Source organism: Sporosarcina quadrami, from assembly GCF_014836615.1.
GTDB classification, from domain to species: Bacteria; Bacillota; Bacilli; order Bacillales_A; family Planococcaceae; genus Sporosarcina; species Sporosarcina quadrami.
In genome coordinates this window covers 57,672-152,224 of sequence record NZ_JACSQN010000010.1, presented here as the reverse complement: position 1 = coordinate 152,224, position 94,553 = coordinate 57,672, and the positions used below count along the sequence as shown (strand labels likewise).

The following is a 94,553-nucleotide window of genomic DNA, read 5'->3' as shown; positions in this document are numbered from 1 at the left end:
ATCGTGGTTGAAAACATTTTATCATAGGGGATGGAAAATGCCTTTTCCTATTTACACAATTATATGGACTCTATCCGCAAAATGCTTTTGACATAGTAAATCCGGCTTTATTACACATTAATCAAATAAAAAAAGCCGATTGGAGAAACATACTCTCTCCCAACCGACCACTTTTTCATTTATTTCCCAAACTTTACCGCCGCAATGATCAACATAATCCAGCCAACGATAAAGGCAACGCCGCCGATCGGTGTAATCGCGCCTAACACGCCGATACCGGACAAGCTCAACACATACAAGCTACCCGAGAAGATAATAATTCCCGCAAGGATCAAATACCCCGCCCAGCTAAGTTGCGTCGACGGTCCAAAGAGCGATGAGCTCATGAGAATCCCGATTGCAAGTAGTGCGATAGCGTGAAACATCTGGTATTGTACAGCTGTCTCCCAGACTGCTAGGTAATGTTCGGACAAGCGGTCTTTTAAAGCATGCGCACCAAATGCACCAAATGCAACAGCGATAGCTGCATTAATCGCCCCTGCGATAATGAAAAATGGCATATAGTCTCCTTCTTTCTCATTAAAGATAAAAATAGTCTTCCTTCATCATAACCGTTCTCGTTTCGATTCACCGTTTCAAACTTGTCGATTCCCCGACAATCAGAAATCGAAGATCGAGCCACCATTCGCGTCTTTCTCAATCAACGGCTTACTATCAAGTGACGTAACTTGCGAAACTGTAGGTTGTTGCATAATCGGCGCTACATTCAACTCTGCTTTCACAGAAGGAGTTTGAGCAACAGCCATTTCACTTCCGAGCACAACTTGGCATAACGAACTGATTGCGTTCAACGCTTCCCGCATCGCCTGTTCGTTGTTTGCGGTTTTTGCAAGGGATAATTGACGTTCCATTTCCACAAGTATCCGTGTAGGTGCAATCATCTTCGGTCAGCCCCTTTCTTCGGTTCGAATTTCAAACATTCCATGCCTGAAGACCGTCTGACAACAGTCGACGGTAGTTCGCGCGTTTTAAATCCATATGCTTTGCAGCCACGAGGCGATTTCGGGTCCCATGTGACGAAAAAGTACTGACAGTTGAAACAGTTTACAGCCATACGATCAACCTCTTTTCCTAGTAACTGTACCACGGAGAGGGAACCTTTTAAAGCTCCGCATCCGTGTGGCACCAGTCAATCGGCTCTTCATTCCACCCTAGCAATACTGCATTTGTTTCCGAAAACGGTCGGCTCCCGAAAAACCCGCGGCTTGCGCTTAGTGGACTTGGATGGACAGATTCGATAATCGCATTCCTCGAGAGGTCGATCAAGCTCTTCTTCTCTTGAGCAGGTCGTCCCCATAAGATGAAAACAACCGGTTCTTCACGTTCAGACAAACGACGGATCACTTCGTCCGTAAAATGCTCCCATCCGTGTTTACGATGTGAATGCGCTTCTCCGTCCCTAACTGTCAGAACCGTGTTCAACATGAGTACTCCTTGTTTCGCCCATCCTGTCAACGTCCCATTTTCAGGGATTTCACATCCAATATCCGTCTGCAATTCTTTGAAAATATTTCGCAGACTCGGTGGAAATTTGACGCCCGGTTGTACAGAAAAGCTTAATCCATGGGCTTGTCCTGGTCCGTGATAAGGATCTTGTCCTAATATGACGATTTTCACCTTATTAAAAGGCGTCAATTTGAAGGCTGTCCACATATCTTCCATCAGAGGATAAACGTTTCGACTTTCGTACTGCTCCTTTAAATATGAGCGCAATCTTGCATAGTATTCTTTCTCGAACTCACCCGCAAGCACGTCATCCCAATCGTTTCCAAAGGGTCTATTCTCCATCTCCAACACGCTCCTTGAACTCGATCGTCACATCATAACCTGCAAATGAAAACATTTCCTTCAACGTTTTTTCAGCATTGAACTGCGCCATTTTCAGCACACCTTGTCCAGTCGCCTCTTCTTCAATAAGTGTTTGTGCTTCATTTGCTAGCTCGTAAGCTTCTTTAATATCCGCTTTCTCACGGAAAACGCCTTCATAGGAATAGACTTCTACATTATCAAAATAGATTTCTGCTCCGCCTAAAAACTCAGCACTTGGCAAAAGCAGTTTCACTGTTTTTTTCTCTTCATCTATCGATACATCCTTTTCCGTCACACTAGACATATCAATTCCCGCTTTAATGGACCCTGGAATAACGACTAACAGTTGCCGTTTCGTGCCGGGAACGTTCAACCCGATGCTTTGGCCAAACAGTTGGTTATCTGTCCTTTCGACAATCACTTTCGTATAAGCTTCAGCTGTCGCCATTTCATTAAGATCCTGGATGCGTTCCAAGAAAACACCTTTCTCTTCAGTAAACGTGCTACCTTGTTTGAGCATAAAAAACGTCACGAAAGGAATTGCTGCTACTAAAAGTATTGCGAGAACTGCCATAAGAATGACCCAGCGCTTCATCGTTTTAATAGGGGAAAACAGCCTTCTCCTCTTGCGGATACTGTTTTTTTCTCGTCCGAAAGCCTCTTCCATCGTCACAGCACTTTCCGACTCAGCCGCCTTCAATTCTCGCAATGCTTTCTCCATCTGCTCGATCTTCTTCCGATTGTCCATGTACACACCACCTTCTATTCAATTAAAATAATTTACCTATAAGTTAACGTTCTTTCATTACAAATCTATCGTTTCATTTGTCCTACTAAGTTGTACGTATAGACTAGCGGAAAGTTTCCTGGCAAACAATACATATGACACAATGCAGGTAAAACGCTTTCCTTCTTTGAAGTCCGACAATTGTAATTGTTCCTGCGCTTTATTATCATATAAGAACGATGACAATTCAATATGAAGGAGATTACCGATTATGACGATGAAGAAGACATTAACAATCGCAGGATCAGATACTTCGGGAGGCGCCGGTATCCAAGCCGACTTGAAGACATTCCAGGAACACGGTACATATGGCATGACCGCATTGACAGTTGTTGTCACAATGGACCCTGACAATAACTGGAGCCACAACGTATATTCATTACCGATTGAAGTACTAAAAGCACAAATCAAAACAGCACTCTCAACAGGCATCGACGCCATTAAAACAGGAATGTTAAGCACTGAAGAAGTCATTAAGACCGCTGGTGAAGCAATCGCGGAATCCGGACTGGATCATGTCGTTATCGATCCGGTCATGGTATGTAAAGGCGATGACGAAGTGTTGAATCCCGGCACTGTAGACGCGATGGTTAAATACTTGTTACCAAAAGCGGAAATCGTCACACCAAATCTATTCGAAGCAGGTCAATTGGCTGGAATGAAAACCCCTTCTACAATCGAACAAATGAAATCGGTAGCTGAAAAGCTTCATTCACTCGGCGCACGAAATGTCGTTATCAAAGGCGGAAAGCAACTGCACCACGACAAAGCGGCCGACCTGTTCTACGACGGCAAAACATTCACACTGCTAGAAGCTGAAAAGACAGATACACATTACAACCACGGCGCGGGCTGTACATTTGCAGCCGCAATTACAGCCAATCTCGCCAACGGGTTCACCGTGAAAGAAGCTGTCATTGAAGCGAAGGAATTCGTTTCCGCTGCAATTGCTAATGGCTGGAAATTGAATGAATATGTCGGCCCTGTCATGCATGGAGCAAAAAGTCGCGTCGGCGCACCCGTAATTACAGAAACTGAAATGTAAGAGTACTACTAGCCGGATATTCCTATTGGATATCTGGCTATTTAAATCCCCTCTATAAGCACGTCAATCGCATTCACTTACTGTTTTCTATATACTTAAGTCATCCGCATTTTTCATGAAGGAGGATTTCACATGCAACCGGTCCAACCAAATCACTTACAAGAACTACTAAATTCCTTTGCAAATAAAGATGTATATATCCACCTCGAAACGACGAATGGAGCTTATGCAGGCCATTTCAAAGAAGGATTCTTTAACGCAGGTGCGTTCATTCGGAACGTTGTCGTCAACTACGAGCTCGGCAAAGTGGCAGGCGATTCACCTCACCGTATTGGACTGAAATTACCATACGGCTGGATATATGCACAAGGAATTACGCACTACACAGTCGATGAAAAAGATCGACTGCTCATGGCTGGACTTGATCCTGAAGGAAAACTAGCTGTTTCACTTGAAATCAGCGAAACACCTTTTACATATTAAACCGTTTGAAAGCAACATTAAGGAGGCTTTTCGATGATAAAAGAAGAACGTCACGTACTCGTCATATTCCCCCATCCTGACGATGAGGCTTTCGGTGTATCAGGAACAATTTCCACTTATATCGAGATGGGTGTACCTGTAACATACGCATGTCTAACGCTAGGTGAAATGGGTCGCAACCTAGGAAACCCACCTTTTGCAAACCGTGAAACATTGCCGCTGATCCGGAAAAAAGAATTGCTACAAGCCGCTGCATCCATGGGGTTGTCTGATTTACGAATGATGGGTCTCCGTGATAAAACAATCGAATTCGAAGACGATGAAAAAATGGTGAAACTTGTCGAGGATTTAATCAATGATACGAATCCTTCACTCGTCATCTCCTTCTACCCAGGATTGTCCGTCCATCCTGACCATGATGCAACCGCGCGGGCTGTTGTCCGTGCAATTAGACGCATGCCTGTAGCGGATCGACCGTCATTGTATACAATCGCATTCGCAAACAACACACTGGAAATCCTCGGTGAACCGGATATCATACACAATGTCGAAGCTGTCGCCGACAAGAAAATCGCTACATTGAACTCCCACGCTTCCCAGACCGTCTGGATGATGCGCGATATGGAAAAACGTCTTGCGGAAAATGATGCCGACGCGTTGAAATGGCTTCACACAGAACGCTTTTATACGTATGATTGGAACAATGATTTCGAATGAACAGCACCTCTCCTTTTGAAATGGGAGAGGTGTTTTTTTGTTTGGAGTGTAGATACTCTTGCGCAACGAAACGTAGGCAGCACGTATCGAAACGTAAACGCTTCGTAACGAAACGTAACGCGCGCAACGAAACCTAGGCAGCGCGTATCGAAACTTAGATGACTCGTATCGAAACGTAAACGCTTCGCAACGAAACGTAGCGCGCGCAACACAACGTAGACAGCGCGTATCGAAACGTAAACGCTCCGCAACGAAACGTAGCGCGCGCATCGAAACGTAGATGACTCGTATCGAAACGTAAACGCTTCGCAACGAAACGTAGGCAGCACGTATCGAAACGTAGATGCCGCGTATCGAAACGTAAACGCTTCGTAACGAAACGTAGACCGGGCGTATCGAAACACAGAATGCATAACACTATGAAAATTCTTCATAAACAAATATTTTTTGAAAATAATAACTGAAAACTACAACATTGTGCTATTATATTTACAATGACTACAAAAATCACTAGAATGTATAATTATACAATATAAACGATACTTTATTCACAAGGAGCGTCATTCACTTGAAAAAACATAGTATATCCACTTGGCTTTTTTTCTTAATACCTTCACTACTCGGTATTTTCTTATTCATGATCCCATTCAAATTTGGTGATGAATGGAAAGTTCCAATCGCTAAATTTGCTGCAATCCTGTCTGGTTGGGTTGAACCAGCAATGCCGATGGCGGCAATGTTCATTATTATAATCGCGGCGATAGGCTCATTTGTATTTTTATTCATCCCGCGTAGTAATTCTAAACCACCCCTCATGGAGAGCTTATTCAAAGTTACACCGTTTTGGACTGTGACACGCATAATCGGAGCGATTTTCGCAATTATGGTGACGTTTAAAATTGGACCGGAAGCAATTTGGAGCGAAAACACAGGCGGCTTACTGCTAGCGCCGGACGGCCTTGTATCATTCCTATTTACAATTTTCCTGTTTGCAGGACTATTATTGCCGTTGTTGTTGAATTTCGGTCTGTTGGAATTCTTCGGAACGATGATGGTAAAAGTGATGCGTCCGTTGTTCAACTTGCCTGGGCGTTCATCTATTGATGCGTTGGCGTCTTGGATTGGTGACGGGACAATCGGGGTTTTATTGACAAGTAAACAGTATGAAGAAGGTCATTATACAAAACGTGAAGCTGCTATTATAGCAACAACGTTTTCAGTTGTTTCCATCACGTTTTCAATCGTCATCATTGAGACGGTCGGGATGGCGAAGTACTTCCTACCGTTTTACGCAACTGTCATTTTGACAGGTATTATTTTGGCACTCATAATGCCGCGTATTTATCCACTCAGAGGTAAAAAAGAAGAATATATCGATGGACGCGAGTTTACCGGTGCAGAGGAAAAGTTACCGGAAGGCTATAACGTTCTCAATCACGGACTTGAGTATGCGCTCGACACGGCATCGAAAAACCGTTCAATCTCAACAATCTTTAAAGACGGCATGAAAAACGTCCTTGATATGTGGATTGGTGTTGCACCTGTAGTCATGGCGTTCGGTACGGTAGCACTTGTCCTTGCCGAGTATACAAGTGTCTTCACAATTTTAGGGAAACCATTCGAACCGATTCTCGCGTTGCTCAATATCCCTGAAGCTGCTGAAGCCGCACAAATGATGGTTGTCGGATTCGCGGACATGTTTTTACCGGTCATTTTGGCGGACGGTGTCATTACGTCACCTATCACACTATTCACGATTGCAACAATATCTGTCGTCCAGCTAATCTACATGTCTGAAGTTGGCGGCCTGATTTTAGGAACTAAAATTCCGTTGAACATTTTGGATTTAATTATCATTTTCTTACTCCGTACATTGATCGCATTGCCGATTGTTGCGGGTGTAGCACATTTATTGTTTTAAAAATAAGACCGTCATTCCATAATAGGATTGACGGTCTTTGTTTTTTAGATTTGCAGTTTAGTCTTCAGTTTTTCAAGCATATCTGCAGTCATCGCTTCCAAATCATACGTCGTTTTAAAGCCCCATTCCGCTACAGCGGCTGATGGATCGATACTGTCCGGCCAACTGTCAGCGATTGCTTGACGGATAGGATCTACATCATAAGACATCTGGAAATCGGGAATATGCTTTTGAATAGATGCTGCGATTTCGCCCGGTTCAAAGCTCATTGCTGTCACGTTGAACGCATTGCGGTGAATTAATTTCGCAGGGTCTGCTTCCATCAAGTCAACGATCGCCTGCAAAGCATCAGGCATATACATCATATCCATGTGAGTACCTTCAGCGATGAACGATTCGTATTTTCCTTCTTCCAGCGCTTTATAGTAAATATCGACTGCGTAGTCTGTCGTTCCTCCGCCAGGTTGCGCAACATAGGAGATTAACCCTGGGAATCGCACGCCACGTGTGTCGAGACCGAAACGATTGAAGTAATAATCACATAGTAGTTCGCCCGCCACTTTATTAACACCGTACATTGTTGTCGGACGTTGCAACGTATCTTGTGGTGAATTCACTTTTGGTGTCGAAGGACCAAATGCACCGATAGAACTTGGCGTAAAGAAAGCCATATCCAGTTCGCGTGATACTTCAAGTGAATTCATGAGGCCGCCCATATTTAAATTCCAGGCGAATAAAGGATCTGATTCCGCTTTTGCAGAAAGTAAAGCTGCCATATGCATCATCGTATCTGCACCAAAGTCTTTCGCCAATTCATGCATACGCTTGCCGTCCGTTACATCGAGAATTTCAAAAGGACCCGTAACTGGCTGTTCAGGTTTCCGGATATCTGTAGATAGAACATTATTTTCACCGTATTCTTTTTGCAATTTAGCAATTAACTCAGAGCCAATCTGTCCAAGAGCTCCGGTAACAATGATTTTTTTCATACTGTACTCCTCCTAGCGGTCAAATGTGTTTATGGGAAGGACACTCTTTTATTTACAGCGTAAAAACGCATAATTATCAATACATGATGATTATATTATGTTCTTCTACGAAACACAACCATGTATATTTTCAGCAAACTTTTACGAATGGAATTCTGTTATACTAGAAGAAAAACATTTGGGGTGCAACATGTTCAGTAAATACATGAGTTATACGATTGTTATTGTTGTAAGTGCTTTGCTCGCTGTCGGTTTATTTACAGCTGGCGTATCGACATGGCTCGTTTTTACGTTGCTTATGGTGTTTACATTCGCTATATCAATGGGCTATCCATTCTATATCATCTACAAATCACGGAATTTAAAACTCATTGGCCGTTATTTGACGAATCATAAAAGCAAACCGATTTTCGGTTATGCGCATGCTCTGGCACACGGAACGGATGAGGACGTCATTCATGCATTGAATCGGATTTTGAAATCCTATGCAAATGCGGAAGTACAAGAAGTGTATAAAGCGAATTTGCTGTTCTTTAAGAAGGATTGGCGAGGGTTAATTGAAGAAGCGAAAACAATGAAGGATCCTGCATATAAGCATTTTTACGCAGGGATAGGCTTTGCAATGACGAGTAATAAGGAGAAAGCATCAGAATGCCTTTCAAAACTTGGAACGCCATGGATGTCTCATTCATTAAAAGCAATCATTGCGGTCAAACGTAATGAGGTGAGTTCATTTGAAACAGAATCTGCGCTTGCGACAAAACACGCAGTCGGTATGCAACGATATGTCGTCCATCACATGTTGAAAAGAATGGCGGAAAAACTCAAATGAAAATTCGATAACGCAAAGAAAGCCCATCTTTTCTCTGAGGATGGGTTTTCTATTGGATATATATCCAATTATAATTCATTACCAATTGATTAACTGGCCCTCTTCACAAACAATTGTCCATTCAGCATCGGACACTCCAGTTGTCCTCTTACTTCAAGATCCGTTACAATCGCTTCCATATACCATTGATTGTTCCCGTCAAATGGTGTCAACCGTTTCATCGTGCGTAGAGCAAGCTCTTCGAATGTAATGACGCCCGCTTCTTGTATAATCATCAGCATAATTTTTTTGATCTTTTCATATCTAAATTTAACAATTGAAGGACCGATTTTCCCGTTCGATTGGAATAAATGAATACTTTCGTTATAGCGCATACTATCATCCTTTACGATTCAATCTTTCTAAATTATTTATTACCCTTTTCCCTATAAAGTAATCATAATGTAATATAAAATAGTTAAAAATAACTATATTTAATTATAGATGTTACCTGTTTTAAACAAAAAACTCCCATACCAGCAATGAATCTTCGCTGATACGGGAGTTGTTACGTAATCTTATGAAATGACGCCTAACTCTTTTCCTACCTTTTCATAGATAGCAAGTGCGTCATCCAGCATTTCTTTCGTATGGGCTGCTGTCGGCATATTACGCACGCGACCAGAGCCCTTTGCCACTGTCGGGAACACGATTGACTTCGCGTAAACGCCTTCTTCACTCAAACGAGCAGAAAACTGTTGCGTCAATTTCTCTTCTCCAATGATACATGGTGTAATTGGCGTTTCTGATACACCGATATCGAAGCCTAGTTTTTGTAATCCGTCTTTCAAATAACGGCCATTTCCCCATAACTTATCATGCAGTTCTGTGGATTCCATAATTTTGTCCAACGCACCCATAATTGCCGCAACGTCGCCTGCAGGGAGAGCTGTCGAGAATAAAAACGGACGTGAACGTACTTTCAGCCAGTCAATGAGGTTTTTCGTTCCAGCGACATAACCGCCGACAACACCGATTGCTTTCGATAGTGTGCCAATTTGGAAGTCAATCTCTTTTTCAAGACCGAAATGCTTCACTGTCCCTTTACCTAATCCTGTTACGCCTGATCCATGTGCATCATCGACATAAGTAATCAAATCAAATTCTTTCGCAATCTCAACAATTTCAGGTAACTTTGCAATGTCGCCGTCCATTGAGAAGACGCCATCTGTAATATACATCAGCTTGCCATACTGCCCTGATTCCTTTGCAGCTTTCGCTTTCGCACGCAAATCGTCCATGTCCTGATGGTTTATACGGATGATCTTAGCTCCAGATAGACGGCAACCATCAATGATGGAAGCGTGATTTAATTCATCCGACAGAATCGCATCTTGCTTCGTCATGACTGCAGAAATAGCAGCCATATTACAGTTGAAACCAGACTGATACGAAATCGCCGCTTCCGTCCCTTTGAATTCTGCAAGTTTCTGCTCAAGCTTTAGATGGATATCAAGCGTCCCGTTAATTGTACGGACTGCACCTGCTCCTACACCGTACTTTTGCGTCGCTGCAATAGCTAATTTTTTCAAATCTTCATCTGTAGCAAGACCTAAATAGTTATTGGAGGATAGATTGATTAAATCTTTTCCTTTAATTTTAATGATTGGACCATTAGGACCTTCTACAGGGTCGATTTCATTGTATAGACCTTGGTCTCGTAATTCTTTCAGGTTTTCTTGTAAATATGCATCGAGAACTTTTGACAAATTGATCTTCCTTTCAAACAGGTGATGCCCCCATTTTAGCATACGAAGACAAAACTAGCTGAAAGAACAGTTTCAACGCTCAATCATTTTCATCAATTCTTGTGATTTTTCATCAAAACTTTTTCGGATCATCGCTTTATCCATCACATCACGCAACCGACTTTCAGCTTGTGCAAAAGCAAGCATATAACCTGTTCCGTCCATAATCTTTTCTTTGTATCGGCTATCGATCTCTTGAATACGCTCTTCGGCTTTCTCGTCCTCTAAACACATGGAAAGGAGATCCAGAATTTCGTCACGAGGGCCTTCCGGATCGTAAGCATGGGGCAATGTCGCATCGAAAATACAAACGGACAACTCAGGGAATAAAACAAGGTCTACACTTGCCGGATCAAGACCGCACCATCCATACAACACATCGATTCCTCTTGACTCCGCTTCTTTCCCGAGCGTCTTCAACATCGTAGACTTCCCTGTTCCCGACAACCCTTTCATCAACAGACGCCTCTTCATACGGCTCGTAATGGAAGGAATAAAATCACGTGCCCCTCCTGGTGCAAGCGATCCTGCAATTCTATGGGAAACGGTCGATTTTTTATGGAGCTTCATCGTGCCGAATAATTCGTTTTTCAATGAAAGGATGAGCTGTTCGTGTTGGGGCCACATCATCCTTTCAATGTTCACATGCTCTTTCTCTTCATGAATCATCTTCGCATCATTCATTGCGCGTAACATTTTAAATAGTGTCTTTTTGGATTCCTGGCTAATTGCTTCTAATTCGGTCGCCTGTGTACGGAGTTTCTCTTTGTCAAATACATCATAAAAACTGATGACCTCATGGCGTCCGCCGAGTTCAGTTGGTTCAAGTGCTACGGGATGGGATGATTGGATAATGAACAACTTGAATTCATTAATGAAAACCGCATCCGTCCTGTCCGGATCTGCCGGATTGTTGAATCGGTCTACATCAAATCCTCTTTTGATAAAGTACGTGGCAGCTTCGTCCAATAAGCCAGAAAGCGCGTTAGTGGGCGGTGCTTTTAAGAAGATTGTCTTTTCAGCGGTGGCAATCAGTGTGTCGTATTTGTGAGCCGTTCCTAGCCCTGTATAGGCTGTCCCCATGTATTCCGTAATTGTGCCGTATATGATAACCATCCTTTCTTTTCGATTGGTTACTTGCATACAACTACCTTATGCCCAACGAATAAAAAAAAGCACGGCTTGTACAATAAATAGGGTGAAACGTTAAATAGTATTCATTTCAATACTAGCACTGAAATGAATACACATTTGGGAATATTTGTATATCATATGTTAGAATTGATTAGAAGTGTGTGGCTTGTTCATTGAACAGATCAGCATCAAATGTTTCTTTGCGCTCCAGACGGCACGTTTTCCAAGCGAGTAACGAAGAACTCGCTTTGCCATGTTTCTGTGCTATTAATAAAAACTAAGGCAGGGGTTTTATTTCTGTGTCCTTTACAGAAATTAAGACAGAGGTGCTCGAAAAGCTAACACTTTGTCTCGCAAAAGCCGTTCTTCGTTACGGCTTTCGCTGATTCCTCCAGAGTCGACCGTCCTTCGCTTCAAGCAACAGAGCGCAATTGTTAGAAAGCACGAATCCTTGTCTTCTAAAAGAATTATACCTCTTGATACTGTTTCATCCGCTGATACACAGCAAAATTAAAAATAATTGCAATCGCCACGAGAACAACCATGGTGAGTATCATATTTTGCACGAAATGAGCGAGGAAAAATTCCGTTTTAGCGCTCATCAGTGTTAAAAAGTCTTTTACCGAATAATTGTTAATTGGAAACAAGTTTAGCAAGTGATAAATGGGACCTCTTTTAATAAGTTGCGTCAATGCTTTCGGCAAAAGAAATAAGCCTAATCCGATGAGTAATGAACTGAACGGCGAACGGGTAGTAGCGGAGACATATAGTGTGATTGCAACGATTGCCAGCAAGCTGAGAAATTGAAGCGCAATCGCTAAACCAAATACTTGTAACTGATTAAGTTCAACTGGAAATCTAAACAGCTCCATAGAGAAGTTTGTTTGAATACTTGTGTCCCAACCAGTGAAGCCGTCATTGTATACGGTAAATGCTCCTAGTGATAATCCATGGATAAAAAGGAATATAAAAAGCGAAATGAATGTGGCGGCTATGATTTTTGCGATGGTCAATTGTTTTCTGCCTAGCCTTGTAGATAATAGGAGCGAATTCATATTTCTCGACGTATCGCTGGAGAATACAAGGCAGCATACTAAAATTGAAAGAATACTTATTAGGAGGAATAACTGGTTTGTGACGTTATAGAGGTCCTTCCATGTCACAAAACTACCCATTGTTAAAGGCTCTTGAAATTCAGTAAAGCCAATTTCCTCTATTGATTTAAGATTGATTTGATCAATTGTAATTTTATCGCCTTGCTTCATTGCATCATTTATCTGGTCGTAGACATTTTCTCCTTCTGCAATAAATGTATTTGCAATTTCCCAGGAGAATAAGTCAAAGCCTTTAGTATTCGCATCATTGCTTTGATAGCTTTCTATGTAATTGGTTAGAACTTTTTTTACTCTTTGATCATTAAACTCACCTGTACTTTTCTCTACAATCTGATGGTACTTTTCAACACCTTCACGGTCAATTCCATAAAGTTGGGCATGATAGAAGCCAACATACAATATACCCGCTAACACAAATAATGAGATAAATAACGCTCCGATAAACGTTTTATTTTGCTTTATTTTTTCCATCTCATACTTCACTATTGTTTTCATCGTCCCGCCTCCATCCTGAAATAATATAGATACAGATCTTCCAATGTCGGCTGCACTTGTTTTGCATCAGGTGTAGGTTTTTCTTTCGAGATAATTCGGAGGACTGTCCTGTTGCCTGCATGTTTTTGGTTGCTAATCAAGTGCACTATCAACATGTCATCGAGCTTATCGTTTTCAATTTCAGTTTCCCAGACGTACCCGTGAATGGTTTCTATCAACTTGGAGGAAGGACCTCTGTTTTCAAGAACTCCCTTATTCAAGACAAGAATTTCGTCTGCAATATATTCAATATCTGAAACGATATGAGTTGAAAGGATAACAATTTTATTTTTAGAGAAGGAACTAATTAAATTCCTGAATCGCACGCGTTCTTTTGGATCCAAGCCAACAGTCGGTTCATCGAGTATCAATACTTCGGGATCATTAATCATTGCCTGAGCAATGCCTAGCCGTTGTTTCATCCCACCAGAGTATTTTTTGATCTTTTTATCTTTCACGTCATCCAAGCCAACTAACTTTAGAAGCTCCAAGCATCTTCTTTTAGCGAAATTTCTATTGATCCCTTTAAGTGCTGCAATATATAACATGAACTTCATGCCGGTAAAGTCAGGGTAATAGCTGAAATCCTGCGGTAAAAAGCCCAATATGGAGCGGAATTCATCTGAATTGGCTCTAATGTCCTTCTCGTTATATGTAACTGTGCCGGTAGTTTGTTTAAGCACACCGCTTATTATTCGAAATAACGTTGTTTTTCCTGACCCATTCGATCCGAGAAGTCCGTAAACACCAGGCGCTAAACAAAGTGAAACGTCATTCAACGCGATTATGTCGTCATAGCTTTTCGTGACATTCTTTAATTCCAGCTGCATTAATAATACGCCTCCCATTTCTTTATCTTCATCACCTCTATTACGATGACGCCTAAAAATACGGCAGATACCGTAAAGCCGAGTCCCCAATACACCATACTGAATTCATAAATGTTAAATACATTTATTGCAATAACGGCACCCATAAGAATAAGTCCTGAGCCTACCCAGAAAACGAAAGAGGTTAGATGATTCCTCCAAAAGGTGAACAAGGAAAATAGCACGATGCACGTTATATTAAAAGGAACTAATAAATATAAAATGATCTGCCAGAACGGAATCGCAACGACGCCTTGGCATATAAGGGCAAGACAGATGATTATACATAAATCAGCTACACCAAAAATTTGCAGTTTAGTAATTGTGTGCTGACGCAAGTCATATTTCAGTGTCTGTTCTAATTCCCACATGCCTGAAGTAAAACTTTGAAATAATTCTTCGGTAAAGAAAATCGTTGAAAAAATGATTGAGATTGTTACACATTGAATGATCAGTATAGACGGCTCATTATTGATCGCCTTAGTAATGAAAAATGAGGTTAAAAGGAGCAGGGAAAATTGGACAAGCCACGTACGCATTCTCGTGAATCTTAAGGTTGAGCAAAACAGGTTGAACAGAGAATAGTGGCGAAGCTGGTTTTGATTAATTTTTTGCTTTCCTAACTCAATGACCAGCTGTTTCTGTGCTTCGTCTCCTTTGATTTCATTGCGTGCCCATTTTTTAATCGTTTTGTTATCCATTCATAAACTCCTCTCTATCAAGTAATTGATTTAACTTTTTTAATCCCTGATTAATCCTTGATTGAGAAGTGGCAACACCTACACCCATAATTTTAGCAATGTCTTTCACTTTTAAATCATGGTAATATTTTAGGATCAGCGCCTCTCTTTGAATATCGGGAAGTGTATTTAATGCGATTTGCAGCTGGTTAATATTTTCCTGCTTAATTAAATGATTGATTGTCACTTCTGAATCGGAGTGTAATATGGTTTCATCCAACTCAAACTGCGTGAGTTTCTTTTTCCGGTAGTAGTTATTGCATACATTGACGGTAATCGTAAATAAATAGTTAAAGAACTTTCCGCTAAACTTATAACTATCCATGTTTTCGACCACTTTCAGAAAGATATTCTGCGTTAAATCCGTGGCCAAAACCCGGTCCCCTAAACATCTTCGTACGCAAAACGAAAAGATTTGATCATAATACTTCGTAACAAGAGCTTCCCACGCTTCTGTGTCACCCATCTTTATTTTCCGAATCAATATGTAATCTTCAATCGTCTTCACCTTTCATAACACGCCCTTACCTCTTCACAAGAAAAATACCCTTCACTATAGATTAACAAAGTTCTTTCGAAAATCATTTAAAACAATTAGATGATTTTTTAAAAGTCTACTTAAAAACCTGTTGCATGTTTTATTCTTAGATACAAACCGAATAATAGTTGGTAGAGGATACTTACATTTGACATCACGATACTACCTTTACTTTTTACGTCAATTTTTGAAAGTAAGACCTGGGTAAAATTTTATAAATAAGCCTAATTTATTTAGTACTCTGAAAAAGAAATCTGTTGCGCTTGACTTTATTTTAGGCAGATGTAAAATATCATTATAGGCAGTTGTCTAATATTATTAATCTGCAGGCTAGTGATAGTAAGGAGAGAGGATGTGAGTCGGTTGAAAAAGATTCCTGACGCTGAATTTGAAATTATGAAGGTTGTATGGACAAATGAACCACCACTAACTACGAAGATTATTATGGAGCAATTAGGTAACGAGAAAAAATGGAAAGCCCCTACGGTTATCTCATTAATGCTTCGACTTGTTGAGCGGGGATTTTTAAAAACAGAGAAGAAAGGTAAAGAACGCACTTATATTCCGCTGGTAACGAAAGAAGATTACCTTAAGTTCGAAACAGGAAATTTTATTAAGCAATATCACGGAAATTCCTTCACGAGTTTTGTGAATACTTTTTATGCTGGGAAGGAATTAAGTGAAAAAGATATGGATGAGTTAATGAAGTTGGTGAAGGAACGGAGGAAGTAATATGCAGGGCTTTTTGAACACTCTTGTTGTCAGTTCAATCACGATGTCAATCGTAGCACTTCTGCTATTTTTGATTTCTCCACTTTTATCAAAAACTTATGAAGCCAAGTGGCAGTATTACGTATGGCTAGTAATTGTGATTGGGTTCATTATCCCCTTTCGACCAAGTATCGACTTTTCATTTTTAGAAATTAACTTACCTACTATTCAGCCAATCGAAATCCTGCAGAACGGTACAAAAGAATTTGTGACGGCTGCGAATAACGAAATAAGTGGATCGCTAACGAACGTTGCGATATCCGTCTACTCAGTAATTGGATATGTTTGGATTGTGGGTGTGATTTCAGTTATTGGTTACCATATTCTTCATCATCTCCAATTTATAAAATTGGTGAAACGTTGGAGTGAGAATATTTGTGACGAGAAAATCCTAGCCGACTTACAGGATCTGAAAGTGGAAATGGGTATTACCAATCCAGTTCATTTACAGAGGTGTCCGCTAATAACAACCCCAATGATTTTTGGCGTTATTACTCCGACTATCTTGTTACCTACAACAGATTTCTCAGAAGATGAATTATCTTTTATTCTTGCACACGAGTTGGTTCATTATAAAAGAAAAGATATTTGGTACAAGGGCTTGGTGCTTTTAGCGACGGCAATTCATTGGTTTAATCCAGTCGTGTATTTGATGGCAAGATTTATCGCCTCACAATGTGAAATTTCCTGCGATCAGGAGGTGGTGAAAAATTCTCAAGAGGATAAAAGACAACAATACTGCGAAACAATTATAGGTGTTATTGGCCAACAGTCTAGGTTTAAAACTGCATTATCAACTTACTTTTATGGAGGAAAAGAAAATATGAAAAACAGAGTTTTGTCTATTATGGATACAAGAAAAAAGAAAAGTGGTATTGCCCTCGTCATTGGAGTGCTAGTCTTGTCTTTCGTCGTATTTATAGCGGCTGACATCGGTGAAGCCGCAACAGAAGTAATCGACAGCGAGCAGGAAGTAGTAATCGCTCAGAGATTCGGGGGGTATGACGGAATATCCAATTTAATATCAGAATTGCATGATGAAATACTAGGATCTATTAGAGAGCAAACGGAACTTGATAGTGATTCACTGGCAATGATGATAGATGGTGGTATTGGTGAAGTAACAGTTGCAGTAGGTTTCCCAAAGGATGCAAAGATTGATGATAAGTCGATTCAACGAATAGTTGCAGATTCTATTAAGACTATCACTGAAACTGAAACAGAGACAATTAGCGAAGAAAAAATGAGAATAAGAATAAAGATTGAGAAATACTAACAGTGACGTTCTTAAAGGATACAAACAGCTTTAAAGATAAAGTGGTTTTATAAGTATGTGAATAAATGTACTTAAACTATCTGAGTAATAAAGGAACAAGGGTGTGCCACGGTTAATGTGCGATGAAAAATATAGTAAGAGTTAGCTTTGGATGAGTAAGAATCGGTTATATGAAAATCCATCTTCTGTTATAGGCACATGCAATGCTGACAGGCTCAGAGGAAACACCTAAGTTTGTTTCATAATAGATATAATTCAACATGGTAAGCTGATAACGTGGAGAGCTTACTCTTAATGAAGCGTTGGAAAGGAAAATAATCGTGAGACTAGCGACTATATAACTTTTCTTGCATGGTTCGAACACTTTAATAATCTTTTTAGGGAAGGTGGAGTAATATGTATATTCCAAAACAGTTTAAAGTCAATGACGTGGAAGAAATCCGGGAGTTTGTTCAGCAGAACTCCTTTGCAACGCTCATCACCACGAAAAAAGGAAAGCCCATCGCGACACACTTGCCAATGCAATTAATAAAAGAAGAGGATAATTACTTTATAACTGGGCATATGGCTTACGGCAATCCCCAGTGGCGGACATTCCTAGATTCCGCAGATACATTGGTATTATTCCAAGGGCCACATGCCTACATCTCCTCTTCTTGGTATGAACAAGAAAATGTCCCGACCTGGAACTATCAGGCTGTCCATGTCTACGGGAAGGCAGCCATTTTACCAAAAGAGGAACTGATCAAAGATCTGACCCTCCTACTGGAAAAATACGAAGGGAACCGGAAAAATCCGGTTTTATGGGAGACGCTTTCCCCATCCCTCCTGGAAAAGGAACTGAAAGGCATTGTCGGCTTCAAGATCCAGGTGGAGGAAATTCAGGCCGCCTATAAGATGAGCCAGAATCGAAACGCGACAGATTATCGAAACATCGTCAATCACTTACAGCTTGAAGAGAATCCAACTTCGAAGCAGATGGCCATCCAGATGGATAAACGATTAAACAATCATTAATCAGTAGGTTTTTATTCGCCTTGAGATGTAAGAATGGAAGAACGGGATGGAGTTGTCTTAATGGCAGCTTCTTTATTTTTGCTGAAAAATACTTGCAGAATCAGGAAGAAGAAAATAGTAAGTCATTAGAAAAATTAGATTGGAATAATACTCCGTCAGAAAATATCAGTGTATCATTAAATCAAAAGTATGGATTTTGGAATAACCTTACAAATAAAGTGGAGTTGGACGTACATTCGGATCAGATAGTGACGAGGGGCAATGCCCTTAAACACCAACATAAAAAAACGCTCATTTTCTGAACGTTTTTTCATGTTGATATATTTATTACTGATTTATTTCTGAAATAGTACACTCTCATCCTCTTTAATAATTTTCAGCAACAACTTTCTACATTGCGGCAATGAGTAGTGGACGATTTGGCCGATCAGCAACGCGATTATCACCGTTCCGACCCCTACTGGCCCGCCAAGTAACCAACCAATAATCGCTACAATCACTTCAATCATCGTCCGAACTTTCTTGACGCCGATACCAAGCTTGTCGACGAGGATGAGCATAAGGCTATCACGTGGTCCCGCTCCTACATTTGGCGCTACATATATGCCGATGCCATAAGCTAGAACGAGCACTCCGACTGTAAAGATAATGACTTGACCCGTCAACGTGCTGAAATCAGGCAATAGCCAATTGAACAAATCGATGAATAACCCGATAAGCAACATGTTCAGCCATGTGCCGATTTGCGGCCATTGCTTCAAAACGGCAGCTGTTACAAGAATGATGATGAACCCCGTTATAATTCCCCATGTCCCAATGGAGAGACCAAAGTTTTGATACAATCCGACATGGAGTACATCCCACGGTCCGATGCCGAGCCGTTGTCCTTTTATTGTCATTGAAATCCCAAGAGACATGACCATCATACCTGATAGGAAAAATAGCCATCTCCACATAAATGTCTTTCGCATATACATTCTTCTTTCCGTGCCATCCCAACAAAGGATCACTTGAATTCTTTATCCATTGTAGCACGTGACAATGAGTGAGGATATATGTGTTCTGCCTTTTAATACACCATTTTTCCGATAAAAAAAGCAGAGGCATCATCATCTACGATGAATTACCTCTACTTCTTATGCAGTTTTATAGAAACTAGGCCATTGTAGACTGAAGCCATTCTGCTTTGCTTCCACTTGCACGGCATAGGCAGAAATCGCTTTATCAAAACGTTTGCGTTCCAACATTTCTTCCCGTTTTGGACTGGAGGCAAGTTCCATGGTTGCCGCTTGCAATGATTCCGCATTAGTACGTGACGCTTCCAACTTCATCTGGGTTTCTTGGCGTTTCTCAAGAGCCATCTGTGCTTCCGTCTCCAGGATTTTCGCTGAAGCTGTTGCTGCCAATTGTTGCTGGGCGGTTGTCTGCTCCGGAGAGGAAATCGCTTCACGACGGACATCCCGCCATGCATTTACTGTTTCTTCCAATGTTTTTCCGAGCGGAAGTGCGATTTGTTTCACTTGTCCAGCATCCAGCTTTTTGAAATCACGGCTTTCCAGTTGCACGTCAGCATCTTTTTTACCTGTCAGCAAAGCTTCCAAGTCTCCAAGTGTTTTTTGGTTACGTCCATTGTAATCTGCTTGCCGATCGTATGCATGCTCAGCATTTCTTCGTCTAACCGCATCATACCGCTGCATCTGATCCGCTACAGACGTCATAATAGCATTCATGTCTCTCACCTCCTGTACGATTAATAAGTAAACTAATTATATCCATTTTTATATGGGGAATGTATCCCTCTAAAGAGCCATTAACTGATTATTCAAGAGGTACTATTTACTCGTTCAAATAATAAACTTCAAGCCATTACTTATCAAATAGTTTTTTTAGCGCATCTGCCATAGCCGTATTTTCCGGTTCTTCCTGCTTTTTCATAAACTTCTGTACATCGCGCTTGTCTGCTTTCTTGCCACCTGACTGCGCTCTGCGTTTTTCAAATGCTGAAAGTTTCTCACGGTGGCCACATTTACAGACGAAGATCCTTCCGTCCCCTTCCCCGCGCAACTCCAATTTCTTTTTGCAGTTCGGGCATCGGGCATTCGTCAGTTGAGATACGTTACGACGATGACCACATTCACGATCCTGACAGACGAGCATCTTTCCTCGTTTGCCATTCACTTCCAGCATCGCCTTTCCACAATCGGGACACATCTTTCCAGATACATTATCGTGCCTGAATTTCTTGTCATCCGTTTTGATCTCATGGACAGTCTTCTTTGAAAAGGCAATCATATCCTTGACGAACGCTTCTTTTTTCATTTTACCTTCAGCAATCTTCGTCAGGCTCTGCTCCCACTCTGCAGTGAGTGCAGGTGATTTCAAATCTTCCGGTACAAGTTCAAGCAACTGTCTGCCTTTGGATGTTGTGTAAATATCATTCCCTTTTTTCTCGATGACAAACGAGCTGAACAACTTTTCGATAATATCAGCACGCGTCGCCACAGTTCCAAGTCCACCTGTGTCTCCTAGTGTCTTAATGAGATCTTTTGACTCACCCGCCATGAACTGGGCCGGATTCTCCATTGCAGCGAGCAACGTCCCTTCATTGAAACGTGCAGGGGGCTTCGTCTTACCGTCCGTCATAACGACTGCGCGCACTTCCACTTCCGCACCTTTCGTAAACGCAGGTAACCGATCTGAATCCTCTTCTTCTTCATCAGTGGAATAAACCGCTTTCCATCCTTCATCCGTTACCGTTCTGCCTTTCGCCTTGAACATCTCTCCACCTACTTGAAGTTCAGCAGTCACTTGGTCGTATCTGAACGGACCGAAGAATACCGCTAGGAACCGTTTGACGATCAGATCATAAAGACGTTGTTCCTTATCGGACAGATTTTGCATGATCGGCGTCTCTTCCGTCGGGATGATTGCATGGTGATCAGAAACGCGTTTATCGTCTATGACACCTTTTTGCGGCTTCACCGACTTGTTTCGTAACAGGACATTGACCGATTTCCGGTAAGCACCGATGTCGACCGCTTTAATGCGTTCTTTTAAAGTCGACTCCATATCTGACGTCAAGTGTTTCGAGTCTGTCCGCGGATAGGTTACTGCTTTATGGCGCTCATACAAATTCTGCAACGTCGATAGTGTTTCCTTTGCAGACCAAGACCAACGTTTATGCGCTTCTTTCTGCAGTTCAGTCAAGTCGAATAAAGGTGGTGCCGGCTGTTGCTTCGGTGTCGTTTTAACATCTGTCACCTTACCCGAATGAACGCCATCAAGCTTGCTGAGCAATTTCTCAACAACTTCCTTATTGAATGACTGCGTCTGACCTGTTTTATCGGACCAAGTGAACCGTGCAGTTTCCGTAATAGCTTGCAGACCATAATATGACTTCGGTTTAAAATCACTTATTTGCTTTTCACGTTCTGCAATCATACTAAGCGTCGGCGTCTGTACACGACCTGTCGATAGTTGCGCATTGTATTTCACAGTCAAAGCCCGTGTCGCGTTAATTCCTACAACCCAATCGGCCTCGGCTCGGGCGACGGCAGCTTTGAACAGGTTTTCATACGCGCGACCATCCTTCAAATTATTGAATCCGTCTTTGATCGCTTTGTCGGTTACTGAAGAAATCCATAGACGTTTCACCGGTTTACGATTTTTCGACATTTCGAGTATCCATCGGGCAACAAGCTCTCCTTCGCGTCCAGCGTCTGTCGCAATGATCACGTCCGTTACGTCATTGCGACGCAGTTGCGCTTTCACGATGTTGAACTGTTTAGATGTCTGACGTATCGGTGTCAGCTTAAATGGTTCAGGAATGATTGGAAGCAGTTCCAGTTTCCATTCTTTATATTCATTTCCGTATCCTTCAGGATCTGCATGTGTCACTAGATGACCAAGCGCCCAAGTTACAATATATTTCTGTCCTTCCAAAAATCCATTCCCTTTTTTAGTACATCCGAGCACTCTGGCAATATCCCTTGCTACCGAGGGCTTTTCGGCTAATACGACTGATTTGGACATAAAAAAATCCCCTTTCTTCATATATCAATTATACGGGAGTCTCCTAATTGATGCATGCCATCCGATTATAGGACAGCACACATAAAGGCCTCCCGGATGAATACAGGAGGCCCTTGCTAATTTCATTTATATAGACGGAAGCTGTTTCTTCCTGACTCTTTCGCTTCATACAATGCCATATCGGCTTTTTTCATAAGAGAATCATTCGTTTCATGCTTTTTTGAAGCTACCGCAAGACCGATACTAGTAGTGACATGGAATGTGCGATTTTCAAACATCCACGATTCGCGCATGATGCGCAATATGTCTTTTGCTATCAACTCCGCTTCTTCCACTTTACCGATAGAAGGCAAAATGATGGCAAACTCATCCCCACCAAGCCGTGAAACCGTTTTCTCTTCACAATTAACCACTTGCTTAAGACGGTTAGCAAATTCCTTAATGACCAAATCACCGACATGATGTCCATTTCTGTCATTAATAAGTTTGAAATCATCGATATCCAGCAAAAGTAGGACTACTTGTTTTTCTGATGAATCGTTTCTAGATAAAGCCGTCGTCAAGTTATTTAGGAAAAGACGTCGATTCGGTAAATCGGCCAACACATCATTATAAGCAAAGTACTTCAATTTATTTTCATATTCATGACTTGTTGTAATATCACGGGACACTGCAACAAAATGACTATATACACCTTGATCATTGAACACAGGCGATCCGTGTAATTCAAACCAGATCCACATGCCAATGCTGTTCTGCATGCGGTATTTCCCTTTCAATGGCTGTTTATAAGTGACGGCATGGCGAAAAGCATCTTTTAGTAGCTGTTGCTCTTCAGGATGAACAAAGACGGTATAATGCTGTCCTTCGAATTCATTGCTTGGAATTCCTAGCAACTCTTCACAACTCGGTGAAATGAAATTGATAAAGCCATCAACGCTAATGAGAAGAATTAGATCATGGGAGTTTTCCGCAATGATTCTAAACTGATCACGACTTTCTAAAAGCATTTCATTTGAACTTTTCAAAGCTAATTCAGCTTCCTTTTCACTCGTTATATCGTGCACCAATACAACTATGTACTGCACAATACCATTCTCGTCAAATAACGGCGTCAACCGGCTTTGCGAATAGTAACGACCACCGCATGGAGAAATGAAACTGTCTTCATACGAATATTCCTGTTTTGTATAGATGACTTTCATATGATTCGACTTGAAAAATTCGAAGTCTTCTGACGTATGCACTTCACCTAATTTTCTTCCGACAGCTTCCGCGGTAAGAGACGTTCTATTAATCGCTACACGGTTTATATATTCATAATAAAGTTCTCCCTCATCAGAAACCCGAATGATTAACAGAATTTCTTTAATCCCGTCCATCAATACTTTTTCCAGCAACATTCCCCTTGTGAAATCCATGCCGTCCCCTCCAGACAATCAATATCATTGAACGCACTGAATCACCGAGACTTCGCAAATAAATACATATCCACCTTTTCAGCGGAAAGAGGACGACTAATATAGTAGCCTTGACCATACTGGCAGCCGAATTGCCTTAATGTCTCTTCCTGTTCTTGCGTCTCTATACCCTCTGCGATAAGTTCAAGATCTAAATTCGCTCCCATATCGATGATCGTTTTTACAATCGATTGCGTCTTACCGTCCCCTAACATCCCTTGTGTGAATGACTGATCGATTTTCAACCGATCAATTTGAGATGAACTCAACACGCTCAATGAAGAATAGCCCGTTCCAAAATCATCTATTGAAAGCTGAACACCGATCTCTTTCAGCTCCTTAAACACATGTGTCGAAAAGTTATGGTCTTGCATAAGTGATTCAGTGATTTCCAACGTCAGTTTTGAAGGATTGACACCAGTTTCCTCCAATATAACTTTCACCGATTCAGAAAACCCTTTTTCATAGATTTGTCTTGTGGATACGTTTACCGCCATACAAAGTTCCGAAAAACCATCCGATTGCCATTCTCCCAATTGACGGCATGCCGTCTCCAACACCCATTTTCCAATAGTGATAATCATTCCATTCTTTTCGGCAATCGGTATGAATTCAGCAGGTGATATATTACCTAATTCGTGATGTTCCCATCGAAGCAATGCTTCAAGACCTGCCACACGCGTCGTTTGTAAATTGATGATCGGCTGATAGACTATTTGCAATTGCTCATTCTCAATCGATGTCCGTAAGCCATTTTCCAGCTTCATTTGCCGCACGTCACTTTCTCCATCTAATAAAGAATAGAGGCAACTTGTATTACCACCGTGCGCTTTTGCGCAATACATCGCTTTGTCGGCATGCTTCAATAACGTTTCAGCATTTTTCCCGTGATCAGGGAAGACACTGATTCCTATGCTGACTGTCGTGAAAAGCTCTTCTCCTTTAAAAGCAAAAGGCGTTTCAAACAAAACCAGAATTGCTTTCGCAAACTTTTCACATTCCTCTTCGTCACTATCCGGGACGACAATAATGAACTCATCCCCACCATGCCGAAATAGCTGATGCGCAGCCGGCAAGTGACTTTTCAGCCGGTCAGCGACTTCTTTCAGAAACAAATCCCCATATAGATGGCCCATCGTATCGTTGATAATTTTGAATCTGTCTAGATCTATGAATAGGATTCCGACTTTTTCAGACAAGCCTGTTAACACATGGTGATCCAAAGCATAAAACAAATTCGGGCGATTGGGCAATTGTGTCAAGTGATCCGTATTTGCAGCGTAAATCAGTTCTTTGTTTTTCATTTCTATCTCTTCAATAATCTTTTCGTTTTCAATTAGCTGATATTCCAATTCCCCGGCATATCGGTCACTTTGTTTAATGAGGTAAAGGAATACAGGAACTGAAAAGAAAAGCATTATTACAGTATCAAGTACTTCGTACCACATGACATTAGTGAAATGTAGACTAAATAACCGGGTAATGACCTCTTCTAGTGCATTCGGAATAATGATGATGGCGAAAAAAAATAACCAAAGTCTTTTCTGGACGCTAAGTGACTTATTCATATCTTCCTTCTCTCCGTTGTATTTCCATCGAAATACGCTCTATAAAATCGCAATACTACTACTATTTATATGATACTATATTTCGACAAAATCCGCAGTGCTTTTTTCCTAATAAATTTCATTTATTTGATACTTCTTTTATTCACCAACAAAATAAAAGAGCCTATCATCCTTATAATTACAAAGGAGTGACAGGCTCTATTGAGCTATTCAATTAGCATCCAGCATATCTTTGGATAAGTCACTGCTCATATCCGCATATTTAGCAAATACCCTTGCCAGTTCCCGCAGTCGGTTATGGACATCTTCATCAATAATCCGATTGTCTTGGTCGAAATGCCCAGAATGTGTGTATACATAATTTGGCGTTACGAGACAACGGAAGTAATCCAATATCGGCTTAAGCTGATTTTCCACTACGAGATGGTGTTGATACGTGCCACCATTCGCAACTATGGATACTGGTTTGTAGCGCATCGCATGCGGATGCAGCATATCAAAAGCGTTTTTCAATACGCCAGGTATTGATCCTTGGAAGATTGGCGTAGCAAGTATATAAGCATCCGCCTCTTCAAATTTCTTGACGAGTTTTTTCATATCATCATTGTATTGGTCAGATGGACGGCCATCCACGAATTGGTGGTCATAAGTGGCCAAATCCATCCTCTCAATTTCAAAATTTCCGTTCGTTTCTTTCACATATGTTTCGACAGTATCGAGCACGGCACCCGTTTTATTGCCGATAATTGTTCCGTCTACTAACAAAACTTTCAATGTTCATCCTCCTCAAAGCTGTATATCCATCTTCAATCGTACCATAACAGCTTATCCGAATACTTTATTTTAAGCTTATTTGGCATTTATGGTCGACATAGGAGAGGCTCCTGGGATTTCTCGTTTCTCTTCTTTTGGTTCCTCAATGAACAGTTCTTCCAATTGCTCGTAAGGCACCTTTTTCTCTCCATGCTCTTCTTCTAAACGCTCTTTTACCCGTTCAATCGTTTTTGCTGGCGACGTCAGGGATATTATTGCGTCTCCTGCAGTAGCTTGCAACTCATCCTTAGGTGTAAAGAATTCTATTGAGCCATCTGCACGTAAAATATAGAGTAATATGGACTTGTCATCACGTTCACGTAAATATTGTGTATAACTGTACTGTTTCGTCAACAACGTCTTGCGGATTCCATGCCCGGCATGCATGCGATCTTCCAACTCATAGATTGAAATGGCTGGTGTAAACAGCGACTGGCCACCGGTTATTGTGAATCCTTCCGTATCTCTTCCAACATGGAATGCCGTTTGGAATAAATTCTTCCGTCCTAAATCCGGGGCAAAATCTGCACAAATGTGTGCATTATAAATATCTGATTTCGTCATCGCAAGCATATAACGATATGGCGTCAAGTCAATATGATACTCAATTTGTTCAGAAAGAATATCCCCTACATAACTGCTCAAACCAAGTTTTCTTGCTTCAGCAAGTCCTGCCCACGTCTGATCGAGAATGAGCACTTCATTCCCCGTATCTTTAACGGATTGCGCAAGCTCTGCTGCAAACTTTGAACCGCCGATAATCGCGACTCCAGACTCGTCTGTTGTCGTCAAATTCAACTTCTTGGCGACAAATCCGATGGAGAAACCGTGTAGAACTACGGTTGAAAGAACAAGCGCAAAGGTTAACGCTGTAAGCAGCTCGGCATCTTCATAGCCTTTTTCAAGCAAGATTGTCGCAAAATACCCTGACACGGTGAGTGCAACAATTCCTCGCGGAGCAATCCAACCGATTAACAGTTTTTCTCGAATACTCAAATCTGTTCCGATGGTTGAAATCCAAATGGACAGCGGGCGTACAACAAAGAGCATTGCCGTCACGTACAGTACAATTGACGGATTAAAGATTTCAATCAATATTTTAGGATCAAGCGACGCTGTCAACATGACAAAGATTCCTGATATAAGAAGAACAGATATGTCCTCTTTAAAATGACGCACATCATTCAATGTCGTCAGACGCATATTCGCCATCTTCATCCCCATAGCAGTTACGGCTAGTAAGCCCGTTTCATGCATGATTTCATCTGAAAAGACGAAGACGGACAGAACGACAACAAAGAGGATAGGTGCTTTCAAATACTCTGGAATGCTTCCTCGCTCAAACGCATTTCCAATGATGAGAGCAGCTACCCATCCAATAATTACTGCAAAAGCGGAAGCGGCAAAAAACAGCAATAACGCGTTCAATGTCACTTCGCTATTAATGAATTTAATGAATTCAAATGCAAAGACAGCTAGCAAAGCACCAAATGGATCGACGACTATGCCTTCCCATTTCAATATTGCAGCTACACGGGGCTTAAGTTTTGCCTGCCGAAGTAGAGGCAAAATGACAGTCGGACCCGTTACAATGAATAATCCACCGATGATGAACGACACTTCCCACGACAAGCCCGCCAAATAATGGGCAGCTAACGAGCCTGCAATCCAGGCGATGAATGCGCCTATTGTGACGATACGACCTACCGGCTTGCTGAATCCTCTAATTTCCCGGACATCCAAGTTCAAACTACCTTCAAATAGAATGATCGCTACCGCAAATGTAATGATTGGGCCAAACAGTTCGCCCATGCTTTCCTGTGGATTAATCAACCCAAAGATCGGCCCGACAAGCAATCCTGCAACAGCCATGACGACAATTGCGGGCATTCTGTATTTCCATGCCACCCACTGGGAGAGAATCCCTATGAGTATGACTAACATTAAATCAAACAACAATGAATCAAACATGGAAACACTCCGTTCTGTCTAGATTGACTGTTAGTTTACCACAATTCCTACACCATTCAATGTATTTGTACATAACTCTATTCTCTAAATCATAGGGTGAAAAGGAGAGCAGTTGATCCGTAGGTTTAGAAAGGGTGATTCCAATAGAAAATCAAAAGAAGAAAAACGTCGCGATCTACATTAACAGGTCAGATGGCAAAGGTTCATATCCCGCTACAAGAGCGGCTTTGCTTGCAAAAGAAATTGCAAAAAAAGCAAATGTCATATTCATTTTCGGTGAAAACTCTCCTTCACCTCCACAAAATTTCAAATCGATTGAGATCGGTAAAAACAGCAACCTTCTGCAGACACTCGCATTACTTCAACCAAATCTACTTATTCGCGACACAGGAAACACCATTGCCGAAGAGGTAGACAAGATCCGTGAAATCGTACCATCCATTTTACATTTTGACGATTTCGGTGATGGCGGTCTAAAAGCTGATTTCGTCTTGCAAACTTTACAGGAAGATATGAGTGAAGGGTATCCCGATCATTACACCGTTGACCGAAAATTGTTCATAGCCGACCCTTCTTTGCTAGCATATGCAAAACAAGGCTTACAGAAACCGCAACCAAGTTCACTTCCCCATCTCGTCATTTCTTTCGGCGAGGAAGATGAAGGCAATCTTTCCTATCGTGCCTTACGCCATGTATCACAATTGCAAATACCACTAAGAGTGACTATTTTAATTGGCGAGCGTTATTCTCATGACATAAGCACGCTTCAAATGATGGCACTCGGCAGAAGAAATACGACTGTCAAAAAGCCCCCTTATGATGTCCAAGACATTTACTCGACAGCTGATGTGATTCTTTGCAGTTCCAGCTATATGCCTTATGAAGTGGCGGTAATGGGAATTCCATGCATCGTCCTTGCACAAAATGATTTTGAGTTAGGACTTGCATTCCCTACCGACAAACATGGATTCGCCCATCTCGGTCTCGGGCGCAAAGTGAAACAGTCGAATTTGCTCAACGCCATTATGGAACCGTTGTTGCATGAGTCATTGCGCAAGCGCACAATCCAACGTCAACTTGCTCTGAATCTTGGAGACGGACTCGACAAAGTTGTAGAAACGATCTTTTATTCTTTAGAGCATCCGGAACGCGCGACAAGCAAAAAAACAATGTCCGATATGCTACACTGAAGAAAAGCAAAGGAGGCTTTTCTTATGGACAAACGACAAATCGAATCGGAAATCGCCGAACTAAAAATGGATTACATTAGCTTGCAAGGAGATATCGAAAAATTGGAATCGACAGGTCATGCCGATTCCGTCCATAAAGCCGAAGATAGGCTTGCCAAGATGGAAATCCGTCTCGCTGAGTTGAATAAGCAGTTGGCTGAACAAGCTTACTAACGAACACAAAAATGCACGGGATTGCGTAATTCATCCCATGCATTTTTTTAATAAGTCGTGACCTTCAATAATTCTTGCAGACGATAAATGCCTCGTTGGAAAAATGTGAAGCTATCTTGGTACTCTTCAAAATCTAACGTATAAAGCGCGTCTTCATTATTCCACAGCCGATTGAAATACGCATCGATTTCTTTAGCCAATTCACTGTCGTTCGGAGCAATAATCCGCAAATTCGCTTCCAAATTGTAATTGTTAAGTGTCCTATCAGTGAGATTCGCTGATCCATTCGTAATATACGTATCTTCTGCCGTCTGGATGACGACAAGCTTTGTATGGTACTGTCCGACTACGGTATTGTACCAGCGCGCTTTAATTTCCCCGTCGGTTTCATCCATCATTTTTTGCAAGACTGGCCGATTCGGGAGGCCAGATTTTTCATTACCAAATGAATTTTCGTTCGGGTCAAGAATCATTTCAACGCTTACACCCCGATTCGCAGCGTCCACTATTGCTTCGACGACTTCAGGCATAGCTACGAAGAACATGCCCATTCTAATCGAGTCACCGGTTTGAGCAGCTACAATATCACCAAGTAATCCGTCAAGAATCTTTTTCTCTGTCAAGTATTGAACTGCATATTCTCCATCGTCAGGTGCTTCCACTTTTACGCGCGGCAATGTACCTCCGTTCGTATAGCGCACGACCGCTTCTTCCGCTTCTAGAATGTCATTGAGGACCGTTCCGGATACTTTCATGGCGACATTCCCATGGAAGCCACTTGCATTATGCGGATTACCTGAAGTGACGAGCGCTTCCTTATCTGTCACAATCGTTTTTCGGTGATTTGCCTTGACGTTCAATAAAATCATATAAGAGTGCAATGTCATTTTCGGCGCTTTACTCGCCATCGCGTTGTCAATCCAACCTTCCTTTTCAAAATTAACCCATCGGAAAATTGTCCGGTATAATCCTGAATAGATTGGCGTTGAATCCCTTAACTTGTCGAGATTCGTATAGACAACTTCAATATCCGCCTCTTCCAACGCGTCAAACCATTTCGATTCATACGACCCGTATCCAGTGTTGAGTGGATCTGTTATAAAAACAATATTTATGTCAGGAGTAGACTTTTTCTTTTCTACCAATTTCTCAGTGAGTGTTTCTGCAATTTTCGGAAAGTCGATGTCTTCGTCGGAATAATGGTCCATCAAGAACATATCCAATACAATAAAAGATTCAGCTTCGTCAATCATCTTGTAGATTTCATCGAATATGGTGTTCTCATGAACCATTCCATCGCCTTTTTTATTTTGTGCGAACGTAAGATCAGTGAACATTTCAACGTCATCCGTCCAATGTATATCCCCTTGGTAATTAACACCTTCAGGCAACGGCTTAAACGTATGCCAACTAATGACGCCTATGTAAAGAAGTAAAAATAGCAACACGGCCATCAACATTATCCATTTCGGTCGTGCCCATTTGCGGTTGCGCTTCATCCGATCCACCTCGTTTTCTATTAGATCGATTCCCTCTCGTGCTTGCTTACAAACTAGTGGAATGGACGTATATTTTGGTAATTAAGATAGAGTTTACACGCGAAAAGGCGAAGGGATGTAAGTGTCCCTTCGCCTGTCCTATACAATTTAACAATCTTTTATTAAGCAGTAACGTATTCTTGAACTGTTGTATCATCCATCATTAATTCTTTCAAATATTTCTTCGCGCGGAATAGTCGAGATTTTACCGTACCAATAGATACTTTCATCAAATCGGCAATTTCAATCAACGAATATTGGTGCACGTAGAAGTATTCAATTGTAGTGCGATAAATACTATCCAACAAGCTGATTTTCTCTTGTACCATAAGTTGAATATCGTTCTGTTCAATCATTTCAACAGGTGTCGGCTTATCGCTGGGAACCAAATCGAGTATCGGAACGTCCAATGTATCAGGTTGGTTCATAACGTGCTTACTTCGTCGTACATCTTTACGATAACGGTCGCGGAACGTATTCATGCAAATCGTCGTCAACCAAGCTTTCATACGATCAACGTCATCCATTTTGCTGCTATAGCGGACCACCTTCACCCATACATCCTGCATAAGATCTTCGGCTTCCTCTTTATTGCGAGTCAATTTTAAACATAAGTGATATATATAACGGCCATATTCGTCGTATAGCTCTGCTAAGTCAATTTTCATTTTTAAACGCCCTCCGTCTTGTAACTGTTAACCTTATTATCAGCTAAGTCAACATTACAAACTATCGCTTTGGCTTTCACCTAGCTTACAAATTTGTAAGTATAGAAAAGCGGAGAGTGGCGTCCAGCTGCGACAGGCGTTGGAGAGATAGAGGAAAAGGCGTTTTTTGCCTTTACCTCTATCTTGAAACGACCCGAGCAGCTGCCACTCGGAGCTGGACACTAGAAATGCGGAAGGCGCTTGCTTAGATGCGACAGGCATAAGGCAGAAATGAGAAACGGTGCTTTTTGCCGTTTAACAGAGCTGACTTATGACCCGAGCATCTAGCCGGCAACATTGAGCGATTCTCGACTCATATTGAGCGGTTGTGCGAAGACATTGAGCGATTCTCGACTCATATTGAGCGGTTGTGCGAAGACATTGAGCGATTCTCGACTCATATTGAGCGGTTATGCGGAGACATTGAGCGATTCTTGACTCATATTAAGCGGTTATGCGTAGACATTGAGCGGTTGTGCGAAGACATTGAGCGGTCGCCGCGATTTGCCGTTATATATCATTTGCTAAAACAAAAACTGCCATGTATCTGACAAATAGCATCAGTACACAGCAGTTTTTCTATTATACTTCTTCGGTTCGTTTCGTAATCTTCATCTTCACAATACGACTTCTGTCCAATTCTTCTATTTCGAAAAAGAGGTTTTCGTATGTAAACCGTTCGCCTGGTTCAGGTACGTGGCCGAGTTCTTGCATGACGAAGCCGCCAATTGTTTCGTGGTCCGTCGGCAGTTCAGCTCCTAGTAAGTCGATGGCATCGATAATTTCCAACCGACCATGACAGACAAGGATATGTTCATCTTTTTCGTAGACAAGCACTTCTTCATCGAAGTCCGTTTCGTCTTCGATGTCTTGTCCAATCATCTCTTCAATAATATCTTCATGCGTGACGATTCCAAGCGTGCCGCCGTATTCATCCAGAACGATAGCCATGTGCTTCTTTCTGGCAAGCATAAGTTTGAACACTTTTTCGACACTAGCCGTCTGCACGACGAATAACGGTTCATCATCAATCAGTTCGGATAGTTTCATTTCAGGTTTCATCGACCACTCAATTAACATCTTCGAATAAAAAATACCGACGACGCGATCGATGCTTTCTTCGTAAATCGGATAGCGCGTGTAGAAGTATTCGAGAATCGTGTCGCGTACTTCTTCATATGTGGATTCGATTGGCAACCCGACAATATCTGTACGGTGCGTTTCCATGACGTCAGAAACATCCTTATCAGGGAAATCGAGTACACCCTTTAGACGCTGGGACTCTTCCTGTTCAAACGTACCTTCCGTCGATGCGATGTCCACCATCGATCGCAGTTCTTCTTTTGTCAATGTCGCTTCCGTTACTGCCCCTTTGGAGATAATGCGGATAAAGACATTTGTAAACAAAGCAAGAAGTGCCGTCAATGGCGTAAGCAATTTGACGAGGATGGAAATTGTTGGCGCAACGACATATGCCACTTTGTCGGCGAAGGTCGCAGCAATTGTCTTTGGCAGCACTTCTCCAAATACGATGAGGACGACTGTTAAAATCCCCGTCATCACCCCTACTTGCAGGCCCCTGTCGATGGCAATCATCGTTACGATTGTCGGCATCATAATGTTCGCTATATTGTTCCCGATAAGGATTGCTGTAATCATCCTGTCAGGTTTCGATATGAGATCTCTTAATTTTATCGCTTTGCGGTCACCTTGTTCGGCCCGCAATTGCACTTTCATGCGATTCACCGCAGTCAGTGCGGTCTCACTTCCTGATAAGAAGAAAGACATGAATAAAAAGAACCCAAGTGCAATAAACAAAAGTGATTCCTCCTGGAGTTTCTGTAGTTCGACTGTTCGTTCATTTAGTAACTTTTACATATCATATCACACTCTACTTCATCCGTCCGTTAGAATAACTTGAAACCTTCTGACATGATATACTACCTTTATCGGCAAAATTACTTTTGAAATGAGGGATTGAATTGAATCATTCAGAAAAACTTGATGCATATTTTACATCCAAACGTGAAGCTCATCTAGAAGAATTAAAAGATTTCTTACGAATTCCGAGTATTAGTGCACTATCCGAGCATAACGGAGATATGAAAAAAGCGGCGGAGTGGTTGAAAGATTCATTGCAAAAAGCAGGGCTTGAAAATATTTCGATCGACAAAACAGATGGCCACCCTGTCGTCTATGGCGATTGGCTCCATGCTGAAGGGAAACCGACAATTTTGTTCTATGGCCATTACGATGTCCAGCCCGTTGATCCGTTAAATTTATGGGAAAGCGGCCCATTCGAGCCTGAAGTCCGTGACAATAAATTGTTTGCACGCGGTGCGAGTGACGACAAAGGACAAGTGTTCATGCATGTCCTCGCGGTTGAGGCATTAATGAAAGAAGACGGCACACTGCCCGTCAACATTAAGTTCATTATTGAAGGTGAAGAGGAAGTCGGCAGCCCGAGCCTTGAAAAATATATTGAAGAGAACAAAGAAAAACTAGCAGCAGATATTATTGTCATCTCCGATACAGGCATGTACGGTCCAGGGAAACCTGCCGTCTGTTACGGCTTGCGCGGTCTTGCAGGTGTCCAAATTGATGTCAAAGGTGCAAAAGGCGATTTGCATTCCGGCATTTACGGAGGAGGCGTACAAAATCCAATCCATGCGATAGCAGAGATTCTTGCTTCATTCCACGACAAGGAAGGAACGATTGCAGTTGAAGGTTTCTACACAGATGTCCGTCCTTTAGAAGATGAAGAACGCGCAGCGTATAAAGCGTTGAACTTCGACGAAGAAGGATTGAAAGAAGAAATCGGTGTCAATGAGCTATTCGGTGAAAAAGGCTATTCGTATTTGGAACAGACTTGGACGCGCCCTACACTTGAAGTGAATGGCGTGTTCGGTGGATTTTCCGGTGAAGGCATAAAGACAGTTTTGCCTGCTGAAGCCGGAGCGAAGATTACTTGCCGACTTGTCCCCGATCAGGATCCGGATGACATCGTGAAGAAATTGAAAGCCCATATTGAAGCACACAAGCCTGCAGGTGTTACCGTAACAGTTAGTGAATTTGATAAAGGAAAACCTTTCATTACACCTTTCGATCACCCTGCCATTCAAGCTGCGGGTGAGTCTTATGAAAAGATATATGATGTGCCAACAGCTTTCACACGCATGGGCGGCTCCATTCCGATCGTTGCGGTGTTTGATGAAATACTGAATTTACCGGTCGTTCTAATGGGCTTCGGATTGTCCAGCGAGAATTTCCATGCACCTAACGAACATTTCCATTTAGAGAACTTCGACAAAGGGTTACGTGTCATTGTCGATTATTATGAAAAAATCGCTTCATTCTCAAAAGATGAGCTGAAGAAATAAATAAAAGGCAATCCGCGTTCAAAACGGATTGCCTTTTTTTATTGTTCAGAAGTCTCTTTGTCGTCCATTCCGTAATAGATCACGATGTCCTCAAGAGGCGTGCGCACACGGTTTTTCGGAATGTCGTCATAATAGCCGAATTGCAACATGCTAATAATACGTTCTCCCGGCTTCACACCAAGTTCTTCACGGAACTTCGGATTATCAAGGAACGGAGGCGTTTTCCAACACGTACCGATGCCACGATCCCACGCAAGAAGCATCGCATTTTGAATAAGCGCACTTGCACCTGCAAAGTCTTCGAGTCTTTCTTTCTGACGTGCATCTTCGTTCACGATAACAAGAACGACCGCGCCTGCACCACTGAACTTCTTCATCTGCTTTTCAAGATCTTCTTCAGAGAGCTCTTTCCATTTAGGAACGCCATATTCCTTCAGTACATCCTGAAACTTGATGTATTCCGTATTAGCAGCGACAATAAAACGCCATGGGTTGCGTAAACCATGGTTCGGTGCCCATCTCGCATCGTCCAATATCGCATTTATATTATCGAGATCAACCGGCTGTCCATTAAAGTTTTTAACCGAACGGCGGTTCACAATTGCATCTTTTACGGATAATGCTTGTTCATTCATAATTCGGGATTCTCCTTTATACCATACTAGCCCCATTATACACGAATTCAGTCATTCTAGGGAATTACCTGCAATCCTTGTATTCTATTCAACTAAAAACGTTATTACTATTCCTAGAAATTACTTTCTATAGTATAGTAATGAAAGAAGCGAATGTTTTGAAAAGGATGGCTGACAAATGACAAAGAAACCAATGGCTTGGATAACGGACAGTACAGCATTTATTTCCGATGAATTAAAAAATCACCCAGATTTCTATTCAATCCCATTGAATATACATTTTGGTGACAAGCAATTCAGAGACGGAATAGATCTGACGAACGATGAGCTATATGAAAACATTAAGAACGCTGAGGAGTTCCCGAAGACTTCTCAACCTTCAGCAGGTGAGTTTGCAGAAACGTTTAAAGAGATTGCAGAAAACTATGAACAGGCTTTTGCCGTGCATTTGTCGAGTGCGCTAAGTGGTACCCTCGCCTCTTCCATGGCAGGTGCGGAAATCGCAGAGTTTCCTGTGACGTTTGTCGATTCACTTTCCCTCTCTTACGGTGTTACGGGTTTAATGGAAAAAGCAATGAAAATGTATGAAGAAGGCGCGACTGTCGAAGAAATCAAAGAGCATCTTGACGGGTTGGCTGGCAAAGTGAACAACTACATCCTCATGGGACAGTTAGAACAATTGTATAAAGGCGGGAGAATGAGCGGAGTCCAGTTTTTCCTCGGCAGCTTGTTGAAAGTGAAACCGGTCATCCAGATTTCATCCGAAGGTAAATTGGAAGCGACCGATAAAGTGCGTTCTGAAAAGAAAGCGCTTCAATATTTGGTCGATAAAGTCGTAGATGGTTTCCCTTCAGGTGAAGGCAAAATTCATCTTATGCAAGGGCATGTACTGGAACAGGCGAAGTTGCTGAAGCAGATGATTCTTGAGAAAGTACCAAATCTTGAAATCGTTATCGGCGACGTCAGCTCGACACTTGCTGTGCACGCCGGTGAAGGGACGCTCGCAGTACTGTGGTACGATGAATGAAAAGAAAGACGGATTGCCGAATAGGGCACCGTCTTTTTATTATGAAAACTGATCGTTTATCTTGAAAAAGATGTATTTGGCGTTCGGTGAATAGGCATACGAATCTTTATAATCCCATGTCCTATGATAGGCATCATACGTATGTGCATTGACAAGCGGGATTGGCCCGTCTATGGACGTGATGATAGTCGTATGGTCAAATCGATTATCCCCTTGAAAGTCGTAACAAATGACATCGCCTATATCGAGATCATATACAGAATCGACTCTCTTGGCAGTCAATCCTTTCGTCGAGCCCGCCAAATACCAGCGCATCGAATGGGCTACCGACCAGCTGAAACTCCAATTTCCATTCTGCAGCCACCAACCACGTTCGCGATTCGGATAGCCGTACATTGGTGCCCCTCCTGCCAACAGACATTGGGAAATGAAACTCGTGCAATCCACATCGAACGACGGGAATGCCGGATTGCGGGCGTTCCACCATTCATCCGCGTACCGGACTGCGGCTTCCCTGTTATACATTTGTCACCCTCCTCTATACATAGGGTATGAGGTTCGGGCGATGACCATGATAATAAGGAAATTTTTAAAAATAAACGTTGCTGGCATTGCTAAACTTGAATAGCACATACTTATCTGTATAATGTAAGATAATTGTATAAATCATAATGTTTTCTAGGGTTCCGTAACAATTTTGTTAGTCTGGTCCGAGAGAAAACTCACAGCTATGCTGTGTCACGGAAGGATAAAAGCCTGGGAGAAACTGTTTTAACAGTTATCTCTGGGGCTTTTTTTATTGCGAAAGAATACTATTGGAGGTGCTATTTGAATGAACATTAACTGGATTAAAGTAGTAATCGCTGCCTTTTTCGAAGTCTTTTGGGTGATTGGATTAAAACATGCAGATAGTTTTTGGGCTTGGACTGGGACTGTTATCGCTATCATCATAAGTTTTTATCTAATGATTATGGCGGGTAAAAAACTCCCTGTCGGAACGGTCTATGCTGTTTTTGTCGGACTAGGCACCGCCGGAACTTTCTTATCAGATATTGCATTTTTTGGTGAACCTATCAAATTGGTTAAAGTCCTTTTGATTTTACTATTATTAGCTGGAGTCATCGGTTTGAAGTTAGTCACAAATGACAAGGAAAAAGAAGGAGTGGAGTCTTAATGGCTTGGGTTTCATTAGTTGTAGCAGGACTCTTTGAAATGTTTGGCGTGTTAATGATTAATAAATTGCATACAGATCGTAGTTGGAAATCATTAGCTCTACTAATTCTTGGATTCGGAGCAAGTTTTCTCTTTCTTTCCTATGCAATGAAAACATTGCCTATGGGAACTGCCTACGCAATTTGGACGGGAATCGGTGCATCTGGTGGAGCAATATTAGGAATGGTTCTATATGGTGAATCAAAGGAGTGGAAAAGACTGGTCTTTATCGCAATGGTATTAGGCGCAGCTATTGGTTTAAAGCTGGTATCGTAAAGATATACCCACGGTGTGTATGTTATAATTCACCTAAGTTCAATAGGGAGGTACAAGTCCAATGGTAAAAAATTAAATTGAGAAAATCTCAAATGATTTATTGAATATACATGTAGATTTTCTCTTTCATACATTCATAAATATTGTATATAGAATAGAGGAGCAATAACATGTTGAAAAAATTAAGTAATTCCATTTACTATTTGTCTAATCAAAACGATAAAGATCGACCGACATTGGGATTGGTATGCGGTGACCAATATAGCCTAATAATAGATGCTGGAAATTCAACTCAGCATGCTAATGATTTTCTACGAGAAATCGAAAAATTACATGTGCCACCAGTTAAATACTTGGTTATTACGCATGCACATTGGGATCACTTCCTCGGTATGAATGAATTTGCAGCCACGGTTATCGTTAATAGCGAAACGGACGATGTGTTGACAAAATGGCGTAGTTATAAGTTTGATGATAGTTCGTTGGAAGAGTATGTGCATTCTAATCAGATGAACAAGATGTGTATGGAGATTATTCAAGAAGAGATACCCAATAGGGCTAATTTCAAGTTGAACTCCCCTGATATTATTTTCGAAGATAGATTGACGATTGATTTAGGAAACAAAGTTTGCATACTCGAAAAGATTTCAAGTACGCATACCGATGATTCAACAGTTGTTTACATTCCCGATGAAAAAGTGATATTTTTAGCTGATTGTGTGTATAGTACAACTACAAATTCTTTATTTCATTACAAGCAAGCGATGTTATTGCCAATGATTCAAGACATTCAAAAGTATGACGCTGACATGTTCCTACTTGGACATGAATCTATTTGCGATTTAGATGAAATGAATAAATTTTGGAAAGAGTTAACTACAGCCAGTAAAGCTGTAACATCCACTTCATTAGATCATGCAATCAAGTCCTTTAAGGTGGAAAATAATAGAAATCCAAATGATGATGAATTATTTTTCATAAAAGCATTTGTGAATGACTATATAATTCAATCAAACAAATTCTGAATAACAAACCACCTCATTAATTATTGACTGAGGTGGTTTTACATTTTATCCGCAGAATCATTTCTTATTTTATAAAAATTAATAAAAAACGCCGTTATTTAACATACATAAAGCGAAATTCAGCCAAAAAGAAAGTAAGCATAAAAAAAGAAACCTCATCAAACGTTAATTTGACAAGGTTCCTAGATATGGAGCATACCGGGCTCGAACCGGTGACCTTCACACTGCCAGTAAGGTGTCCGACTTATTACAGGTTATCAAGAATGTTGATATATCAACGTTTACATCAGTTTTTGTCGAATCGTTTAACACGTCTTAACTCGATTTTATGCGGTTTTACATCAATTTTTACATCAATTTTACATCAATCTTTCATTTCCACTTCTTTATATAAGCCGATATGGACTCAGTAACTGTGGATGCACTATCCTTTATTTCCTCCACGATGTACGATAGCAGCATCCCCCAAGATATCTCCTCTTCATACGGATTGTTCTCGTTCAGATATTTTAATACTGATTTCAATTCAGCCATCCTACGGTCGTCTAGCTGCTTGTTTAGATAGCCTTCAAAATAACTATTGATAAAATCCCTATCCCTAATGCTCGCATCCAGTAGCAGTGCTGTAGCCCTCGATGGAGTGACAGATAGACCGAATGCCAGGGTGGACAAGTTTTCAAAATCAATTTGTTTGAATCTAACGGAAATCCTCTCACATTCCCCAACTGGACCCATCCGCTGTAGAGATGACCGAGCAATGTCACCTATATACATCGTATTGTCCAATCTGATTGTTCTTCTTAGGTTCCATGATAGAACATCCAATACTTTCTTTGAAGCCATACCGTGGATGCAGAGTGATTCTGCAACGTCCTTTACAGGTGAATTTGTAATGTATGAAATCCTGTATATTGTATCTTTTAACTGAATGGATATGGTCGGTTTCACTTCTTTTTTCTTGTCGCTCCGAACCTTCCGATTACTCTCCCCCACCGTCAACGCTTTTCCCCCTTTTGCTATTTTGACCATCTACTGTGTCGCTGTGTCTCAGACTTATTGAATTATATGATTGATAGGGTGGAGGTATGAATAGATATTTTAATGGGCATATTGCTAGTAATACAGAATAGTTTAGGAGGTCATGAATTTGACAAAAAAAGAAGCAGCAGCTGAAGAAGCTAGGAAAATTATTGAGCATTCCAGAAAGATCGGCTTCCCGATGCAAAAGAAGGATAAAAATAAAAAATGACGCTGGCCGTCAATGATTCAAATTTTCCCTATAGTGACAGATGATTGCTTCTACATTATGATTAGTGTGGAAGGGGGGAAACAAATATGGACGAAAAAAAAGTGGTAGTGTTGTTGTATGAAGACAACAACTTGGTTGATGAAAAACTACTTTTCAGAGGAATGAAGAGTGAGTTGGTAACTTTGATTGGTAATGAGCGTGTATTAAAAGAATCAGGTGGAATTTTCACAATGCCGGTCGATGGAGTAGACACCGAACTAAGAATCGAGAAGAGTATCATTGACTACGAGGGAACAGATGAAGCAAAGTATATTTTTTATCAAGTTGTACGAAATAAATAACGTATGATGTATGAAAAGGTCGCTTCCGATTGGTTGCGGCTTTTTATGTTCAGCGCAAAAAAAGAAGGAGCCTAAGCCCCTCCCTTTGTCAATTCATAAAATGTGAATAGTGTACCTCTATATTCCCTGATTTCTTTTTGTACATTTTCAAGGAACTCCACTACCACTTCTGTATCTGGAAGGGCTTCCGCCTTTTCAGCTTCTTCCAGTATTAGGTCAATTCCTTTTTCAAAGGGTTCCATGTTGTCGCACAGTTCTTTAAATGCATCAGTCGGAATTGTTAGTGTGTCGTCTAAGAACTGTTTAGCCATTCCCCTAAGTTCATTCGCTTCATCCCTGATGTTGGATATCAATATCTCTTTGCTAGTCTTCAAATCGACCGCTGTAGTGTTGTGTAGCTTCACCACATTACTCATTAACCTAGCCCCCATTCTTTGTAAAACTGTAATGTATCAATTTTCGTTTCCTGCCACATTATTTCTCCATTATGCTTTGTGAGTATCTGAAAGTTTGCATCAGTCGAAACGTTAATCGGATTATCCGCGCTGATTTGTGCATGCACATACACCATTCTTGACATAAAATTATCAAACGTCCGCTGCTCGATTGGTGGTATTAAGATTTTTTGGTATTTAGAAAACTGATCGGCATCATCATTAAATTCATCGTCCGGTCCAAGAATGATTAGAGGAAACCCTTTTAAACTATCCTCTGGTGTTTTAACAAACGATGATGACCGGATATCTACCATTCCACTTCTTCCAGCATCCGTGAATCCGATTAAGTATGCTGCCATATCCACATAGTCATCTTTTTGAAATAGCGATAATGCCGGTTCGATGTCTCGCTCATAATGAAAATCCATTTCAAGTTTATCGGACAAATCTCTAATGATTTTCTCCGGATTCCTAACAATCCCTTTTTTCAAGTCTTTCAGTACACGTTCAGCGACAGCCATACACATAATTAGATCCGCATTACTGGATAATACTTCCCTCAACTCGACTTTTAAAATGCTAACCAGGATGCTTTTACCTGTTGCTATAAAAAAGACTTTGTCCGACAGCTTGAATATTTTATCGCTTCTGAACTGCGTGGCTTCCTTCTCACCATCATCAGGGAAGTAGGCGACCGCTGAATCGGCACAAGCGATAATATAATCATTCTGTAGAATACACATTGCTAAGCTCACTCTACACACCCCACGATGGCCGCATTCTCTTTGCGGTAACTTGTACTAGCTGCATACCCCACAGGCATTTGACCCATTTGTATGTTCACCGTTTTCGAAATAGAAGCCGATAATTTAGAGTTTATTGACTCGATTGTCGGCTGCGGATTTAGGTAAATATCTTTGTTAATTCTCGCTTTGGCAATCTCGTTCATTTCATTGAGTTTTCTTTTCGCCTGGTCAATCTTGTTTTGCTGTTCGGTCAGTTTCTTGTTTTGTTCGTCATATTCAGCACCAAGCTCAGCTCCAGAATTTTTCATGGCTTCTAGCCTTTTTCGTGATTCATCAATATTACGTTGCTCTTCTTGTAACTTCTTGATGCCTTCTCCACGTTCAGACGTAATACCAACTTGACTCAATATCAACTCTTCATACTTATAAGATAGGTCATCGAAAGCCTTTAATTCTTTATTGGTTTCATTCAATGATTCTTGCTTTTTACCAATCTGCTTTCCAATCTTGTCCGCGGCGTCTTGGTGTTGGAATACGATTGCGTCAAGATGATTTCGCTGCTCTTCTGCCGACTTCACCATTTTTTCTAATGTGACACGTTCTTCACCGGATGCCTTTGCCGTCCGCTCCCTGAGTTTTGCTGTTTCGAGATCGTGTTTATTCAAATCTTGAACGGCTAGGGACACTAATTTGTTAGCTGCTTCGCGTTCATTTTCCAATTTCTTGATTTCATTCGTTAATCCTTTTTGGTCTTTTAGCAACTTTGCTTGCTTACCCATTTCATTAGTCAATGTGACATACGTATCATCGGCAAGCCTGCGCGCTTCTTCCGCGTTCAGTTTCTTGATTTCGTCCGTAACGGCTGCATATGCGTTTCCTTGCTCTGAAATGGCTTTTGCAGTAGACGGAGCCTTCTGAATTAACTTGTCATTCATGTCAAGGAAGCGTTCCATCTCTTCATTTGTTAAACCGGACTTTTCCATAAGTTTCTGCTGTTCTTCTGATAATGCTTTAATTGCATCTTCCGTTCGCGCGTTTTTAATTTCTGTTGCAATGTCCATATATCGGAGCATTTCGTCTGTTGTTAGCTTATTTTTCAGTTTCAGCAATTCAAATGCCGCAATCAGTTTGTCCAATGACGCAATTTCTTCTTGACGTTTTTCAATTGACCTTACTGTAGCTTCCAAGTTTCCATACATTGCTTTGTCCAATACATAAACACCTGCGGCAAGGGCTCCAATTCCAAGCACTGCCAATCCTACAGGAGTACCCGCTGCTGGTCCCATCATCCCTAAGCTTCCAAGCATCCCAGTTCCGCCCGCTTTACCGAGTGTAGACATTAACTTGCCGCCCATGCCTACCACCCCGCCAATGGTCGTCGTTAGACCACCGAGTGCTATAGATGCCGGACCGACTGCCGCGACGAGGGCGATCATCTTGATAATGGTTTCCTGCTGCTCTTTGTCCATATCGGCGAATGCCTTTGCGCCTGATTCAATTTGCTGAATTAATGGTTCGGCTGCTTCGATGGCAGCCATGACAGCAGGTATTAGTGCATCGCCTAATGTAATCGCCATATCCTTCACACGATTCCACATGATTTTCAACTGTGATTCGGTCGTTCCGTATCGCTGAGCCGCTTCATTGGTCAGTGCTATATTCTCTTCCCAAGCGGTATTTCCGATTCCGACAGAATAGGAAAGTAAATCTGCTGCACCCGCCAAACGGAGCAATGTATCCTGTTCACGTATTCCCTTGATACCTAAGAATCCAAGTATGGCAGCAAGGTTTTCTCCTTCTTCACCAGACTTGGCAACTCCCTTAATAAAGAGATCCAATGCTTCAATAGGATTCGACTTCCAACTTTCTGCAAAATCTGTAGCGGACATATGCGCCACTTCTGCAAATTCATCAAGTGCCTGTCCTCCATTTGCGACAGCTGTATTGATTTTCTTCATGACTGCCGACATGGCTGAACCACCGGCTTCCGCTTCAATACCTACTGAAGACATGGCAGCGGCTAGTGACATGATATTGGCTTCAGACATTCCCATTTGTGCTCCTACACCTGAAAGACGCATCCCCATGGAAACGATGTCCGATTCGGTTGTTGCACTGTTATTTCCTAAATCAACAATGACGGAGCCAAGTCTCCGAATATCCTTCATTGACATCTGCGTGATGTTGGCGAATCGAGCAAGCTGAGTCGCTGCCTGGTCGGCTGATAGATTGGAAGATTCTCCTAAATCGATCATGACGCGTGAGAATTCAAGAATATCCTCTTTCGCAATCCCGAGTTGTCCCGCCGCTTCACCGACTGCTGCTATTTCGGTGGCTGCTACAGGAAGCTCTCTTGCCATTTCACGTATCCCTTTAGAAAGGGCTGCAAATTCTTCTTCTGAAGCATCTGTCGTTTTCCTGATCCCCGCGAACGCCGACTCATAATCTACTGATGCTTTAAACGCTGCTGCACCAACTGCCACAATTGGAGCCGTGACTTTCATCGAGTAGTCTTTACCAAAATCGGTCAAGCCTTTGCCAATCGATTGAATTTTCGCCCCTGTTTCTTCCCACTGCTTACCGAGATTTTTAAGCGGGTTCATCTGATCTCGCAACGCGCCATTCACACGTTCTAGCTGTCCCTCCGTACGGTTCATCGCCGCGACAGCCTTGTTGTATTCGTCAGACAGTTTACGTGTTTGGTCGGAGTCCTCGCCTTTCACACGCTTCGATTCTTCATAGCGTTTACGGAGTTCGGTGACCTGTTCTTTCTGAGTTTTGAGTGTGCGAGTCAAAATGTCTGACTGCTCACGCAACCCTTTCAGACTTTGCGCATATTCCTTGCCACTGGATTTAGCCACTCCCATTTCAGTACGCAAACTTTTTAAATCATCACGAAAGCCTTTAAGCGACTTATCCGCACCATCATCTTCCCAAGATAGTCTCGTTCTTAAACTGCCTACATCTTTCGAAGCCATTTTCTCTCACCTTCCTAATAATAAAATAGGAGGGGAAAAACCCCCTCCACTTTGTTAGTTGACCAGCATCTTCAATATTTCTTTTCGCTTGTCATCTTCCTGGAGCGACTCATACATTTCGGCATCGTTTTGCGGTTCTTTACCAAACCGTTTCCGATACTCTTCCCTAGCGACAACTTCAGTCATCGTCCCTGTTACAATTCGTCTTTCAATCATACTTTTCACCTCCTTTTTAGCTATCAATCAGCTGTAAAAGCCTTCTTTTTGCACGTTTTTGTTCCCATTCACGACGATTATAGCCGCGTTCTTCCATATATCCTTTCACAGTCACGAATGCACTGGGATAGGCTCCTTTGTTCACAAGACTCACTTCCACAAGTTCTGCTTTCTTTACATTCCTGATGGTTTCGGATTTTTCTCTTTGATATGTGCAGTCCTTTGCTAAAAATCCGATGCTAACTGCTTTGGAATCCCAAGTCGCAAGTTCCATAAATGCTTCTTTCGTCCGGTCAGTGTAGACTAGTTTAGCTTCCATCCACAAGCCCACATCATCCTCTTCGAATTGAAGGCTGCCTTCATCTACTCCTGCATGGAAAGTGAATTTTTTGTGGTTATACCATAACTCTTGATTTCTCTTTGTAATCGATTCAACTAAAGATCCTTTAGAAAAACGCTCCCTGAACTTTTCACCGTCACTTGAAGTGATCTCGCTTGATAACTCGCCCCATATCAATGCATAACCCTCTATATAGATGGTGTCGCTAAAACAATTACTCTTCGCGCTCATCCGCAAGATTTATCAACCGTAAATTTTCAGGGCTTACTTTATGTCTTTGCGCAATGTTGCGAATATGTTCGCTGGCAAATCTCCTTATGGCTTCTCCATTAATCGGTCTTCCTCCAAGTTTCTTGAAGTACATCTTGTGCCATTCATCCTGACTAATATCAATTACCATTGTGTTTTCTTCGAATCTCACGAAGCCCATTTCGTCTCTTTTACTCATCTTCATTCCTCCAGTTATAAATAGATGTGTTTTTACATTTTCTTCTACAATCAATTAAGTTTGTATAGATATGAACATTCCCGTGACCCCCTACACCTATATCCATCATTTCTTTTAGGGGGTAGGGGGTCACACGGAACTTCCTGCGCATTACACGAAGCTATGCGCTCGCTTGAATTGTGTCATTCAATTCGAATACTCATAGGGGGGAGTCAGCATGTTTCTGGATTATCACCGGCTGTATATCTCGCCGTGTTGAACGAAGTAATCCAGCATGCTAATCTCAAGTCGTGAACCATTGATGTAAGTATTCATGTCTACTCCTGTCTGAGCCTTCACTTCCTCACTCTTCCAGTTCGTTGCGTTCTTCAACCTCCCGATTTGTGTGGTCAGGTCGTGCAACTCGTTATTGAAATCAACTGCTTCATGCAGTGCAGCTAAGTACTCAGCTTGCAACTTCTGCACGCGTCTGATCGTCTTCTCCCTGCGCTTACCGTAGTCTTCCCGTACTTTCAGATATTCCTTTGCCGCCTTGATTGCAGCGTCCTGTTTTAAACTGCCCTTTGGATCCTGCAAAACTTCGATCATATCTGAACGCGTTTCCATTTCAGTTTCCAATTCCTTGATTTGCTTTCGTAAGGAAGTTGCCTGGTCGATGTCGCCCTCATGTAAGTACCCTTTATATTCTTTCTGCAGCTGATCCAACTTCTGCTGATCCGTTTCATTCTGGCCTTCCAAAACGCTGATCCGTTGGTTGATTTTCTCTATTGCTTTTGAGTAGTTTTCAATAAATTTCATTTTCATTCTCCTGTTCTATTAGTGTTTTGTTTGTTAAGAGTTATAAATTCGAATGCCGGTTCATTTCGTTCTTCATTCTTGATTCCATGGATTCTGTCCAATACTGATCCAGTGTGTATTGTGGAATCTTCCGAGACGGTACCGCCTTCTTTTAAAATATGAATGCGTTCCAGTGTAGATAGTTTTGGCTCGTCGATTGGTTCTTTCTTCCGCTTCCACTTTCTTTTCTTAAACAGACTTCTGAATAGGACAATCAGATTCATGTCGCTTCAGCTCTCCTTCTTTTAATATCAGCCATAAAGTTTTTCATCCGTTCATCGGACGCTGCCTTTCTATTTACTTTATCTTCCGCGTACTCTTCAGGTGTCATGTAAACAAACTGGCCATTGATTAAATACTGCTGCTTGTCCACGTGATCCAGTGGTATTTTTACGGCATACTTATCATGGAAATCTTTACGGTGAATTTTATAAGTCTCTTTCGCCAGATCGTCACGTTCCTTTTCAAGCGTGAACTCTTCGTCATGAATGCGGACTTCCAGTCGCCGTAGCAGTCTCATAACGATAGTAGGCTCAAGGTAGTCCCTCTTCTGAAAGTATCTGATTAGAAGGTGTTCGTCTGTTTCAATCGCCCATGCCAGTAAATCCTTCCACCTCAAATGCTTTTCATATTCCTGTTGGATTTTCTTGTCATATCTTTCCTTCAATTGGATAATACGTATTGCCTGTATGTCTACTTTTGCGCTATGCATGACAGGATTGTTGTAGTCTAAATTAACGCTTGGATATACGATAGACTCATAGAGTTCTTCAAAGAAATCCGCCCGATACTTTTCCATCCGCTTTGCCCTGGTTAATGCTTGTGACAAGTGAAATAGCTGCCATTTCAAATCTCCATAATCATCTGCTTTATTCAACTCACCACCCCCTATACATATTATGCCGCGTCAAGATTATTCCTTTCACATCAAGACTGCTTGTCCGTCAATGCTGAATACTTTTCCTTCAGTTCTGCATGAGCTGGATCTGTCCAATCAATTCGAAAGTCATACGTTCCACCTTGTAAGATGAATCCATCTTCTGAATAGGTACATGGTGAATCTCTTGGCCATTCACCGATTCCGTGATAATGCCGCTTCTGACAGAATGGGCATTCCTTCACAAATAATTGGAGACTTCCTGATAGGCTTTCTTGTAGCTCTACATAAACTGTTGTCATTGTCATAACCTCTTTCATTTAGTATTGGAATTGGTTGCAAGATTCTCCCACTAAATGATTTCCCCTCTAAATCTTAAAACTGGTTATGCTTCAGACTTTGATTTTTCGTTCACATGAATAATTGAAATTCATTACGACGGAATCACACTTAAATTACACATTAATTGATGCATTTGTAATTGGGGAATCCTTTATTGATGCGGTAAAAAAAAATTAATTACACAATTACACAATTACCGAAACTAGTAGATATAGTAATAGAAACATAGCCAAGTAAAAAAAGTTGTCTTTATATGAAGGCTATTAATTATGTGTAATTGTGTAATTCTTGTAATATGTGTCGATTAAGCTTTTCACTTCAACGTTTTGCAAATTACAAATAACTTAACCTTACGTAATCTTGTGTAATTCGGTGAAATCGAATCCTAATTCTTTTATGAAATCAGGGTTAATTGCTACAACGCGCCGAGTTTTTCCGTGATGCGCAATTCCTTTATAATCTACAACCTTCCCCCGATCTGAACACTGTATGGAAATGCCGCGTCTAAGCCATTCATTTCTTATTGTGCTCATTTCAACACCCAGGAACTCTTTTAAGTAAGCAGGCGTGACATATAAAGTCCCGTCTTTGTATATGGCTTTCATGTCTCTAATGACTTCATACTTGCCGGATATTGATTCCCTCGAAGCATCCAAATCAGTAAGGATGGCTTCCAACATCTGCATAGGCTTGTCCACTGATTTGTTCTCTTCAATGATTTGATCAAACAAGACTTCTACCCATCCAATATCCAATGATGCATTGAAAAACTTCATCAATAGTCCTGCTGTAAAGTAGAGTGCTGCATAGTGCCTGGCAATCCTGGAGACTACTTCATTACCATTACTTTTCCTTTGGAACATTTCATTGTATTGATAGTACATAGGCAACGATTCGTTCATATGCAGCTTCCATTTATTAATGAATTCCAATCCAATTGTTCCATAATTGTTTTCCATAGCTGAATAGAGACTGCTAAAGAACGTGTGATCAACGTCTTGAAAAGGAATACCCTTAATGGGCAGTACACGCGCCGCCGCTCCACCTGCACGTTCTGCGTAATCCAATAGTGAAGTTTCGCCTGTCGATAGCATTAAGTTATTCCATGTGAATTCCTTTTGACTTCCAGAAATACTCCCTCGCCCTTTGGAACGTCCGCCGCTGAAATTGTAAATGAACCGCTGAAGCTGTTTCTCGTCCGCCTTCATGCTATCGTCTAGCAATAGAGGGAAGCTGTTCAGAAACGCTGATTTCCTTTCAAAAGAGACTGCTGTACCATTCCATTCAGATACTAGATATTCAGTTCCCCATACACTGGCAGCCGCTTTCAAAACTGATGTTTTTCCTTTTGATGTCGGACCAGATAGATCGATAATGAATGGTCCTAACTTCAAATCTTCCAATATAATCGATGTAAACGATGAAATGACCATCAATAACGCTTTGGGGTGTGGCTCCAATAACTTAAAAACCGAATTTATCCAATCCGCGCTCGTCCCTGAAGTCTTGAATGCTTCAAAAATTTGCTTTTCCCCTATGTCTCCTGGAAGTATTTCGATTCCAAAATTCTGAAGCGGATGAACAAGCATTCCATCGACATGACCGAGACGTTCAACCATTTCACTTGATGGTACGTTATTTATAAGTAAAAATTTATCGAAGAAATTAATTAGGTTCTTCGCGTTATTGTCATTTACGGCTAAGGACATATTCGATATTTTCTTCAGTTCTACGGCTGTCGAGATGGTCAGTGCAGGCACAACTTCCTTATACATCCGGCCTTCATTCTGCCAACATATTTCATAATAGTATTCGGAGCGTTCGATATTCGTAAGAGATCGTGTGATGATTGGGAACGTCCTGATTAAATGGACTGGAAAGGTAATCTTGTTTTCGCCCTTACCTTCCGAAACGATAATGTAAAGCCGACCATCCTTCACTTCAAATCCTTCAGGTATTTTCACGTTGATTCCGGAGGGGTGAAGGACAGTTTGTATTTCCGGCTTCTGATTTTTTTCCTTTTGTCTTTCTGCTAGATTGATAATTTCCAATGGGGGTTTTGCCACTATCTACCCCTCCTCTCAAACTCTTTTTTTGCGATACTAGCAATTACCGTGTCTAATTCCTTTTGATCTAATGGAGGATCGTTGCGTTCGTTCCAAAGGTGCATCATCTCGTAAACTAGAAGCAAATCTACCCTTCTTGATAGGAGATGGCCAACTAACGAAGCCGCTGCAGGATTACGTCCTTCACCTTCTGCCAATCCCTGCATAAGCTTGTGCCAATGTGATGATTCATGCGCTACTGCTTTGCTATTTGACCGGCTGGAAGGATTTATGAGATTCACCAACCACCTTGGCGCATCTGCTACAAGCACTTCTGATGGTCGTGACGACAGTTCCCACTCATATCGAACTCCTGTTTCATGAATCGACGGTGAAGCTACTATATAGCCGCCATCTCCTCGAATATCAAGTCCTGGTTGAAAATTCACCTTGTTACCGATACCATCTTGATAGTTAAAGAGATAATGGCTGCCACCTGAACCGGTTATGGCTTCGACAGTATCAGGCAATGATCCGTGTTCCGTTGTCAGTTCATCTAGTGTTTCCCGACCATCTATTTTGTGTATATCTACATCTAGCACGAAAATCCCTGATTCTTTACCTGTTCGGATTCCTATATTCGCTCCTGGATAGTCCTTATTCCACCATTTTCCAATGATTTCTATGTCGTTTGTCGCTGCCTTCAATCCGTTATGGGGGATTGGATGCTTCGCAACTTGTTTACAGTTCGGATTTGTACAAGTACACTTTCCGTTACTGAGACTATGAACGGGGAAAACATGCCAGTTCATCCATTCTGCATAGTACAGTGCGGACTTTAACATTTTCTCAAAATGATTATTGTTTACTTTTTCGTCTTCCTGTGTTATGTTCTCTATAACAGAATTCATTCAAATAACTCCTTCCGGGAAGAGGGTTGTCCTAATACGACGCCCCTTCTTATTTTTGTCGTTGGTTGGTGGTTAGCCATTTGCGATTTCCCCTCTTCGCCTAACGCGCTGCCGGAAAACAGCGTTTGTCGCTTCATCACTTTTGTGTTAAAATTACAGAACGATTATATTACTGAGCCTTCGAATTATTCCTTGCCGGGAAGTGAAGGCTCTTTTTGTTGCCCTAACGTCTGTTCATGAATTTCTGCTAACTGATTACGTGTTTCGCGCATCTCTGTTACTAACCTGAATAGAAGTGCATCTATCATTTGCAAAGTGTTATTGTGGTCCCATAAAAAGTGGGATTGCTTTTCTCCTGCATACTTGTCATCTGCTTCTAGAGCCATACGCCCTAATGCCTGTTGAATGTGATATAAGGATTGCAGTTGTAAAGATAATTCCCCTACAGAATCATCCATTTTCGATATAAGCTGTTGTGTATTCATTGTTGTTCCTCCCTTTCATATCCAACCTAATTTTCTTGCGATGAGCCACAGATAATCTTTTTTCGCTCTGCCTGCTCCCGACTTGCTGAATTCTGACAGTTCCGCCGATGCCCCAAGAGTAGGTTCCTTATCCTCGAAATAATACAAGCTAATGAGCGACTTCTTTCTTGGCTCTAATTCGTTAAATGCTTCCTCGGCTGCCTTAATGATTCGGTTCGCTTCGTCAATCCTCGTCAGTTGCTCAACATAAGAACCATAATTTTTTGGAAGTTTCTCTTCTCCGCCGACCAGTCGCGAATAGTAAGGAATGTTCCTTACATGCTGATCCAGCACTTTCAAAAGATGTATGGACAATTGGTCACGTTTCGCCAATTACTTACCCTCCCATCTGAGTAACGCTTCCAAGTGATTGGCTGCAACATCCCAAGCAATCGCCGCACCAACTGTATGGCCTTCTTGAAAATCCGAATTCGTTTTCTCTTCTCCCCTGTTCTTCTCTGCCATGCTTCTGAAGAATGCAATTGAAGATTTCATGTGCTTTTCGTAGTTCATATTATTCACCTCCCTCTTCGCCTAAACTCCGCCAGTACGATCCCAGCCACACACTCATGATTGCGAATGCCGGGATTGCATATGCTAGGAAAATGCCCCAATCTGTCACAGCTGAACAACCTCTCTTTCGTGGCTTTCGCCTGCGACCCACTTTTCAATTGTTGGTGCATGAAAGACAATCTTCGAACGAATCCGTGTGTGTGGAATTTCCGAGCAACGCACCATTGTATAGATGGTAGTTGTGGAAACATCCAGTAGTTCGGCGACTTCTTTTACTGTAAGTACAATTTTTTTGATACCTTCTACCTCTTGTTTTCTTGACATTTTTTCTTCCCTCCATTTTTAGTGGTTGGTATATCAACCGTTAACCCTATCATAATATTCAATCGGTTGTTTTGTCAACCATTATAAGCGATTTGTTTATTTCCGTTTGATTTATCAACCGTTTTTGTTATCATATATTATAAAGAGTCTAGAGAGGTGGCGTTTTTATTGGTAATAGGTGAATTTATAAAGGAACAAAGATTAAACAAAGGATTTTCAATAAGAAAACTAGCAGAACTATCAGGCGTTTCACATCCTTATCTCTCACAAATTGAAACAGGAAAAAACACAAAACCTTCAAATGACGTTTTGCATAAATTGGCTGATCCATTAGGTGTATCTCATTTCGACTTAATGGTTGCAGCGGGCTACTATACAAAAGAGGAATTATTAATACGGCAACAACAAGAGGAATTTTTCAACTCAATGACATCTGAGCAATTTGACGATTATATAGAAAAACAGAACGAAGTATTTTTAATTGAAGAATATAGGAAAAAAGAATTTACCGACATTGAAGAATTGCTTAATGGAAATGTGTACTTCGATAAATATAAGTTAACTTCTAAAGAAAAAATAATGGTTTATAAAATTCTTAATGCTTTATTTGAGGACAAACAGAAAAACTATCCATCCGACGAAGAGATTAAAGCGGCATACCTTAATGAAAGAAATGCATTCAAGAACATAAATGAGTGGAAAGATTCTGATGGAATAGATATAAATTATGACGATGATTTCAAAGAAAATTAAAGGAGTGATCTAGTGGCTAATATCCAAAAGCGTGGCGATGATTCCTATTTTTTCACTGTCAGCCTGGGACGTGGAGCCGACGGAAAATATAGAAGAAGAACTAAGACCATTACTATTACCGAGAAGATGACTCCTAAGCAACTGAGGGAATATCTGAACCATGAGTATCTAAAGTTCAAACAAGAAGCCTTATCGGGCGCGTACATCGTTCCAGGTAAAATGACGGTATCTGCATTCATTGAAGAATGGAAAGAGAAGTACGCTTACAAAGAACTCTCTGAAACGACTATCACCAATCATTTATCTATATTGGACACGCACATCCTACCGAATATCGGACATTGGAATTTGCAGGACGTGAACCCTTCCCTTTTGGATGACCTTCTCCACAATCTAAAAAGGAAAGACGGCTCTGACAAGCCACTCGCTACGACTTCCCAACAAAGCGTATACAACACGCTGAAAAGTATTTTCAAATATGCAAAACAGAAACGATTGATTAAAGAGGATCCAATGGAAGGCGTCAGCAAACCGAGGAATAAAAATGAAGAAGCTAGAACTTTGAATGTGTATGATTTTGAAGAGGTTTCAACACTACTCACACTGTTAGAAGAGGAAGACAGCCATTGGAGAATGTTCATGACTTTATTGATTGTAGGTGGATTACGAAGAGGTGAAGGACTTGGTTTGGAGTGGGACAAGATTGACTTTGAAAATGGATTGATTGATATTTCCCAAACGATCGTAAACACTCGTAATGGTCCACACATCAAACCGCCTAAATCTAAGACTTCAAACCGACTCGTCTCTCTTGCACCATCTGTAATGGATGAATTGAAGCGGTTTAAAATTGATTGTATGAAAAATAAACTGATAATGGGCGACAAATGGGCGGAACATAATAGATCATGGGTATTCTGCAACGTGGATGGTTCACATTTCTACCCTACTACCCCATCGACCTGGTGGAAGAGGTTCACGGACAGAACGGGATTCAGATATATACGGTTACATGACATACGGCACACGTCAGCCAGTTTGATGATTGCACAGAACATCCATGCGAAAGTCATTTCAGAACGTTTTGGACACTCGTCTATCAGAATTACGATGGACACATACGGACACGTATTGCGGACAGCCGATAAAATGGCAGGCGATACATTCGAAGGTCTATTCGCGAATAAGGAAAACGCAAAATAAACGGTGAAGCAGCAGGATCTATTTCTCCTCGCTTCCCGTCTTTTTTATGCCATTTATCACGGTTTATTTTTGATTACCGCAAAGTTTTACATCAATTTTACATCAACGGTCATTTTAGCATCAATTTTACATCATTCATTATAAAAGACAAAACAAAAAGAACCCTTATGCATCAAGGGTTCAAGTCGTGTTTTTCCATATGGAGCATACCGGGCTCGAACCGGTGACCTTCACACTGCCAGCGTGACACTCTCCCAGCTGAGCTAATGCCCCGTCTATCTGATACAATATAAAGTATAGCAATGATGTATATAAAAGACAATAGATGGGGGGGCAATCTTTTGCAACATGCTGAAAGGGAAATTACGGAACCGGTTCTGCTTTGTGATAAAAAAGGTTTATTGAATCCTGAAGCAATCGGTTTTGCCCGTCGACCTTATATAGAAAGCAACTTAGCAGGACATTTCATGCGTAAGAAGAAATGGAATCATTGGTCTGTGTTCGGTGAAGATCTATTATTCTCCGCTTCAATTATCCATTTGGATTACACGGCGATTTGTTCTGTTTACATACTCGATTATGAAACGCAACGTTTTTGTGAAAAGCAGGTTTTCATTCCTGTTGCCCGAAAAGTGAAAATGCCTGCGGACGTATTCGGTAATGTGAAATTCATTAATGACCGGATTTCGGTGCAACTCGTACATATCCAAGGAGAAACGCATTTATCGGTCACCATTCAGGATTTTGATAATGAAGTGTTGCATGCTGATTTACATATTTCACATCCTGAAGAAGATGATTCGTTACATGTCGTCATACCCCGGAAACGTGATTTGTTTCAATTCACGTCTAAGCACCATACTTTGCCGACGCAAGGGTTTGTGAAGATCGGGAAACGACGATATGATTTCAACCCTGATTATAGTTTTGCAGTGTTGGATTTTGCCCGCGGTATATGGCCCCGCGAATCGGAGTGGAACTGGGGGATGGCTTCGCAACGCATCGGGGGTAAGCGCATCGGGTTGAATTTTGGTGGGAAATGGACGGACGGAACGGGGATGACGGAAAACGCAATTTTTGTAGATGGTGTGATGACAAAAATTCATGAGGACGTTATTTTCATGTACGGCACGGATGCTTTGATGTCACCGTGGAAGATCCATACGAAGTTTTCCGATCAAGTAAATCTGACGTTTACTCCTTTCTTTGAACGGTCGACAGCTTCAAATATGCAGTTCGCAAAAATAAAAGTGAATCAGGCAACCGGCTATTTCAATGGATCGGTTAAGTTGCAGGACGGTACGATTTTGCGAATTCGGCAAATGCTTGGTTGTGCTGAAGACCGCCGCGTGAAATGGTAAATAGATGATTGAACAACCGCTGATTCATGCGGTTGTTTTTTATGTAAGGATTTTGAAGTGTCAAGTGCATGAGGCACGACTTTGGGTTTGCTTGACTGTTGGATTATCCGCGGGATGATTAATGGAAGCGGAAAGGTGTAACGAAATGTAAAGCCAGCGTAACGAAACGTAGATGCGCCGTATCGAAACGTAGACACGCCGTATCGAAACGTAGAGGCCGCAACGAAACGTAAAGACGGCGCAATGAAACGTAACCTCTTCGTATCGAAACGTAGACACGCCGTATCGAAACGTAAAGGCCGCAACGAAATGTAAAGCCCGCGCAACGAAACGTAACCTCTTCGTATCGAAACGTAAAACGGCGTGACACAACGTAACCGCCGCGTAACGAAACGTAGACGCGCTCATAACACAACAAAACCGTCACAAATCCACTCTCTTTCAAAATGTCTGCGCTGTTCAGTGTTTAATTTCTTCAAATGAAGGAAATTAATGAGTAGAGACTACTTTGGGAGGTTTTGTTAGTATGGGAAAAATAGTTAAAGTCACTGCGTTCCTACTGTTTGCTGCACTAGTACTTGGGGCATGCGGGAATTTAGGAAAAAATGCGGATAAGCCGAATCGTGAAGATGCAACATTGGTGCATGAGAATGAGAAAGAAGGCGGCTCCCTAGATACAGGAAACGCATACGGATTCAATAAGTTTGATTTGGATATCGATGTGGACGGTAAAGATACTGTTGAAGCAAGTTACGAAATGGACCGCAATCTGGAAGCAGAGTACAAAAACAAGTTAGCTGGCTTGGACTTGAAAGAAGATGAAGCGATGGTGAAACTGGATGAAATGTTCATCGACATCATGTTCACTAAAGATACATCTCAAGAAGAGGCGATTGAAAAGTTAATGACGTGGTTCGGTCTGGATACGTATACGGAATTCGATTTGGAAGTCCATTTCGATGACGGAACGCTACTCGATTTTGAAGATAAGAAGTAATCGGCATTACAAAAGGCTGCGGAAATCCGCAGCCTTTTTCTTATACTTTCGAATCCATAAGCATCGTATAATAGACGCCTTGCCGTTCAATCAATTCTTCTTGTGAACCTGATTCAAGCAGCTTCCCCTGCCCCATGACATAGACGGTATCCGCTTTCCGCACTGTGTTCAATCTATGCGCAATTACGAAACTTGTCCGCCCTTCCATTAGTCGGTCGAGCGCTTCTTGAATTTGCAATTCTGTAACGGTATCGATACTACTTGTCGCTTCATCGAGCAAGAGTAGTACGGGATCTGCGACGAGCGCACGCGCAATTGATAGCAATTGCTTCTGGCCCTGTGAAATTTCTCCACCATCAGCTGTCAATACAGTGTCGTAGCCATGTTCCAGACGCGACACAAAACTGTGCGCATTTGCACGCTTCGCAGCTTCAATGACTTCATCATCCGTCGCGTCAAGCTTGCCGTAACGGATGTTTTCCATGACAGTCGCTTCAAACAGGAACGGATCCTGCAAGACGAATGCTGTTTGACTACGCAATGTCGAGCGCGGTAAGTCACTGATCGGGATGCCATCTATAAGAATCTGCCCTTCATTCGCCTCGTAAAAACGGGCTAGCAGTTGCATAATTGTCGTTTTCCCTGCACCTGTCGCTCCAACAAACGCAACCGTTTCACCCGACTTCACATGGAATGAAACATCTTCAATCGTGTAGCCGTCTGTTTCAACCGCATAACCGAAGGAGACATTGCGGAACTCGACATCTCCCTTTAGAACAGTATCTTGATGGGTTGTCGCTTCATCTTGCTCGATCGGTTCATCCATAATCTTAAAGACACGTTCAGCACCTGCAATTGCGGATAACACGGTATTGAATTGGTTAGACAGATCGTTAAGCGGTCTTGTAAACTGACGCGCATATTCCGAGAAGATGACGATCGTTCCGATAGTCACGATGCCATCCCCTCTTAGCGCTAACAAACCGCCGACACCAGCTACAATGGCAAAACTCGCGTTGTTCAGCATGTTCATCACTTTCGGGATGAAACCAGAATACGTCAATGCCCAGAAACCCGTTCTGCGCAGCCGTTCACTTTTCTGTGCAAACTCTTCCATGACACGCTCTTCTTGGGAGAATGCCTTGACGATACGCTGTCCGGAAATCGTTTCTTCAATCATTCCGTTGAGCTCACCAACCGCCCGCTGCTGCTCTTTGAATAACAGTCCCGTACGTCTCGTAATCCATCGTATAGCGACGAACATGACAGGTACAATTGTCATCGTCAATAATGTCAACGTAGGACTCAAATAGATCATGACTCCTAGCGTCCCGGCTAACGTCAACACACTTGAAAATACTTGAATGAACGATGAATTCAATGTCTGACTGACGTTTTCAATATCATTCGTCACCCGGCTCATCAGTTCCCCATGCTGCCGTTTATCGAAAAACGTGACAGGCAATTTTTGCAGATGGCTAAACAGATCCGTACGCAATTTGAATACGGATTGTTGCGCAATGCCCACCATCCAGAAACTTTGGAAATAAGTCGCAAGCGAAAGCCCTAGATAGATAACGACTAATATGCCAATTTGTTTACCAAGACCGTCAAATTGCATAGCGATTATATGGTTATCAATAATTTTACCGATTAAGAAAGGACCGAGGAGCGCAAGAACAGAGCTGACAAGAACGAGCGCAAGCACAGCAATGAGTAACCCGCGTTGTTCATCGACCAGTTGCCAAATACGTTTCAGCACAAACTTCCAATCGCTCGCCCGTTCGACTTTCTTTTTGTTCGGGCCTTTTATATCCTCTTTTTTAATGATCGGTTCATATCCGAACGGTTTACGAATGGTCCGTAACATCTGTAATCGCCTCCTCTTCTGATTGGGATTCCGCAATTTTTCGATACAACGCGGATTGCTTCATCAGATCAGCATGCTTGCCATATCCGACGACTTTCCCTTCATCCAATAGAAGAATACTGTCCGCACCGATAGCAGTCTGCACTTTTTGCGTGACGACAAGCATCGTAGCCGCCTCTTTTTCAAGCGACTTCCAAAGCGCCATTTCCGTCTTGACGTCCAAAGCACTCGTACTGTCGTCCAGAATAAGGATAGAGGGTTTGCGGACGAGCGCTCTCGCGATGGATAGCCGTTGCTTCTGTCCTCCCGATAAGTTGACGCCTTTTTGTCCGACACGTGTCCCATACTTTTTCGGGAATAAATCGATTGATTCATGGATTTGCGCTTTTTTCGCAGCTTCCTCCAACTCATCGGGTGCTGCTTCACTATCTCCCCACGACAAGTTTTCCAAAATGGAACCTGTAAACAAGATCGATTGCTGGGGAACGAGTCCAATCGCATCCCGTAAATCTTTCAATGCCCACTCGTTTATGTCTACCCCGCCGACATAGATCTTCCCTTCCGTCGCTTCAAAAATGCGTGGAATGAGATTTAACAAAGTCGATTTACCAGAACCTGTCGCTCCCATAATGGCAAGTTTTTCTCCAGGTGCTACATGGAAAGACACATTGTCGACAATCGGTTCCGGCTTACCTGCATAGTGGAATGACACATTTTCAAATCGTAAATCTCCGTCGAAACGGGTCATGCTAGAACTCTCTATATCGTGTTGCTCCAAATCTTCATTCGCAAGCAACACTTCTTCCATACGCTCTGAAGAAGCTTTCGCTCGTGATAAAGCGACAATGATAAATGCGAACATCGAAAATGCACCTGTCATCCGCATTGCATAGTTGACGATGGCGACAAGTTCACCGACTTGCGCATCTCCGTTAGTAATTTCAATTGCACCAAACCATAGAACAGCCATCAGACTGACGTTCATAATGAACAGCAAAACAGGTAAAATCAGTTCCATCATCCGCATCGCTTTTACAGTATCACGGCGTAAATAATCCGCCACTTTTGAAAAGCGGCTCGCTTCATACATACCACGTAAATACGCTTTAATGAGACGGACAGCTTGCAGATTCTCCTGGATAACCCGGTTCACACGGTCCAAACGATTTTGGACATTGGAGAAGTATCCGACCCCTTTCCTCGCCATAATGATGAGGAAAACAAGAAGAATCGGCGCCCCGATAACGAGATACAACGCTAACTTGACATTGACGACAAATGCCATGATTAAACTGCCCAGAACAAGCAGTGGTGCACGTAACATTATCCGAAGGCTCATGAACAAAACGTTTTGCGCCATATTGACATCACTTGTCAACCGAGTAATTAAACCTGCAGTTGGAAAACGGAGGAATGTCGCCATCGAGAACGCTTGCACTTGACGGAATAGCGCTTGACGGAGATCGAACGCAAAACTTTGGGCAGCATGCGCCGCAAAGTAGGAATTGATGGCACCTGTGAAAAATGCAACAAAGGCAAGTCCCATCATGACACTGCCCCACGTCCAGATGACACTCTCATTACCTGCGAGAATCCCGTCATCAATGATTTTTTTAATTAATAATGGCTGAATGAGCTCAACAGAAAGCTCCGTCAGCATAAGAATTATTGCAATGATAATCGGCCATTTATATGGCTTTGCATAGGCGAAGACTGTTTTCATCGATTGGTACCCCCAGAAACTGTTTCGTAATACGAATTATTTTTCTTTTGTCATCATTATGTCACATGTATTCAATTATGTATAGACAGTAGCTCGAATAGCGTACAAATTCTAATTTTGATTCGGCAAATAAAAAAACCGGCACCCGTAAAGGCTACCGGTCCCTATTCTTCTCGCGCTTCCTTAATCCTGCTTCCTGCTACGGACAAGCCTGTAATGCCGAGTAGCATAATGATGCTTCCCGCAATTTGCCAATAGCCAAGCACACTTCCGAACCAAAACACCGAAACGATCATCGCTGTCAGCGGTTCAAAACTAGAAAGGATACTTGTTTCTATCGGTGATATGTACTTCATACTACCGAGGAACAGCACAAAAGCCACTGTCCCAATAATAATGACGAGAAACAACATGCCCGTCACATTCCACTCTGACAGTAACTTCACCTGACTGCCAAATTTGAAAATGTTCAGGATGAAAAGCGTTACCCCTCCAATTAGCATTCCCCAACCGACCGACAACAACACTCCCCATTCATTCATTAGGCGAACGGGGTAAAGCGTATAAAAGGCGAATGTGAAACCGACTGTCAAGCCCCAGAAAACCGCTGACTTGCTTAACGCAAAGCCCGACAATGTACCGTTCGTCAATAAAAGAAACAGTCCGACCATCGTTACAATCATACCGATGACTTGCGCAGCAGGCGGCTTGGCCTTCTGTCTTAACGATACGAACAAAATAATGTAAATTGGTGCGAGAAATTGAAATAACGTGGCGATAACCGCATTACTCGACTCAATTGCACCAGCAAATGAATATTGGACGCCGAGCATACCGAAAATACCAAACAGAACCATTTGACGTGACCACACTTTAAAGCGTAGCGGACGCATCACTTTTACACCTTTCATCTTCAAAACAATGAGTATTGCGCCGCCGGCAACAATGAGTCGGACAATAAGCATGAAAGAGATGGACATCTCACTTGTCGACAAAATCCATTCCATCATCGGCCCAGTAGCGCCCCACATCATAGCTCCTATAATGATCATGAAAATACCTTTTGCTCTATTCATTAATGCCCACCACCTTATTAATAGTTTTATAGTCTATGGATATATGGTACTATTTACTTAAATAGGTTACTGTATAATTAACTCGTTTCCTATATACTTAATACATATTTCATTTCGAGAGGAGACGGAGATAGATGGATTCGGTCTATATAACAAACGAAACCGATATTCCCTATGTCATGGACAGTCTCGTCCAATTCTTTATGGTGACACGAACGGACGGCGACGGTCTAATCACTTATGCTAATCATAACTTCTTAGCTACAAGCAACTGGACACCTAAACGTATAATCGGGAAATCCTTATGGCAAATGTTTTCTGACAATGAAGAGGACCAAGCACAAGCGCATGCAATATGGAGCTTTATATCTACAGGCAAGTCGTGGTTCGGAACTGCTGAAAAACAGACGAAAGACGGGGAACCATACTATGTAAAAATGACGGCGATTCCGTCAATGAATGAAGAAGGTTCATTGGAATCCGTCACGTTTTTGGAACTTGATATTACCGAAGATGTAGAATTGCAAGACAAACTGCAACAAATTGCTTTCATCGACTTTGAAACAGGTTTGATGAGCCGACATAAGCTAGAATCGATGGTAAACGAATTTATCGTAGAAAACAAGCATTTTTCTTTCGTCTACATAGCAATTGATCACTTTTATACGTTAAAAGATTTACAGTCTTCAGATTCGGAAGCGGTTCTCATCCAAGAATTCACAAATCGACTTAAACGCTTTTTCCAAGGCGACCCGATTGCCCGCATTGGCGTTGGACACTTTGTTGTGCTAACTTCATTCGGAGAATGGTTCGTACATGGCTTTTTAGATTTTCTAAAAGAACATCCGATATACATTAACAACCATTCACTTCCCTTGTCAATAAGCGGAGGAATCGTCCGCTATCCGGAAGATCAACAGACGTACACGCAACTCATCAAAGCGGCACTCGCCACAGCAAAAAGCATTACCGAACAAGGCGGCGGGCGTATATCTACACTATCCGCGGAATCACACAAAGTCCTGAACCGTCGATCGGTCATCGACAAGAAAATGTTGACAGCACTAGATCATAAAAACTTACAAGTCGTCTACCAACCTAAGCTTGACGTTGCATCTGGCAAAGTACTCGTCTACGAAGCACTTGTCAGATGGGAAGACGAGGAACTCGGACAGATTTCGCCCGACGAACTCATTCCTATTGCTGAAGAAAATGGACTTATTAACGCAATTGGCGCATACGTAATTGAAGAAGCTGCAAAATTCGCAGTTACACTCATGCAAGAAAAACCCGATATACGTATTTCTGTCAACACTTCCGTCCGGGAGTTCAGCAATTCTTCCGAAATGAAAGAAAAACTTACGTCAATTCTAAAAGAGACGAATTGTCCAGCTGACAAAATTCAATTGGAAATTACAGAGAAATTCGCTTTCCAGGCAGAACAAGAACGCGCGATAATCCGACAGATGAAAGAACTGCAAGACGCAGGAATCCGCTTCATTCTTGACGATTTCGGCACTGGCTATGCGTCTTTCAGATACATGCAGAACTTACCTATTTCCAAAGTTAAAATCGATAAAGTCTTCATCCAATCGTTACTAACAACGCCGAAAACGAGACAGCTCGTCGAAGGAATGATTCATTTCAGCAAATCGATGGGACTGTACGTCATTGCAGAAGGTGTTGAAACGGAAGAACAATTCAATGCGCTCATCGAGATGGGCATCGATGCCGTTCAAGGCTACTACATCGGCGTACCAATGAAACAAAGCGATATTATTAAGTGAAATAAGGAGCATCCGCCAATTAGGGATGCTCCTTTTTACTTCGTTATAATTGCCGGACCTTTCTTTTTTTGAATCGCGACCTGAAGATTAGTTGTATGAAAACCTCCGCAAATACAAGACCCATAGCAATTGCACCGGATACCATAAACGCTTTCGTCGCATATGATATCGCAGTCAAATTATCATTTTCAACAAAATGCCGCATTGCATTATACGCTGTACCGCCCGGAACGAGTGGAATGATGCCAGCGACACTGAAAATAATCATCGGTGTCTTGAATCGCTTTGCAAATAGATGTGCAAACAGCGCAACGACAAAAGCACCAAGGAACGATGCTTGCACTGCATCTTCAGATATCGTTTCGAACAGACTATATACCATCCATCCCGCACTTCCTACAAACCCGCAGTAAAATAACATTTTGCGGGGCGCATTAAAAATGATGCCAAAACCGATCGCCGCAAGAAAACTGAGAACCGCCTGCATGATCCAGTCCATTTAAACCACCTCTTTCAAAATGACAAGACGAGTGCGACACCCGCCCCGATTGCAAAAGCAGTCAAGAATGCTTCCGCCCCTTTTGACAGCCCTGACATGAAATGCCCCGCCATCAGGTCCCGAACAGCATTCGTGATGAGTAAGCCTGGAACGAGCGGCATGACACCGCCGATAATGATTTTATCAAGTTCAGTCCCGAGGTTTGTCTGGACGGCAAAGAATGCGACAAGCGCCACGGTCAAAGCTGCCAGGAATTCAGCAAAGAATTTCACTTTTGTCAGTTCATGGACTGCTGTTACAGTAAGGTAACCGGCACCGCCCGCAACGAACGCAGTAACAATGTCTGACCACATTCCGCTATACAGTATGAGGAAACAGCCGCTTGCGACGCTTGCAGCAAGAAGTTGCAGCCAGAAGGGAAACATGACATTCGCATTTTTGATAGCAATGAGCCGTTCATATGCTTCGTCAAGTGTGTATTCCCCTTCGGACAGTTTGCGAGATACGCTGTTAACGAGCGCGATTTTTTCAAGATCCGTTGATCGATTTTTAATACGGATCAGTTTTGTATGATGGGGGCTACCTGGTGATAGGATGATACCGGTCGGCGTGACGAAGCTTTCGACGGCGGTCAATTCCTGCGTTTTAGCCATTCGTTCCATTGTATCTTCGACGCGGTACGTTTCTGCGCCTGCTTCCATCATGAGCCTGCCGGCGAGTAAACAGCAGTCAATGGCTAGTTCTTTATCGGTCATTATGTATCCCCCGCTTCCATCGGCTTTTTCCTTTATTTTAGAGGAGTGCGTGAAAAAAAACAAAAAACGGAGCTATACGGCAGCTCCGTTTTTCATTTACTTCAATCGTAGTGTACTTATTTCTTGAAAACTATCTAGTTCATAGCTGCTAATTCCGTTTCTTGCGATTGTATAGAGATTGTCACCACTGTAGATGATGCGCTGAACTTCTTTTTCCCATTCTTCGTATTGCTGGCCTGGGGCTTTGTCTTTTACGAGGTCGCCTTTTAGGACGATTCCTTTTTCAGCGGTGATTTCGTAAACAAGTGCGCCTGCCCCTTTGAAGTTGACTTCAAATTCTTTCTCGCTTTCTCCATAGACGTTAATCGGGAATCCGAAAAGGTTTCGTGAATGGTGTTGGAATAATGCTTTATGGTCGTACTGAATTTGCGAATAGGTTCCTTGGCCGCCGATAATTTCCGTGTCTTGTTCTTTCGGATTATGGAAATCAGTGACGTCAAAAAGGGAAATTTTCATTCCTTTAGTAATGATTAATGGGTCTCCACCTGAAGGGTTCTTTTTTGCTACAGTGTCATAGCCAAATCCGATGAGGTGGTTGTCGCCAAGCGGATGCAAATAGTTTGAAAAACCAGGTATTTTCAGTTCACCAAGTACTTCTGGTTTGGATGGATCGGCCACATCGATGACGAAAAGTGGATCTGTCTCCCTAAACGTCACCATATACGCTTTGTCTCCCATGAATCGTGCGGAGTAGATGCGCTCTCCTTTTGCAAGTCCTTCGACAGAACCTTTCAATTTCATGTCTCCATCCAAAATATAGAGATGGTTTTGGGATGGATTCGTTTCATCCCACATATTCCCTTCTGTCATGACAACGCGGAAGTGGCCGTTGTATTCATCCATCGAGAATTGGTTTAAAACAGTTCCTTTCAATTCAGTTGTACTGAGGTAATCCACTGAGGCACCATCCAATTTGAACTTAAAAAACTGTGTAAACATATTCGTCGGATTCCAGATGATAGCCTTTGAACCGCGATCAGAAAAGTCCATGTCGTATTTCGGCGCTGTCAAATACAGGTGATCTTTATTCATATAGAGCTGGGCACTGCTACCGAGAAATCCTTTTGTTTCAAGTCGACTTTCGACGGGTTTCGTTAAATCGATAGCTGTAATGACCGTATACGTTGGCTCTGTCGCACCTGGCAGTATAGCAATGTCTTGTAAATCCATGTACTTGCTCGTCTTTTCATCAGTCGAATCAAAAACGACCGGCCGGAGAACGTCTCCTTCAATCTCACCCTTCATCCAGATATCGGGATATACATTCGTAATGAGGTACATGATGTTATCCGCTTTTCTAGCATTGTTCAAATACCCCTCTGCCCCAACTTCTCTCATGAGTTTTGGATTTGCTCGATCTTCAACGTTATAGATTCGGACTGTCGTCATATTATTGATTGGCAGCATTTTTTTCGACAGTTCCTTTTTTTGTTCAAAAGGAAACATTTTATCGCCAATGACAATTAACAGGTTATCTTGAAGAAATAGCTGAGAAGGATAGTAATTTTCATCCTTCTTTAACACAGATGCAATTTTCATCGACTGCGGGTTGCGAACGTCGACAATCTGGACTTGTTGGTTGTCTGAAATCGTGTACATGTAGTTGCCGTCTGTTTTCACGATATCGGATTCATCGACACCTTCCACTTGGACATTCGTTGTTGAGTGGTCTGCGCTTCCTGAAGCCGAAGACGACTTAGCAGCGTCCATGGATGCCGATTCTTCCTCTGCTTCCATTCCACCATGAAAAATGTACTGCATGTTTTTCGCATTTTCGAAGTACGCAGTCAAATCAGCTTCTGTTTTAACGGACTCAATCGTCTCATAGACCGTGAACTCAATTTTGTCTTTTTCCAAGACGTTATAGCCCTTTCGATTAAACGCCTTTTTATCGACATGCAATATATAACTGCCAGGCTGCAAGCCATCCACTTTCAACTTTTTATTACCCATTTGGAATTGAAGTTCTGGATTCACTTTTTCTCCGTTTTGATCAGTGACATAAACATGGCCTTGTTGAATGGAATCCATCGCCAGGTTTTCCGAAAAATCCGCACTCCACCCTTTATCGCCAAGTGCAGTTGCTGCAGCTGCAATCGTTACTTTATTAATGGAAAAAGCAAATGTTAACGCGAGTATGACTAAGACAATGGAAGCAATGAGCCAAATAAATGGTTTTCGCATCAATCGTTACATCCTTTCTGTTCATTCTCTTTAAGTAGTAGACTCTTTAAATCTATTTCCGTTTCACTTTTCAAAAAACATTTTTCCTATGTGGAATGAATATGATAGTCTAATAGAGTGGGACAACTAAAAAGGGGGAAGATAGTATGAAGACTCTCACACGATGGTCGAATACAGTTATGGAGCGTTATTTGCCGGATCCGTACATATTTGTTGCCATCCTTACGTTGATCGTATTCTTGCTGGGGCTTGGTTTCACCGATTCCAGTCCACTAGATATGGTCGTTCACTGGGGAGACGGTTTCTGGGGGCTTTTGGCCTTCACAATGCAGATGGTCATTGTTTTAGTGGCAGGGCATGTGCTCGCAAGCAGCCCGGTGTTCAAAAAGCTACTAAGTTCAATGGCAAGCTTGGCGAAATCACCAGGATCTGCAATTCTGCTAGTAACAGTCGTATCACTGATTGCTTGTTGGATCAACTGGGGTTTCGGTCTGGTCATCGGTGCTTTATTCGCCAAAGAAATCGCCAAGAAAGTGACTACAGTCGATTACCGCTTACTGATCGCAAGCGCTTATTCCGGTTTCATCATTTGGCATGGCGGACTCGGGGGATCGATTCCATTGTCTATCGCAACTGCAGATCACCCGTTTTCGGGAATCATGGGTGTCGTACCGACATCTGAAACGATTTTTTCAACGTACAACCTCGTCATTATTGCTATTTTATTTATTACTGTACCGTTGTTGAACCGCTTCATGATGCCTAAACCGGCAGACACGGTTTCAATTGACCCGAAATTGTTGGAAGAGAAGATTGAAGTGGAACAGGAAGAGATGCTTACACCTGCAACAAGATTGGAGAATAGCTATATCCTTTCCATGCTGATCGGAGCTCTAGGACTCGTATACCTTGTGCAGCACTTTGCTTCAAAAGGATTCGATTTGAATTTAAATATTGTCAACTTGATATTCTTCATCATGGGCATCATTTTCCATGGAACACCGAAGCGTTTCCTTGCAGCGGTTGCGAATGCCGTGAAAACTGCGGGTGGAATTATCATTCAGTTCCCATTCTACGCTGGAATCATGGGTATGATGGTTGCGTCAGGACTTGCCGGCGTCATGTCTGAATGGTTCGTCAGCATATCAACAGAAGCGACGTTCCCGGTATTCACATTCTTTGCGGCTGGTCTGGTCAACTTCTTCGTCCCGTCTGGCGGTGGTCAATGGGCCGTTCAAGCACCTATCATGCTTGAAGCCGCGCAAACGCTCGGTGTCAGCTATTCCAAAACAGCGATGGCGATTGCATGGGGTGATGCTTGGACGAATATGATCCAACCGTTCTGGGCTTTGCCGGCACTTGCAATTGCAGGTTTGCGCGCAAAGGATATTATGGGCTATTGCGTATTCGTGCTCATTTTAAGCGGAATCGTCGTCAGTTTTGGTTTGTATTTCTTTTAATCCAAATTAAAAATCGGAGCGTCTTAATGACGACTCCGATTTTTACCTCAACAGAGCAAAACGCCAAGGGAGCATCACGACTCTCTTGGCGTTTTTCATTTTATTCCCCTAAAACTTCGATGCAGGCTATAATTCCCCGTTTCAGATCTTCATGTGACCAGCTCGGAACTTTCCCATGCTCAACAGCAAGATCATGTGAAGCGGGTATATGAATGAATCCTGCAAGCATACCATGTTGTTGCTGTGCATGATGCAACGCGCGGTACATGACGTTGTTGCACAGATAAGCGCCTGCTGTATTGGAAATCGCTGCTGGTAATCCTGCCTTTTTCACAGCGTCGACCATTTTACGGATTGGCATATTTGTGAAGTACCCGTCCGCACCGTCATTCATAATCGACTCGTCAACTGGTGCATGTCCTGTATTATCAGCAGGACCGTCGCTCACATTAATGGCAATCCGCTCAGGCGTAATCTTGAATCTACCACCCGACAGACCGAGTGACAGTACAGCGTCAGGTTTAATAGCCTCCATATGCTCTACCAACCGATTTCCGGATACACTGAATTCAACCGGAAGGATTTCGCTGTGGATTGTATAACCGCCAATTTCCATACCATGGAGTTCCTCAGCAATTTTCATCGTCGGATTGACCGGATACTTCAGAAACGGTTCAAACCCCGTCAGTAATAATGTTTTCAAGACACAAAACCCCTTTCCATTTCATTATAACGGAAAGGGGTTGGAAATCATTTCGATTTGAACCCGGTAGTCTTGTCCCACCCGATGAATTGGTTGGCTTTTTTGATAGAGTAATTCATGTTTACTGAAATTTTGACAAGGGAATACTCTAGTTTAACTGATGATTTGAGGAGGAGTAGGACAATGGACAAGAATCAGCATGAAGATAAATATGAAAAAATCGACGAGCAAGTGGAACCCCAAACACAATCTCACCAACCTGGTGTAGAAGCGGAGATGGACCCTCCGCCAATTTATGATGACGAAAAATATAAGGGCTCCGGAAAACTACAAGGGAAAAACGCATTGATTACTGGTGGTGATAGCGGAATCGGCCGGGCGGTTGCCGTTGCTTTCGCAAAAGAAGGAGCGAATGTCGCGATAGCCTACTTGGATGAAGAAGAGGACGTCGATGCGAGTAAAACCGTTGAACTCATTAAGAAATACGGTGGGAAGGCAAAACAGATCCGCATTGATATAAGCGATGAAGAAAACTGTGAAAAATTGATTGACGATGTCATTAGTGAATTTGGCAGCCTGAACATTCTTGTTAATAATGCCGGCAAGCAATTTCCGCAAGACGACATCGCCAACATTTCGGGCGATCAGCTTCGTGAAACGTTTGATACAAACTTCTTTGGTCTGTTTTATTTGTCTAAAGCGGCCGTTGCGCATATGACAGAAGGCGACTCTATCATCAATACATCTTCTGTTACAGCGTACAATGGCTCGCCCGGTCTGCTTGACTACTCTGCAACGAAAGGCGCTATTACGACATTCACACGCTCACTCGCATTGAACCTTGCGGAAAAAGGCATCCGCGTAAATGCGGTAGCACCCGGACCAATCTGGACACCACTTATCCCAGCGACCTTTAACGCCAAACAAGTCGCAGATCACGGCAACGACACACCCGTCAAACGCCGTGGCCAACCAGCCGAAAACGCACCGGCTTATGTCTTCCTCGCTTCGAGCGACGCAAGCTACATGACCGGCCAGACGATTCATGTTGATGGCGGGGATTATGTTGGATCTTGACGTGGTCTGTTAAGTGAGATTGCGGATCGCATTGAGCGGTGTAGCGCTCGTATTGAGCGGTTCCCCACTCGCATTGAGCGGTTCTACACTCGTATTGAGCGGTTCCCCACTCTTATTGAGCGATTCTCCACTCCCATTGAGCGGTTGCCCACTTGTATTGAGCCGCTCTCGGAGTAACTTGAGCTTTCTGACCCCAAGTCACTCAATCAACCGCGGCAACTTACTAAATTTCACCTCTCACCATGTCGCGCAGAATGCTTTTGACAAATTAATCTTGGTTTTGACATGAAGATAGGCGATTTGTAGGTTTCATCGGGCGCGGAGTGTCGGTATTCGGGCGAGCGAGGGTGATTTATGGGCGCGGCAGCATTGCTTACGGGCGCAGTTCCCATTATTCGAGCGCACAACCCGATTTTATGGGCGCGTGCACCGAGTTTACGGGCGCGTGTCCCCATTTTATGGGCGCACTTGCCCTGTTTACGAGCGCTAACCACTCCATCCCCACACACCATCAAACCAAAAAAGCGATCCAACGGAATCTCACCCGTGGATCGCTCTTTCTTACGCTTCTACTGTTTGAGCAGAATAGCGTTTCTTGAACACCAATGCAAAATACCCAAAAGTTATCGCTAGACATGCAACGGTAAAGCCGATCAACACACCATTATTCGCCCATAGATGCGCAAAATCACCTGTTGAAATCGACGCTTTAAACGCCTGCACAGAATATGTCATTGGTAACAATACATTAAATATCTGAAGCGGCTCAGGGATTAATTCCAACGGGAAAGTCCCTGCACTCGTCGTCAATTGCAAGATCAGAATGAGGATTGCCACGAATCGGCCCGGATCTCCGAGAATCGATACGAGCATCTGAACAATCGCGATGAACGTAAAACTCGTAATAATCGCCGTCAAAATGAATAGTGGCGTATTAACTGTTTCCATGCCAAGTCCATATTTAATGACAACTACAGCGACTAAAGCTTGGACAATACCAACAATTGTCAAGACAGACACTTTACTTGCCATCCATCTGAACGCGCCGGTTGGTCTAATAGCCGGTTCAACTAGTGGGAAGACAATAGATAACAATAACGCACCAACGAACAATCCTAATGAAAGGAAATACGGAGCAAAACCTGTTCCATAGTTCGGTACTTTGTTAATCTCCTCTTTATCAACATTAACTGGAGCTGCCGCCATTCCGTATGTTTTCTCAGTCGGATTCACTTCACTCGCTGTCTCATTTGCTTCCGTAAGTTTCTCCTGCAAAGTGAGCGTTCCTTCGTTCAATTCCTTCATGCCATCCGTCAATGTTTTTGAACCGTCTGCTAGTTCTTTAGACTTGGAAGCCAATGTTCCAGTGCCCTCTTTCAACGTACCCGTTCCTGCATTCAATTCATTCAAACCGGCGACTAGGCTTGATGAACCTGCCTGCGCTTTAGTTGCACCGTCGGAAAGTTGGCCTAGCCCTTGAGCCAATGCACCATTTCCTTGCGTAAGCGATTCAGCCCCATCCTTTAATTGACTGGATGAACCGTTCAACTGGTCAAGGCCCGCCAACGCCTGTCCATGTGCTTCACTCAATTGACCGGCCGCACCTTTCAATTGCGCCGTGCCTTCATGAAGCGCCGCAGTCCCAGATGAAAGTTCCTGCATGCCACCCGACAGCTCAGCACTTCCTTGTTGCAATTGGCCAAGCGCACCTTTTAAAGCAGCTTGCTGTTCTTCTGGCAATGAAGCCAAGATTGGTGCCAACTGTTCAGAAAGCCCCGTAATACCGGCATTTACATTTTTCGAACCCTCAGTCAGTTTTTGAGCCGCTCCATTCAATGCACCGGTCTTTTCATTTATTGTACCTACTGCTTGCCCAAACTCCGTCTCTTTCTGACCGATTTGCGCATAGCTATTTTTCAATTTTTCAACCGCAGCGGTATAATTCGCAATACCCGCCTGCAAATCAGAAGCTCCCGCTGATGCTTTATTAGCACCATTGTGAAGTTCTTTCGCACCAGATGCTAGCGTGCCAATTCCTTCGTTCAAATCAGCAGCACCTTTTGCAGCATCATTCGTACCCTTAGCCAACCGGTCCGAACCATCTTTCAACGTAATCGTGCTTGAAGCCAATGTTTCCAAATACCCTTTCAAATCGTTCGCGCCATCTGAAAGCTTGCTCGCACCTTCATGCAATTCACCTGCGCCGTCAGCCGCTTCGCCGAAACCGTCGCCCATCATCGCAATCGAATCGAACATTTGCTCAGCATACGTAGAAGCAACCTTTTCATTCACTTCAGCCCGTATACGTTCCATTGCCGTTTCACCGATTTGAGCGGATAAGAAATTGTATCCTTCGTTCGGCTTATAAATCATCGTCAACTTCTCTGGGTTTTCATCCAGCAATGTAGTTGCATGTTGCGAAAAGTTCTCCGGTATTTCAATCGCGATATAGTAATCTTGATTTTTCAAGCCTTTCTCCGCATCCACCTTGGATACTACTTGAAAGTTGAAGTTCTTACTTTCCTCCAACTTGTCGATCAATTCATCCCCGATGGCAAGTTTTTTTCCGTCCAACTCTGCCCCTTCATCCGAATTGACGACCGCAACAGGTAGTGCATCCATATTCGCATATGGATCCCAAAACGCCCATAAGAACATACCTGCATATAAAACCGGGATAAACAGTATCGCAATCATCGGCACAAGCATTTTCCGAGTCCGCAGAAGCTGTTTCCATTCAGCACCTATCATCGACTTTTTCATCTGTCATTCCTCCATTAGTACCGACTGACCGAAACCATCAAGCGGTCAGTCTTGAATAAAAAAAGAGTCTCAAGCTAAGAGACTTGTGAAAATTGTTCCACCTAATAATCCCGCAATCCGTTCTTCAGACAGTTCTCCATTATGTGTTTTTCCCCAATCGACGACTAGCGCCATGTAGGCCTTGAATAGAAGATATGCAACGAGTTCACTGTCACATTGTTTTAATTCACCTTTTGCAATTGCTCGTTCGATTTTCGCTTTTATATAGGAGACGATCTCTCCTTCAATTTCAGCTAATACCTCGATGACAGCAGGTGTACGTAACTCTTTTTCTTCATCGATCAACTTCGCATACAATAAATGTGTCTTTCGAAACTTCAACATTTGAATGAGCAACGTATGGGCATTTTGTTCAAATGACGCACCTTCAACCATCGCGGATTCTGAAACTGCACGCATTTCTTCGATCATCTTCAGAACAATCGCATTGAACAATTCCTCTTTATTCGAAAAGAATGTATATATGGTACCTTTACCGACATTCGCAATTTTCGCCACCTGATCCATCGTCGTCGCTTTATAACCGAATAACGAAAATGATTTAGCGGCAGCTTCCATTATTTCCTGTCTACGATCCACTTCCTCACCTCTTCAAGTCGTTATGACCAAAATACACTTTCGGTCAACTAGTCATTATATTACACTTGGTCATCAACTTTTGCAAGTCTTTTCTTCAAGTTGGCGACAACCATTTAGAAGGCTGTGGCTAGTAATTGATTTGCGGCTAACTAACCAAATAGTAATTATTATGAGTATATTTCAATAAACAAGCTAAGTTGTAAAGTAGTTTATTGTGAGAGTAAAGAAAACAACAGAGTTTTATACATCTCAAGCCCTAGCTTAAATTAAAACTTAGGATCATTAACAGAAATCCGTTCGCACGGTAAGATAAAAATAAATAATGATTGATGTAGTGTGACAGGAGGAGTGAAAATATGAAAAAGCAATGGCTCTTTTGGTGGTTTGCAAATATTTTTTGGATTGCCACTTTTACAGTAGGTACAGTTGCACTGTGGTTAAGAGAAGTTGATGGCGCAGGTGTTACCCAAACGCCTGTTGCAAAATTAGCGGCAATTATAGTTTTGTTAATTGCATTTACTATACCATTAATAATTCAAGTTGTATGGCTAATCATTAACCTAGTAATTAGCATTAATAACAAAACTAATATTCAGTGACAAGGACTTTATTTATATTAACAATCTATTATAGGTATCCTTCCAATAAAACAAGAGAAGGTGATATAAAATTCCCCTTCTCTTGTCTTCAATTTAGAAGCTTTGTTGAAATCGGTGTTCCTTATATAATATAATCCGCTTGGTTGATGCAATTTATTATTTTACTTGAAAAACTGCTAGAGCTCCTACATATTCACTGTTTTCTCTTGGGGTTACTATATAAGCTGTCTTTGAATCCTCACTCCAATGACCGCTTATTGATATAACTGCATATAAATTTGCATTCTCTAATATCCTAACTGTATTTGCCAGTTTCCCATCAATGATTTCTCCCATATATACATTCGTTTTATACTTCCCCTCGAATTTCACAGGTGTATCAAACATAATTTTAGATTCGTCTGGAGATAGGATGTAGGTCGGTATCCAGATTCCTTCACTATCTTTCCCACCCGCTATAAGTTGTTGAACTTCATTATTCTCTTGATTAAAAAGATAGATTCCACTTTGCTCTTTGGACATGGCTTCAAAAATGATGTTGTTGTTCTTCAAGATGTGGAATGTTGAGATTTGGTCTTCCTTATCTTGAGCACTGAACACCTTCTCAACAGCATGATTCTCTGATAGTTTAAAAACACCATATAATCCGTCTGCTTTTGAACGTGCTGAAATGTAATAATCATCCTCCACTTTTATTGTAGAGGTTAGTGAATAAGTATCAAACTCGCTTATATTCCATTCCCTTGTTTCTTTTGAATCAACTTTTATAATTTGCAGTTTGTTTTCATTAATATCGAATGACGCAATTTCATTCCCTTCTTCATCAATAAAAAAAGTATCCCAAGGTGATTCAATGTCGATTTTATCTATTTTTCCGTTTATTAAATTATGAACTACAGCTTCTTTTCCTTTAGAGGAAAGTGTCATTGCCTTTTCGCCATTTTTAGAAACTATAATGTTATCTCCCTCAACGATTTTCCTTTTCTCTTTTGTACTTATTTTATAATGATTCAGTTCTCCATTTTCTTTATAGAAGATATTTTCCCCTCCATCCCCTTGGTAAAATCCTGTATTGGGAATGTCGTCTTCTATTACAATATCATTCAAACGCTGAACTTCTAAACTACTATCAGACAATGCACTTTCCAACTGGACGTCTTCTTCAATCACAATATTCTTTCCAGATTGCGCATTTCCTTGTAATGAGCAACCAGCCGTAAGTGTGGTTGCTAGTGCCATTAGTGCAAGCACTTTCAATTTTCGATTCATGATCATATCCTCCTTTTTTGTGTACAGTCTTAGAATACACAGATGATATTGCCAACTTCTCAGCAGTTATTGCCGTTTTGTTGCCAAAGAGGAAGTTTAATTGAAAGATTAGCCAGTCCATTTTCATAATGAAAGGAAATTGTCCCATTATGACGAGTGATGATTTGTTTACAAATATATAAACCTAACCCACTACTCCCTTTTCCACTTGTATGGATAAATGGCTCAAAAGCGTTCGCAATTATGGATGCTGGGACTGGAGCGCACTTATTACATACTGTTATTGTCGACTTCTTAATAGCAATAAGAATCGTTTCCTGCTCATCACCATATTTAATCGCATTGTCCAAAACATTGATGAATACTTGTCTCAATTCGTCCTTGTTTCCATGAGTGAAGAATCCATGACCGACTATTTCAAATTCCATTTGCCTTTTACAGGCTTTAATATTCATATCTTCGCAAGTTAATGTTACCAATGAGAGTAAGTCGACTGGACCCATTTCTTTTAATACCGTTGAAGCTTGGTCTTTTGACAACTCGATTAGTTCAATAACCATTGCATTTAAGCGATCACTTTCCAATCTGATTTTATTTGCGGCTTTCCTTAAAAATTCAGTATCCTCAAAGTCCTTTTCACCAATTATTTGAGAATAGCCTGAAATCACTGCAAGTGGTGTTTTTAATTCATGTGTTACATTGTTGAAAAAAGAAGTTCTACTTTTCTCCAATTGCACAACCTTTTCTTTTTCCATTTCTATCAACGAAATATGCTCTTTAATCTTCTTTTGCATTTCATTGAAACTCTTCGTCAGTTCTTCAATTTCATCACCGGTTTTTACATTTACATCTATTTCATAATCGCCGGCAGCGATTTGTTTTGTCGCCTTTGTCAACTGAAGTAACGGCCTAATCATTTGGCTCGTCAGTAAGAATGAAATTAAAAATACCCCTGCAAATAATACAAGCGACCAAATTGCTAAATTATGTAATACTTTTTCATTATGAGCAAATAACTCCGTATAATCGCCTGTAAATTTGAGAACCCCATACAATTGGTCTTGAATATATAATGGATATGCAAAATAGATAAGCGTTCCTTCAGTGTAATCCACTCTTGTATAGGATGACTTCCCTTTAAGTGCTTGAACCAATTCAGGACTTATCTCTTCTTCATTCGTTGTTGTGTTCATACCATACTTAACTAATAAGGGTTGTTCGAGTGGAACTGTTTCATATAACAGCCGACCTTCCAGATCATACAATGCAACTCCTTGTTTATGTAATTTACGTAATTCTTGTGCAATCGCAAAGTCATATTCCTTCAGTAAATCATCATTCGGCGGATGTAGCAGGGCAAATTGCTTCACATGTTCTCTCGTCGTATGTTGAAGTTTCGTCAATTCACTTCGTATCATCGTTGTACTATTATCTTCTAACGAAGCCTTCATGACTTGATAAACTAAAATAGATGTAATCGAAAATAATAGGAAAAAGCCGAAGAGAAATTTTTTTCGAATTGTCCACTGCAATTATCTGTCACCCCTCATCTTATAACCTACTCCGAACACTGTCTCGATGATGGAATTCCGTCCAAGGTCGTCTAATTTCTTCCTAATTCGTTGTACATGGACATCTACCGTTCGTAAATCGCCCTCATAATCGTAATCCCAAACAGTATCGAGAATTTCTTCACGGGAAAACACTCGATTCTTATTCTGAGCGAACAATAACAGTAATTCATATTCTTTCGGTTTGAAAGCAATCGTTTCATCTCCTTTGAAAACTGTATGTGAACGAGGGTCGATTCGAATGCTTTCGTTAATTGATAAATAGATCGATGAAGAATTTCCGCGACGGCGTAGCAGTGCCTTGATTCTAGCAATGACTTCCCTAATGTCAAAAGGTTTTGTCATATAATCATCTGCACCAAGTTCAAGGCCTAGTACCTTATCGACAATATCATCACGAGCAGTCAACATCATTATCGGAACAGTACTTGTGTTCATCAGTTTTTTACAAATATCAAAACCACTGTAATCAGGTAGCATTAGATCCAAAATGACTGCATCCGGTCCATAAGCGTCGAACAAGCGGAGTCCTTCTTTACCTGTTGTAGCAGTATGTACACGGAATCCTTCCTTGCGTATAGAATAGGAGAGGATATCCAAAATCGATTCTTCATCCTCGATAATTAAGATAACTTGGTCTTTCAACATAATACCGTTCCCTCTTTTTCTAGTTAAACTTTTCTTTATTCTACCAAAAAGTTGTTGCCGAATTGTTGCTAGTATATCAAAGCTTACATAAACAAAAATGTTAGTGCATACGTATTTCACACGCACACACTAACATTTTTCTATAATGAATTTAATTACTCAGACTCACTCATCCACATTTCATAGTAAGCATCCAGACTCGTTTTCATCTCATATAAGTTCTTCATGCCCAATTCATAACTTTCCCAATCGCCTTCTTTCAAAAGGGCCTGCTCCAATTGATGAATCCGTAATTCAAGTTTTTCAATTTCTCCCTCTCTATCCTCCACAATTTCTTCTTTAGCCTTTGGTTTTTTCACAGGAATCGGTTTCTGAGGTTGCAAGACTACTTTCGGTTGCTGCAGTTCATGCCATTTTGTTCTAGCCCAATCAAATGAGCCCTCGAACATCGTAATTTCCCCATCTTCCAACCAAGCAGTGCGGGTGAATAATTTATTCAAAAAGTACCGATCATGTGAGACTGCGAGAATCGTTCCTGAAAAGTCTTCCAATGCATCTTCCAACACTTCACGAGATTCTATATCCAAGTGATTTGTCGGTTCGTCCAACACCAACAAGTTCACGTCCTGATGCATAAGTTGAGCAAGTCTCAATCGCATCCGTTCACCGCCACTCAAATCCCCGACCCGCTTGAAAACGTCGGGTCCATAAAACATGAATTTCGCCAAGACATGTCTTGATTCGCCTTCTTCCATATTTACCTCTTCACGAAAGGTATCGATGAGTCGTTCCTTCGGGTCACTCATCTCAAAATGTTGTGATAGGAAGCCAACTTTTACATTACTGCCCAGCTTACAGACTCCACTATCCGGATTTAATTGGCCAATTAGCATTTTCAGGATTGTTGACTTTCCACTTCCATTCCTACCGACAATCGCAGTCCTATCCTTCCAATAGATAAGTAAATCTGCTTCGCTTAGCAGCTCTTTTTCTCCGAAATACTTTCTTGCACCTTGAATGATGACGACTTCCTTGCCGCTTCTCTGTGCCGATTCAAATGTTAAACCCATTTTCTTAGGGGCGAGTAGTGGTTTACGAATCTTTTCTATCCGTTCTAATGCCCGCTCCATATTTCTTGCTTGTCTATGCAAGCCTGCATTCGGTGGATTTGCCTCGTTTGCCCAGATTCTAAGTCTTTTGATCGCTTCTTTCATCTTCTTAATCTTCTTTTGTTGTTCCTCATAATCTTGAAACTCACGAAGAAGACGTTCTTCTTTTTCTTGAATGAAAGAACTGTAATTTCCAATATAAAGATGAAGTTCCCCCTCTTCAAGATCAGCGACCTTCTTCACAACATGATCTAGAAAATAACGGTCATGCGAAATGATAACAACGGTGCCTGCGTAGTCTGCGAGAAATTCTTCAAGCCATTCAACGGCGAATAGATCCAAATGGTTTGTCGGTTCATCCAAGAGAAGTAAATCAGGTTGTGTCAATAAGAGTTTGCCAAGCATCACTTTCGTCTGTTCTCCGCCACTCATATCTCTGAAGTCTCTTTCTACAAACAATCGTAATTGGAGTCCATTAATGACCTTTTCAATTTCCGAATCCATTGAATAACCATCCCGTCGAACGAATTCATCTTGCAGTTGTCCATATTGAAGGAGAAGACGTTCCAAATTTTCATCTTCAGCATCCAATAATTTCAATTCAAGTTCAGCCAGTTGCTGTTGAATCGTTACAAGTTCAGCGAATGCGCTTTTCAGGACATCATAACCTGACGTCGTTTTTTCGAATGAAGGAATTTGGGATAAATAACCGATAGTAGTCCCCTTTTTATAATGAATCTGACCAGCATCCGGTGGCTCGACACCAGCAATAAGTTTGAATAATGTCGTTTTCCCGCTACCATTCCGCCCTACAATGCCTAATTTGTCACCGGATTTAATATCCAATGATAGATTTTCAAAGATGGTGTTGCCGCCTAACATTTTGCTTATTTGTTGGATTGTACAAATCATGAATTCCGCTTCCTCTCGTTCTGTTTTCACAGCTGGAAGCACAAAAAAAAGACTGCGTTTAAGCAGCCTTCCCCCTAAAAGATTCGCGAGGAATGTTTTGCTAAACAGCTGTGTGTTTACTGAAATTGACTAAAAAGGGCATACGTATCCCTTTAAGCGTAATTTCATGAGTAATCGCACATGAAGTGGCTAAATATTCCAATAGTCTCTCACGTGCATACACAGCGTCCAACATCCATTCCTCACCTCCGTTCAATAATAGTAAGAATATTGTATCACAATTACTAAGTGACTGCAATTTTAAGTTTCATTGTGGATTCGCAATATACCCGACAAACAACACAACACCTGTCTCTTCATCGGTGATCATTAGGAAAAACGGGCGGTCCATCTCCATATGGAAAGGCCCGTCAGCTGGTGCTGATGCCATATCTACCTGCACACCGGTAACAGCAGCCGCTTCCGTACCCTTTTCATTCACATTGATATACGTTTTCTGTTTCACGGTGGAGATAAAGAGATTGGCATCTCCTTCGACCATATGACTGAAATCGGCATTCTCTGTGAATGCACTTGTCATTCCGAGCGCTTCAAGTGCACCATTGAGTTCTGTTTCGTACTCCATTTTAAATTTAGGTAATAAAACCGTCCCTTCACTTTCATTAAAATCCGTCTGGAACAGTTCCCAGTTCTCAGCTGAAAGCGTGCTCTTGAAGTCTTTCATGCCGATGTTTTCATCCGGCAACACAACAGTCATGCTCATTTCATCATCCGCGTACGTCAGTTTGACTGCTTGAAAACCATTACCGGCCATATAGTAAAACTTCCGTTGCAACTTCATAAATGGTACGACTTTTTCAGTGCCGTTCTCCAAATGGAAAGTACGTTTTTCCGTAAGTTTCTTGTCAAAGGGATATGTCCAGTCCCCTTTGAAGTAGATCGCATTCAGTACAAGTCCAACAAAGTCCGAATCAAGAGGATTGTCGACCATTTTATCGATTTTGCTATTTGTGGCCTTCTTCACCCAGTCATTGATCTTTTTCGATGCATCGCTACTTGAAATATCGATTTGCTGCGTTTCTGCATTAAAATAATCCTCTGTCCTCTTGGCGAAGTCTTTCTGTAAATTGAAGTCATTATTCAACCAGATGGAGTTAGCAATAGTGAGCTGGATATCGTCGCTGTCTTTGTTCAACGCCGTCATAAGTGAAGCATTGGCTTTATTCATATCAGAAACGTCAATACCTTGTGCTTGCATTGCTTCGGCCATTTCCGTTTTCGTCTCACCGTCCGCTCCGTTATACACGATTGCAAGCGCCATCCACAAACTTGTCGGTGAGAAGAAGACGTTGCCGTCGTCATCCGTTTCGATTTTATCAAGCAGTTCATAGGCAAGGTCATTCGTCGGCGCAACAATGCGTTCATAGTCTGTCGTTCCGAAATCCACCGCTTCTGCAATGGCGAGATTCCCGTTTTCCTGACTAGTTCCACAACCGGCCACCACCATGAGCAGTCCCGCTCCCGCGAGAGTCGCAATTATCTTCTTCACAAGCATCACCGCTCCTTTAATGAGTAGACTGTCTTTTCATAGAAATGTCGCACGTCAAGCAGGATTGATTTCGCTGCCTAGTTTCTCCGAATAGAATTGCAACGCTTCCTTATCTTTTGTATCAACAATGAACGGATCACCGATAGTGATGACCGCTTTCCGATTTTTTAAAGCTTCCTTAAAACTGGCCGGCCCGACATATGTAACAGGGACGATCGGCACTTTAGATAAATTCGCAATCGTCACCGCACCGCGTTTTACAGGAGTGTCTTCCGACGACCTCGTCCCGCTCGGAAAAATGCCAACGACTTCACCTGATCTCAACAACTTCACAGGAGTCTTGATACTGCTTGGTGATGGGTTTTCACGATCCACCGGAAACGCTTTAATGCTCGTAAGGAAGGAGGCGATCAGTTTATTAGAGAAAAGCTCTTTCTTCGCCATGAAATGGATCGGTTTCGGCAACGAAATGCCAAGTGCAATGATTTCAAGCCACCCGCGGTGTGAACACGTAATGATGTAACCGCCTTCTGCAGGTAATTTGTGCATATCCTTCAATTCAATTTTAGCAACAAAGAAAAAAATAAACTTCGCGAAACTAGCTGTCAGTCTGTACATAATATCCTCCGATTAGTATGAGTGTAGTGTATTTTACTCCGATTATATACAAACCCACTATATTTACAACTACTATTGAAGGATTTCAAGACGTTTCATAAGCCAATTATGTAAAAATGCCAAGAAGGATTATCCCTCTTAGCATTTTTTATTCAGTCAAACGGCCATTCCGGCAGCATATGCGTCAGTTTTTTGTCTTCACGGTAACCCAATACGTATTCCGCTTGCATAATCGTATGGATTTCACGTGTTCCTTCGTATATTACAGGCGCTTTCGAATTGCGCAGGAAGCGGGCAACCGGATATTCGTCCGAATAGCCGTAAGCCCCATGAATTTGAAATGCATCATCTGCTGCTTTATTCGCAAAATCACATGCCTGCCACTTCGCGAGAGATGTCTCACGTGTGTTCCGGACACCTTTATTCTTCAATTCTCCCGCACGATAGACAAGCAAACGGCTCATCTGATAGCCAGCTTCCATATTGGCTAGCATTTGCTGGACGAGCTGATGCTTGCCGATCGGTTTGCCGAACGTTTCGCGGGCATGGCAATATTTCACGCTTTCTTCAAGACTCGCCATGATTAAGCCGACTGCACCCGCCGCCACTGTGAAACGGCCGTTATCGAGCGAAGCCATCGCAATTTTGAATCCTTCGCCTTCTTCACCGAGCATATTCGCTGCAGGCACGCGCATATCTTCGAAAAACAGTTCGCCCGTATTCCCTGCACGGATACCGTATTTCCCTTTGATCGCTTTTGACGAAAAGCCTGGCGTATTTCGATCGACAATGAACGCGCTGATGCCATGATGTTTTTTCGATTTGTCTGTATAGGCAAACACTAAGAAGTAGTCCGCAATATCACATAAAGAGATCCACGTCTTTTGGCCGTTAATGACGAAATCATCACCGTCACGTACGGCAGTCGTCGACATGGCCGCAACATCGGAACCGGCACCAGGTTCAGTAAGACCGAATGCGCCCACTTTTTCACCTTTAGCTTGCGGCACTAAAAACTTCTGCTTCTGTTCTTCCGTCCCCCATTGCAACAAAGACATCGAATTTAATCCAATATGCACAGAAACGGCAGTACGGAACGCCGTATCGCCACGTTCCAATTCTTCGCAAAGAATGGCCAATGAATTATAATCCATGCCACTCCCGCCATATTGCTCGGGAATACAGACACCCATGAAGCCGAGGTCCGCAAGTTTCTTCCAAATTCCTTGATCAAAACCGCCCTCCGCATCCCATTGCTGGATATGCGGCATGATTTCGTCATCTACAAATTGCCTCGCTGTTTTGCGTAACATTTTCTGTTCATCTGTAAAATCAAAATTCACCGTCTCCGACCCCTTTCGCTTCTCGAATCATACGTGCGCCTCTTGCGTTTTCACTGTTTCTTCGATTATGACACCGCGTTTTTTCATCTCTTCCATATAGAGATCACCAGGAACAATCGTTTCAGGAGGATGGACGCCTCGTTTAGTAATTGTGCCGTTACCGATCATCTGCGCCACAACTGAAATCGTATTTGCTGTCGCCCGCGCCATCGCCGTTTCATTCACAGATAAATCCTTTTCTGTCACAAGATTATATTCATATGTCGCAGGCATGCCGTGCGCTTCTCCGCTTACAATGACACGCAGGAGAACAGCATCGGATTTATCGCCCAATCGAAGTTGAGGTGACAATTGCTCACGCATGACGTCACGCACTTTAACCGATTGACCATTAACCGTCACTTCGTTATCACGCGATAGCAATCCTAAATCCACAAGCAACTGGAATTTCTCCGCATGTCCTGGATAGCGAATCGTTTTATACTCTAATGTCTGAATACCTTTAAACGTTTTCGTCAAAGTCGATGTCCCACCAGATGTGTGGAATGCTTCCAAGTCACCGTATTTATCAAAGTGAATCGTTTCCACTTCAGATAATGAAGGAATTTCCTTCAACTCCCCGTCGCGAATGACATGCGACGGATCCGTATAATGATCGAAAACTCCTTCCAGCGAGAAAACAACATTATAATTAAGCGGAAGCTCCGGTTTGACTGGAATACCGCCGACATACAATTTAATACTATCGACTTTATCTAACTTACTAGCACCATAGCCCGCAAGAATATTAATCATTCCAGGCGCTACACCGAGATCAGGAATGATGGTCACTCCTTTTGCTTCCGCTTTTTCAGCTAGTTCCAGCACAGCATCTGTCGCACCTCCGATATGTCCACCAAGATCGATGGAGTGGACACCTATATCGACTGCGATTTTCGCCACTTTTTCATTGAATGTATAGAACAAAGCATTGATGACAACATCCCCGAGTGCCATCACTTCCTGTAATTGCAAATCGTTTGATGCATCCAACCACAAAATATCGAGCTTGTCGGACATTAGTTGTTCCGCAAAATCCTCTGCAGGTATTGTATTCAAGTCTGCCAGATATACTTTTGTTACATCATCACTTTTCACAAGATCCCGTACTGCTTCTTTCCCCATCAGGCCTGCCCCAAGTACTACCACTTTCATATGAACATCTCCATTCCAATAAGATTCCCTCTGGCTGTTAATTCACTTATGAGTTGTCGATTTGCGCCCGTTGCAATTTGCCGCTGTAATCTACGTAAATACTCTTCCACTCTGTGAACACATCGAGTGCGGCAACGCCTGAATCCCTGTGACCGTTCCCAGTACCCTTCGTTCCTCCGAACGGAAGATGGATTTCAGCACCCGTCGTTCCGGCGTTCACATAGACGATCCCTGTATCCAGATCACGCTGCGCACGGAAGATCGTATTTACGTCTTTCGAGAAAATGGAGCTCGACAGACCGAAAATGACACTGTTATTCACTTCGATTGCCTCATCTAAACTTCCGACTTCAATCAATGAAACAACCGGTCCGAAAATCTCTTCTTGCGCAAGACGACTATCCCACTTTACATCGGTGAATAATGTCGGTTCGAAATAATGACCTTTTGCAAGTTCGCCGTCCTTAAGCACATTACCTCCTGCTAACAATTTAGCGCCCTCGTCTTTCCCGATACCTACGTATTTCTGGATTTTCTCAATGGATTTTGCGTTTATGACTGGTCCGATTTTGACGGACTCGTCCAACCCGTTTCCAATCGTCAAGTACTTCATGGAAGCGAGCAACTTCTCTTCCAATTCCCCTTTAACATCTTTATGCACTATGACCCGGCTACATGCAGTGCATCGTTGTCCAGCAGTCCCGAATGCGCTCCAGAGAATTCCCTCTACTGCCAAATCGATATCTGCATCATCCATGACGATAACCGCGTTCTTGCCTCCCATTTCAAGCGATACTTTCTTTAGATGGCGTCCGCCTGTTTCCGCTACATGACGTCCTGTTTCAGTTGACCCTGTGAATGAAATGACTCGCACGTCAGGATGCTCAATCATCGCCGTTCCGACTTCCGAGCCCGAACCGAATACGATATTAGCAACCCCTTCAGGTAAGCCCACTTCTTCAAAGATTTTCGCCATTTCATACGCCATCATTGGCGTTTCCGTTGCCGGTTTCCAGATGAATGTATTGCCTGCAACGATTGCCGGGAACGACTTCCACGTTGCAATCGCTACTGGGAAGTTCCACGGTGTGATCAGGCCGACGACGCCGATCGGTGCGCGTACGCTCATCGCAAACTTGTCTTGAAGCTCTGAAGGGACCGTCTCACCGAACATTCTACGACCTTCCCCAGCCATGTAGAAAGCCATGTCGATGCCTTCCTGTACTTCTCCGCGGCCTTCTTCGATGACTTTCCCCATCTCTTTCGTCAACACTTGTGCAAGATGCTCTTTCTTTTCCTTCATTAAATTTCCAATTGCATATAAATAATCCGCCCGTTTTGGTGCCGGAACAAGCGCCCAACCTTTTTGCGCTTTCTTTGCAGCCTCAACAGCTAGATCCACGTCAGATTTAGTCGATAATCGTACTTGTGCCAATTCTTCTCCAGTAGCAGGATTTGTTACAGACGTATAATCTGCTCCTCCTGCGTCTTGCCAAGATCCCCCGATAAAGTTATTCAATTGCATGAAAAAATCCCCTTTCCAATTCAAATACTTTTTTGAAAACGCTTCCACTCTACTCTTTTCGACATCTTCTCTCTTAAACCCTTCTATTTCTCTGAATAAAATAAAAAATCCCGCAAAGCAGTTTAACTGCTTTACGAGATTACATTCCGGAATTTATTCTTCTAAAGATTTTATAGATCCTACAGGTATCTCCTCTTGCTCCTGCTTTTTCACTTCTTCATACTTCGGTGGACGGACTCGTTTGACGAACAATGCCAAGATCAATGCTGCCACAGAAATGAACGCAGAAATTAAAAACGAATAATTGATACCATCGAGCATCGATTTCAAATAGATTTCCTGCTTGATTCCCGCAGCTGCATCACCGCCGGCAGCCAATGCACTAGAAGCTGCTGCACCTTGAGCAAGTTCTGCTCCGGTACTTTCCATGCGTTTCGTCATTATCGTCAACAGTAAAGCAGAACCGATCGCTCCGGATACTTGCTGGAGTGTATTGTTCATAGCAGTACCATGCGGATTGGAACGCATCGGCAACTGGTTTAAGCCATTCGTCATGATAGGCATCATAACCATCGACATACCGAACATCCTCACTGTGTAAAGTGCCATTAAGGAATAATAGCCCGTCGTTAATTCTAATTTGCTTAAATAATAGGTCGAGATTGTCGTAATGATGAGCCCCGTGATTGAAATGGCCTTGGGACCGTATTTATCGAATATACGGCCAGTGATTGGTGACATTACCCCCATTATAATTGCACCTGGCAGCATAAGAAGCCCTGCCTCAAATGGCATAATCCCTCTGACATTCTGCACATATAACGGTGTAAGGATCATACCTGAAAACATCGCAACGGACATAACGATTGAGATAATTGAAGCAAGCGCAAACATCGGATGCTTATAAATACGGAAGTCCAAAAGCGGGTCCTTCATAAGCAACTGTCGAATAATGAAAAGGATCAGTGAAAATGCACCGATTCCAATAGTTCCGTACACAAGCGGTGAGCCCCATCCTTTGTCCCCCGCCGAACTGAATCCATAAAGCAATCCGCCAAAACCGATGCTTGATAGGATAAGCGAAAAGACATCCAATTTAACATCACGGTTCGGAGTAATATTACGAAGTTTAAATATTGCCAGCAAAATCGTCAAGATACCAAACGGCAAGACGATTTCGAAAAGTGTTCGCCATGAATAATGTTCAACAATCCAACCTGACAACGTTGGGCCGATTGCAGGCGCCGTGAACATGACTAATCCGAACATCCCCATCGCCGCACCGCGTTTCTCAATCGGGAAAGCGACGAGCATGACGTTCATCAATAACGGCATCATCATGGCAGAACCTGACGCCTGAATCATCCGGGCAACAATAAGCATGTTAAAGTTAGGTGCATAGATTGCCACTGCTGTCCCGATTGTGAACAGCGTCATCGCTGTCAAAAACAATTTCCGGTTAGTGAATTTCTGTATGAAGAACGCACTAGCAGGAATCATGATTCCGTTCACTAGCATATATCCTGTCGTCAACCACTGTACCTGTGAAGGCTTCACGGAGAACTCCGTCATAATTGAAGGCAAAGCTATATTCAATAATGTATTGTTCAAGATTGCAACGGATGCTCCGAAAAACAATATCCCAATCATTCCATAAGGAGGTTTTTCGTGCATTTTCTTAATATCCATTTCATCCATTTATACTACCTCCATTTTTTTGCAGTGCTGAGCCAACTTATAGCATATACGCTTCGTATCGAAACGTAAGACGTTCGTAACGAAACGTAAACGCCGTATCGAAACGTAAGTCGCCCGTATCGAAACGTAAACGCCGTATCGAAACGTAAGTCGCCCGTATCGAAACGTAAGTGCCCGTATCGAAACGTAAGCGCCGTATCGAAAAGTAAGTCGCTCGTATCGAAACGTAAACCGCCCGTATCGAAACGTAAGTCGCCCGTATCGAAAAGTAACTCGCTCGTAACGAAAAGTAAACCGCTCGTATCGAAACGTAAAAGCCGTATCGAAACGTAAGTCGCTCGTATCGAAAAGTAAACCGCCCGTAACGAAAAGTAAACCGCTCGTATCGAAACGTAAGTCAGCTTTGAGAAAGCATAAAATCTATTTTATACCGATAGTCCAAAACAATCAAATTAGAAAACGGTTACATTTTAAAAAAACATGAATTTGTTGATGTATAGACATTTCACGAGTAGAATTATCATTAGACTTACAGTCCAAATATCATTACCAAAGGATGATTCTTATAAACGACCGTAAATTGCATGTCCTTCTGACAGCACAGAAACTATTTATCAAAAAAGGTTTTGTAACTACATCCGTCCAAGACATCATAGAAGAAGCGCAAATATCTAAAGGGACTTTCTATAATTACTTCACATCCAAAAACGAATGCCTTATCGCCATTTTTGAGTTTGCCCACGAAGAGTCAATTGTTCGCAGGCATGAAATGCAGCAAGGTAAAGACAAACGGGATAAAAACATATTAGCAGAACAAATTCTCATCCGAATGCGTGTGAATCGAGAACATAACCTACTATCAATTTATGAAGCTGTCTTCTACTCTGGCGATGCCGAATTGAGGAGTTTTGTTAGAAAACACCATCTAATGGAGTTAAACTGGCTTACTTCGCGACTGGCAGATGTCTACGGAGAAGAAGCGGAACCGTTTGTACTTGATTGTGCAGTCATGATTCTAGGCGTCATCCAGCACCTCATCCACTTCCAATCATCATCCGCTGAAACAATCGACATCGATGACCTAGTGCATTTCACGATACGTCGCGTAGATGCCATCATGGATGATATGATAAGGAACGAAGATACATTGCTCGGTAAGAATTATTCATCTGCATTAATGGAAGAAACTGAAACCGCTCCTTTTTGCGCTTCACAAGCTGTTGAAAAGCTCGAACAGTTCCTGACGATGGTGAAGAAAGAGAAGTCCGAAGAAGGAATAAAATTTACGGAATTCTTTTTGGCTGAAATGCGGTCAGAAACCCCTAATCTGGTCATCATGGATGCACTCATATCACCTTTCCAACAATTGTTCAAAGGAACACGGCTCTATTACCGGTCTACTGAAATCTCGATGTTACTTGTGAGATATATTCATAACGAACAAAACTTGCCAAAGTAAATGAAACTTCCGATGCCATTCTAACGTACAATCATATATAAATCTGAGGAGGTTTCAATGTATGAATAACCATGAAATCGATTTTAAGTTGCATGGCGATGATATGCAGTTTGTCGAAGTAGAGCTCGATCCAGGGGAGACCGTGGTCGCAGAAGCCGGTTCGCTCATGATGATGGAAGACGGCATCGAAATGGAAACGATTTTCGGAGACGGCGCCGGCAATTCAGGCGGTGGACTGATGGGGAAATTGATGGGCGCTGGTAAACGTTTGATTACAGGAGAAAGCCTGTTCATGACAACGTTCACAAATACCGGTTCTGGCAAAAAACATGCCTCTTTCGCCGCTCCCTATCCCGGTAAGATTATTCCAATGGACTTAAGTGAGCACAGAGGGAAAATCATTTGCCAAAAAGACGCGTTCCTAGCAGCAGCGAAAGGCGTTTCGATCGGCGTGGAATTTCAGCGTAAATTGGGTGTCGGCTTTTTCGGCGGCGAAGGGTTCATCATGCAGAAACTTGAAGGCGACGGCATGGCTTTCGTACACGCCGGCGGTACGATTATTGAAAAGACACTTGCACCAGGCGAGACATTGCGTGTCGATACAGGTTGCCTTGTCGCAATGACACAGGACGTTGAGTATAATATCGAAATGGTCAAAGGAGTGAAAACTGCATTATTTGGCGGAGAGGGTCTCTTTTTCGCAACGCTTCGCGGGCCAGGTAAAGTATGGATACAATCATTGCCATTCTCAAGGCTCGCAAGCAGAGTATTTGCAGCAGCTCCACAAACCCCAGGTGGCGGATCGCGGGATGAAGGCAGTATCGCAGGCGGATTGTTCAATATGTTGGGCGGAAAATAATTTATTAAATTGCAGATTGCTCTGTCACTAAAATAGAAGGTACTAGAACCGTAACGGTTTCGGTACCTTCTATTTTCAAAGCAGGAACAAATTTCTCGAGTCCAGTACTTGCAAAACTTTAAACAACCCGAAAATCGTATATCTAATTTAAATACCGAGCTCATTATTTCGATGAATGTTTCATATATAATAGAAACCATATAATCGAGGTGTGAAATGATGAACAATGATTTCATGAATCAATCAAGTCAAAATGTTGATTCGCCTGAAATTTATGCAGCTAGACTATCATTAATCGGAAGTACACTTTCAAACTTTGGGAGACGGTCTTCAAACTATAGCGGCAGGAATCGCATTGCAGGAATTAAAAAACCAAAGTTCTGCTCAAAACAGCTCAAATGAATCAGATCATACGAATCAAATAGAAATTATGCAAAAACAAATTGAACGATTAGCACAAAAAATAGAAAGGTTAGAGCGAAGAAGAGTATGATTTGTGATAAATAGTTCTTTCCCTTGAGTTGTAAACTCATTATCATCATGGCTGACGGTACACATAGTAGAAGAAAGAGAAGTTGTAAATAGACGAGGAGCCGAAACGTTGAGGTTGAATCAATATATTAGTTCTTCAGGATTCTGTTCCAGAAGACAAGCTGAGCGGTATATTACTGCCGAAAAAGTACGAGTGAATGGCGAAATTGCATCTCATGTATATTTTGTTCAAGATCATGACCTAGTCGAAGTGGATGGTCATAAAATCAAGCATATTTCCGAGCATATCTACATAATGCTCAACAAACCAAGCGGGATTATTTGTACAGCTTCCCCAGACATCGCTCATAATATTATTGACTTTGTATCTTATCCAAAGCGGATTTTCCCGGTCGGACGCCTTGATAAGGAAACAGAAGGCCTTATTTTATTAACAAATGACGGAAGCGTTGTAAATGAGCTGATGAAAGAAGAAAATAATCATGAAAAAGAATACATTGTCACCGTCGATAAACTGATTACAGACACTTTTATAGCGGATTTATCGAACGGGGTGGATATTTACAATCCTCGAAAAAAAGACTATTCCCGAACAAATCCTTGCCCTGTCCTTCAAATAGATGCCTATACTTTCCGTATCACGCTTTCTCAAGGGCTAAACCGGCAAATCCGTAGAATGTGCAGACGTTTTCAATATACAGTGACGCACTTACAAAGGGTCCGCATCAAGCATATTGAACTTGGTTCATTAGATCTTGGTCAATGGCGCTATTTGACTGAAGCGGAAATAGCGGAGCTGACGTAAAACATCTTAATTGCTATATAAAGCAATTAGCTATTATATAATATTTTTTCGTTTTATTCTTATAGTGGATAGGATACCAATGATGATAGCTAAAAGGTAACTTAGGAAAAAGGTGTAAACATTAAAATAGATACCATTTGTGTACTGATTAAACCAACCAAAGCGATATATTTTGGATTCAGGTTCAGCGGGTGTTCCATCCAAGGCAATGATTAATTCATCTATATAATTGATGATAGGGAAAATCAATAACGCACAGGAAAAAACGCAGAAAATCATTATAACTATTCTTACTTTGATGTTGGTTGATATTTCCCTTGTCAATTTATAAGTGAAGAAATAACTTATTACAAAAACAGGTGAGAATAGTATCATAATCAAAATACCAAGATTTCCATTACCTGACCAAACATCAGGGCTAATTGTAAATACATTTTCTACAAGATAGAAACCAAGAAATGTAAGAAAAATACTTACGAAAAATATATATAAACTACCTTTTTCCAATAAATCACCTCTCTTAAATTAAACTTTCCTACCGTTTTATTTCAAGTGACAATTTGCTCCGTTAGTTAAACCTGATTATGGCAAGTGGATTACAATCAAATAGTCCATCTAACATAATTACTTTCCTCCTGTAAACTGAAGATATGCCACGATATTTCCCCCTCGACTAAAGTCTTTGTTTTGTATAATGGCCCGATTGCAACATAGTGGTGTCACAGAAAAGCTCCCCCGATGACGGAAGAATTTAACTGTATACTTTACAGATACTGTGCTTATTTCACAATAACCTCTTTAAAAAGAAATGTTCAGAAAAACCATCATCTTTATTCTCGTAAAATCCAACTTCCTCATATCCCATTGAGCGATAGAAATCTCGCCCCTGCCAATTAAATGTATCTAATCTAATCATATTAGCTCCTAATGATTTCGCTCGCTTTTCAACCTCTTTCATTAACATTGTGCCAACTTTATTATTTCTATAATTCTCATCTACAAAAACAGTAGAAACATACAATATCTTAAATGCAGTCATAGATGCATCTGCACCAGCAATTAATTTACCTCCGTTCAGCACACCAACTTTTATGCTACCTGGAATATCATAATTAATATGATTTTTATCATATTCATCAAGTCTATTTTCAATATCTTCTACCTGTAAATCATTAAGTTCAATAACCTTGTAATTCATAAATTCACCTTCCAAAAGAGATTATTATCCACTTCCACTAATCCCACAATAGGGGGACGATCAGTCAGATTATTTTCTTTTTCACATAATTTCTCCTCTTTTGTTGTTAAGCCAAATTTATTGAAATGGCCCGATTCTTGAATACGTGCTTTCTAATAACTATATTCCGTCGCTTGGGGCGGAAGTCGGACGACTCCAGTGGAATCAGCGAAAGCCATAACGAAGAACGACTTTTGCGAGACAAAGCGTTAGCTTTTCGGGCATATCTTTGCAATCAACTTGAGACCCCGCAAGGCGCGATCATTTTCAAACACACCAATTACTTTCCATTTCAATTATACCACTTGTCGTTTCGAGTTTCATAACTTTTCTGTTTTTTCCCTTGGTCTATGATAATCTTATGAGTCCAATTTTAGATATTTTATTGAACAGCAACTTCATCAACAAGCGCTGACGTATTCCACAACGCAATAAGCCGACAAGAGGTATCCCTGCCGGCGTTCATTCAGATTCAATTCGGGCCGTTCAACAACAGCCAGATATACCTTGCTTCGTCTTCACTTCCAGGCTGGATTGTCATTTGCAGTGGATAATCGATCGTCTTTACTTTGAATGTCTTTAAGTGCATGACATGCGAATTTGCTTTTACGGCTTTTTCAAGCATGGCGGCAGCTTCTTCTGATTCTCCGTTGGATGCTTCAAATTCCAATTTCCAATCAAGGTACAGATAGGCCGCATCCGTTTGCGAGCCTTTTTCATAGCGCACCATAATTTCAGCCGCTTCACTATACCGTCCGGCGAAGATGAGGGATGCGACCGCTTCATAACGTGCACCTTGATTGTCAGTCGAATTCATGCGGACGAGGTCTTTGAACACATCCCCCGCTTCACCGTATTCGCGATGCATGAACAAGTGGACGCCGTATGCGAATGCAGCCCGCATGAATGGTCGATTCGGCAAGTTCATCCATGGGTTTTCTCCCGGTTCAAATGTCTTGCTCGCATTGCGGATTGCGTGTTCATACAATTCAGATGCACGGCTTTGATCCTTTTCATTCATAGCGGCAAGCAGTAACGCATCGGGATGCTCCGGTGAAATCTTCAGTGCTTTCGCGGCAAGATCTTGACGTTTTTCATCGCTATCTGCAGCAAACGCTTCATACGTAAGCAATTGCGCACGTCCTTCATCGACACCCGGTTTGCGTTCCGGTTGGACGACACCAGCTGTTGTCATCGCTGTTTCCCATAATCCTTTTTCAGACTTCCGAGGAGCGGTTCCGATATCGTACACTTGAACAGCCGTCGGTTCATCGAAGCTGTCCATCATCTCTTCGTATAAGGAAGCCAGGTCGTTGACGTACTTGCCCATTTCTTCAGCAGAAGAGCAGAACTGATCTGCGATTTCAGCTTCCGTTGCTTCTACGCCGCGCACCATACCGATTTTCATGCCCGTCCACACGGCCGCAGCAACAAAATCATCTCCTGACTCCATGTCAGAATGGTCATTCAGGAAATAGGCGACTGCCAATTTATGCATGATTTCCCTCGCCCCGCTGTCCTGCTTCATATCACGTAACGCCACTTCAAGCGCTTTCAACGCATCGAGTTTGATTGGATCGAGCACTTCTTCGACCAGTTCATTAAGCGAAGCCATACTTCGTTTGATGAACAATTCGTAAATATCTAGCGTGTGCTCTTTCAAGAATTCCTCTACAGGCTTGGTCAACTGGCTTTCACGCAGCTCCAACAGCGATTGTTTCGTCTGCTTGCTCCACTTCGCCAAAAACATCATCGACGATACTGGTGCAATTGCATCTTCTCGTTTACGTCGATCCCGCAAAACAGTTCCGAACAATAAAGTCCCTTCATCCGTCGGCATACCTTCGTTCCGTGTTACATGGAATTCCTCATCAGTGAACAATTGCCGGACTCGAAGCATCCCGTCATCGGAGCCTGTGATTTCAGCCAACAGCAAGAAGGGCTCGTCCCAGGTCTTCAATATTGCCAGCACAGTTTCCCGTTTCGCTTTTGTCAGCTGTTCTTGAATGTATGTATGCCATCCTTTAGGATTTTGGATGAATAAATAAAACTCACTCGCCGCTTCCTCAATATCTTCCTTGTTCCAACTATCCGAAAGACGAAGGATCCACTCACGCATCATGCGGATCATCTCTTTCCGGTCTTCCCCTTTCGGAT

93 protein-coding genes, 1 tRNA gene and 1 riboswitch (1 of these 95 only partly in view) are annotated in these 94,553 nt (G+C 42.1%); of the genes, 28 read left to right on the top strand and 66 right to left on the bottom strand.

Annotation, left to right across the window (positions count from 1 at the left end; all coding sequences use genetic code 11):
- Positions 1-179: 179 nt before the first annotated feature.
- The 5 genes from H9649_RS12290 to H9649_RS12270 all read right to left on the bottom strand — a co-directional run bounded on the left by H9649_RS12290 (position 180) and on the right by H9649_RS12270 (position 2,617).
- Positions 180-560, bottom strand: coding sequence for a DUF423 domain-containing protein (locus H9649_RS12290; protein ID WP_191695190.1), 381 nt, complete (start codon positions 558-560; stop codon positions 180-182).
- 99 nt (positions 561-659) lie between these two features.
- Entirely contained in the window at positions 660-941 is a 282-nt protein-coding gene (locus tag H9649_RS12285; RefSeq protein WP_191695189.1) for a YwdI family protein, read from the bottom strand.
- Positions 938-1,114, bottom strand: coding sequence for a uracil-DNA glycosylase (locus H9649_RS12280; protein WP_191695188.1), 177 nt, complete (start codon positions 1,112-1,114; stop codon positions 938-940). Before H9649_RS12280 ends, H9649_RS12285 begins: the two co-directional genes overlap by 4 nt.
- A gap of 47 nt (positions 1,115-1,161) precedes the next feature.
- The gene (locus tag H9649_RS12275) at positions 1,162-1,848 is read right to left on the bottom strand and encodes a uracil-DNA glycosylase (protein WP_191695187.1); all 687 of its coding nucleotides are present in this window, start codon (positions 1,846-1,848) and stop codon (positions 1,162-1,164) included.
- Positions 1,838-2,617: a DUF4230 domain-containing protein gene (locus H9649_RS12270; RefSeq protein ID WP_191695186.1), complete on the bottom strand. Its 780-nt coding sequence runs from the start codon at positions 2,615-2,617 to the stop codon at positions 1,838-1,840. Before H9649_RS12270 ends, H9649_RS12275 begins: the two co-directional genes overlap by 11 nt.
- A gap of 250 nt (positions 2,618-2,867) precedes the next feature.
- On the opposite strand from H9649_RS12270, the gene thiD reads away from it, so the two are divergent.
- The 4 genes from thiD (at position 2,868) to H9649_RS12250 (ending at position 6,822) form a co-directional block, all read left to right on the top strand.
- A complete protein-coding gene (gene thiD / locus H9649_RS12265; RefSeq protein WP_191695185.1) occupies positions 2,868-3,701 on the top strand; it encodes a bifunctional hydroxymethylpyrimidine kinase/phosphomethylpyrimidine kinase in 834 nt (277 codons plus the stop codon).
- A gap of 132 nt (positions 3,702-3,833) precedes the next feature.
- The gene (locus tag H9649_RS12260; protein ID WP_191695184.1) at positions 3,834-4,184 is read left to right on the top strand and encodes a YojF family protein; all 351 of its coding nucleotides are present in this window, start codon (positions 3,834-3,836) and stop codon (positions 4,182-4,184) included.
- Between the two features lie 33 nt (positions 4,185-4,217).
- On the top strand, positions 4,218-4,901 hold the full coding sequence (gene bshB2 / locus H9649_RS12255) for a bacillithiol biosynthesis deacetylase BshB2 (RefSeq protein WP_191695183.1): 684 nt from the start codon (positions 4,218-4,220) through the stop codon (positions 4,899-4,901).
- Between the two features lie 568 nt (positions 4,902-5,469).
- Positions 5,470-6,822 (top strand): YjiH family protein, encoded by a 1,353-nt coding sequence (locus tag H9649_RS12250; RefSeq protein WP_191695182.1) that lies wholly within the window; start codon positions 5,470-5,472, stop codon positions 6,820-6,822.
- Positions 6,823-6,866: 44 nt separating this feature from the next.
- Here H9649_RS12250 and H9649_RS12245 read toward each other — a convergent pair whose 3' ends face one another.
- Positions 6,867-7,811: an L-threonine 3-dehydrogenase gene (locus tag H9649_RS12245; protein ID WP_191695181.1), complete on the bottom strand. Its 945-nt coding sequence runs from the start codon at positions 7,809-7,811 to the stop codon at positions 6,867-6,869.
- A gap of 190 nt (positions 7,812-8,001) precedes the next feature.
- Between H9649_RS12245 and H9649_RS12240 the strand changes: the two genes are divergently transcribed.
- Positions 8,002-8,643 carry a hypothetical protein gene (locus H9649_RS12240; RefSeq protein ID WP_191695180.1) on the top strand — a complete coding sequence of 214 codons (642 nt, stop codon included), beginning with the start codon at positions 8,002-8,004 and terminating at the stop codon, positions 8,641-8,643.
- An 89-nt stretch (positions 8,644-8,732) separates the two neighbouring features.
- Here the strand turns inward: H9649_RS12240 and H9649_RS12235 are convergent, their stop codons facing one another.
- From H9649_RS12235 to H9649_RS12205, 7 genes are all read right to left on the bottom strand, one after another.
- Complete coding sequence (locus tag H9649_RS12235; protein WP_191695179.1) at positions 8,733-9,017, bottom strand: DUF6958 family protein; 285 nt, start codon at positions 9,015-9,017, stop codon at positions 8,733-8,735.
- 183 nt (positions 9,018-9,200) lie between these two features.
- On the bottom strand, positions 9,201-10,391 hold the full coding sequence (locus H9649_RS12230) for a glycine C-acetyltransferase (protein ID WP_191695178.1): 1,191 nt from the start codon (positions 10,389-10,391) through the stop codon (positions 9,201-9,203).
- Between the two features lie 72 nt (positions 10,392-10,463).
- Positions 10,464-11,573: a hypothetical protein gene (locus H9649_RS12225; protein ID WP_191695177.1), complete on the bottom strand. Its 1,110-nt coding sequence runs from the start codon at positions 11,571-11,573 to the stop codon at positions 10,464-10,466.
- 458 nt (positions 11,574-12,031) lie between these two features.
- Positions 12,032-13,174 (bottom strand): ABC transporter permease subunit, encoded by a 1,143-nt coding sequence (locus tag H9649_RS12220; RefSeq protein ID WP_191695176.1) that lies wholly within the window; start codon positions 13,172-13,174, stop codon positions 12,032-12,034.
- Positions 13,171-14,043, bottom strand: a complete 873-nt coding sequence (locus H9649_RS12215; RefSeq protein WP_191695175.1) for an ABC transporter ATP-binding protein — start codon at positions 14,041-14,043, stop codon at positions 13,171-13,173. Before H9649_RS12215 ends, H9649_RS12220 begins: the two co-directional genes overlap by 4 nt.
- Entirely contained in the window at positions 14,043-14,783 is a 741-nt protein-coding gene (locus H9649_RS12210; protein ID WP_191695174.1) for a hypothetical protein, read from the bottom strand. The genes H9649_RS12215 and H9649_RS12210 overlap by 1 nt, the downstream gene beginning before the upstream one ends.
- Entirely contained in the window at positions 14,776-15,330 is a 555-nt protein-coding gene (locus H9649_RS12205) for an RNA polymerase sigma factor (protein WP_191695173.1), read from the bottom strand. The genes H9649_RS12210 and H9649_RS12205 overlap by 8 nt, the downstream gene beginning before the upstream one ends.
- Positions 15,331-15,714: 384 nt before the next feature.
- On the opposite strand from H9649_RS12205, the gene H9649_RS12200 reads away from it, so the two are divergent.
- The 3 genes from H9649_RS12200 to H9649_RS12190 all read left to right on the top strand — a co-directional run bounded on the left by H9649_RS12200 (position 15,715) and on the right by H9649_RS12190 (position 18,424).
- On the top strand, positions 15,715-16,092 hold the full coding sequence (locus H9649_RS12200; protein WP_191695172.1) for a BlaI/MecI/CopY family transcriptional regulator: 378 nt from the start codon (positions 15,715-15,717) through the stop codon (positions 16,090-16,092).
- A gap of 1 nt (position 16,093) precedes the next feature.
- Positions 16,094-17,407 (top strand): M56 family metallopeptidase, encoded by a 1,314-nt coding sequence (locus H9649_RS12195; RefSeq protein WP_191695171.1) that lies wholly within the window; start codon positions 16,094-16,096, stop codon positions 17,405-17,407.
- A gap of 396 nt (positions 17,408-17,803) precedes the next feature.
- Positions 17,804-18,424, top strand: coding sequence for an FMN-binding negative transcriptional regulator (locus tag H9649_RS12190; RefSeq protein WP_191695170.1), 621 nt, complete (start codon positions 17,804-17,806; stop codon positions 18,422-18,424).
- A gap of 335 nt (positions 18,425-18,759) precedes the next feature.
- Here the strand turns inward: H9649_RS12190 and H9649_RS12185 are convergent, their stop codons facing one another.
- The 7 genes from H9649_RS12185 to H9649_RS12155 form a co-directional block, all read right to left on the bottom strand.
- Positions 18,760-19,395, bottom strand: a complete 636-nt coding sequence (locus tag H9649_RS12185; RefSeq protein WP_191695169.1) for a YczE/YyaS/YitT family protein — start codon at positions 19,393-19,395, stop codon at positions 18,760-18,762.
- 165 nt (positions 19,396-19,560) lie between these two features.
- Positions 19,561-20,154 (bottom strand): hypothetical protein, encoded by a 594-nt coding sequence (locus tag H9649_RS12180; RefSeq protein ID WP_191695168.1) that lies wholly within the window; start codon positions 20,152-20,154, stop codon positions 19,561-19,563.
- A 136-nt stretch (positions 20,155-20,290) separates the two neighbouring features.
- Positions 20,291-22,456 (bottom strand): DNA topoisomerase III, encoded by a 2,166-nt coding sequence (locus H9649_RS12175; protein ID WP_191695167.1) that lies wholly within the window; start codon positions 22,454-22,456, stop codon positions 20,291-20,293.
- Positions 22,457-22,578: 122 nt separating this feature from the next.
- Positions 22,579-23,877, bottom strand: a complete 1,299-nt coding sequence (locus H9649_RS12170) for a diguanylate cyclase domain-containing protein (RefSeq protein ID WP_191695166.1) — start codon at positions 23,875-23,877, stop codon at positions 22,579-22,581.
- 41 nt (positions 23,878-23,918) lie between these two features.
- Positions 23,919-25,484, bottom strand: coding sequence for a putative bifunctional diguanylate cyclase/phosphodiesterase (locus H9649_RS12165; protein ID WP_191695165.1), 1,566 nt, complete (start codon positions 25,482-25,484; stop codon positions 23,919-23,921).
- A gap of 210 nt (positions 25,485-25,694) precedes the next feature.
- Complete coding sequence (locus H9649_RS12160; RefSeq protein ID WP_191695164.1) at positions 25,695-26,258, bottom strand: NADPH-dependent FMN reductase; 564 nt, start codon at positions 26,256-26,258, stop codon at positions 25,695-25,697.
- A 75-nt stretch (positions 26,259-26,333) separates the two neighbouring features.
- Positions 26,334-28,268, bottom strand: a complete 1,935-nt coding sequence (locus H9649_RS12155; RefSeq protein ID WP_191695163.1) for a cation:proton antiporter — start codon at positions 28,266-28,268, stop codon at positions 26,334-26,336.
- Positions 28,269-28,402: 134 nt separating this feature from the next.
- Between H9649_RS12155 and H9649_RS12150 the strand changes: the two genes are divergently transcribed.
- On the top strand, positions 28,403-29,458 hold the full coding sequence (locus tag H9649_RS12150; RefSeq protein ID WP_191695162.1) for a hypothetical protein: 1,056 nt from the start codon (positions 28,403-28,405) through the stop codon (positions 29,456-29,458).
- Between the two features lie 24 nt (positions 29,459-29,482).
- Positions 29,483-29,671 carry an SE1832 family protein gene (locus H9649_RS12145; protein ID WP_191695161.1) on the top strand — a complete coding sequence of 63 codons (189 nt, stop codon included), beginning with the start codon at positions 29,483-29,485 and terminating at the stop codon, positions 29,669-29,671.
- 47 nt (positions 29,672-29,718) lie between these two features.
- Here H9649_RS12145 and H9649_RS12140 read toward each other — a convergent pair whose 3' ends face one another.
- The 3 genes from H9649_RS12140 to H9649_RS12130 form a co-directional block, all read right to left on the bottom strand.
- Complete coding sequence (locus H9649_RS12140) at positions 29,719-31,170, bottom strand: phospholipase D-like domain-containing protein (RefSeq protein WP_191695160.1); 1,452 nt, start codon at positions 31,168-31,170, stop codon at positions 29,719-29,721.
- A 161-nt stretch (positions 31,171-31,331) separates the two neighbouring features.
- Positions 31,332-31,877 (bottom strand): RNA polymerase sigma factor, encoded by a 546-nt coding sequence (locus H9649_RS12135; RefSeq protein WP_191695159.1) that lies wholly within the window; start codon positions 31,875-31,877, stop codon positions 31,332-31,334.
- A gap of 621 nt (positions 31,878-32,498) precedes the next feature.
- Positions 32,499-33,734: a hemolysin family protein gene (locus tag H9649_RS12130; protein ID WP_191695158.1), complete on the bottom strand. Its 1,236-nt coding sequence runs from the start codon at positions 33,732-33,734 to the stop codon at positions 32,499-32,501.
- 164 nt (positions 33,735-33,898) lie between these two features.
- Here H9649_RS12130 and H9649_RS12125 point away from each other — a divergent pair, with 164 nt between their 5' ends.
- Positions 33,899-35,296 carry a dipeptidase gene (locus H9649_RS12125; protein WP_191695157.1) on the top strand — a complete coding sequence of 466 codons (1,398 nt, stop codon included), beginning with the start codon at positions 33,899-33,901 and terminating at the stop codon, positions 35,294-35,296.
- A 38-nt stretch (positions 35,297-35,334) separates the two neighbouring features.
- Here the strand turns inward: H9649_RS12125 and H9649_RS12120 are convergent, their stop codons facing one another.
- Positions 35,335-35,931, bottom strand: a complete 597-nt coding sequence (locus H9649_RS12120; protein ID WP_191695156.1) for a nitroreductase family protein — start codon at positions 35,929-35,931, stop codon at positions 35,335-35,337.
- 178 nt (positions 35,932-36,109) lie between these two features.
- Here H9649_RS12120 and H9649_RS12115 point away from each other — a divergent pair, with 178 nt between their 5' ends.
- Positions 36,110-36,958, top strand: coding sequence for a DegV family protein (locus H9649_RS12115; protein WP_191695155.1), 849 nt, complete (start codon positions 36,110-36,112; stop codon positions 36,956-36,958).
- A gap of 39 nt (positions 36,959-36,997) precedes the next feature.
- Here the strand turns inward: H9649_RS12115 and H9649_RS12110 are convergent, their stop codons facing one another.
- Positions 36,998-37,483, bottom strand: a complete 486-nt coding sequence (locus tag H9649_RS12110; protein ID WP_191695154.1) for an amidase domain-containing protein — start codon at positions 37,481-37,483, stop codon at positions 36,998-37,000.
- A gap of 142 nt (positions 37,484-37,625) precedes the next feature.
- Positions 37,626-37,723: riboswitch (guanidine-I (ykkC/yxkD leader) on the top strand.
- 67 nt (positions 37,724-37,790) lie between these two features.
- Here H9649_RS12110 and H9649_RS12105 point away from each other — a divergent pair.
- The 3 genes from H9649_RS12105 (at position 37,791) to H9649_RS12095 (ending at position 39,471) form a co-directional block, all read left to right on the top strand.
- Entirely contained in the window at positions 37,791-38,132 is a 342-nt protein-coding gene (locus H9649_RS12105) for a DMT family transporter (protein ID WP_225229845.1), read from the top strand.
- Complete coding sequence (locus H9649_RS12100; RefSeq protein WP_191695153.1) at positions 38,132-38,446, top strand: DMT family transporter; 315 nt, start codon at positions 38,132-38,134, stop codon at positions 38,444-38,446. The genes H9649_RS12105 and H9649_RS12100 overlap by 1 nt, the downstream gene beginning before the upstream one ends.
- A gap of 170 nt (positions 38,447-38,616) precedes the next feature.
- Entirely contained in the window at positions 38,617-39,471 is an 855-nt protein-coding gene (locus H9649_RS12095) for an MBL fold metallo-hydrolase (protein ID WP_191695152.1), read from the top strand.
- A 372-nt stretch (positions 39,472-39,843) separates the two neighbouring features.
- Here H9649_RS12095 and H9649_RS12090 read toward each other — a convergent pair whose 3' ends face one another.
- On the bottom strand, positions 39,844-40,464 hold the full coding sequence (locus tag H9649_RS12090; RefSeq protein WP_318241686.1) for a hypothetical protein: 621 nt from the start codon (positions 40,462-40,464) through the stop codon (positions 39,844-39,846).
- A 342-nt stretch (positions 40,465-40,806) separates the two neighbouring features.
- On the opposite strand from H9649_RS12090, the gene H9649_RS12085 reads away from it, so the two are divergent.
- On the top strand, positions 40,807-41,061 hold the full coding sequence (locus tag H9649_RS12085; RefSeq protein WP_191695150.1) for a hypothetical protein: 255 nt from the start codon (positions 40,807-40,809) through the stop codon (positions 41,059-41,061).
- Positions 41,062-41,132: 71 nt separating this feature from the next.
- Here the strand turns inward: H9649_RS12085 and H9649_RS12080 are convergent, their stop codons facing one another.
- The 16 genes from H9649_RS12080 to H9649_RS12005 form a co-directional block, all read right to left on the bottom strand.
- Positions 41,133-41,477, bottom strand: coding sequence for a hypothetical protein (locus tag H9649_RS12080; protein WP_191695149.1), 345 nt, complete (start codon positions 41,475-41,477; stop codon positions 41,133-41,135).
- Complete coding sequence (locus H9649_RS12075) at positions 41,477-42,253, bottom strand: hypothetical protein (RefSeq protein ID WP_191695148.1); 777 nt, start codon at positions 42,251-42,253, stop codon at positions 41,477-41,479. The genes H9649_RS12080 and H9649_RS12075 overlap by 1 nt, the downstream gene beginning before the upstream one ends.
- Positions 42,250-45,222, bottom strand: coding sequence for a phage tail tape measure protein (locus tag H9649_RS12070; protein ID WP_191695147.1), 2,973 nt, complete (start codon positions 45,220-45,222; stop codon positions 42,250-42,252). Before H9649_RS12070 ends, H9649_RS12075 begins: the two co-directional genes overlap by 4 nt.
- 54 nt (positions 45,223-45,276) lie before the next feature.
- Positions 45,277-45,438 (bottom strand): hypothetical protein, encoded by a 162-nt coding sequence (locus tag H9649_RS12065; protein WP_191695146.1) that lies wholly within the window; start codon positions 45,436-45,438, stop codon positions 45,277-45,279.
- Between the two features lie 16 nt (positions 45,439-45,454).
- On the bottom strand, positions 45,455-46,009 hold the full coding sequence (locus tag H9649_RS12060) for an HK97 family phage prohead protease (RefSeq protein WP_225229858.1): 555 nt from the start codon (positions 46,007-46,009) through the stop codon (positions 45,455-45,457).
- Positions 45,993-46,226 (bottom strand): hypothetical protein, encoded by a 234-nt coding sequence (locus H9649_RS12055; protein ID WP_191695144.1) that lies wholly within the window; start codon positions 46,224-46,226, stop codon positions 45,993-45,995. The genes H9649_RS12060 and H9649_RS12055 overlap by 17 nt, the downstream gene beginning before the upstream one ends.
- Before the next feature lie 231 nt (positions 46,227-46,457).
- The gene (locus tag H9649_RS12050; protein ID WP_191695143.1) at positions 46,458-47,024 is read right to left on the bottom strand and encodes a hypothetical protein; all 567 of its coding nucleotides are present in this window, start codon (positions 47,022-47,024) and stop codon (positions 46,458-46,460) included.
- A 2-nt stretch (positions 47,025-47,026) separates the two neighbouring features.
- Positions 47,027-47,287, bottom strand: a complete 261-nt coding sequence (locus H9649_RS12045) for a hypothetical protein (protein ID WP_191695142.1) — start codon at positions 47,285-47,287, stop codon at positions 47,027-47,029.
- Positions 47,284-47,940 carry a hypothetical protein gene (locus H9649_RS12040; RefSeq protein ID WP_191695141.1) on the bottom strand — a complete coding sequence of 219 codons (657 nt, stop codon included), beginning with the start codon at positions 47,938-47,940 and terminating at the stop codon, positions 47,284-47,286. The genes H9649_RS12045 and H9649_RS12040 overlap by 4 nt, the downstream gene beginning before the upstream one ends.
- Before the next feature lie 50 nt (positions 47,941-47,990).
- Positions 47,991-48,242, bottom strand: coding sequence for a hypothetical protein (locus tag H9649_RS12035; RefSeq protein WP_191695140.1), 252 nt, complete (start codon positions 48,240-48,242; stop codon positions 47,991-47,993).
- 390 nt (positions 48,243-48,632) lie between these two features.
- Complete coding sequence (locus H9649_RS12030) at positions 48,633-50,348, bottom strand: DUF927 domain-containing protein (RefSeq protein WP_191695139.1); 1,716 nt, start codon at positions 50,346-50,348, stop codon at positions 48,633-48,635.
- Positions 50,348-51,238: a bifunctional DNA primase/polymerase gene (locus H9649_RS12025; RefSeq protein ID WP_191695138.1), complete on the bottom strand. Its 891-nt coding sequence runs from the start codon at positions 51,236-51,238 to the stop codon at positions 50,348-50,350. Before H9649_RS12025 ends, H9649_RS12030 begins: the two co-directional genes overlap by 1 nt.
- Before the next feature lie 185 nt (positions 51,239-51,423).
- Positions 51,424-51,723: a hypothetical protein gene (locus H9649_RS12020; protein ID WP_191695137.1), complete on the bottom strand. Its 300-nt coding sequence runs from the start codon at positions 51,721-51,723 to the stop codon at positions 51,424-51,426.
- Positions 51,724-51,738: 15 nt separating this feature from the next.
- Positions 51,739-52,095 carry a hypothetical protein gene (locus H9649_RS12015; protein ID WP_191695136.1) on the bottom strand — a complete coding sequence of 119 codons (357 nt, stop codon included), beginning with the start codon at positions 52,093-52,095 and terminating at the stop codon, positions 51,739-51,741.
- Positions 52,096-52,275 carry a hypothetical protein gene (locus H9649_RS12010; protein WP_191695135.1) on the bottom strand — a complete coding sequence of 60 codons (180 nt, stop codon included), beginning with the start codon at positions 52,273-52,275 and terminating at the stop codon, positions 52,096-52,098.
- Positions 52,276-52,380: 105 nt separating this feature from the next.
- Positions 52,381-52,599, bottom strand: coding sequence for a helix-turn-helix domain-containing protein (locus tag H9649_RS12005; RefSeq protein WP_225229843.1), 219 nt, complete (start codon positions 52,597-52,599; stop codon positions 52,381-52,383).
- A 168-nt stretch (positions 52,600-52,767) separates the two neighbouring features.
- On the opposite strand from H9649_RS12005, the gene H9649_RS12000 reads away from it, so the two are divergent.
- Together H9649_RS12000 and H9649_RS11995 are read left to right on the top strand one after the other, a co-directional pair.
- Complete coding sequence (locus H9649_RS12000; protein ID WP_191695134.1) at positions 52,768-53,352, top strand: helix-turn-helix domain-containing protein; 585 nt, start codon at positions 52,768-52,770, stop codon at positions 53,350-53,352.
- A 12-nt stretch (positions 53,353-53,364) separates the two neighbouring features.
- Positions 53,365-54,555, top strand: a complete 1,191-nt coding sequence (locus H9649_RS11995) for a tyrosine-type recombinase/integrase (RefSeq protein WP_191695133.1) — start codon at positions 53,365-53,367, stop codon at positions 54,553-54,555.
- Positions 54,556-54,755: 200 nt separating this feature from the next.
- Here H9649_RS11995 and H9649_RS11990 read toward each other — a convergent pair.
- Positions 54,756-54,828: transfer RNA gene (locus H9649_RS11990), tRNA-Ala, on the bottom strand.
- A gap of 68 nt (positions 54,829-54,896) precedes the next feature.
- Here H9649_RS11990 and H9649_RS11985 point away from each other — a divergent pair.
- Together H9649_RS11985 and H9649_RS11980 are read left to right on the top strand one after the other, a co-directional pair.
- On the top strand, positions 54,897-55,916 hold the full coding sequence (locus H9649_RS11985) for a DUF2804 domain-containing protein (protein WP_225229842.1): 1,020 nt from the start codon (positions 54,897-54,899) through the stop codon (positions 55,914-55,916).
- 526 nt (positions 55,917-56,442) lie between these two features.
- Positions 56,443-56,913, top strand: a complete 471-nt coding sequence (locus H9649_RS11980; protein WP_191695132.1) for a YusW family protein — start codon at positions 56,443-56,445, stop codon at positions 56,911-56,913.
- A gap of 40 nt (positions 56,914-56,953) precedes the next feature.
- Here H9649_RS11980 and H9649_RS11975 read toward each other — a convergent pair whose 3' ends face one another.
- From H9649_RS11975 to H9649_RS11965, 3 genes are all read right to left on the bottom strand, one after another.
- Positions 56,954-58,783, bottom strand: a complete 1,830-nt coding sequence (locus tag H9649_RS11975) for an ABC transporter ATP-binding protein (RefSeq protein ID WP_191695131.1) — start codon at positions 58,781-58,783, stop codon at positions 56,954-56,956.
- Complete coding sequence (locus tag H9649_RS11970; protein WP_191695130.1) at positions 58,764-60,506, bottom strand: ABC transporter ATP-binding protein; 1,743 nt, start codon at positions 60,504-60,506, stop codon at positions 58,764-58,766. The genes H9649_RS11975 and H9649_RS11970 overlap by 20 nt, the downstream gene beginning before the upstream one ends.
- 164 nt (positions 60,507-60,670) lie before the next feature.
- Positions 60,671-61,582 carry a DMT family transporter gene (locus H9649_RS11965; protein ID WP_191695129.1) on the bottom strand — a complete coding sequence of 304 codons (912 nt, stop codon included), beginning with the start codon at positions 61,580-61,582 and terminating at the stop codon, positions 60,671-60,673.
- Between the two features lie 134 nt (positions 61,583-61,716).
- Between H9649_RS11965 and H9649_RS11960 the strand changes: the two genes are divergently transcribed.
- On the top strand, positions 61,717-63,369 hold the full coding sequence (locus H9649_RS11960) for a sensor domain-containing protein (RefSeq protein ID WP_191695128.1): 1,653 nt from the start codon (positions 61,717-61,719) through the stop codon (positions 63,367-63,369).
- Between the two features lie 43 nt (positions 63,370-63,412).
- Here H9649_RS11960 and H9649_RS11955 read toward each other — a convergent pair whose 3' ends face one another.
- The 3 genes from H9649_RS11955 to H9649_RS11945 all read right to left on the bottom strand — a co-directional run bounded on the left by H9649_RS11955 (position 63,413) and on the right by H9649_RS11945 (position 66,867).
- A complete protein-coding gene (locus tag H9649_RS11955) occupies positions 63,413-63,868 on the bottom strand; it encodes a threonine/serine exporter family protein (RefSeq protein ID WP_191695127.1) in 456 nt (151 codons plus the stop codon).
- A 14-nt stretch (positions 63,869-63,882) separates the two neighbouring features.
- Positions 63,883-64,623, bottom strand: a complete 741-nt coding sequence (locus tag H9649_RS11950) for a threonine/serine exporter family protein (RefSeq protein ID WP_191695126.1) — start codon at positions 64,621-64,623, stop codon at positions 63,883-63,885.
- A gap of 96 nt (positions 64,624-64,719) precedes the next feature.
- The gene (locus H9649_RS11945) at positions 64,720-66,867 is read right to left on the bottom strand and encodes a beta-propeller domain-containing protein (RefSeq protein WP_191695125.1); all 2,148 of its coding nucleotides are present in this window, start codon (positions 66,865-66,867) and stop codon (positions 64,720-64,722) included.
- A 146-nt stretch (positions 66,868-67,013) separates the two neighbouring features.
- Here H9649_RS11945 and H9649_RS11940 point away from each other — a divergent pair, with 146 nt between their 5' ends.
- A complete protein-coding gene (locus H9649_RS11940; RefSeq protein WP_191695124.1) occupies positions 67,014-68,327 on the top strand; it encodes a short-chain fatty acid transporter in 1,314 nt (437 codons plus the stop codon).
- 100 nt (positions 68,328-68,427) lie between these two features.
- Here the strand turns inward: H9649_RS11940 and pcp are convergent, their stop codons facing one another.
- Positions 68,428-69,030: a pyroglutamyl-peptidase I gene (gene pcp, locus H9649_RS11935; RefSeq protein ID WP_191695123.1), complete on the bottom strand. Its 603-nt coding sequence runs from the start codon at positions 69,028-69,030 to the stop codon at positions 68,428-68,430.
- 183 nt (positions 69,031-69,213) lie between these two features.
- Between pcp and H9649_RS11930 the strand changes: the two genes are divergently transcribed.
- Positions 69,214-70,107 (top strand): SDR family oxidoreductase, encoded by an 894-nt coding sequence (locus tag H9649_RS11930; RefSeq protein ID WP_191695122.1) that lies wholly within the window; start codon positions 69,214-69,216, stop codon positions 70,105-70,107.
- A 561-nt stretch (positions 70,108-70,668) separates the two neighbouring features.
- Here H9649_RS11930 and H9649_RS11925 read toward each other — a convergent pair.
- Positions 70,669-72,870, bottom strand: a complete 2,202-nt coding sequence (locus H9649_RS11925; RefSeq protein WP_225229841.1) for a YhgE/Pip domain-containing protein — start codon at positions 72,868-72,870, stop codon at positions 70,669-70,671.
- A 69-nt stretch (positions 72,871-72,939) separates the two neighbouring features.
- Positions 72,940-73,509 carry a TetR/AcrR family transcriptional regulator gene (locus H9649_RS11920; protein WP_191695121.1) on the bottom strand — a complete coding sequence of 190 codons (570 nt, stop codon included), beginning with the start codon at positions 73,507-73,509 and terminating at the stop codon, positions 72,940-72,942.
- Between the two features lie 356 nt (positions 73,510-73,865).
- On the opposite strand from H9649_RS11920, the gene H9649_RS11915 reads away from it, so the two are divergent.
- Positions 73,866-74,108, top strand: coding sequence for a DUF3923 family protein (locus H9649_RS11915; protein ID WP_191695120.1), 243 nt, complete (start codon positions 73,866-73,868; stop codon positions 74,106-74,108).
- Positions 74,109-74,264: 156 nt separating this feature from the next.
- On the opposite strand, the gene H9649_RS11910 is transcribed toward H9649_RS11915, so the two are convergent.
- The 11 genes from H9649_RS11910 to H9649_RS11865 form a co-directional block, all read right to left on the bottom strand.
- Positions 74,265-75,377 carry a hypothetical protein gene (locus H9649_RS11910; RefSeq protein WP_191695119.1) on the bottom strand — a complete coding sequence of 371 codons (1,113 nt, stop codon included), beginning with the start codon at positions 75,375-75,377 and terminating at the stop codon, positions 74,265-74,267.
- A 59-nt stretch (positions 75,378-75,436) separates the two neighbouring features.
- Positions 75,437-76,909, bottom strand: a complete 1,473-nt coding sequence (locus H9649_RS11905) for a sensor histidine kinase (RefSeq protein ID WP_191695118.1) — start codon at positions 76,907-76,909, stop codon at positions 75,437-75,439.
- Complete coding sequence (locus H9649_RS11900; RefSeq protein WP_191695117.1) at positions 76,910-77,596, bottom strand: response regulator transcription factor; 687 nt, start codon at positions 77,594-77,596, stop codon at positions 76,910-76,912. It lies immediately after the preceding gene.
- Positions 77,597-77,751: 155 nt separating this feature from the next.
- Positions 77,752-79,617, bottom strand: coding sequence for a ribosomal protection-like ABC-F family protein (gene abc-f, locus H9649_RS11895; RefSeq protein WP_191695116.1), 1,866 nt, complete (start codon positions 79,615-79,617; stop codon positions 77,752-77,754).
- A gap of 100 nt (positions 79,618-79,717) precedes the next feature.
- Entirely contained in the window at positions 79,718-79,852 is a 135-nt protein-coding gene (locus H9649_RS18055) for an RAxF-45 family protein (RefSeq protein ID WP_318241684.1), read from the bottom strand.
- Positions 79,853-79,924: 72 nt separating this feature from the next.
- Entirely contained in the window at positions 79,925-81,166 is a 1,242-nt protein-coding gene (locus tag H9649_RS11890; protein ID WP_191695115.1) for a serpin family protein, read from the bottom strand.
- Between the two features lie 54 nt (positions 81,167-81,220).
- Complete coding sequence (locus tag H9649_RS11885; RefSeq protein WP_191695114.1) at positions 81,221-81,784, bottom strand: lysophospholipid acyltransferase family protein; 564 nt, start codon at positions 81,782-81,784, stop codon at positions 81,221-81,223.
- A gap of 152 nt (positions 81,785-81,936) precedes the next feature.
- Entirely contained in the window at positions 81,937-83,127 is a 1,191-nt protein-coding gene (locus tag H9649_RS11880) for an acyl-CoA dehydrogenase family protein (RefSeq protein WP_191695113.1), read from the bottom strand.
- Between the two features lie 27 nt (positions 83,128-83,154).
- A complete protein-coding gene (locus H9649_RS11875) occupies positions 83,155-84,321 on the bottom strand; it encodes a saccharopine dehydrogenase family protein (RefSeq protein WP_191695112.1) in 1,167 nt (388 codons plus the stop codon).
- 46 nt (positions 84,322-84,367) lie between these two features.
- Positions 84,368-85,846 (bottom strand): aldehyde dehydrogenase family protein, encoded by a 1,479-nt coding sequence (locus tag H9649_RS11870; protein WP_191695111.1) that lies wholly within the window; start codon positions 85,844-85,846, stop codon positions 84,368-84,370.
- 153 nt (positions 85,847-85,999) lie between these two features.
- Positions 86,000-87,535 carry a DHA2 family efflux MFS transporter permease subunit gene (locus H9649_RS11865; protein ID WP_191695194.1) on the bottom strand — a complete coding sequence of 512 codons (1,536 nt, stop codon included), beginning with the start codon at positions 87,533-87,535 and terminating at the stop codon, positions 86,000-86,002.
- A 565-nt stretch (positions 87,536-88,100) separates the two neighbouring features.
- Here H9649_RS11865 and H9649_RS11860 point away from each other — a divergent pair.
- From H9649_RS11860 to H9649_RS11845, 4 genes are all read left to right on the top strand, one after another.
- On the top strand, positions 88,101-89,003 hold the full coding sequence (locus tag H9649_RS11860; RefSeq protein WP_191695110.1) for a TetR/AcrR family transcriptional regulator: 903 nt from the start codon (positions 88,101-88,103) through the stop codon (positions 89,001-89,003).
- 61 nt (positions 89,004-89,064) lie between these two features.
- Positions 89,065-89,862, top strand: a complete 798-nt coding sequence (locus tag H9649_RS11855; RefSeq protein WP_191695109.1) for a TIGR00266 family protein — start codon at positions 89,065-89,067, stop codon at positions 89,860-89,862.
- A gap of 355 nt (positions 89,863-90,217) precedes the next feature.
- Positions 90,218-90,355 (top strand): hypothetical protein, encoded by a 138-nt coding sequence (locus tag H9649_RS11850; RefSeq protein WP_191695108.1) that lies wholly within the window; start codon positions 90,218-90,220, stop codon positions 90,353-90,355.
- A gap of 108 nt (positions 90,356-90,463) precedes the next feature.
- The gene (locus H9649_RS11845) at positions 90,464-91,159 is read left to right on the top strand and encodes a pseudouridine synthase (protein WP_191695107.1); all 696 of its coding nucleotides are present in this window, start codon (positions 90,464-90,466) and stop codon (positions 91,157-91,159) included.
- 33 nt (positions 91,160-91,192) lie between these two features.
- On the opposite strand, the gene H9649_RS11840 is transcribed toward H9649_RS11845, so the two are convergent.
- The 3 genes from H9649_RS11840 to H9649_RS11830 form a co-directional block, all read right to left on the bottom strand.
- Positions 91,193-91,666, bottom strand: a complete 474-nt coding sequence (locus H9649_RS11840; protein ID WP_191695106.1) for a hypothetical protein — start codon at positions 91,664-91,666, stop codon at positions 91,193-91,195.
- Positions 91,667-91,943: 277 nt separating this feature from the next.
- On the bottom strand, positions 91,944-92,357 hold the full coding sequence (locus tag H9649_RS11835; protein WP_191695105.1) for a GNAT family N-acetyltransferase: 414 nt from the start codon (positions 92,355-92,357) through the stop codon (positions 91,944-91,946).
- Between the two features lie 511 nt (positions 92,358-92,868).
- Positions 92,869-94,553 carry the 3' portion of a tetratricopeptide repeat protein gene (locus tag H9649_RS11830; RefSeq protein ID WP_191695104.1) on the bottom strand. Its footprint extends 139 nt past the window's final position, so only the last 1,685 of its 1,824 coding nucleotides appear in the window; its start codon lies off the right edge, out of view; it ends in the stop codon at positions 92,869-92,871.

What these genes read in the sequence shown, in the direction of transcription:
- H9649_RS12100 (WP_191695153.1), top strand. Translation starts at nt 38,132, where the DNA reads ATGGCTTGGGTTTCATTAGTTGTAGCAGGACTCTTTGAAATGTTTGGC.
- H9649_RS11970 (WP_191695130.1), bottom strand. Translation starts at nt 60,506, where the DNA reads ATGAAAACAGTCTTCGCCTATGCAAAGCCATATAAATGGCCGATTATC.
- H9649_RS12240 (WP_191695180.1), top strand. Translation starts at nt 8,002, where the DNA reads ATGTTCAGTAAATACATGAGTTATACGATTGTTATTGTTGTAAGTGCT.
- H9649_RS11940 (WP_191695124.1), top strand. Translation starts at nt 67,014, where the DNA reads ATGAAGACTCTCACACGATGGTCGAATACAGTTATGGAGCGTTATTTG.
- H9649_RS12165 (WP_191695165.1), bottom strand. Translation starts at nt 25,484, where the DNA reads ATGAATAAGTCACTTAGCGTCCAGAAAAGACTTTGGTTATTTTTTTTC.
- H9649_RS11835 (WP_191695105.1), bottom strand. Translation starts at nt 92,357, where the DNA reads ATGAATTACAAGGTTATTGAACTTAATGATTTACAGGTAGAAGATATT.
- H9649_RS12085 (WP_191695150.1), top strand. Translation starts at nt 40,807, where the DNA reads ATGGACGAAAAAAAAGTGGTAGTGTTGTTGTATGAAGACAACAACTTG.
- thiD (WP_191695185.1), top strand. Translation starts at nt 2,868, where the DNA reads ATGACGATGAAGAAGACATTAACAATCGCAGGATCAGATACTTCGGGA.
- H9649_RS12290 (WP_191695190.1), bottom strand. Translation starts at nt 560, where the DNA reads ATGCCATTTTTCATTATCGCAGGGGCGATTAATGCAGCTATCGCTGTT.
- H9649_RS11875 (WP_191695112.1), bottom strand. Translation starts at nt 84,321, where the DNA reads ATGAAAGTGGTAGTACTTGGGGCAGGCCTGATGGGGAAAGAAGCAGTA.
- H9649_RS12195 (WP_191695171.1), top strand. Translation starts at nt 16,094, where the DNA reads ATGCAGGGCTTTTTGAACACTCTTGTTGTCAGTTCAATCACGATGTCA.
- H9649_RS12260 (WP_191695184.1), top strand. Translation starts at nt 3,834, where the DNA reads ATGCAACCGGTCCAACCAAATCACTTACAAGAACTACTAAATTCCTTT.
- H9649_RS11975 (WP_191695131.1), bottom strand. Translation starts at nt 58,783, where the DNA reads ATGTTACGGACCATTCGTAAACCGTTCGGATATGAACCGATCATTAAA.
- H9649_RS12020 (WP_191695137.1), bottom strand. Translation starts at nt 51,723, where the DNA reads ATGAATACACAACAGCTTATATCGAAAATGGATGATTCTGTAGGGGAA.
- H9649_RS12120 (WP_191695156.1), bottom strand. Translation starts at nt 35,931, where the DNA reads ATGAATGAACAAGCATTATCCGTAAAAGATGCAATTGTGAACCGCCGT.
- H9649_RS12280 (WP_191695188.1), bottom strand. Translation starts at nt 1,114, where the DNA reads ATGGCTGTAAACTGTTTCAACTGTCAGTACTTTTTCGTCACATGGGAC.
- H9649_RS11865 (WP_191695194.1), bottom strand. Translation starts at nt 87,535, where the DNA reads ATGGATATTAAGAAAATGCACGAAAAACCTCCTTATGGAATGATTGGG.
- H9649_RS12190 (WP_191695170.1), top strand. Translation starts at nt 17,804, where the DNA reads ATGTATATTCCAAAACAGTTTAAAGTCAATGACGTGGAAGAAATCCGG.
- H9649_RS12215 (WP_191695175.1), bottom strand. Translation starts at nt 14,043, where the DNA reads ATGCAGCTGGAATTAAAGAATGTCACGAAAAGCTATGACGACATAATC.
- H9649_RS11950 (WP_191695126.1), bottom strand. Translation starts at nt 64,623, where the DNA reads ATGACCGATAAAGAACTAGCCATTGACTGCTGTTTACTCGCCGGCAGG.
- H9649_RS12115 (WP_191695155.1), top strand. Translation starts at nt 36,110, where the DNA reads ATGACAAAGAAACCAATGGCTTGGATAACGGACAGTACAGCATTTATT.
- H9649_RS12105 (WP_225229845.1), top strand. Translation starts at nt 37,791, where the DNA reads ATGAACATTAACTGGATTAAAGTAGTAATCGCTGCCTTTTTCGAAGTC.
- H9649_RS12050 (WP_191695143.1), bottom strand. Translation starts at nt 47,024, where the DNA reads ATGAAATTTATTGAAAACTACTCAAAAGCAATAGAGAAAATCAACCAA.
- H9649_RS12225 (WP_191695177.1), bottom strand. Translation starts at nt 11,573, where the DNA reads ATGCAAGTAACCAATCGAAAAGAAAGGATGGTTATCATATACGGCACA.
- H9649_RS11910 (WP_191695119.1), bottom strand. Translation starts at nt 75,377, where the DNA reads ATGAATCGAAAATTGAAAGTGCTTGCACTAATGGCACTAGCAACCACA.
- H9649_RS12080 (WP_191695149.1), bottom strand. Translation starts at nt 41,477, where the DNA reads ATGAGTAATGTGGTGAAGCTACACAACACTACAGCGGTCGATTTGAAG.
- H9649_RS11980 (WP_191695132.1), top strand. Translation starts at nt 56,443, where the DNA reads ATGGGAAAAATAGTTAAAGTCACTGCGTTCCTACTGTTTGCTGCACTA.
- H9649_RS12145 (WP_191695161.1), top strand. Translation starts at nt 29,483, where the DNA reads ATGGACAAACGACAAATCGAATCGGAAATCGCCGAACTAAAAATGGAT.
- H9649_RS11925 (WP_225229841.1), bottom strand. Translation starts at nt 72,870, where the DNA reads ATGAAAAAGTCGATGATAGGTGCTGAATGGAAACAGCTTCTGCGGACT.
- H9649_RS11870 (WP_191695111.1), bottom strand. Translation starts at nt 85,846, where the DNA reads ATGCAATTGAATAACTTTATCGGGGGATCTTGGCAAGACGCAGGAGGA.
- H9649_RS18055 (WP_318241684.1), bottom strand. Translation starts at nt 79,852, where the DNA reads ATGTTGGACGCTGTGTATGCACGTGAGAGACTATTGGAATATTTAGCC.
- H9649_RS11855 (WP_191695109.1), top strand. Translation starts at nt 89,065, where the DNA reads ATGAATAACCATGAAATCGATTTTAAGTTGCATGGCGATGATATGCAG.
- H9649_RS12135 (WP_191695159.1), bottom strand. Translation starts at nt 31,877, where the DNA reads ATGAAAATTGACTTAGCAGAGCTATACGACGAATATGGCCGTTATATA.
- H9649_RS11945 (WP_191695125.1), bottom strand. Translation starts at nt 66,867, where the DNA reads ATGCGAAAACCATTTATTTGGCTCATTGCTTCCATTGTCTTAGTCATA.
- H9649_RS12045 (WP_191695142.1), bottom strand. Translation starts at nt 47,287, where the DNA reads ATGAATCTGATTGTCCTATTCAGAAGTCTGTTTAAGAAAAGAAAGTGG.
- H9649_RS12070 (WP_191695147.1), bottom strand. Translation starts at nt 45,222, where the DNA reads ATGGCTTCGAAAGATGTAGGCAGTTTAAGAACGAGACTATCTTGGGAA.
- H9649_RS12110 (WP_191695154.1), bottom strand. Translation starts at nt 37,483, where the DNA reads ATGTATAACAGGGAAGCCGCAGTCCGGTACGCGGATGAATGGTGGAAC.
- H9649_RS11860 (WP_191695110.1), top strand. Translation starts at nt 88,101, where the DNA reads ATGATTCTTATAAACGACCGTAAATTGCATGTCCTTCTGACAGCACAG.
- H9649_RS12005 (WP_225229843.1), bottom strand. Translation starts at nt 52,599, where the DNA reads ATGTCAAGAAAACAAGAGGTAGAAGGTATCAAAAAAATTGTACTTACA.
- H9649_RS12035 (WP_191695140.1), bottom strand. Translation starts at nt 48,242, where the DNA reads ATGACAACAGTTTATGTAGAGCTACAAGAAAGCCTATCAGGAAGTCTC.
- abc-f (WP_191695116.1), bottom strand. Translation starts at nt 79,617, where the DNA reads ATGATTTGTACAATCCAACAAATAAGCAAAATGTTAGGCGGCAACACC.
- H9649_RS12055 (WP_191695144.1), bottom strand. Translation starts at nt 46,226, where the DNA reads ATGAGTAAAAGAGACGAAATGGGCTTCGTGAGATTCGAAGAAAACACA.
- H9649_RS11960 (WP_191695128.1), top strand. Translation starts at nt 61,717, where the DNA reads ATGGATTCGGTCTATATAACAAACGAAACCGATATTCCCTATGTCATG.
- H9649_RS12185 (WP_191695169.1), bottom strand. Translation starts at nt 19,395, where the DNA reads ATGCGAAAGACATTTATGTGGAGATGGCTATTTTTCCTATCAGGTATG.
- H9649_RS12270 (WP_191695186.1), bottom strand. Translation starts at nt 2,617, where the DNA reads ATGGACAATCGGAAGAAGATCGAGCAGATGGAGAAAGCATTGCGAGAA.
- H9649_RS12060 (WP_225229858.1), bottom strand. Translation starts at nt 46,009, where the DNA reads ATGAGCGCGAAGAGTAATTGTTTTAGCGACACCATCTATATAGAGGGT.
- H9649_RS12275 (WP_191695187.1), bottom strand. Translation starts at nt 1,848, where the DNA reads ATGGAGAATAGACCCTTTGGAAACGATTGGGATGACGTGCTTGCGGGT.
- H9649_RS12235 (WP_191695179.1), bottom strand. Translation starts at nt 9,017, where the DNA reads ATGCGCTATAACGAAAGTATTCATTTATTCCAATCGAACGGGAAAATC.
- H9649_RS11900 (WP_191695117.1), bottom strand. Translation starts at nt 77,596, where the DNA reads ATGTTGAAAGACCAAGTTATCTTAATTATCGAGGATGAAGAATCGATT.
- H9649_RS12095 (WP_191695152.1), top strand. Translation starts at nt 38,617, where the DNA reads ATGTTGAAAAAATTAAGTAATTCCATTTACTATTTGTCTAATCAAAAC.
- H9649_RS12220 (WP_191695176.1), bottom strand. Translation starts at nt 13,174, where the DNA reads ATGAAAACAATAGTGAAGTATGAGATGGAAAAAATAAAGCAAAATAAA.
- H9649_RS12175 (WP_191695167.1), bottom strand. Translation starts at nt 22,456, where the DNA reads ATGTCCAAATCAGTCGTATTAGCCGAAAAGCCCTCGGTAGCAAGGGAT.
- H9649_RS12285 (WP_191695189.1), bottom strand. Translation starts at nt 941, where the DNA reads ATGATTGCACCTACACGGATACTTGTGGAAATGGAACGTCAATTATCC.
- H9649_RS11955 (WP_191695127.1), bottom strand. Translation starts at nt 63,868, where the DNA reads ATGGACTGGATCATGCAGGCGGTTCTCAGTTTTCTTGCGGCGATCGGT.
- H9649_RS12245 (WP_191695181.1), bottom strand. Translation starts at nt 7,811, where the DNA reads ATGAAAAAAATCATTGTTACCGGAGCTCTTGGACAGATTGGCTCTGAG.
- H9649_RS11885 (WP_191695114.1), bottom strand. Translation starts at nt 81,784, where the DNA reads ATGTACAGACTGACAGCTAGTTTCGCGAAGTTTATTTTTTTCTTTGTT.
- H9649_RS12025 (WP_191695138.1), bottom strand. Translation starts at nt 51,238, where the DNA reads ATGAATTCTGTTATAGAGAACATAACACAGGAAGACGAAAAAGTAAAC.
- H9649_RS12155 (WP_191695163.1), bottom strand. Translation starts at nt 28,268, where the DNA reads ATGTTTGATTCATTGTTGTTTGATTTAATGTTAGTCATACTCATAGGG.
- H9649_RS12140 (WP_191695160.1), bottom strand. Translation starts at nt 31,170, where the DNA reads ATGAAGCGCAACCGCAAATGGGCACGACCGAAATGGATAATGTTGATG.
- H9649_RS11965 (WP_191695129.1), bottom strand. Translation starts at nt 61,582, where the DNA reads ATGAATAGAGCAAAAGGTATTTTCATGATCATTATAGGAGCTATGATG.
- H9649_RS12210 (WP_191695174.1), bottom strand. Translation starts at nt 14,783, where the DNA reads ATGGATAACAAAACGATTAAAAAATGGGCACGCAATGAAATCAAAGGA.
- H9649_RS12065 (WP_191695146.1), bottom strand. Translation starts at nt 45,438, where the DNA reads ATGATTGAAAGACGAATTGTAACAGGGACGATGACTGAAGTTGTCGCT.
- bshB2 (WP_191695183.1), top strand. Translation starts at nt 4,218, where the DNA reads ATGATAAAAGAAGAACGTCACGTACTCGTCATATTCCCCCATCCTGAC.
- H9649_RS12170 (WP_191695166.1), bottom strand. Translation starts at nt 23,877, where the DNA reads ATGGATTTCACAAGGGGAATGTTGCTGGAAAAAGTATTGATGGACGGG.
- H9649_RS11915 (WP_191695120.1), top strand. Translation starts at nt 73,866, where the DNA reads ATGAAAAAGCAATGGCTCTTTTGGTGGTTTGCAAATATTTTTTGGATT.
- H9649_RS12010 (WP_191695135.1), bottom strand. Translation starts at nt 52,275, where the DNA reads ATGAACTACGAAAAGCACATGAAATCTTCAATTGCATTCTTCAGAAGC.
- H9649_RS11930 (WP_191695122.1), top strand. Translation starts at nt 69,214, where the DNA reads ATGGACAAGAATCAGCATGAAGATAAATATGAAAAAATCGACGAGCAA.
- H9649_RS12180 (WP_191695168.1), bottom strand. Translation starts at nt 20,154, where the DNA reads ATGAATGCTATTATGACGTCTGTAGCGGATCAGATGCAGCGGTATGAT.